Source organism: Citrobacter sp. CK198, assembly GCF_030333295.1.
Lineage (GTDB): Bacteria > Pseudomonadota > Gammaproteobacteria > Enterobacterales > Enterobacteriaceae > Citrobacter_B > Citrobacter_B koseri.
In genome coordinates this window covers 1-115,343 of the sequence record NZ_JAOWGE010000032.1, presented here as the reverse complement: position 1 = coordinate 115,343, position 115,343 = coordinate 1, and the positions used below count along the sequence as shown (strand labels likewise).

Here is a 115,343-nt window from a genome sequence, read left to right as displayed (position 1 = left end):
GCCTCAATCATCGGGATCATCTGTGTCTTTCCATGGGTGGTCATGGGGATTCAGGCTCTGGCACTGTTGGTGGAGTTTGCCAGCTTCGGTCGCTGGGGTGTAACCACCTGTCTGGTTGCGGGCGTACTGCTGATTCTGGTCAGACAATACTGGACCGTCAGCATGGGAATGCGTGGACTCATCATGACAGACATGTATCAGGGCATCATTGCTTACGGACTGGGCGCACTGGTTTGTGTGATCCTGTTATTCAGCGGTGACCATGGCTATGAAAAGCTTGCCACCCTACCACCGAATATGTTGCAGGTGCCCGGGGCGGAAGGATCTCATTATGGTCCATGGTATATGTTCAGCCTGATATTTACCGGAGTGGTGGGATCAATGTGCTGGCCAATGAGTTTTCAGCGGATCTACACAGCCAGTGGTATTCGTTCAGTGAAAAAAGGCACGTTGCTGACGATTCTGCTGGTCGGTGGTTTCTACGCTATCCTGATGCTGTTTGCCACGGCGGTAAGCCAGGATCCGAACGTACAGGCCAATCCGCAGAACGGCTTCTTTACCGCACTGTTTGATCAGGGAGGACCGTGGCTGCTGGCTTTAGCACTGGTCATTGTGCTGGCGGCAAGTATCGGCCATGTTGACGGTTGCGTTCAGGTCTGTGGTACGCAGTTCGCAAATGACCTTGCTACCTGGAATACCCCCCGCAACGATCGTCAACTAACGGTACTGGCAAAATCGGGTATGGTGGTATTCATCGTCGCAGCCGCTTTACTGGCGTACTTCACCTTCAATTATTCGAGATTGCAGTTGCTGGCGCAAATCTCCTATCAGGGTATTATCCAGCTGGCTGTCCCGCTTTTCTTCGGGATATTCAGCCGATTCGGTAACAAACAAGGCGCCCTGCTGGGGATGTTAACCGGGATCATTATTGCCATTGTATTGACCATCTTTTTCCCTGATGACATTCCGTTGCTGGGCTCACTCACCAGCGGTATTGTCGGCCTGGCAGGGAACGTCACTGTCTTTATCCTGGCAGGAGTGATGCTCCCGCTGGATGAAAAAGAAAAAGCACGAGTGGAAGCCTTGTTCACTCTGGCTGATGGCGTACCACAATCCCGAATAAAACCCGCATTGAATTAAGATCAGGACTGGCTCAACATCGGATGTTGAGCCTGTCTCTTTCCTGGCTTTTCCGTATTATCACCATTAAGAACATGTTCCGTGAAGATCCACCCCACGAATTATTCTGAATGTATCGTCGCAGTTTCCGTCAGTTAAATTACCAGCACCTGTGGTATCACAGCCTTCAGGGCGGCCAGTGAACCCACTTTCGCCGCCCCCCTGTCACAAATCAGCATATCCACGTCGCTGACCGGCGCGTAAATCGTTCGGCTGATCACACCCAGTTTACTGTGATCGGCCAGGAGAATCGTCATACGTGACTGCTGGATCATGGCACCGGCAATGGCTGCCTCATGAGGATGAAAGCTGCTGGCCCCGTATCGCGCCTCAATCCCCACCGGGGACAATAGCGCGACATCAGCACGGTAGCGGTAAATTTCAGCCACAGTGATCTCCCCCCGGGTCTGTTGTGCACCGGCCAGCATCATTCCACCAACCAATATCACTTGATTATTCAGCGTGTCACTCTCTTCTCCTGCACTCAGTGCCAGTGCTGCCTGAAGGCTGTTCGTTATAATGGTTAACCCGGACATTGTGCGCAATTCTTCTGCCAGCATCGTTGTGGTTGTCCCGGCATCAAGAAACAGCGTCTGTCCGGAATGTAAATGTGGTACCGCTGCCGCAGCTATTGCCCGTTTCTCTTTTGCCTGCGCGCTTCGTCGGATCTGCAGTGGAGGTTCCGGCTGGCTTTGTACAGCGACCACCCCCCCATGCACGCGTCTTGCGAGGCCCAGGGCTTCCAGTTCGATAATGTCGCGTCGGGCCGTTTCCCGGGAAATCCCCAGTTCTTTAACTATGCGCTCAGTGCTGACCTGATGCTGTGTCGTCAGCAGAGTTCGTATGCGATGTAAGCGGGTTTCCTGAAGCATATGTTTTCTCTTGTGGCGTGTGCACTTAACAGAAGTCTACCTGAATGACTTTGAAGTTTCATGTGTACATTTTTGCATTTGTGTATTTTATTGCATTTTTGATGAGAAATGGCATGATAGAGATGCGATTTTTTCATCGTGCATCCCTTCCACCAATGCAACGGGAGTTACCATGGTTACACGTTCTACCATTATGGATACCAACAGTTTCCGGGCTGAGCATGCCGACGCACTGGACACTGAAACCCGCAAACTCACAGATAAACGCAGCAAGTTACTGGGAGAATCTTATCGTCTGTTCTACCGTAAACCTGTACATCTTGTACGCGGGGAAGGCCAATACCTGTGGGATGCCGCAGGTGATAAATATCTGGATGCGTATAACAACGTGGCCAGTATTGGTCACTGTCATCCGGCCGTGATTGAGGCCGTGTATCAACAGATGAAAATGCTGAATACACATACCCGTTACCTGCATGAACGCATTCTTGATTACACCGAAGAATTGCTGGCAACCACACCGGATGCCATTGATCGTGCGATGTATATGTGTACGGGGTCAGAAGCTAACGATCTGGCCATCCGTGTTGCGCGAGCGTACAGTGGCGGCACTGGCATCATTGTTTCTCAGGAGGCATATCACGGCACCAGTGAACTGACTTCTGGCGCCTCCCCGGCATTGGGAAGCGGTCAACCTCTGGCGAAGACAACGCGTTTAGTTCCTCCTCCGGACCTCTATCGGGTTGATGCCCCGGATCTTGGGGAATGGTTTGCGGATGAAATCCAGAAGCAGATTGACGATATGAGTGCGCATGGTATCAAGTTTGCCGGTTTTCTTGCTGACTCTATTTTCTCTTCAGACGGAGTGTTACCCAATCCACCCGGTTTCCTGAAAAAGGCGGTTGATGTCGTGCATGCCAATGGCGGCATTTTTATTGCTGACGAAGTACAACCCGGTTTTGCCCGTACCGGGGATGCATTCTGGGGTTTTGCTCGTCACGGCGTTGTTCCCGATGTCGTCACCACCGGCAAACCGATGGGAAATGGTATCCCGGTTTCCGGTCTGCTGGCGAAAAGCCATGTGCTGGCTGCCTTCAGTGATGATATTCCCTATTTTAATACGTTTGGTGGCAATCCGGTGGCAATGGCCGCGGCTCAGGCGGTCCTGAAAGTCATTAAGGAGGAAGGACTGCAGGAACACAGTCGTAAGACTGGTGCGCTGCTGTTGAGTGAATTGCAGAAGTTGATGGAACGTCACGAATGTATTGGCGACATTCGTGGAGCCGGCCTGTTTATTGGTTTCGAACTGGTGCAGGACCGTGAAAGCAAAACCCCGGATAAGACTCTGGCCCTCAATCTGATAGAGAAACTACGTGAGCACCATGTCCTGACTTCGGTCGCCGGCCCCTATGGTAACGTACTGAAACTGCGTCCACCGCTGTCATTCCAGCCTTCGGATATTGACTGGTTAGTTGGTGCGCTGGATAAATCTCTTTATGAACTAGGTAAATAATATCATGGAGCGCAATGAGAATATATTGCGCTCCGCAATTAAAGAAATAACATCAGTAAACTGACGCCTATGCTGTTAAATTCGCATTAATTTTGTCAAAGCGAAGCGTAAAAGCGCCATGGAAGAGTTCATTGGTTTTCAAGGGGTTATATACCTAATAATCACCGCATTAATTATTTCAGTGAAGATGTATTGATTTGTATTTTATAAATAAATAGTTTCCAATATTTTTGTTCAGCGAAATATTTCACAAGGCAATACAGATATAATCCCGGTGTAGGTCTTTGTATTGTATTGATATATAAATATAATACAATGCAATTTATGCTTTTAATTTGACGACATATCCGATGTTTCCTACTCTTTATGAGTGTCGTATGTTCCAGCCTTACAGATTCTGGATACTCTCCTCATTCTTCGTAAAAATGAGACGTTTTTCTTTTTTCTGTTGTCTCTGTTTATACGTAGGGAATGGGAAATAAACTAACCGGAGGTAAATGATGACCCAGACCGGAAACCGAATTGTCACGTTCGAAAAACCGATGGTGATGAAAGTTAACACCTTTAAGTTCCCCGAGTTAGTCACACCTCAGGGCAAAAATGCCCCTCACGGCGCCATTCTAAAAATTGTCACCACAAACATCTGTGGGAGCGATCTGCATATCTATCGCGGCTCTTTCGCGGTTCCGAAGGGCATGACCATGGGCCATGAAATGACCGGTGAAGTTATCGACATCGGATCGGACGTTGAATTTATCAAGAAGGGCGATATTGTCTCCGTCCCTTTCAATGTAGGTTGTGGACGTTGTTATAACTGTAAACATATGCGTTCTGATGTCTGCGAAAATACCAATCCCGAAATGGATTGTGGGGCTTATGGATTCAACCTTGGAGGATGGGCCGGCGGACAAGGAGATTATCTCTTTGTACCCTATGCTGACTTTAACCTTCTGCGTTTTCCTGACAAAGATGCCGCAATGGATAACATTCGGGATTTAACTCTTCTTTCCGATGTCCTGCCCACAGCATTCCATGGCTTTGCATCCCCGGACTGGCCGGCAGCGCCTGCTTATACTGTCGGCGAGAATGTCCTCATATTCGGTGCAGGCCCGGTCGGCAGGGCTGGAGCGGCCTGCGCGAAACTCCTGGGGGCTGGTGCAATCATTGTTGCCGATTATATCCAGGAACGTCTGGATCTTCTGAAACCTCATGGCATCGAAACGATCAATCTTTCCGATGGTATTCCTGTTGAAGAGCATCTGGAACGTATCACAGGAAACAGAGAGGTTGACAGAGTCATCGATTATGTCGGTGTGGACTGTCGTGGTTTTGGCGACCAGGCCAATGAAATTATCGAAAGTGCAGTGACGAACGCTTTGTTGAAATATGTTCGTTTTGGCGGGATGACCAGTACCGTTGGTGTGTATTGTGCGAATCCGATTTCCAGAGACCAGAAGGCCAAAAAAGGATATATGGATGTGGAACTGTCAAATGCATGGATTAAATCACCACGAATGTCAGGAGGCCAGTCCCCCACAGCCAATTATAATCATGCCCTTATGCGAGCAATACTGAATGATCGTATGCCGTATCTTACTCCGATGATGAATATTAAGTTTATCAGTCTGGAAGATGCGCCAGATGCCTATAAAGAGTTTGATTCTGGTTCAGCTTACAAATATGTGATAGATCCCCACGGGTCTGTGAGACATTAAGGTTATAATTATACTTTAAATAAAGGGGAGTCACCCTGATATAGGATGACTCCCCTTTGATGGTTGACTATTATCTCCCACCAGGAATAATCCCCCGGAAGGCTTACATCACATGAAAATAAACTGGCGATACAAATCACCCAGTTCTTTCCTCAACTGTTCCAGTCCTTTTTCTTCTCCTGATCCCTCACAGGTCAGTAACTGTTGTTCTTTAACCGTAATGCGTTCACACAACTCTGAAAGATTCGCACAAAATGCCTCACTATGAACCACAGGATAGTCATCTTCATCCTGTACGGTCACGTGTTTGCGCACCGAAGACACCGGTTTAATGTGATGTTCCTGGTTATAGGCAATCTGCCGTTCCCTGCGGTTTTGTGTTTCATCCATCGCCTGTTTCATCGCCGGGGTGACTTTATTAGCATACAGAATAGCTTTACCCTCAACATTTCGCGCAACACGCCCAATCATCTGAATGAGCGCGTGTGAAGAGCGTAAAAAACCTGCATGATCAGCATCCAGGATAGCGACGAGTGCGGCTTCGGGAATGTCGAGTCCTTCGCGCAGGAGACTGATGCCGATTAACACATCGAATTCTCCTGATCGCAATCCATCGATGATTTCCTGCCTTTCTTCCGTTTTGATATCAGAATGCAGATATCGGGAAAGGATCCCCTGTTCCGTCAGAAAATCATTCAGTTCTTCCGCCGTCTTTTTGGTCAGCACCGTCACCAGGACCCGATTTTTTTTGTTAACGCAGCGCCGGATTTCCTGGAGCAGGTTTTCCACGCACTGGTCTTTTCTCCGGACCTCTATTTCAGGGTCCAGCAACCCGGTGGGACGGATAATTTGCTGAACAACGTGTTGTTTTGATTTCTGTAATTCATATTTACCCGGCGTCGCAGAAACAAAGATCGTCTGCGGTTTAATCTTTTCAAACTCAGTAAAGCTCAGAGGGCGGTTATTTTTTGAGGATGGCAGCCGGAACCCAAAGTCGATGAGCGTTTCTTTACGGCTCTGATCGCCGCTGTACATCGCGGAGATTTGCGGGATCATGACATGGGATTCATCAACAAACAGGAGACCATTTTTGGGCAGATAGTCCAGCAGAGTGGTCGGCGGAAGTACCGGATTTCTGTCGTTGAAATAGCAGGAATAGTTTTCCATACCTGAGCAGTAACCCAGTTCACGGATCATTTCGACATCGTTGTTAACACGTTCGTATAAACGTTCAGCCTCGATCAGACGATTCGCTTTGTTTAGCTCAGCCACGCGCTTTTCCATATCAGCGAGAATATTTTTGGTCGCAGAAGGAATCTTAGCCGTTGGGGTCACGAAAAGCGTTTTGGGCGAGACCAGATAGTGGTCGATATCGCCAAGATATTTCCCGCTGACGGGGTCAATCCATTTCACGGATTCGATGACATCATCAAAAAGTTCGACCCTGATGGCATGGTGTTCTGCATCAGCCGGAAAAATATCAATGATATCGCCACGCACCCGGAACGTCGCCCGCGTGAGCATTTTGTCTGTACGGGCATACTGGAGACGGGACAGTTGATGAATAAACTCCCGCTGGGCAAGCGGCCGACCGGGCCAGACAGGGATTTGGATCGCCCGGTAGGCATCCGGATCCCCTAACCCATAAATGGAGGAGACGGAGGCAACGACAATCACATCATGACGCTCAATCAGCGCTTTGGTTGTGGATAGCCGCAACCTTTCGAGATGATCGTTAATGGCGGAATCTTTAGGAATAAAACGGTCGCTGCCGGGAATATAGACTTCCGGCTGGAAAAAATCATAGTAAGAAACAAAGTATTCCACGGCATTTTCCGGGAAAAATTGTTTCATTTCCAGATACAGCTGTGCCGTTAATGTTTTGTTGGGCGCCAGTATCAGAGTGGGACGCTGCAGACGGTGTATTACATTCGCCATGGTAAACGTTTTACCCGAGCCGGTGATCCCCTGCAGCGTCTGGTGCGTAGCCCCCTCTTCCACTCCCGCTATCAGCCGTGCGATGGCTTCGGGCTGATCCCCTGACGGGATATAGTCTGAATGTAGAATGAACTTTCCTGTGGACATTATGGTTTCTCCTGATTTAAACACCCCGGTCAGCGTTGACACTACTACACTATAGTTTATGACAATCATGCGCAGGGTATTTATGCCTGAGTGGATTAGATTTAACTGTTCTTCATCAATCCGTTAGACTCCTGCCACCCTTCATTTATGCACCATTAAAGTAAAAATATGCCTGAAACAACGCGGTTACTGGTCACAGTTTGTACATCGGAAGTTCGATATTTTTCCTTGCATGGTATAGGGGGGTATACTATATTACTTTCAACCCTGAACAAAAGGGGCATGCAATGCCGCATTCACCAGAAGAAAAAAAACAGGCGCTTACCCGGGTAAGACGCATCAAAGGTCAGATTGCCGCGCTTGAACAGGCGCTTGAAAACGAGGATGAATGTTCTTCCGTGTTGCAGCAACTGGCTTCTGTACGGGGAGCCGTTAACGGCCTGATGGCGGTTGTTCTGGAAAGCTATCTCCGGGAGGAATTCCCCGAAACGGGCAAACGAAGTGAGTCACAGAAAAAGTCAATCGACGACACCATTTCGATAGTCCGATCCTATCTCCGTTAGCGCTGCCTGGCAGACGTCTGATGGGGTCAAAAAACAGTAACGAAAGGAAATGACATATGAAATCACGTGCAGCTGTTGCATTCGGACCAGGTAAGCCGCTTGAGATCGTTGAGATTGATGTGGAGCCACCTCGTAAAGGTGAAGTCCTGGTAAAAATTACCCACACAGGCGTCTGTCATACTGATGCATTTACCCTGTCCGGTGACGATCCGGAAGGGGTGTTCCCGGCAGTACTGGGGCATGAAGGTGCAGGTGTTGTTGTGGAAGTGGGTGAAGGTGTCACCAGCGTAAAACCTGGCGACCATGTTATTCCGCTTTACACCGCAGAATGTGGTGAGTGTCTGTTCTGTAAATCCGGCAAAACAAACCTGTGTGTCTCTGTTCGTGCTACGCAGGGTAAAGGACTCATGCCGGACGGCACCACCCGTTTCTCTTACAAAGGTCAGCCGCTTTTCCACTATATGGGCTGCTCCACCTTCAGTGAGTATACCGTGGTTGCTGAAGTGTCTTTAGCAAAAATCAATCCGCAGGCGAATCATGAGCATGTTTGTCTTCTGGGCTGCGGTGTCACGACAGGGATTGGCGCCGTACATAACACCGCTAAAGTCCAGCCAGGTGACTCGGTCGCTATTTTTGGCCTGGGCGGCATTGGTCTTGCTGCGGTGCAAGGGGCTCGTCAGGCGAAAGCGGGACGTATCTTCGCTATCGATACCAACCCTGAGAAATTCGAACTGGCCCGCTCATTCGGGGCAACAGACTGCATCAACCCGAAAGACTATGACAAACCTATCCAGGACGTTCTTATTGAGCTGACAGGCTGGGGCGTTGACCACACGTTTGAGTGTATCGGGAATGTGAACGTTATGCGTTCTGCGCTGGAATCCGCGCACCGTGGCTGGGGCCAGTCGGTAGTCATCGGGGTCGCCGGCGCCGGTAAAGAGATCTCCACGCGCCCGTTCCAGCTGGTCACCGGACGCGTATGGAAGGGATCTGCTTTTGGTGGTGTTAAAGGCCGCACCCAGCTTCCGGGTATGGTTGAAGACGCCATGAAAGGTGAAATCGATCTGGCGCCTTTCGTGACTCATACCATGGGGCTGGATGACATCAATGAAGCCTTCGACCTGATGCACGAAGGTAAATCTATCCGTACGGTTATCCACTACTGATCTCCGCATCACTGACGTACTGTTCAACATACATTTAAAGGAAACGTACCATGACCACTCCTGTTATTTCCGGTGACGGCATCTTCTCGCACGTCTTTATCGGTGCCGCTGACGTTGAGAAATCAGCCGCCTTTTACGATGCTGCACTGGGTGCGCTTGGCATCAGGAACCTCGGCCCTTTCGGCAACGGCTGGGTTCTTTTTGGCCGCGACAAACCGGCTTTCATCATCGCCCGTCCGGGCAACGGTGAAGCCCCATCCAGCAACGGTGTGACGGTGGGCTTTGCCGCTGCCAGTCCTGCCGAAGTGGATGCGTTTCATGCTGCCGGTCTGGCCGCAGGCGGTACCGATGAAGGACAGCCGGGTCCGCGTGGTCACCTGCCAGGTGCTTATGCGGCCTACCTGCGTGATCCGGCGGGTAATAAGATCTGCTCTTATACCTTCACTGAATGAATGAACCGCCGGTAAACCCGCAGGGTTAGACTCTCAAGCCCCCTGCATAGCGTTAACTGGCATATTAAGCTCAGCCCGCGGACATTGACGTCTGCGGGCATCTTTCGCGAGTGTGATGTGACTGACTGTCAGCAGAGAGAAAATGAGATGAAAGAGCCCGCGTTATCCGGTAACTGCCCAGAGACACCCTTACCCGAAACCGTGTACGGTATGCCGGCTCATCAGGACAGAGCCGCGGCAGTCGATGAAGTCCATGCCCGTCCGCATCTTCTTCTTACGTCGCCGCAGACCCTGTTGCAGTTTGCGTTCATGACCAAAGGAGACCCGTCAGGAGACCAGCAGCTCATGACAGAGCTGTCGCAACGTCTCGGCGTGGCACCCTCAGAAAATTCCGCGCCCCTGCACGGCATCACGTGGCGGGAGGGCGCATTGTATTGCGAAAAACACGGCGAATTCTCCACGTATTTATGGGGGACCTCCTGCGATCCACAGAATGGACAGTTAAGGGGGGAGAATCCCTTCCGGCAGGGCTTTACGCCGCCGGGGCCGGTTATCTGTGGTACCCGGCTGGATATCCGGCCCTGGACGGCTGAATCTGAAGCAGCCGTGGCAGATTTTGATCCGGTCAGTCTGTGCTACTCGCTGGTTGAGGATGGTCAGGCCGCGATTGTGACGGATTTCCGTCAGGATGCCGACGGACTGACGCATATTCTTATTCTTGAACGTGGTCTGAAAGCGGCGCAGCTGGGCGCCCTGGCGCAGCGTCTGCTCGAGATTGAGAATTACCGTACCCTCGCACTGCTTTCTCTGCCACTGACCCGGACCCTGACGTCGGAACTGCGACGTGTGGAAAACCAGCTCGCTGAAATCACGGAACAAATGCGAACCGAAGAACATCGTGAGAATGAACTACTGCTGTCCGCGCTGACCAGTCTCGCCGCAGAGCTTGAAGCGGGTGCCGCGGCAAATCTGTACCGGTTCGGCGCCAGCCAGGCCTACTACGACATCGTTGAGGAAAGGCTGACGACACTCGCTGAAACCCCGGTGTCTGGTTACTACACGTGGGCTGATTTTCTGCAACGCCGTATTGCGCCCGCCATGCGGACATGCCGCTCCGTGAAAGAACGGCAGGCGAAGCTGTCAGACAAACTGATGCGGGCGATTGCGTTACTGCGCTCCTGGATAGATGTCGAACTGGAGCATCAGAACCGTGATCTGCTGGCTTCGATGAATAACCGGGCCCGGCAGCAGTTACATCTCCAGCAGACCGTTGAGGGATTATCTGTCGCCGCCATTTCCTATTATGTGGTGAGCCTGATTTCGTATCTGGTGAAGGGGATCCCTGGCATTCATGATGTCATGCCACCTGAACTGGCTGTTGCTGTTCTCGTGCCTTTTATTGTGCTCGCGATTTGGTGGGTGGTGCGGAGGATCAGGAATTCACACACCGACCCGGGACATCACGACAACGTGACTGACTGAAGTGTCAGCGCGTAGCTTAATTATCCTGCCGATATACGGAGAACACCATGGAACGTCTTGAACACCATGCCAGCTTTGATGGCTGGCAGGAAGTCTATCAGCATGCGTCCGACACGCTTGGCTGCACCATGAAGTTTGGTGTCTATATTCCGCCTCAGGCGCTTGACGGTAATGTGCCGGTGCTCTACTGGCTTTCCGGACTGACCTGCACAGAGCAGAATTTTATTACCAAATCGGGTGTACAGCGCTATGCCGCAGAACACGGGATCATGATTGTGGCGCCCGATACCAGTCCACGCGGACCGGATATTCCTGATGACGCCGATTATGCCCTCGGACAGGGAGCCGGGTTCTACGTGAATGCGACCCGGGAGCCCTGGGCGCCCCATTACCGAATGTATGACTATGTGGTGAACGAACTCCCGTCGCTGATTGAACACTGGTTTCCGGCGTCTGAAAAACGCAGTATCAGCGGGCATTCGATGGGCGGGCATGGCGCGCTCATGATCGCGTTAAGAAACCCGGGTCGTTATCAGAGCGTCTCCGCATTCTCACCGGTGGTGGCGCCGTCTCAGCTTCCCTGGGGACAAAATGCGCTGTCCGCCTATCTCGGCGATGACCGGGAAAACTGGAAGCCGTACGACACGGTTGAACTGATCCGCACGGCCCGGGAGCGACTGCCCCTGCTGGTCGATCAGGGGCTTGATGATGAGTTCCTTGAAACTCAGCTGCAGCCGGAAAGGCTGAAACGTGTCTGTGAAGAGGTGCAGTATCCGCTGACCCTCAATCTGCGGCCCGGACATGATCACAGCTACTACTTCATCGCCAGCTATATTGGCGACCACATAGCACATCATGCAGCCGCACTGACACGCTAGGAACAGGAATACAGGCTATGGCAAACATCAGTGAACAAAAACATCACGTCGTCGTGATCGGGGCCGGGTTCGGCGGACTGTCCGTCGTCAGAGATCTGGCAGGAGCAGACGTGTCGATCACCCTGATTGACCGGCGCAACTATCATCTGTTTCAGCCTTTGCTGTATCAGGTCGCCGGCGCCTCGCTGCCGTCGGCCGAAATTGCCTGGCCTGTTCGCTATCTGTTTCGACATCGCCAGGATGTCCGCACCCTGATGGCAGAGGTTCAGGGGGTGGATACCGGTTCACGCCAGGTCCTGCTGAAAGACGGCGCCCGAATCAGTTATGACACGCTTGTCATAGCCACCGGGGCCACGCATGCCTATTTCGGTCATGATGACTGGGAAAAGTTTGCGCCAGGACTGAAGGATCTGGATGACGCCACCACCCTGCGAGGGCGGATCCTCTCCGCGTTTGAAAATGCGGAGAAGACCACCGACCCCGGATTACGGGCGGCTTACCAGACCTTTGTCATTGTCGGAGGGGGCCCGACGGGCGTTGAACTCTCCGGCACCATTGCTGAGCTGGCCAGAAAAACGCTGAAAAACGATTTTCGCACCATTGATCCGGCGGACACCCGGATCATGCTGATTGAAGCCGGGCAGCGTTTACTGACGGCGTTTCCTGAGCCCTTATCAGAATACACCCGTCAGTCTCTGGAGAAACTCGGGGTGGAGGTCAGTTTTGGTCAACCGGTCACGGCGTGCTCTGCAGACGGTGTGGAATATGGTGGGCAGTCTGTCCCGGCTAAAACGATCATCTGGGCAGCAGGCGTGACGGCCTCACCGGCCGCTGGCTGGCTCGGTGTGGAAGCCGATCGGGCCGGCCGGGTTATCGTGGGCGCAGACCTCGCGCTCCCCCGACACCCGGACATTTTTGTGATTGGTGATACCGCGGCTGTGACCGGCCAGGACGGGAAGATGGTCCCCGGTATTGCGCCGGCCGCCAAACAGGAAGGTCAGTACGTGGCGAAACGGATTAAATCCCGTTTAAGCAATGACAACGCTGCCATCAAGCCTTTCCGGTACCGGCATCAGGGCAACCTGGCCACCATCGGCCGCGGACTGGCCGTGGTTGATATGGGACGGTTAACACTCCGGGGAGCGCTGGCGTGGTGGTTCTGGAAGCTTATTCATCTGTATTTTTTGATTGGTACCCGAAACCGCCTGAGTGTCGCCATCAGCTGGATCTGGAATCACAGCGTCGGATACCGGGGCTCTCGCATCATCACGCATGCAAGCTCCGACAAAGAGCCCGCGCCCCTGGATAAATCCGGCTCCCGGGATTGAGGTGCCAACGTTATCTGAACATCAACTATCAGCAATGCCGGAGAGAGAACTTGATTGATCTATTCACGACAAAGCCCAGGCCTCCCCTGGCCGAACTCCTGCGGCCCGGGACGCTGGATGAATTCGTCGGGCAGAGGCACTTGCTCGGCCCTGGCAAGCCGCTGCGTCTGGCGTTCGAGGCGGGCAAGTTGCACTCATTCATCCTCTGGGGGCCGCCTGGTGTGGGCAAGACCACCCTGGGGCGCCTGGCCGCCAGTGCGACCGACAGCCGGTTCATCGCCATCTCGGCCGTGCTTGCCGGGGTGAAGGACATCCGGCAAGCCATCGACGAGGCACAGGCAGAACTGGACAACCATGGTCGATCGACGGTGCTTTTTGTCGATGAGATCCATCGCTTCAACAAGGCGCAGCAGGATGCCCTGCTGCCTCATGTCGAGTCGGGACTCCTGACCCTGGTGGGGGGGACGACCGAGCATCCGGGGTTGGCGGTCAATTCCGCACTGCTCTCGCGCGCGCAGGTCTATACCCTCGAACCGCTGTCCGGCGACGAACTGAACCAGCTCTACGAACGCGCACTGCCGCATCTCCAGGGTACCACGCTGGATGCGGATGCGCTGGACCTGCTCAGGGGCTTTGCCGATGGCGATGGCAGGCGCTTCCTCAATCTGCTTGAGCAGGTGACAAATGCTGCGTCGGGCGCTGGCAAGGCCGTGGTCGATGGCGAGTTCGCCAGGCAGTCCATCAGTCCATCGCTGCGCCGGTTCGACAAGGGCGGCGACGAGTTTTACTGGCAGCTATCGGCCTTCCACAAGTCGCTGCGGGGCTCCGACCCCGATGCGGCCCTGTACTGGCTGGCCCGCATCCTCGATGGCAGCGGCGACGTGAGCCAGGTGACCCGCCGCATGGTGGTGATGGCCAGCGAAGACATCGGCAATGCCGACCCGCAGGCGCTGCAACTGGCACTCAATGCCGCGCTGGCCTACGACAGGCTGGGCTCACCCGAAGGCGAGATACCGCTGGCCCAGGCGGTGACTTACCTTGCTCTGGCCCCCAAGTCAAATGCCGCCTGTGCCGCCTGGGATCAGGCCAGGGCATTCGTCAAGCGCAGTGGTTCCCAGCCAGTGCCCCTGCATCTTCGCAATGCGCCGACGAAGCTGATGAAACAGATGGGGTATCACGAAGGCTACCGCTACGCCCATGATGAGCCCAACGGCTATGCCGCTGGACAAACCTATTTTCCCGAGGGCGTGGCACGGCCGGGCTGGTACCAGCCAACGGACAGGGGCGTCGAGCGCAGGCTGGGAGAAAGGCTTACCTGGCTGCGCTCGCTGGATGACGCGACGCCGCCCGGCGGGGACGCTTGACCGATCTCCCCCGAAATTCACGAACTACAGGATAAGAACATGCCAGACTCTTTTACAGGTGAATCCCCGGCGAAAATCCGACGAAGACGAGTAGCCCGCTATCTGCACACGGAGTCTGGAGCTGCGGTGCTGCTGGTGATCGTCACGGGTGTGGCGCTTGCATGGGCGAACTCGCCGCTATCCGATGCCTATTTCGCGTTGTGGCACCTGGACGTCGGGTTTGACTTCGGGCCGCTGGGTCTGCACATGGATCTGCATCACTGGGTCAACGACGGCCTGATGGTCGTCTTCTTCTTCCTGATCGGCCTGGAGGTGCGACAGGAGTTCGCTCAGGGACCGCAGCCGTGCCCGTCTCGCTTTGATTGCGGGTGTCGCGGGTGTCGTGCTTCCCGCGCTGGTGTATGTCCTGATCGTGGGGCTGGCCGGAGGTGAGGGCCTGCACGGGTGGGGGGCGGTGGTCGGCACCGATACGGCATTCATGCTGGGTACCCTGGCGATCGTCGGCCCGCGGCTATCCGGTCAGTTGCGCGTGTTCCTGCTCACCCTGACCGTAGTCGATGACTTCCTCGCCGTGTCCATCATCGGCATCGTCTATAGTGAGGAGATCCGGATCATCCCGTTGCTGATTGCCCTCGCCAGTCTCGTCGGATTGTGGTTGCTGGGGCGCACCCGCCAGTGGCGGGCAGCGCCGTATGTGCTGATCGTGATCGTGCTGTGGTTAGCGACCGTGTACTCCGGCATCCATGCCTCCCTCGCCGGGATGGCCGCGGGGCTCCTGATCCCCGCCTACGCAACGCAACGTCACAAGGTCGTCGCGGCAAGGCAGTTGTTCCGTGACTTCTGGCAGTCTCCGAGTGCCGCATCGGCCCGCGCAGTGGACTGCGGGCTCTCCCGGGGTATCTCGGTGAACGAGCGACTGCACGAGTTCCTGCGGCTGCCGACGGCGCTGCTGATCGTCCCGGTGTTCGCCCTGGCGAACGCCGGGGTGGACCTGCGAGGTGGGCTGCTCGCTGAGGCCTTCAGCTCGCCCGTGACCTGGGGCGTCATCGCGGGGCTCGTGCTCGGCAAGCTCCTGGGCATCGGGCTCATCACGCTCGCCGCCGTCCGCCTCGGCCTGGGGCGCCTGCCGACGGGCGTCGGGATGGGAAGCGTGTTCGGAGGTGCGGCACTGTCCGGGATCGGGTTCACCGTGTCGCTGCTCATCATCGGGCTCGCGTTCGGCACGACCTCCGACCTGGGCCGCCAGGCGACGGTCGGCGTGCTCGTGTCAATGGTGCTCGCTACGTTGCTCGGGCGGTTCATCTTCAAGGTCGCCGCTCGCAGATGGGGTGAGGAGACCGCCGATCTGCCGATGGTGCTTGAGCCGCCAGTCGATCCCGAGGTCGATCACATTCGCGGACCAGAGGACGCGCAGCTCACGCTCGTGGAGTACGTAGACTTCGAGTGCGCGTACTGTGCGCACGCTACCGGTTCATGGGACGATCTGCGCGCCCACTTCGGGGACGATCTGAGGTATGTGGTGCGCCAGTTGCCGCACCATCCGCACGGGCCGCTCGCCGCGCGGGCGTCCGAGGCGGCATCGAACCAGGGGATGTTCTGGCCGTGGCTGGACGTCGTGTTCGCCCGTCAGCATGCGCTGGAGCGCGAGGACTTGATCGGCTACGCCGCCGGGCTGGGTCTTGATATCGATCAGTTCATCGCGGATCTCGACAGCCCCGCGGTGGTCGGGCGTGTCGAACGTGACCTCATCAGCGCGGTCGCCAGTGGTGCGCACACCACGCCGACGTTCTTCGTCGAGGGTCGCCGCCTGCGCGGCAGCTACGACGCCCGCACTCTCACCGCCGCGCTCGAAGCCAGTCGCCGCGGCCCCCGAACTCAGGAAGTCCCGTCCTGAGCGGGACGAACTACAGGATAAGAACATGCCAAACAATTCTTTCGGTGAATCCTCTTGTATCGCTGCGGCCAGCGGCCTCGTGCAGGTGCGCGGTGCGCGCGAGAACAACCTCAAAGAGGTGGATGTCTCCATCCCGCGTAATGCCCTGGTGGTCTTCTCGGGTGTCTCCGGCTCCGGGAAGTCTTCACTGGCCTTCGGCACCATCTATGCCGAGGCGCAGCGGCGCTACTTTGAATCAGTTGCCCCTTACGCACGTCGCCTCATTGATCAGGCCGGCGTGCCGGATGTGGATGCCATTGACGGACTGCCGCCAGCCGTTGCGCTGCAGCAACAACGTGGCGCCAGTAACGCGCGCTCCTCTGTCGGCAGCGTGACCACCTTATCCAGCCTGGTGCGAATGATGTACTCCCGGGCGGGCGCTTATCCTGCCGGACAGCCGATGCTGTATGCCGAGGATTTTTCGCCCAACACGCCACAGGGAGCCTGCCCTTCCTGTCACGGTCTGGGCCATATCTATGAGGTGACTGAAGCACTGATGGTGCCCGATCCTTCACTCAGTATCCGTGACAGGGCCATTGCCTCCTGGCCCCCGGCCTGGCACGGACAGAATCTGCGGGACATTCTGGTGACGCTGGGTTATGACATTGATACGCCCTGGAAAGATCTGCCGGCGGAAGACCGCCGGTGGATCCTGTTTACCGAAGACACCCCCACGGTGCCGGTCTACCCGGGACTGAGTCCGGAAGAGACACGCGCTGCCGTCAGGAAAAAACTGACGCCGGGTTATATGGGGACCTTCACCGGAGCCCGACGTTATGTGCTGCATACCTTCGCCAGCACGCAAAGCGCGCTAATGAGAAAACGCGTCTCCCGTTTTATGGAAGGTAAGCTGTGTCCGGTCTGTCACGGGAAAAGACTGAAGCCAGAAGCATTGTCCGTCACCTTTGCCGGTGTGGACATCGGTGAATTCATGCAGATGCCCTTAGACCAGCTGGCGGAATTGCTCCTTCCGATCTCCCGGGGGGATTTCAGCGCTCACCACGCCGGTGCGGATGCCGACGGGGAGATCACCCGTCGGGACCGGACGGAACGGGCTGAATCCGGCAAAGCGGTCCATTCCGTGACACCTGATGTCCGCCGGACTTCAGCGCTGTCGGAAGAAAAACGACTGGCGGCACAACGGCTGACCAGAGGGGTCATGGCCCGGCTGTACCAGTTGCAGAGGCTGGGACTGGGTTATCTTACTCTGGACAGAGCCACCCCTACCCTGTCAGCCGGAGAGCTCCAGCGGCTGCGTCTTGCCACGCAACTCAGTTCGATGCTGTTTGGCGTGGTCTATGTTCTTGATGAACCATCGGCAGGCCTGCACCCCTCAGACAGTCATGCGCTTTACGATGCCCTTGAGCACCTTCGTGATGCCGGCAACTCGGTGTTTGTCGTTGAACATGATCTTGATCTGATGCGACGGGCGCAATGGCTGGTCGATGTGGGACCCGCGGCCGGTGAACAGGGCGGACATGTTCTCTACAGTGGGGTTCCGGAAGGCCTGAAAGCCGTTTCTCAATCCCGCACCGCGCGTTATTTGTTTGATGAAGTCCGTCCACCTCAGTCTTTTGCCCGGATACCCTCCGGATGGCTGAAGTTACAGGACATTCACCGGCACAATCTTAAGGGACTTGACGTCGATATTCCTCTGGGCGTGCTGACCGCTGTGACGGGGATTTCTGGCTCCGGTAAATCCAGTCTGATTGCGCAGGCCTTACCGGAACTGATGCTTTCTTTTCTTGGTCATGAGCCAGAAGACGTGCTGTCCGAAACCAGCGATGCTGAGGGGCCGTCCGTGACGGAGAAAACGTACGGTACCCTGACCGGTGATACCGAACGGGTAAAACGTCTTATCCAGGTTGACCAGAAACCGATAGGCCGGACGCCCCGTTCTAATCTGGCGACGTATACCGGGCTGTTTGATCCTGTTCGTAAGCTCTTTGCCGGGACGCCTGATGCGAAAAGCCATCATTACGATGCGGGTCAGTTCTCTTTCAATGTGGCAAAGGGTCGCTGTGAAACCTGTGAAGGCGAAGGATTTGTCAGCGTGGAGCTGCTGTTTATGCCGAGCGTGTATGCGCCGTGCCCGACCTGTCATGGCGCGCGATATAACCAGGATACCCTCAGGATCCGCTGGCAGGACAAAAATATCGCGGAGGTCCTGCACATGACAGTGGATGAAGCCTGTCAGTTCTTTGCAGATGAAGAGCCCGTGGCTCGCCCCCTCCGCCTGCTGGGCGAAATAGGTCTGGGCTATCTGCGTCTGGGACAGCCAGCAACCGAGTTATCCGGAGGGGAAGCGCAACGGATCAAGCTGGTAACCGAACTGCAACGTAGCCAGCGTGGCCATACGTTGTATATCCTGGATGAACCGACCACCGGTCTGCATGCCTCCGATGCGGACCGTCTCCTGGTGCAGTTGCAGCGGCTTGTTGATGCAGGAAATACCGTGATAATGATTGAACACGATATGCGGGCGGTTGCGCAGGCAGACCAGGTTATCGACATCGGACCCGGCGCGGGACATGAGGGAGGACGCCTGGTTGCCGCGGGGACGCCCGAACAGGTATCGCAGGTCACAGAAAGTCGTACCGCACAGTATATTGCCAGGGAACTCTCACGGAACGGCTGACAAGGGCTGCGTCGCCATTGCATCAATGGCGACGACGGTTTTTCCAGCATCATTTTGCCATGACGGAACTAAAACACGGCAGGAATCAGTGTGCAGCGAAAACTGCGCCGGATGGTTTTCCGCTCGCCTGATGTGTATTAGCCGTGACAAGGGTGATAAACCACACATCCGGCTGAGAATAGAGTGACGCTCTCAGATATTAATCCACACCAGGAATCTTTCTGATTGATAAAGATTTCTCATTTCATTCAGTCTTTGCAGGCGTTTTCTTAAGGTGTTTTATGCAGATATTAAAAGGTGAGCCATGTTTGGATTAGATGCGTTCCATTTAGCCAGGATACAATTTGCCTTTACGGTATCCTTTCATATCATTTTTCCCGCCATTACTATCGGACTTGCCAGTTTTCTGGCGGTTCTGGAAGGACTCTGGCTGAAAACACGTGATAATACATACCGCGTTCTTTATCATTTCTGGTCTAAAATTTTCGCTGTCAACTTTGGCATGGGAGTGGTCTCCGGGCTGGTCATGGCTTACCAGTTCGGGACTAACTGGAGTGGTTTCTCACAGTTCGCCGGCAGCATTACAGGTCCACTGTTAACCTATGAGGTACTGACGGCTTTTTTCCTGGAAGCCGGCTTTCTGGGCGTGATGCTGTTCGGCTGGAATCGCGTGGGTCCCGGACTGCACTTCTTTGCAACCTGCATGGTTGCCCTGGGCACGCTGTTTTCTACATTCTGGATCCTGGCTTCCAACAGCTGGATGCAAACGCCGCAGGGCTACACGATTGAAAATGGTGTAGTCATCCCGCTGGACTGGCTTAAAATTGTGTTTAATCCCTCCTTCCCTTACCGCCTGCTGCATATGTCGACAGCGGCCTTCCTGGCCAGCGCGTTCTTTGTTGGGGCGTCAGCAGCATGGCATCTGCTGAAAGGAAATGACACACCGACTGTGCGTAAAATGTTCTCAATGGCACTGTGGATGGCGCTCATTGTTTCTCCGATACAGGCTGTACTCGGTGACGCCCACGGTCTGAATACGCTGGAACATCAGCCCGCCAAAATAGCAGCGATTGAAGGACACTGGGAAAACCCACCGGGTGAAGCGACGCCGCTGGTTTTGTTTGGTCTGCCGGATATGGACGAAGAGCGGACAAAATATAAGGTCGAGATCCCTTATCTGGGCAGTCTTATCCTGACTCACAGTCTGGACAGACAGGTGCCGGCACTCAAGAGTTTCCCGAAAGAAGACCGCCCCAATTCGACCATTATTTTCTGGTCTTTCCGGGTAATGGCAGGACTCGGGATGCTGATGATCCTGATGGGATTAATCAGTCTCTGGCTGCGCTGGCGCGGGGGGCTTTATACGTCCAGGCCGTTCCTCCGCTTTGTGCTGCTCATGGGACCGTCCGGACTTCTGGCTTTACTCGCAGGGTGGTTTACGACTGAAATAGGTCGTCAGCCCTGGGTTGTCTATGGCGTCCAGCGAACCCGCGATGCCGTTTCGGCACATGGCGATTTACATATGTCCGTCAGTCTGATGGCATTCATTCTGGTCTATTTCTCGGTGTTTGGTGTGGGTTATCTGTATCTTATTCGTCTCATAAAGAAAGGTCCTGACCATACCGACACGACCAGTCAGTCACCCGGCGGTCCGGGTCTGAGTCAGACACCTGCCCGTCCTTTATCAGCAGTCAGTGAATCATTGACTGCCCGAGGGAGAAAATAATATGGGAATCGATCTGTCAGTTATCTGGTTCATTATTATCGTTTTCGCGACGCTGATGTATATCGTCATGGATGGTTTCGATCTGGGGATTGGTATTCTGTTTCCATTCAATAAACAGGATGCCGAGCGGAATATGATGATGAACACCGTCGCGCCCGTGTGGGACGGCAATGAAACCTGGATGGTTCTGGGAGGTGCTGCATTATATGGTGCCTTTCCACTGGCTTATGCCGTGATCATCGATGCTCTCAGTATTCCGCTAACGGCAATGCTGCTGGGACTGATCTTCCGTGGCGTTGCATTTGAATTCCGCTTCAAAGCGACCCCGGAACACCGTCCTCTGTGGGATAAAGCATTCATTGGGGGATCGGTTCTGGCCGCCTTCAGTCAGGGGGTTGCTGTCGGGACTCTGCTGAATGGTCTGACAGTCAGCGGACGTGAATTCAGTGGTTCAGTGATGGACTGGCTGGCCCCATTCCCGGTGTTCTGTGGTATCGGACTGGTGATTGCATATGCCCTGCTGGGCTGTACCTGGCTTATCATGAAAACGGAAGGTCAGCTTCACCGCAAAATGTCGGACCTGGCTACGGTATTAACCCTCGCCCTTCTGGCCGTCATTGCCGTTATCAGTGTCTGGACCCCGCTCACGCATCCTGACATTGCCAGACGCTGGTTTTCCTCCCCGGGCATACTCTGGTTCATGCCGGTACCTGTGCTGGTTCTGGTGTGCAGCTGGGGTATCATTCGCAGCGCTTACAGCCGACGCGCGAACAGTGGACCGTTTATCATGACGCTGGTGCTGATTTTCACCGGCTTCAGCGGTTTGGGGATCAGTATCTGGCCGAATATTATTCCTCCCGGGATCACTATCTGGCAGGCCGCTTCACCGCCTCAGAGTCAGGGATTCATGCTGATTGGCGGGCTCCTGATCATTCCGGTGATCCTGATGTACACATTCTGGAGCTACTACGTGTTCCGTGGAAAAATCAAACCGGATGAGGGGTATCATTGATGATCAGCCTGAACGAAACGCGGAAAGTGCCCGCCACGTCCGCTCATCAACCCTTCTGGCGGAAGCTGCTCTGGATGATAGCCATCTGGGCAGGAAGCGTACTGACTCTTGGCGTGGTTGCCACAGTCTTTCGACTGCTGATGATGGCGGCCGGAATGAAACCCCACTGATAGTCGCATCGCCACGGATTGTTCCCTGACAGCCCGGGCCTATGCTCCCCCCTACACATGTGCTGAGATTTATCGAAACGGTACCGGGACAGGGGAAGTTAGTCGGAGCGGATGCGTCGCATGCGTGGTTCGCCATATTTGTGATCCTTGATGAACCGATAACCGGTTTGCATACCTCAGATGCGGACTGCCTCCTGGTACAACTACAGCGGCAGGAAATACCGTGATAATGATTGAACACGGTATGCGGACGGTTGTCCGGGCAGACCTGGTTATCGACATCAGTCCCGGCGCGCGGCATGAGGGAAGAAGTCGGTTGCCGTGAGGACTCATGGACAGGTATCGCAGATCACAGAAAGTCGTGCTGCACAGTATAATGGCAGGGAACTAAAAAACCGTGACGCCATTGGAGAAATGGCGAAACATGACCGGGAGAGACGGATCAAACCCCGGACATTCACTTATACCTTCTGCACTTACACCTGGCCTGTCGCTGCCGGCTGACCTGCAAGCCAGGCGTACACCGCCGCCAGATCCTGACCGCCATAGCCCTCCGCGGCCGCTTCGTCCCAGCAATCGGCGATTTTGCTGAGGATCGGCAGTTCCGTGCTTTCGGCCGCGTCAAGTGCCAGATTGGCATCTTTTAGCGCATGGCTGAGCTGCATTTGCGCAGGAAAACGGTTTTCCGCAATCATTTCCAGCTTGCCTTTGACGTACGGTGCCGCCAGCGGACCGCCGTCCAGCGCTTGCCAGAACTGTGCGGGGGTAAACCCTAATTTCGCCGCCAGCAAGGCGCTTTCGGCCACGCCTTCCATCATGGTAATCAGCCAGGCGTTCAGCACGAGCTTCATTTTCTGGCTGCTGCCGGCTTCACCAAACCATTGCGTGCCGCGCGCAATGGCGGCAAATACGCGCTCAGCCGCCGCGCCTCGCTGACGGTCGCCGCTGGCGAGCACCAGAATTTGCGCATTCTCGGCCGGTTTTTTGGTCCCTGAGACCGGAGCATCGAGATAGATCAGTGAAGGATCCAGTGATTCCAGCAGGCCGATGGCTTCCCGGGTCTCCCCGACGCCAATGGTGCCCATCTGGCAAAAAATCGTCCCTTCCCGGCACTCCGGGGCAATCTGCTGGATCACGTTCAACGTGGCTTCCGCGTCGGTCAGGACTGACAGAATCACCCCGGCAGACGCCACCGCCTGCTGCGGCGTCGCATGCCGGATGAGCCCGCTGGCCAGCAGATCGTCCCCCCGTTCCGGCGAACGGTTCCAGCCGTGGACGGTAAAACCCTTTTTTAGCAGATTGCTGGCAAAAGCGTGCCCCATGGCGCCCAGCCCAAGGACGGCGACAACCGGTAAGTTCATTCCATATTCTCCCATATCACGATGAATATCCCCACGCAGTTCCCTGACCATGGCCTGAGCATTCTACGCAGTCGATTTAGCTGAATATCACGATAACTAACTATAACATCATGGGGTATGGTGATTTCTGCAAAACAGATTTCCGTACATTGACATATCGAACGTGTTAACAATATGTATAATTATTTGCGTGTTTATAATGTCAATACACACTAATTAGCCTGATTATTTCGCTTACTGTCATTCACCTGTCCCATGACGTTACTGACAGCAGAAGCTTCAGCATGCCTTTATTCTCCCTGACGAGGAATTGATAATATGAGTGAAAACTCTTATGGTCGTCGCAATACGCTTGCGACGATAATTTTTAATCTTCTCAACCCCATACCTTATGGTTTTTTTATTGCCGGATGGATCTTTGATATTATTTATCTCTACAGCACCAACGTGATGTGGGGAAAAAGTGCCAGCTGGCTGATTGCCCTGGGGTTGATTTTGGCGATCGTACCGCGGCTGATTAACCTCGCGCAGGTTTGGTTCTTCGCCCCTTCCCCTCGGCTCCCGGCGGCGAAAGTTGATTTCTGGTTGAACGTCATCGCGATTATTTCAGCCATTGTGAATTGTTTTGTCCACAGCCGCGATGCTTACGCCATTGCGCCGCAAAATGTGGTCTATTCGACCCTCACGGTTATCTGTCTGCTCCTTGCCAACATTATCAGCTCCTCCTGCCACACAAAAAATAAAGGTTATCGCCATGAATAAAATATTACTGCCCCTACCAGTAATGTTAACGCTGACTCTGGTCCTTGCGGGATGTGATGAAAAAGCGAAACTGACACCGGATCAACAAACCGGGCCGGACCCGGTGATGCCAAAAGCACAGGATTACCTGATGCCACCGATGCAGGTTCCTACCGGTGTGGGCTGGAAAGCAGGCGCCCAGCCTGACGTCGCCCAGGGACTGAGTATTGAGAAGATGGCAGATGGCTTCATGCACCCTCGCATGGTCTATGTCCTGCCGAACGATGATGTGCTCGTGGTTGAAAGCAACAGCCCCGGTGAGGAACCGCTGACCACACCGAAACAGCTGATTGCCGGGATCGTAAAAAATCAGTCCGGCAAAGGCGGTCAAGGCGGTAACCGCATTACCCTGTTACGCAAAAGCGGCAGCGGCTGGGAGAAGCATGTTTTCCTCGAACATCTGCACTCTCCGTTCGGCGTCCAGCTGATTGGCGATAATCTGTACGTGGCCAATACCGACAGCATCATGCGTTATCACTACCAGCAAGGTGAAACACACATCAGCGATGCCGGAACCGAGCTCGCCGACCTGCCCAATACCATCAACCACCACTGGACTAAAGCGCTGCTGGCAAGTCCCGATGGCAGGAAGCTCTATGTGGGCGTCGGCTCCAACAGTAATATTACCGAGAACGGTCTGGACGTTGAGTACCGCCGCGCCAACGTGCTTGAAGTCGATACCGCAACGGGAGCCAGCCGGATCTTCGCCAGCGGCATCAGGAACCCGACAGGCCTCGGCTGGGAACCACAGAGCGGGAAACTGTGGGCGATTGCCAATGAACGCGATGAGATAGGTGCCGACCTGGTTCCCGATTATCTGACCTCCGTTCAGGATGGCGGTTTTTATGGCTGGCCCTGGAGCTATTTCGGTCAGCATGTCGATCGCCGCGTCCAGCCGCCTCGCCCGGACAAGGTCGCCAACGCCATCAAGCCCGACTACGCCCTGAGCTCCCACGTTGCGCCGCTGGGGATGCTGTTTTATACCGGGCAGATGCTGCCGCAAAAATACCAGGGCGGCGTCTTTATCAGCGAGCACGGCAGCTGGGATCGCTCACCGCTTAATGGCTATAAAGTCAGTTTCGTTGCCTTTAAAGAGGGCAAACCGGTCGGTAAACCAGAGAGCGTGGTCAGCGGTTTTGTCTCCCGGGATGAGAAAGAGTTGTATGGCGCGCCGGTAGGGCTTGCCCAGGATAACCAGGGGGCGTTGATCATCGCCGATGATGTCGGGAATACCGTCTGGCGCGTCACGGCAAAATAATATTATGTGATTAATCCTTCGGCTTCTCGCAGTTGGGGAAGCCATTTTTATGCATCGACCATCAGTATCCATGAACACTGCAGGGAATCCCTGGGGAAGTAAAGTGATAAGCTGTGAAGCCAGAACCGTTATTGCTAAGTGGCTACACCAGAATGGGTTGCTGAAAAGACATTCATCATAAATGAGACGTAAAATTCGATGAACCATTTATCCGCAATCAGGACCTTTGTCTGCGCCGCCGATCATAAAAGCTTTAGTGCCGCAGCCAAAGCATTAAATATAGAAGTATCAACCGCCTCTCGTCATATCTCTGAACTGGAAGAGTATTTGCAGGTGACGTTGTTTAACCGCTCCACCCGCGGATTAACGCTGACGGAAACCGGCGATTTCTTCTACTCTCATGCCCGCCAGTTGCTCCTGCAATGGGAGGAAGCGCGGCATTTAACTGCCGCGCGGGATAAGCACCCTTCCGGCTTGCTGCGCATCAGCGTGCCCAGCACCTTTGGCCGGTTACACGTCATGCCCTTTGTTGATGAGTTTCTCCGCCTGCATCCCAACATCTCTCTGGATATCAGTTTTAATGATGAGATACAGGACCTGATTGAAGCGCGAATCGATCTGAGTATTCGCATTGGGGTGTTGCCGGACTCCTCCATTCACGCTCGCAAACTGGCCTCTCAGACGCGCGCAGCGTGGGCCAGCCCACAGTGGATCGCGCAAAACAGTCCTCCCGCCGCCCCGGGTGCCGGCGGCGACGGTCAGAACGAGATGAATATTGTGATGTTTTCTCGCCTGCACGGTGCCGGGTGGTATACGCGTAAAGCCGGGTCACAGGATGAATGGCAGCGGATACCGATTAACTATCGGCTTAGCGTCAGCGATAGCGCTGCGATGCTTTATGCCTGCTGCAACCACGCCGGGGTTGCGATTCTGCCCAACTGGTTATCCCGCGAGGAAGAGGAAAAAGGCCATATCCAGCGGGTCTTTCCGGACTGGGAGTTTAGTATGTTTCCCTGCGAGACCGCCGTCTGGCTGCTCTATCCGCAAAAGCGGATTTTACCGCACAAGGTCAGAACCTTTATTGACTTTATGATTGAGAAAGTGGGAACTCCGCCGTACTGGGAAGATAGCTCCCCTGTTTATAGGGAGCCGTAACGCAACGGTCGTCAGCGCCCCTTACTTTAATCGTCCCATTTTTACTCCAGCCATGGATAAGAGAATTTTCGATCCTATGATATACAAGGAGTGCCCCTAGATTCCGTGTTCCAGGCGGACCCCATTAACACTGATGTGAACAGGTAAAAGATAATCTGATGAAAATATTCACGATTGGCTTCACACAATCTTCAGCGGAACACTTCTTTGCCCGATTAAAAAACTCAGGGGCGAAACGTATTCTGGATGTTCGCCTCAATAATCGTTCTCAGCTGGCAGGTTTCGCAAAACGGGATGATCTGAAATACTTCGTCCGTACATTGTGTGGAATGGATTATGAGCATTGCACCGATCTTGCCCCGACGCGGGAAATGTTTGAGCAGTATAAATTAAAAAATGGATGCTGGGACACCTATGCGGCTGATTTTCTCAATCTGATAACACAGAGACAGATTGAACATCTCGACAAAAAGCAATTCACCGATGCCTGTTTACTGTGCAGTGAGCACAAACCTCATCATTGCCACAGAAGACTGGTTGCAGAATATCTGGCAGCTAAATGGTCTGATGTCAGTATCATCCATTTATAGTAACGATTTCGTACCCATATCTGTTTTTCATATTAATGAAAGTCATTGCGGAGTTTGTATGCTGAGATTACCGAATATCCGGTAACCCCAGCCGGTAATAACTTTGCGATATCAGGCGAGGGTGATTTTGTTGTTAAAATCCTGAAGCGGATAAACTTTTTTATCAAGAAGTGCATCGGTAATGATGTGGTCAACTTCGCCTGGCGTGGCAATGCTCATTACGCCCTCCTGACCAAATTTCGTATGGTCAGCCAGAATAACCTTCTTCTTGCTCATACGTAACATCGCCTTTGACACATAGGCCTCATCGATGCTTTTAACCTGTATACCGTTTGACTGAGTGATGCCGCCAGCTCCCAGAAAACAGGTATCAGCCTGGATGCTGTTTATCTGCTCGATAACAGCAGCCCCCAGATTAGCCCTGAACTCCAGATTATATTCCCCCCCCAACACATATACCCGGGCATAGGGGTTATTCTGCTTGATGGATTCGGCAATCAGCGAGGAATTGGTAAATACGGTCAGCGGTACCGCAGGGAGCTGCGTCGCGAATGTCAGGGTGGTGGTACATGAGTCAATGAAGATAATATCGTTGGCTGAAATCAGCGATACAGCAGCGCGACCAATGGCCTCTTTGGCTGGCCGCATGGTTTTGAGCCTTTCAGCGAAGTTATCTTCACGGAAAATCTGTTTTCGCAGCGCCCCCCCATGGATCTTCACCAGTTGACCTTCATCGGCAAGCTGCGAAAGATCGCGACGAATAGTTTCTGAAGTCACTTTAAGTTCTTCAGAGAGACGGATAACGGTCACTTCCCCTGTTTTTTTCAGAGCATCAAGTATGTAATTTTTCCTTGAAACCGGATTCATTCAGGGGCGTCTCCCATGTGAACATGTCCGGAAAATATACAGTTTCCTTATTGTTAAATCAATTGCTTAATCGCATATGCTACGCCATGCTGGTCGTTATCCAGTGTCACGACATCGGCCACTTGTTGCAACATTTTAACTGCATTGCCCATAGCCACTTTAGTTCCTGCGGCATTCAACATCGGCATATCATTTTGTTGATCACCAATGGCAATGACCTCTTCCACGGTCAACTTCAGCAAGGTTTTTATCTGTTCCACTACGCTCCCTTTATCAATACCTGCAGGCTGAATATCAATGTAATTAGCGCCTGTTACCATGCATGTCAATCCTACAGGGAGATGGTGTTCAATAGTCTTCTGCAATAACGGAACACTGAACTTATCGTCACACAAAGTGATCTTAAAGATATCAGTCGCGTTATAAATTTCCGTCAGGGAATATATTTCCAGAGGTAATCCAAAAACGTCTGCTTCATATCGGGAGTATTGTGATACTGGCTTGTCGGTACGGTGCATGATTTTTTTGTCAGTAAAGAAATGATGATCATACTGGCTTATCTTCACGGCCTTATCCACGTCACGCACTTCTGTCCCTGTCATCATTCGCTCAAACAAGAGCCTGTTTTCCATACAGTCGAAGATCTGGCTGCCATTAAACCCCGCCACATAACGCACCAGAGGCAATACCTGCTCAGTATCAAGTAACTTCAGGAGCGTATTCAGGGGGCGAGCTGAACATATCACAATGGCTCCCGCAGCATGGGTAATGAAATTTGATAAAGCTTGACGGTTTTCTGAAGAAACATGCCCTTTCGAGTTGAGCAGGGTGCCGTCCATATCAATAGCAAGCAATTTCATTTAGTTGGTCCCAAAAGGGGCCGAAGCCCCATAAAACAAGATTAATGCTGGATGAATGGCAATACCGCTTCTTTTGCTGCAGCCTGAACCATATTATCAATAGCCGTTCCAACAACCAGAATATCCACGCCGGTATTGCGAAAAGCCTGGGCATTATGAACGTTGATACCGCCTTCAGCCAGGGTAGGTACGTCAACCGCATTGACCAGTGCATGAAGGCGATCCTTGATAACCTGAGGGATTTCGCCTGCTGCTACGCCTTCATAGCTCATGCCGGTCATCAGGCCGATCATGTCAACACCCATGTCCTGCATACGCTTCGCCACCAGAGCCACTTCTTCCGGCGTTCGTGCAGGAAGCCCGAAGGTATGCAAATCATCCGGATGCCCGATATAAGCATCAACAGTGAGGCCATATTTATGGGCAAGATCTACCACCTCTTTCAGATCGTCCCAGTCCGATTTGTGTGTGTGTAATCCATCGGCTCCTGAACGGGCGATTTCCAGAATATGTTCATCGGTCAGCGGTACCGGCAGGGTTTCAGTGAATCCCCCCGAAATACCGACGGTAATAAAGACATCATCCGGCACAACATTACGCACTCCCTGGCATGCCTCTGCCATCTGAGTGTTACTGATTTCATGGCGGATCTGCTCAGCAGCGTGCATATCAGTGACCCCCCGATGACCACGAGCCAGCGCAAGTGCGGGGTGGTTAGGTTCAAGCAGTTTGACACCGGCTTCACAGACCGCTTTTGCAAGACGAGCATCATCACCAGTGATCCCTGTACTTAAAATTGTCTGACCACCGTGCAGCGCAATCGCATCTTTAACTTTCTTAATGGCTGTGGCTCGTTTTTTATTCATATCACCTTTAAACATGATGTACCTCTTTATGACTGGCGAGTTATTTAGCTGACTGAGCTATCTGTGTAGATTCTTCTTTCTTTACAACAGGTTTGAAACGATTAGCGATAACGGTCGTAATACAGGTCAGAACCATTACGGTCACCATGACAATGGCCATGTTCAGGGCATTGTTCGACATGAATGGAGAAACAAAGGCCGGAACATAAGCCACCCCCATCACCTGGAAATAGCCCAGCATCATCCCCCCCAGGCCCGCATAAGCGATGGCTGAGATGAATACCACTTTATTAGCAAACATGAAGGGATAGGCAGACTCCACGAATGTCCCGAACCCCAGGTTGATCAATAGTCCAGGCGTAGCTACGGCGGCCTCACTTCTCTCACGGGGAGCAAGAACATTGGCGAGGTTAATCCCAGCGGCAACCATGACCAGACCAACCATATCGACAGCCCCGAGGAAACTGACACCGGATTTCTCCATCTCCAGCAAGACCAGTGGCAAAATGACGGCGTGATAGATACCTGCAAGGATAGCGGGCCAGATAACCAGACCCGCAAGCAGGCCAGCCAGAATTGGGCTGTAAGCGAGTGCTGCAGAGAGTGCCAGCTTGATATAGTCACCAGCAAGCAGTGCTAGTGGGCTTAACAGATAATGCATGATAAGCCCGGCGGCCAGACCCGATATCCCGCCAGCGACGATATTGACAGTGGTCATCGGGAATCGCCAGTTCAGGCATAATTCGAAGAGATAGCGAACAAAAATACCGGCAAGCAGACCACCAACAATACCTCCAATCAGACCGCCTTCCACGGATAACACACCGGCGACAATACCTGACACGATAGAGACTTCATCAAGTTCAGACACCTGCTTGGCAGCCAGAACAGCTACAAGCACAGGTAAGCCTTTAAGAAGGATTTCAAAAATATCATTGAGCTTCTCCAGACCCGGGATATGACTGGCAGCCAGCACAACAGCCATCGCGATAAAGCCCGGTAACGCGGGGATCATTATGCTTCGGATGTTAATACGCTTAAGCAGGCTTTTGTTCGACCCTACGTTACCGGACGTTGCCCCGCCCAGGTTAGGGCGATATTTCATCCCCCAGTGTTTTGCCAGAGAAGCCACAAATGAAACCGCGCGTGTACGGCTTGTCGTCCCGGTTGTTCCCGAGGTGGCAATAACTTTTGCACCTGAGGCGGCGATCATCGCCATGGAAGTACCACCGGTTCCCACAATAGGTACTTTGGTATCAGACGCGGCCCTGAATACTTCACGATTCGCCCGATCCGGGTCGGCACTCATCACAATCAAACCGTGAATATTCCCGTTACGAATTTCTTCGGCAATGGCTGTATCCGTTGTTTTTACCACATCATTGACGTCAGCCAGTTTACCGTCGTATGTACGTTTCGGTTTCGTTCCACTCCCTGCAGGAAGCGTATAAACGCCAGCAGGTGTGGTCGGTTTCGCACTGTCCATTGACGCTTCCGCCGCGATGAACTGAACGGCACCCACTTCTATGCCTGCCGAATCACACTGGGCATAAATCTCCGCCAGCAATTTTTCCGGATCGGCACCGCCGAGGTTATAGAGGTTCCCCCCACTGCTTCCAATGATGGCTATTTTTTTCATACAAACCTCACAGATAAGATGTTCTTATGATGATGCTGCATTTATTGTTTTCATGATAATCACAGACAAAACAACAAACATCAACCATGAAAAGATGCTTGCGAGATGAATTTCGTTTATTTTATTATTTAAAATAATCTAATAATGGCAATTTTATAGAGTAATTATATTGTCATATTAAGTTTATAAAGAATATAACCCCATACAAAGCGAAATTAACATGAATGTTGTTTTTGTTTGTTTTGGTTTGTTTTTGTGAAGACCATCAAAAATTGATTATCTTAAGTAGCGATACCTTAAGACATGAAGCATCAGGTTTGCCATGAATCACCGCTGAATACTTAGGCATGCAGACCTGGAGCAATACAGTTCAATGAGAGGGATAGCGTCATGTTGTCCCGGATAAACACTACGCAGGTCAGAGGGAAAGCTTTGTCTGAGGCGGTCAGGGAATTGCAGATAAGGCATTCAGAGAGAATTGTTAAAAAGAGCCGTATTAACGGCTCCTGGAGGAATGAGGACGCTGACGTTTAGGTGTAAGGATGCAGGGCGGAAATAATGAGACCTGCGGCAAAACACATGAACACCACCCCACCGGTTTTATTGAGTTTACGGAAGAGGTTGCCGGAAGACATCTTCATCTTGACGGAATGCGCGAAAAATCCGTAAAGGGAGTGGATGACGATCACCAGGAGACAGAAGAGACCCGACAGTACTGAAAACTGGGGAACAAATGGCTGCTGCGGGTTAATGAACTGTGGGAACAGAGCCATAAAGAAGACGATGGGCTTGGGATTCAGCAGGGAAACCAGCAGTCCCTGGCGGAATCGCTGACCGGCTGAAGGCAGTACAACGGATTCCGGCGTGCCCGGATTATTGCTCAGGACACGGGGTACCGAGCGGAATAATTTGATCCCCAGATAAATCAGGTAAGCGGCCCCGGCGACCTTCACAACCAGCAGAGCCAGCCGGGACGTGGTGATAATCACCCCGACGCTGCTGGCCGCGACGACAGATATCACGCCCATGCCGGCGGCCACACCGATGATCCCGGCCATGGCATTGCGCAGATTGTAGTTCAGGGTGTTCGTGAGTGTGAGTAAAATGCCCGGCCCTGGGCTGGCAATGGTCAGGCTGGCGATAAGAATATAAAAGGCAATCTGTTGCATGAGTGCATATCCTGTCAGGTACAGGGGCGCGGCTCTGCGCCCCTGTGAGATCAGCGGGACAAATCCCGGTATGGCTGGTCGGCAAACAAGGCACTGTCCGACAGGCGTTCACCTTCGACAGTGGCAACTTCCAGATGAAATTTGGTCGGTCCGGCGTATTTAAAGAAATGACGCGGAATTTCCAGCGCTTTCGCCCGTTCAGCATCATAGGTGCTCTCCTGACAGAAAAAGCGCATCACAAATGCGGCACCGGACTTAATATCCCCTTCACCCAGCATGATGCTGCGGTGGATCACGTACTTGTCAAAAATCAGGGCATCACCAGGTTCAAACGCGTCTTCCACACCAAAGTGATCGAGGATGGCTTTGGTGGCAGGATCATTCAGCGGGCCATCACGCCATTGTACAAAATCGTCGGTGGTCGGTTGTTCACCGGCATCGATTTTATCCTGTAACATTCTGAACACTGACGGTCGATATGGCTGTACAGATATTCACCATTCACGGCGTTTTTCGGCACATAGGCCATCCCGCCACGCTGTCCCCGGGGATTGATGGTCGCAAGCGGTGCCCAGATGGTGTAGCCAAAATCTTGGTGATGATGGTAGCCAAAACTCTGCGTACCGATATGCCACGAAAACCCTTTGTTCTTCATCTTTTCCAGTTCAAACGACAGGGCCTGGGCAGTTGGTCTCAAGATCTTTATTTGACGGGAGCAGCATACATGACGGATCCCAAAAGCGGGAGTCCGGGCTCCAGCCAACTCAGCCGAAGGCTGTTATAGCCGGACACCTTTAAGACCGGAATTTCCGACTTGATGGTATATTGTTCGTTGATACGATGCAGAGTTTCCTCTGCCGTAGCGCTTTGTTGCTGATGTGAACACCGAATTATTCCTGCGGTCTCCCCAAGCAATGGAATATCTGTCCCGGCAGAAAAAACAATATTCCCTGAGAGATAAAAAAACCACCGGAAAAATCCGGTGGTTATCGTTTAACAATTGTGCTGCAGCAGGTACTTAACTCGCTTCAGCGTTCGGTGGTAACGATACAGAGTCCTTGTCAGCGTAAGTAAACTGGTTCACCTCACCGCTCTGGACTTCTCGCACTATCCGGCCGCCATCGACATGTTCGCCATGATCGTAATGATCGTAACCGCTGCGGCCAGCGTCTAACATATGCCAGCTGTGTTCAACCTGACAGTTGAACTGCTTTGACAATTCACCTATCACCTCACCTGCCGGTGCGTACCATGGAGAATCAAAATGCACTGTCAGGACATTGAGGCTGTCACGGACGCAGTTGACATTGTGGCCACAGGGCCATTCAACGCCATATTGTCGACCATACAGGTCGACCGTTGCCGGTACATCACGCAGCAGCGCGCCGCCAGCCCCGTTGAGTTCTGAAGCCAGACGCGTGGGGATCAACATTAGCATGTCGCACGGAACGGTAGACTCGGGCATGTTTCCCAAACATTCCCAGCAACTGCCTGCATCCACATGACCGTCATGCCCAACTATGCCGAACCAGTCGGCATATTGGCGCCCGATAACATCCGCTATTCGCGCCTGGGCAAGTGGCGGAATGTTCTCCCACTTGACTGACGCTATCCCGGACTGACTGTAGAGACGCTCAATCTGACGGATATTTTCAGCCGTTAACGGCGCATCGGCTTTCAGCAGCCAGAACCACTGCTCAAACGCCAGGTTCTGCACTGACGAAACGCCGGGATGTGCCAGCAAACCAGGATAAGGAACATAAACCCCAGGTTTTACCGTCGCCGGTTTCAAGATGCCGGCACAACCTGCCAGGAACATCCTGCAGCTTTGCTGGATGGCATGGCGGTAGTCAGGAACGACATGGCCATTAACCCACTGCTGCAGCTCGTCGACAAACACGGACTGGCCGGTAACAACTAAACGGTTTTTGCACCAGTTTGACATGGTAGTTCTCCTCTTCTTTCAAGAAAAAAGGAGAGACGTCCCCCATCGGGAGAGCATCTCCCCCGATGGGTTAAGGTGTTAAACAGTGACGGTCAGCCTGTTAGCTCAACCGCCATCAGTGGCTGGCGAGCTCACGTAAAACCCGTAACTCATGCGCCAGGCTAATAGGCGGCGACAACTGCTGATAGTCATTGACATCGATACGTTCGAGATCGAATTTCTCAGCCAGGTCGTTAATCGCCTCATACGGCCGTAAACCGGCCTCCTGCAAGGCAATGACGCAGACCTCTTCGCACAGATCCGTGTCGTTCAGTGTCAGTCCGTAATGCCGGTTCAAAAGCGCGCCGGCAACGGTCTGCCAGTGGTGTTGTTCCTCGGTCATAATCCCTCCCCCGTTCAGGCCGCCAGGGCGGCATCAGTCTTTACCGTTTCTGTCTCTGCCGCCGGCATTAACAGAAATTCGGTCGCCTGACGTGCCTGGCCGCTCGCGCGGAACAGCGCACGTTTGTCTTCCTTCATGATTTTCAGCCACCCTTCCAGATAGCTCTCATGCTGGACGTCGCCGGCAACGCCGATCCGGGCACAGAGAAATGCACTGCCCAGCTCGGCAACCAGCTCCTCAAACGCATAGACCGGGTCACCCCGCTTACGTAAAGAAGACGTTATCCCCTCCCGGTTAAGACGTGTTGCATGACCGGTGCTGTGCACCAGCTCATGCAGTAACGTCGACCAGTAGTCCGCCTCCGTCTTAAACTGCCGGACTTCCGGCAACACAATCAGGTCGCGGCTCGGGGTGTATAACGCCCTGTTCTGGTAAACATGCTCAAGGTGAACACCGCAGTCCTCCACCATCGTGCTGACCTGCGCCTGTATTCGCTCATCAACTTGTGGGTCCTCCTCACCCGGAGCGTCTGCCGGCAGTGCGCCAACCACTTCATCCGGGAGTCCGTCACACTGGCAAATGTTGAACAGGTACAGCGGCTTCAGCATCGGGACACGCTCTTTCAGGACGTTCCCTTCGTCGTCAAACAGCTGCCGGCCGTCGGAATCCTTCGCATCCTTTTCCCAGGGCTTGAAGACCACGGCAAGCGTCGCCTTCTCGCCGGCACGCACATGGCCACCGGCGGCTTCCGCCTGGAGATAAGTCAGCCAACGATTAGAACTGAAGCCATGGTCAAAGGCAGCCAACCACAGCAGCAGCACATTGACGCCACTGTAAAAGTTACCGGTGGTGCCGTTGATCGGCATCATCGCCCCCTGTGCCATCCGGGAGCGGTCCGTCTGCCAGGGCTTGCGCCAGGGCAGCGTACCGCGCTCGATGGCGGCGATGATTTTGTCCGTCACCTGCTGATACAAGTCGGGACGTTCGGGCCGTTTTTTCGCTGGCCGTGATGATGATGTCTTTTTCATGGGAGGCTCCTCAGTAGTAAAGGCGCACTCCTCCCCTGGCGGCGAAGAATACGCCCCAGGGGACAAAGAATGGGTTAACGATTAATGTGCAGGGAAACGGATCGCCCCTTCCGCATTAACCGTGTCGGCCAGGTGATACAGACGTTCGAACATCGAGAGGAATTCCTCCCTGTCGTCCGGTTTCGCCCGTTTAGCATCGGTATGACTGGCGGTAGCCAGCAGGTCGATAGCGCTGACGCGCCATCGTTTGTACTCCGCGTTACCGACGCATGCCCGGTAATGGACATGAGCCAGTCGCTGCATGCGGTTAATGATATGGCGGTACTCTGCCACCGGCACCCAGGTGACGGGTGCTGCATGCACATGGATCTGGTCGTGCAGTACGTGTATCCAGAGTTCAAAGCTGTCTGAAAGTATTCGCTCTACGCTGTCATCTGCCAGCTGCAGATGCTCGCAAAAGTCATCGCCCCCCACCAACACGCGGGAAGTTTCGTACCAGGCGTCATCCTTTTCCGGATGACAGCCATCGGCATACACTATGTGCTTCACGCGGCCCGTATCGCCACGTTCGGCCACGGCTGATATCAGGTAAACACCGTCGTCTTTGGCCAACACCAGTTTGCACTGATTGGCCTTAACTTCGGCTACGACCAGGCGCAATGCCTCAGGGTCAAAGTGCAACATGTAAAGTCTCCTTAAAAAGCGGAGACGACTTCCCCCGGAGGGGAAGTCCCTCCTGGGAAATGAAACGTTATGGCCAGCGCGGTGGTGTTACCACGATGCCCGGAAGTAAAGGTGATCCCGACTAAAGTCGAAACCGGTCAGTACGCTGTTAACGTACATCTTCAGTGAGTCGACCAGCATCCAGTACACATCGCCGTAGTCACGAGATTCATCGGGGAACTCCTCATGGCAGTTCGCTTCATTCAATCGTGACAACAGCATCTGCAGCATCTGAATGTCGTTGCGGTCAAACGCCATCAGCTCGCCGCTTTTGACGTCCCCGACACTGTTGGCCACCCAGTGCATCAACGCAGTAAACCCGCGAAAATGACAGGTGTGAACCAGCAGCGGCGGATGATAGTGATTACACGTTTTGTGGTTGTATATTCGCGGCGCCTGCGCACAATCACCGCCATCCTCCAGCCACGCTGGTGAACACGGCACCCAGTCGCCAACGGGTGTCCAGTCGCCGTTTACCGGCAACATTGCATAGTCAGCCTTACGCTGACGGAAAAAGTTGATATCAAGCCCCATGGGTCACTCCTCTCGGTAAACGGACAGGAGCTCCCCTGCAGGGAGGCCCTGCCGGGTTAATTATGCGCCTTAATCAGGCGACGCGTTGAGACAACTTTCTGCGTTGGGATAACACCTCATCCATCCACGTAATCACCTGCCAGTGATAAGGAAGGTCGGCATTACACAAACTGTCCCGATACCGTTCAAGGTGCAAACGGATCGAGCCATCCCCCATCGCCGCAGCGTCAACGTATCCCGGAGCTGAAAGCGCCGGACGCTGCAGATGATGACGCAACCATAAAAGCGGTTGCTCCCAGCCTGACTGGCTGGACAGTTCCCGTTCAATGCGCACGCATCCAGGACACAGATTGTGTATCAGGATGAGTACCAGGCGGTGAAAGAAATCCGACGCCTCATCCAACGGGACAACCTCCTGCACGGGCAGGTTATCGGCCGGCCATGACGATAGACGGATACCCGGACCTGCAAATGCGCCGCCGGCAAACAGCTGCCCCGCCGCATCAATACCTGCAGGTCTTGCGGATGCCGGCAGCAGCCAGAACATCTCGGTCACCGCCAGGGTAAAATCAATCCACGCGTCCTGGGACGGTGGTGCGTCAAAATACACGGTAGTACTCACGATAAATCCTCCAGAAACAAAAATGGGGGATTTATCCCCCGGACGGGAATAAATCCCGTCAGGGTTGTGCTACTTACGTGTTACGCAAATCGCCGTACCTCAATACGCCGTATCGAGCGCAGCAATCACTTCATCAGACTCCCTGTCACGTTTTCCCTCCGCCACAGCGCGCTCCCAGACTGATGCGTTAACTTCCTTCCCTATTTTGTCCAGGACATTCATCACATCCTTTCCGGTTTCGGGACGTGCAGGTAACCCGCTCTTCTGTAGAGCAAACAGGAAATACCCAAACGCAAAGCCGGCGCTATGAACGGCAACCTCAACGAGCGTCATACCGCTTGCCGGATCGCGCTCCACATCAAAACCAAGCCGATGGAACGCTCGCGCGCTCATCAGCTCGCTTTCGAGCAGGCACAGGTAGCGCAGCATATCGAGAGGGGTTTTCAGGTAATCGATAGTGGTATTCATGGATAAATCCTCGCACGTGGGGGATTTATCCCCTAACGGGAATAAATCCCCGACAGGGTTGGGCGTCGACCACGGTATAGCCGTCGCAATGTCATTGTATTCAAACTCAGAAACCGAGCGCCGCAATGGCTTCATCAGCCTCACCGTTAACCTTGCCGTAGGACAAACTCCACGCCCACGCTTCTTTGTGGGCGTCGTTGCCAAGACTGTCCAGGTTGCTCAAGACTTCCCGGCCAGCATCGGACAACGTCGGCAATCTATCCCTCTGCAGGTAGTAGAGAAAGAACCCGAAAGCCTCACCGACACTGATAACCCTATTCTCCAGGTCGGTCAGTTCACGAGGTTCATCCCGCTCCTGATCGAGCCCGAGTCGTCGATAGGCTCTTGCGGTATACAGTTCACCTTCAATAGCGCAAAGGTAGAAAAGCACGTCCTGTGATGTCTTGAGCTCGAAAACATTCGTGCGGAAGTTAATGTGCGTATTCATCGGTAAATCCTCTTGTAAGATGGATTTACCCCTGGCAGGGAATAAATCCCGTCAGGGTATAAATGGTTAAAGCAAGCGCTTTAGAAGCGGTAACGCAGCCTGGCCAGATGCTCGGCCTGCTGACAGGCGAGCCGGTAGGCCTTTCTGCGCTCGGTATGTTTGCAAGGCAACGCAACACGGGCGCTTGCGTAGGTATATTCACCTTTGTACCAACCCTTGCGGAACGTCAGTACCGCGTTGACCGAACCATCATCACTGCAGGTAACATGCGCGCGAACGGCAAAATTACCTGCTGCATTGACGTACCAGTCAGTAAACCGCGGCGGCGCCATGCGAAAAGGTATTCGCTGGACAGCCGTTATGACGCGGTGCAGGGTTGAGATGAAATCAGGAACAGCAGAAGAAGTGAAAGCAGACATGGTGTATCTCCTGTAATGAAGAGACACCAGCCCGAGGGGAAGGTATCTCCCCGGGGGATTGGACTGCGATAATCGCAATCGTCAGTACATCTGTCATTACCTTCATCACCGTTAAGTGATCCCTGTTCTCAAAGGTTAAACAGGGTTACCGCCACTAAGGCTTCCTCTTTCAGGCTACGAGGCTATTTGCAGTCACCCTAAGGCGTTTCTCACAGACCGCTGAAACTTTGGTTGGCACTCACCCGAAGGCGCTTCTCACAGAGTGCTGAAGCATTGGCTGGTTGTCCGAAGACAACGTGTAAGCCTGTTCATTTTCAGAGCAAATCTGAGATGTGTCAACCCCCCAGATAAACGATATACTCTTACATTACTAATGGGATACAAAAATGATTAAATTTTCCAATAATCTCTGGTTAACCTGCCATTAAACTTAGAAAGGATATAATTATGGCAAAACTTAGAAATAGATTTTGTGTTGAACTTTGGGATGCAACATCAGCAATATATGTTATGAAAATGCTGGCAGAACAGGCTGAATACAATATCAAACGAGCTGTAGATGAGGCCTGTAAGCCTGATGCTGTATTAGAAGAGGTGTATGATGATTATGGAGAAGATGAACATGGAGTGCCTTACACCTTTGAACGAACCTGTTACACTTACGGATCATGTATTGGTCTCGATCGTGATGAAGTAAAAAATGAATATATATATTTAATTACCCAACTCACTCGACGCTCAGCATTTCTTACAATCTATGGTCTTTTCGAACACCGTATGGATGAATGCGTAAAACTGATGCTTGATTTATGTGGTTATACTGGGAAGCTAGAAAAAGGAACTCTGGAAAAAACGCACCAGATTCTAAAGAAGGGGATTGGAGCAAAAGGTATTGTTGATGTTGACCATCTTACAATCCTACGAAACATTATGGCTCACGGCGATGGTATTTGTACTGAATACTCTGAAATCATCCGCAAAACCACTAAAAAGTCAGATGCCGAGAAGCGGATACTGAAAGCATTAAACAGAGCCGTATCAAATTATTTAATCACCGTAAGTGATTTTGGTGGTGTATTATTAAAAGATAACTTCCTAAGTGATATCACAAATGAAATTGAGCGCTATATTGCAAGCTTAAATAAAGAGGTGGAAAGCTACAGCAATTAAAAATAATCCTATACATTTAGAATTATATTTTAGAGGTCGCAGCCCTGTGTGAGCTGCGACCGTTTAACACTACTTACTCAATATCATTTTTAAAATAGACTTGTCGAATATAACGCCCCCGACCATCCCCGTGCCCTAAATCCATCGAGACAAATGCATTTGCTTCTTCTCTGCTCATGCCATTTTTAACGTGATGCGTTACAGCATCCCTGGCATAGGCATATCTCAAACTATGGGGCGCATCCTTTCCAGTCATACCAGCCTCACGTACGATATTTCTGTATCGTTCTATCGCGGTATGCAGGGACGGCTTATCAATCAGCCTCCCCTTATTCTCACCACAATGCTTTATCGCCTTATCCAAAATGGACAAGACCTTCTCGCGATTAAATACTGTTGTTTCCCGGGCCCGCCCCCCTTTAGTCCCGAAAATCACCTTAACTCTATCATTGCCATTCAAAATGGCCTGCTTCCAGGTTTTTAGTGATTTGGCGGACTGAACTGTTTCTTCTGTTCTCAACCCCAGGTAACGGGACAACTGCACACCTATTGCTACGCCCTCATCTTTTTTAAACGCATAGCTAACAATTGCAGCCAATTTATCATCCGGCAGTGGTGTTTTAGTCCCGTCGCGACTTGCCCCTGAGATACCTAAAACCTGGTTACTCAATTTCTCATGCGAAGGATCAGCGAGTTTATTCCGCCCTGCAACTGACATGATCGAACGTACCGCTGCCATTTCATTTTGGAGTGTGCGTTTTGATATATCTTCAGCTATACGGCTACTAATATACTTTTCGATATGAGACGTCTTGACGTGTTTTACATCACGGATTTGGATATTTAATTTCGCAAGGCGTTCAGCAAAACGCTCTGCTATTCTCGAACGGTCTGCGACAGTTTTAAAACTCCCTCGTCCCTGGCGGGCGAGCGTAACCAGCTGCTTGCTGAGCTTTGACATAACTTCTCCTCCCACGGGATACACACCCCTCTGCTTTACACAAAGCAGACGGATCTGTATCCCGATAATTTCAACCCCGACGACACGGTTACTTTTGCGCTTCCTGCGTCTCGACTGGTATCTGTGCATCGGGGCGGCGAAATGTTGAGTTATTTCGAAGCTCCCCAGGTCTCTGACCTGTTCGCGGCTTACGCCGGGCTGACGTTCGTCAGACTGCTTCCACACACTACTGTTCGTAGTGTCGCCATCGATACCGAGTCGATTTCCTCCTTTTAGATAGTGAAACGTTCAAAACGGTGTTTTCCGTCGTAATTACGTTGAAGTGAATGAGTGTTTAAAACCGTACTGACACGGACTACGTTTTGGTCAGATGGTAGTAAAACGTTGAAAGCCACGTCATGCGTGGGGTGAGACGTTATGCGCTACGCGCGTCACTTGGTAGTGTCTTCGCCACTTCACAAGTGACGCGCGCTCCTCTGCTCCTAATGAAACTCACGTAAGTGGCCAAATGTACCAAATGGCCTTATACGTGCGTTCAAAAGTCGCATCGTCAGCAACACGTCATAAAAAATAAAAGAATCAAAACGTTGAAGCATAAAACCTCGCCGTGGCGAGCTTTATCGCTGAAAGACGTAATACATACGTTATTGGTGAAAGGAACCGTACCAGGACTGGCGCGGTTGAGTCGTTAATGAACCTTCATCACAGTCGTGATCTCCGTTCTCAAAGGATAAACGGAGGTACCCGCCACATGGGCATCCCCTTTCAGGCTATGAGGATATCGTGACCACCCGAAGGCGTTTCTCACAGGTCACACGAAACATTGGTTGGCACTCACCCGAAGGCGTCTCTCACAGAGTGCTGAGACATTGGATGGTCGTCCATTGACGACAGTACAACAGTGACAGGGTAGATGATTTAACCGAAGTTAGTCAATAACAAAAAGGAGCAGGAACAAAACCATGTATTAGTTAATAATGGAACAGAGAAAACAAATGCGAGAAAAAACCTCACCAGCATAAAATGAATACTAAATTATAAACATGCCTGCCGCGCTAAGATCGACAATCCCGCCAATACGCTTCAAATAATCCTCGCCGACCAACTGTGGATGGTAGACCATATTTTCATTGAAAGACGAATAATGTTGAAATACTATACGCCCAATGGCAGATGGCATATTATGTACAACGCCGTAAGTTGTGAAAAACGTAAGATCTATTATTTCCATACTTGGCGTTGTTAACCACGCATGTAAATTTAGCGCCCCCACTCCCGAAATAGGATAACTGAGCTTATCTTTCAAACTCTCCACACGGGTATAAAAAACAGGGCTTTTTTCATAGTCAATATATCCAAGGGTATAATAGATTGGCATCTGCAAAACATCTTCTAATACATCTTTTGCAGAATGCATGTACCAAAAACATTGCTGTGATACTTCTTCTGCAGTGTATCGAGAGGCAATGTCCTGAACCGCCCTTAACGCATCATTCCCTTTTTCACCAGTAAGAACGGGACACTCACTTATTTTTATATCCGGCACATCAAGCCCCCACTTTTTCGCGCGCTTCGCAGCGGAATGAAATTCCGACTTATAATCCGCCTCCCTCCCAAATATATTTATTATCTTACGGAACATAGCACCCTCTTAAATTCTAAAAAGACCGTATCGAACATTACTTAACATACTCTAAGGTAATATTCAACCAGTGTTTCGGTCCGCACCTAACCCTTATGTTATTTTTACAGCTGAGTTAGTTTACATCAGCATATTTAGTTACCCTGCACGGAGACATGCATTATCAGCGCGTCTGCCCGTCCACATTCATATTCCGTGTTCTTTGCCCCAAAAACCTCTCTTGTGCTTTCTCTGAAAAATGTAACATGCTCAATAACTGCATGCATTTATCGCTAAAATAATAAGGGCTATACTATGACAACATGGAAGTCAGGCAGGAGCCATAACATAATGAATTAAAATGTGAAAAAAATGACTATATGTCAGACAGGAATACGAAGCATGGCCTTTACGTTCCTTTCTGTGTTTTCTGGCCATAGGCCAACTTCTGGAAATTCACCATATCAACATCTGGAGCACTCTCACCTCATTAAGTAAAGAGCCCGGACGGGAACCTGTAAACAACAAATCCACCCCTGGATTATCGGCAACCGGTTTCGTCCGGGGGGAATATCCTAACATCCGGAATGTCCCGTTAACAAAAAATCTTATTCAGTCAGTATGGATGAGTGCTGTCATACTCATGTCGATGTTGACAGCTAGTCAGCGTCATGTAGTTGTTGATTGTGGCAGGCTGGAAACCGAGAAAACAGCTGGTTATGGAACAGTGAGAAGGAAGATATGTTGCTCAGAAGATTTGAATGAAATTTTAAAAGGTGGGGAGTGGTCCCCCCACCTTTAGCTACGTTTCCGGGTTCATTAATCAATGAACTGGCGGATCAGTTCCAGAACAGTAATCACAGCTTTTGACACCTCTATTACCGCTCGCAGAACGACGATTAACACGTTAATCATCCGTTTGCTCCATACAGAGCAGGAATACCGCTGATTGCCCTTACATTGCCTGTCACAACGGCTACCTTACGTCAATTGTTTTGGTATTCCCGCTCCAGCCTGGGCATTGAAACAGCACCACCTGTTTTTCAACCAGGACTTTAATCCGTTCATGCCGCATAAGCGGGAGAAGCTGAAGAGAGAACGCCAACAAGATTGACCCACGCAGTATACCCTATTTCACACCATTTGCATTTATGGCTCAGTAGACGTATGCTTTAGCCGTCAATTGTTTTGGTATTCCCGCCTCAGTCTGGGGCAAAGCATTAAAGCCCGATCTCACCAGTCGGGCTTTTTTGTGTCTGTAATCATTTCTTCGAACGTTAACTAAGGTATCAACTACATAGTTTGCTAACCGATCCACTTACGGTTGTAAACCACCATGCCTGTTGGATGGAGACTGAAATCAAGGTCTGATGCCTTAAACTCCTCGGCTGTAACACCCTGGAATTCAGAGTCACACAACCAGGCTGCCATCGCTGCACTGATGGCGTTTCTCTCTATCTCTTCTGGGTTATCTCTCATCACAGCCTCAACGAGTTCTTTACCGAAGAAAGGCACGGCACCTTGTGCCCATGCTTTCCCGTTCCTTCTGACCGTATCGACTCTGCCTGTAGCAACTTCAATCAACTGAGCTGCATTTATCTCTGTTTCGTAGTAGAGGATTTCTACCTGTACATCATTAAAAACGCGCACCTTGATTAGCATTATGGTTCCTCGTCAAATCGTCAGGGTAGCGCTTGGTTAAATTTAATTGAACCCCACATTTTGAGGGGCGACGTTTACTGTTCCGTTGATCCCCAATACCCGGTGATCCACTCTTACAACCTGACAACTTGCCAGTAGCGTTTCCCATAAAGGATACCTGATGCATCACAGAGTACAAAAAGTCAGGCTCGGGTGCCTACCACCAGAGGAACCTGGCAAATAGCAATTGATTGTTATTTAAGCTAGGATGGGATCAGGGTATCACTTGGCTAAGGAGTGATGATGAACGATACAACACAGCACCACGCCTATCAGCGCGGTGTGCGTATGGCAACTCTTTGGAAACGTATTAAAAGTACCATTCTGAAGTGGGATGCTTTCTGTGTAGCTAAAGCGCACAGCTATAAGCTGCCAGGCTGGATTGGGCACTTTCCTATCGTTATAGCATTTCTCGCCTCCCTTACTGCAGCATTGCTTGGAGGAGTGGCTATTGCTGGATGCTTACTGTTTATATGGGCTATCGCATTCATACTGCGACAAGTAAACCAAACATCCCCCCAAGCAACTGACTCTGAGTATTTTGATTCAGCTAATAATGAGTCTTTTACAGAGTATAGAGATGGTAACCAAGGGTTTGGATTATATTGCGGAGAATATCGAATGGACCAGGAGGATGAATAAGAGGGCTGAATCAACCAACCCTCTACTATATTGATCATTTTACAGTTTCACTGTTCTTTTCAGCATGTCGACAGCCTGTCCTCCTGTATCTTGCGCTTTCTTTGATCCTGCATTTACAGCATTACCAATCGCTTGTCCTGCACTGATACCGGCCCATGACAGCGCGGCCATCCATACTGTCGGTAACACGATGAACATAGCTCCCATCACCAAGTTCATGATCAGGTCATCAGAGCTATTCTGAAAACCGGCCACGTTCCAGCGACTGTGCGAGTCTGAACTGTAAAGCGCCTCCAGCAGCCAGCTGTCCAGCCAGCGCGCCAGTTCCCACCAGAACGTCAGAAAGTTAAGCGCAAAGACTACGAACGTCACGGTGATCACCGTTTTGTACTCATAGGTCGCAAAGGCCAGGATAAGCGGCACCATGATATACACCGCCATCAGCAGAACAGCCTGCGCCATCGGCAAGGCCTGCCGCATGGCATCAAAGGCCGGGAACGCGGCCAGGCTGCCCAGAGCCGTACCGCCAATCGAAGCCAGACGCGTGGCCGCATTATCCCCTGTGAAGTCCGCATTGCCACCATAGCCTGCATAAGCGCGCCCGCCCTGGGAGACGGTCAGATTATCCGGGCTGACCAGACGGCGTACCACCGCCTCCTTATAGTCGGCGTTGTTCTCACCCATCATTTTCAATGCTGCAGACATCCGCAGCATCACGCCCGGATCGACCTGCTTCACCACCCTGGCCTCCAGGCCGGTATCGGTCGCTGACCACCACTCGCTGCAGGTCGGGTATCCACCCCGGCCGGTGTTCGGCCGGCCACTGTCCCGTGATTCGTTCCATGAGAAGCTTGCGCGCGGCGTTTTCGACTGCAGGTTGTTGTAGTACCCGCCGTTCAGGAAGGTTTTCGACCCCAGCCATTCGATGTCACGTAGCGTCGCCTTGTCCGTTGTTTGCCCCTGGTCACGGTTCTGCCAGGTGTACAGCGCCAATGCATAGCAATCATTGGTGAAGTCCTGCAGCTCTTTCGCCAGCGCCGGGTTATTGACCCGGCTGTGTTGGACCTCAAAACGTACCTGGCGCAAATCCGGCCGGCAGGGGATACTGGCCACGGCCGCAGACGTAATCCCCTTAGACAGCTTATGAACAAGTAACCACCACACCGGTACCTTCGCCGTCTGGCCGTTCATGCTCGACATCATACTGGCGTATCCGGTTTCATCCGGCTTTTTAGGTGTCCAGGTGCCACAGGTGCTCGCCCGGCTGCTGTCATACTTGATGGTGTCCAGGCTAACGTTCATCAGCGGCAGACAGCAGGCAAGCATCACAAAGAACGCACCGTAAAGCAGATTCTCGATGCGTGGCAGGGACAACAGCCCCTTGTTGCCTTCATCTTCCCCTTCCTCCCGGACTTTCAGCCAGATGGCAATAACCTTGAACAACAGCGGCAGCACAAACAGCCCCGTGCTGACCAGCAGCTCCCACAGGCCGTTGTTCACGATCCAACCGAGCAGCGTCAGGAAATACTCCAGATAACTGTTGGTCATCATAGCGTCAGCCCTCCGCCGAACATGGAGTATTCACACGCCAGGGCAAAGACCGTGCACGCGATGGCCATACGCTTGAGGGATTGATGATGTTCCGGTTTAACCCCCTGCGCGTGCCAGATTTTCCAGAATCCCCAGGCCAGCACGGCGTAAAGCACCAGGCGCCAGAACAGCCAGCCGTAACGGGTATTGTAGACCCAGCCACGCAGCGCTGCGGTTTCATATGGGTGGTTGACACTCCAGTGCGCCATCCCCATTGCAGCAACCATGGCAATAATTAACATCGCCAGCAACTGCAGAACGCGTTTGGCGCCCCGGGCAAACCTGCCGTCCCGACGGGGCAGCAGGTCTTTCTTCTCTGATTCAGTCATGATGTCTCCACACTCACTGGTCAGTTTCCGGTATGGCCAACTGGTTAAACCTGGTATCCGGGCTGTCAGAAGACTGACGCTGCGGGTTGGTTTCAGCGCGGTTGTTCTCGCGATCGATAATGGTCAGCACCGCATTGCGGGAAATCTCCCGCTTCATCTCCATCTCGTTTTTCAGCGCCGTGATTTCGCGATCGAGCGCTTCGATACGGCGGTCACCTTCTTGCATCGCCACCTTCTGAGCGGCCGCGTTCGGTTCAGACATGCCGGTGGTGATCATGCGCCGCATCAGAAAGGCCGTCTCAATGGTGTCGGCCATCGCCAGCTCGCTGGCGAGACGGCCGACCAGGGCAGCATTGTCCGGGTCGCGTTGCAGAGCGCGAATAACGCCAGCAGTCACCGTCAGACTGCCGGATTTGAGCTTGGCCAGATTCGCCGCCGTCGGTTTTTCAGCGCCGTTAACCAGTTTGGCCAGCTGTTCATTGTTGGTCCTGGTGGCATCTTCGAGCATCGGTGAAAAACCGGTGCCGGCGACAGTGCTACCCGGCTGCTCACTACCTTCACCACTGGTACATTGAGACGCGTCTTTGCAGGTGCGCAACGAAGTATCACCCAGCACCTTAACCACCGCGACGGCGGCTTCCTCGCTACTGGCGTATTTGGCACAAGCGCCGCCGGCGCAGCTGCTGCCGGACACGCTGGACGTACTGGTTACAGGCAACGCATTCATCATGTTGTAACCGGCTGCCGCCAGGTCATGCGTCGGTTTGATGGCTGGCTGACCAGAGCCGCCGCGTTTTTGCCCGCCAATCCATGTCTGTCCGGACTGACCGGTCACCTTCTCCGTCGCGTTCATCGAGCGAACGGCATCACCGCCGCTGCTGTTCACCAGGCTTTTGGCTTCTTCCATCGCCGCGGCCTGCGACCAGGCTCCGGTGTCCGCCATGTCCATCATGCGTTTGGAGAGGTTCTGGCAGTTAAGCTGCGCCTTATCGAATGCAACCCCGCCCTGTAGCACTCCGTTGGTCAGCATTTCATACAGTCCCGGGTTGGCACGCTGGATAGCCATCGCCGGCAGGCTGGCCACCGCACCGGTGGCCCCCTGAATAACGTCACTCATCAGGTTCCTGAACCCGTCAGTGACGCCATTGAGCTGGTTGCCGATTGTCGTTTTCAGATCAAAGTTGCCGCACATCAAATCCGAGCTCCAGCCCAGGTTCATCCCTAACCGCTGCATATTGCCGCGCGTCGCCGGTTGTGAAATCACCGACCCTCCGCCCAACGAGTAAAACAACTTGTCAGACACCGCGCCACTGGCGCTCTTTCCATAGCCGATGTTGCTGTCATTAACCTCCGGCAGAGAAAGGCCGAACAGTGTCCCGTTGTTGTCATTGTCGTCGGCGTGCGCACTCATCGTTCCGGCCAACGCCAGGCTGCCGGCTATCAGCAGAGACAGCAGCCTGCGCCGTCCCCGTAAAGATTTATGCATCGTGTAATTCATCATTCAGACCTCAGAAATCCGTGCTGTAGAGGAAACGCTGCCCACGGCGCTGGCAGCAACTGTAGGGTTGCCAGAGTGCAAAGGCGGCGTTGGCATCCGCCGCCGGCGAATAGTTGCCATCGGGGAAGACGGCGCAGGACTGGCTCAACTGCGGTGCCAGGCGCTGCCATTTGTGGTTGCTGGTTCCGGTATTTTCCTTAACGGCACCTGGTGGCCAGTATCCTTCCGAGCGCTGACCAATCAATGGCTGGTAGACGTGAGGCTGGCCAGAGCGGGTAATGATGTCGGCCACCCGTTGCGCCACAATGGCGCCGGCTTTGTCATCATCAACCTGGGTCACAAATCCCGACCGGGGGTAAACGTTGCCCCACATGTTGGTTCCCGCCTGGCTGCCAATCTCGCGTAGGCCAGGCACCAGGGCTTCGGGATAGAGGGACTCTGGCATGCCGGTACGCCACGCCAGACTGTCTAGCGTGCTGAGGAAATACGGCACGAATGGCATGGCGGCACTGCGACAGGAATATCCGGGGATACTGCCCCCAATGATGGACGTCGCCGGATGGCCAATGGCGTCGGCGTATTTGAAATGCAGGTTGGTTTTGCGCTGGCCAGGCGTTTTCAGCTCGTTATTACCGCCGCCGGCAGGGACACCGCTCAGCACGCCGGTAATACTGCTCTCCAGGTCGCCAGAGGCCTGACTAACCATCGATATTTCACGCCAGGGATTGCCCCCCTGGCTGTTGTAGGTCGAGACCACCGCTTCCGGGATAAAGTGCGTCACCTTGACCGAGGTCCGCACCGTACAACCGTGCAGACCGCAAAACAGCCAGTAACAGATACCGCTGACACGCCAGCTGATACAGGCCTGCGACACAGCACTGGCAACAATTTGCGCGCTGTTCAGCACGGCATTGGCTGCCGGCACGCTGGCCACTGACAGCATCATGGCCATGCCAAGGGATTTGAGATTCAGGCGGGACTGACCGGGAAGCGAAGTTTCGGGGAGGTGATGTTGCATATCACTGCCCTCCCAGTGCCTGGGCGCGCAGTGCCACAGCCCGAGCAACATCCGCAGTGCCGTACACCACGTCGATGTCGTCAAACACCACCGCTGGCACTTTTTTGACACCCAGCTCCCAGGCGCGCACCACCGCACGGTAAACGGTGACCAGCTGCTGCTCGTTCGCCTGCCATTGCGGGGACTTCAACACGGCCTGCGCCTGGCGCGTAGCCTCATCGGGGTTTGACGACAGCTCACCGAACAGTTGCGTTTGCACCTGTTCCGGGCCGTCAAGATAAATAACGGATACCGACGCATCGATGTTGGTCGGGGGATGGTGAGAGTCGGTATAGAGTACCGTGCCGGCAAGCACCGATGCCGGCATCAGCAGAGGGAACATCATCAGCAACGTGCTGATTTTCATGGCGTGCACTCCTGCATGGACTGAATCCACACAGGGTGCAACGACATGGTCAGAAAGGCAGCAAAGAAGTCTTTATCCGATTATGAAAATTTTCCCTGTACGGCAAGAACATATTCAAACGGGCGCATCTTGTTATATGCTTTTGATCGACACAACCATGAATTATTGATGTGAATATAAATGGTTATTTCACTGCTTACATGACAACGGACTATCGAAGTCAGTATACCGTGTTCTTAATAAAAAAACCGGCCTTCTGGCCGGTGGTCCATGTTACCCCCCTGCTTAAGAAACCTGATTGACCTGAAAACGCTCGCACAAATCGCTCAGATGGAGCAGCAGGTACACCACATCTGCTGCGTCCGTTACGGTGATATACCAACGGGGGTGATCGTACTCCTCCGGTTGTGGCCAGGATGCGGTTCCTGTCACCGTCACCAGGACATCGACTGATTGTCCCAACCTTCCTTCCAGATGCAGCGCCACGCTGGTTCGCCTCCCGATACGGTGCGGGTGTGCCGTCAGCACAACCCGCCCCAGTAACCGCTCATGAAGGGCACCACAAAACATCCTGAGCGCCTGCGCATCCGTCTGGCTGATGGTTGCTGCCCCCTGAGGCGGCAGACTAAACAGGCCGGTACCCTGTGACGGTACCGCCCGGGGACGGACAGCGGGCTCGGGGTATTTCAACGTCATCATGCAGCCTGGCTCTCCTGTTCCTCGTTACTGGCGACCAGGCCACGCAGGCGGTCAAGCTTGTACGCCACCTTGAACGCAGCTTCCAGCTCGGAACAGCCAAACTCCTGCATCAGCGCACGACGCTCCGCCTTCTCTTCTTTTTCGGTCATCCCCAGCGCCAGATAGAGGCTGGGCGGCACGGCACGGAACAACGCTTCCACGTGTTCCGACAGAATAACCCCCTCAGTGTAACATCCGGACAGTTTGCTGGCCGACAGCAACACCGACTTCTGCTCTTCCGTCAGCGCCTTGAAGCGGGCAATATCCTTCACCTCCTCCGGTGGCATGGTCAGGCACATCCACCATTCGGCCATGTTGAGCATTTTCTCCGCAATATCCGGAAAATCCTTCAGGTTCTGCGTGGCCAGCCATAACCAGGCACCGAGCTTACGCCACATCTTGACGATTTTGGTCATATACGGCGACAACAGTGGGTTGACCGTCACAATGTGCGCCTCATCGACCACAAAGACTATATCCCGCACCGAGTATTGGTCACGCTCGGCAATGTTGTTGATGGTGTTGGTCAAGCTCACCATCGTCAGCGCCATCTGTGCCTCGTACCCTTCCCGCGCCAGATGCCCCAGGTCAATCAGCGTCACATCTGCTTCTGGCCACAGCGTCCCTTCACAGTTGAACAGTTCGGCTTCGAAACTGCCAGGTTGAGTGAACATCCCCAGCGCTTCCGCCATCTCGGCCGCTTTTGCCCGTCGCTGAGGATTACGCTTTTCATTGCTCGTATCATTGGAAATAGTATACAGCGCGTTCTGCAGGTCAGACGGCAGCATCTGACGCTGTTCATCGTAGGCCGTCTGTGCAGCCATTAGCAGCGCCTCGCGGATCATCGCCCGGTCGGCACGTTTAAGATCGGCTTCTTCCTTCGGATCGCCGCCGGTGATCATCATACGGGCCGAGATTTCCATCTCTCCCAGGTAATCACGTTTATCCTCATCGTCATCATCGGCATCGATGTCGGGCAGCTCGTTCTCGTCCAACGCCAGAGAACTGAGCTCCTCAATCAATCTGTGCGCAAACGAGAACGGCGGCAGTGACACGCCACTGCCGGGCTTGATGCTGATCTTATTGACCGTCAGCCCCTGACTCTCGAAATAATCCGCCTGCAGGCCGAACGAGTTACCAGCCTCGGCGATGAACAGGCGCGGCCGGTGTACGGCCATGAGTTGTGTCGTTGCCGCACAAAGCGTGGCGGACTTGCCGGCGCCGGTGGGGCCAAACAGGAGCATATGGGCGTTCTGGCTGCGGTCGTGCTTGTTGAGGGGATCAAACGTCAGCAAATCACCACCCCGGTTGAAAAAGCTCAGGCCGGGGTTACCGGTGCCGGTTTCACGGCCGGTGACCGGCAGAAGACCGGCCAGGTGTTGCACAAAGGTCAGGCGGGTGTACCAGTACTTTTTGTCCGTCTCCGGGTTAAAACACATCGGCAGCGCGCGCAGGTAAGTATTGAGCGGCGCCACGTCGAACTCCGGGCGTACCGGCTGCAGGCCGGCACCGAGCAGCACGTTTGTCAGTTCCACGCGTTTATGGTTAAGCGCCGTCAGGTCGCCGGCACGCAGCAGAAAGGTAATACCGGCACGGTACAACTTGTGGCGGTTGCCCAGGAATTCCTTGACCTGCGCCACATCCTGACGCACGCGCCCGGACTCGGTATTTTCACCGACGGCGTTTTTAGACAGCCTGTTAAAATCGTTTTCCAGCGTGTCCTGCGGCTGTACGACGATAGTCATACAGACCATCGTTCCCTCCGGGAACATGTCCATCAGCGCATTGATTTTCTTCTCACCACGCTTCATTTCCCCGGTGATGGTGCCGGGCTCCGGCGGACGGCGCAGCTTCTCAACAGGGATAGCGCAATGCGCCTGGTTATCAAACCACCACACGCCGTGGTCCGGATCGGACACCGGCGGCGTAAACCACAATGTTTCGGCAAAATCGTTCTGAACCGGCATCGTACCGTCCGGCGTATCCCGCCGGTCAAAATAGGCAGCCTCCCGGTACAGTATATTTTTATCCACCCATTCCGGATTCGGATTAAAGTGCCGCAGCAACCAGTCATGCACCTGCGCGCCATTTTGCCGTACGCAGGTCACCCCCGCCCCGCTCAGGGCGCCGGTCAGCCGTTCACAGGTCTGGTTCAGCATGGCAACCGGCGGCATCGGGTCGGTATTCCCCTTGCCGATCCAGCGATACACCACCATGCGCGTACGGCGCTGCTGGCCCCGCCAGGGCTGGTCGGTGATCAGCGTATCCTTAAATAACCCCTCCGGACGCGCAATACCGCGCAGGTGTCGCTCGGTTTCCTGCAGCCAGGACTCGGTCAGTTGAGAGCCCTGAGCATGCTGCTTGATATAGCCGCGCAAGCGACTCAGGTAAGCATCAACATTGTTTTCATCCTTGCAGAAAAACTGCACCACCCAGGGGTTCTGATCATGTTCATCAAACGAGTCTTGCAGGGCATCTTCTACCGTGTCACGCATCTTCTCAAGATGGTCAGTGGTGCGCCCTTCTGTCGCCACCGGCGAGACTTCATAGACTGCACCAACAGATACACCGTCATCGAGCAGGATGCACTGCTCATGATCCAAAAACTCAGCCCACGGCAAATAATCAATGATGGATGGATTGGCATGATAAATCTTTTGCTCGTCCCGGATGCTCATCTTGCCCGGACGGGTCAGCGCTTCGCGGCCGACCACCGAGAGCGGCGCACCGTCTTCCGTGATGGTCAGCGCTTCAGTCTCCGCCGGTATCGTTGCCTTTTTACGCGTCAGACGCTTTTTATCAAACAGGAAAAATCGCATCAGTAGGCCTCCGTCCGTTCACCTGGCATTGCGTATTGCACCTGGCTGTAAAACGGGAAAACGGTGCTGTAGCCCGGTACCGGCGTGTTGCCATCGGCAAGATGCGGGAAGACGTACATCACAAGATCGGGATTCGGCAGCCGCGGGAACTGCTGGCTGATTTCACTCTCCTGCGTGCGGCTATAGCTGCGATCGTCAGCAACGCTGGCCTGGCTCTCGCTTTCCGTCAGCGGGCGGCGCAGGATGTCCCTGGCAACCACTGCATTACGTGATGAGCCACCGCCATCCTCGCCCTGCCAGAGCTGCAGCATCGTGCTGTCACCCGGCGGCAGCATCTCTTCCTTTGACGTGGAACAGCCGGACAGGGCAGCGCCAATCACCAACATGACCATGGCTGATCTGAATGTCTTCATCATGGTTTCCTCTCTTAGTCCAGACCGCCGGCGCTGCCACCTTCGCCCGGCAGGCTGAAGTCGTCATAACGCACCTTGCGCCCTTTGGCCTCAAAGTCGATCGCCAGCTGGCGGGTGATATGCACGGCCAGTTTCTGACCTGGCGGCACATAGATGGCATCGAACATCATGCCGTAACGCTCACGTACCCAGTCGGCGGTCTCTTTCATCCCGCCGGATAATGCTTTCCCCAGCACCGCCTGGCCGGCGTTACCGGTCATCGTCGATGTAATGCCGTTAACGTTGTTCTGCGTCGTGTATTGCCCCTGGCTGATACCGTCGCCGGCGGCGCTGGCGGCCGACAGGGCGGCAATGGTCGGCAGGTAGGTGGAGGCATTCGACTTGCGCTCACCGCCGATGCAGGGAATACCGCTGTCATCGGAAATCCAGCCGATACCGGCGGTGGTGCTGACCCCCTTCCCGTTATTGCCGCTGTTGTTATTGCTGTTGGCTTTCATACTGGTGTCAGGGTGCGGCAGGGTACGCACCGTGCCGTCGGCGAACACGAACGTAATGCTGTTAACCTGGCCACGCACGCAGGACAGCGTCCAGTCGCCGCTGGCGGTACCGGAGACAATCGCCCCCTCTATGTCCGGCAACTCAATGCCGTTGGCTGTCAGATTGTCTTTGCCGATCATTAGCTTGAACGGGTACGGATCGGTCACAGTGCCATTGATCGGCACACGACCGAGCAGCGCCGTCATCGCGCGACTGCCGACCAGCGTGGAATTCTCCGGTAGGGTAAACACCGGCTCCGTCCCCTTTTCCTCACCTTTTTCGTTGGTGTGCCCTTTCACCTGCTGCTCATACCTGGCTTTTTGTCGCGTAAGCGCGTTGTCGGACAGAAAAGAGGTCGGGAACTGCGGCTCCTCTTTGGCGCTGTTCGGATTGCGCGGATCGACTTCTTTCTGGTCCTTCGGACCGACCCACATCAGGCCGTCGTCGCCAGCCGCAGCGCGGCCGCTGCCGGCGCCCAGGCCGTCCAGTCCCAGTCCCAACGGCATGTCGCTGTCACTTTTGGCCTTGTCCTTGTTGCTCGCCAGCTGATCCGTCAGCGACTGGATACGACTCATCAGAGTCTGTTGCTGTTCCTGCAACTGCTGCTGACGCTGCTGTGCCTGCTTCTGATAGACGGCCACCGCTTCATTCACCTGGCCGGAGACGTTGCTGTTGCGTTTGCGCAAGGCTTCATTCTCTTTCAACACGTTATCGATGTTTTCCTGCAATTCGGTCTGCTGTGCCCGCGTGGTGCGCAGCGTGCCGACCAGAGTACGTAACGTGTCTTCCGGGGTATCCCCTTCGACTCCCAGCGCACGCAGTTCTTCCGGCGACATATTGGCCAGCACGTTCTGCGCCTGCTGCGGCTTCTCTGCAGTCTTGTTACCACTACAGGCTTTAAGACCGACAATCACCGCCGCCGCCAGCACGCCGATCACGATCACTTTCGGCAGCATATTAGATTTCACATCAGCCATGGTTAGCCCCCTTCTTCGCCGCTTTCACCGTCTTGCGCACCACGGACGGCTCGGCGACAAATGCCCCGTCAGGGCGACCGGCGATAACCAGATACAGCGTAGTGGTGTCCTCCGGGGTGCCAGCCGGCCCCAAGTATCGGTGCTGGTACGTCGCCGTGACAAATTGCCCCTGCAATACCCGCGGATCCAGGGTGATTTTGCGGCTTGCCGTGTTTTGTACCTTCAGCGCCACCACATTGCGACTACCGATACCCCAGCCACCCAGCGGGGTGACCGATACCGGCTCTGACGGGTACAGGGTGGTGATGCGTTTGGGCAGATGCGGATTGACAGGGTGAATGCCGGGTACGGCTTCAACGGTGCGTACCGGGCCGTACAAGCTCTGCGCAGCATAACGTGTCAACACCACCGGCAACGGCGCGTTGTATTTCACCTTCTTGCGCTTTGCCTGGCTACCGTTATCCTGACCAGGCGAGGCACCGCCTCCCTCCATGGAGGCCGGCTTGTCATGACTGTTGCTGACCGAGGAGACATCACCGCTGTAGACGATGCGTACCGGCTCGATAGAGCCTTTATCGGACGCCGCAACGTCAAGCAGGATAACCTCCCCGTTCTCCACGTCCTGCAGCTGCAGACGCGTCTGCGGAAACGCACTGTCGGCTTTCAGGTACACCGCCCCGCCGCTGCTCTGCACCCGCAGCTTGCCGTTCAGCGCCGGCGGGAAGCCGACACGGACATTTTTATCGGCAAACAGCACACGCTCTTTGCCGACCGCCAGCGGGATCTGCAGCGGGATACGCTCCCACTTCATCAGCTCCTCAGCCTGCGCACCTGGCACAGAAACCAGTGTTGACAGTGTCAACACGCTCAGAGAAAGCGTAAGGAGACGTGCTTTCATCATTGGAAGACTCCTTTTTTCTCGGGTGCAGGCGCTGCAGGTGCTGCCGCAAGGCGCTGCGGCATGCTGTCATAACAATCCAGCGCCAGACCGAATTCATTACGCTCCGGATCCCCTTCCGACCGCACCACTTTCAGCGGATAACGGGTCAGGGCGCGTTTTATCGGTTCGCCGGCAAACGTCTCATCCGCCACCAGATCCAAACGGAGCACCCAGTTATCCCGACCTTTTACGTCAACCGGGTTCTGGTTATAGCGACCGTTGTAACCGTGATCCGGGATTTCAAACACCACGCGTGTGCGGCCGGCAAGTTCGCCGGACTCGCTGCGCTTTTTCGCATCCGCCTTGAGGAACCGCTCGCACGACGGCGTCAGGTAGGGAGAAAGCGCATTGATTTTGGCCGGGTAATCGACTTCGCCATTTTTCGGCCAGGCATTCAGCTGCTGAAAAATATAGAAACCAAAGCTGTAAACCGTGGAAGGCGGGACCTCCCACCAGGCGCGGGTCGAGCCGCTGCGCAAATCCGGCGGATTATGGATGGTCAGGTTTGATGGTGCCCGCATCCAGCCAATGATGGCGACCAGGAGAAACACAACCAGCACACCGCAGGCTGCGCGCAGCGTCAGGATGTGCTGGTCACGGTTTTTTACCGCATGACGAAAACGGCTCATATTGACCTCTTAACAGCCCGGCTGCGCCGCAGTGACCAGCTCTGTTGGTCGATGATCAGAGTGAGATTGCCCCACCCCATACGACGTTTACGGTGCTCAAGGCGCTGCCAGATATAATTCTCCGGCTTACCGCGCTTGAGGCGTGTCAGCCGGTTGCCACCAAACCAAATAACCAGCAGTGGCATGATCAGCATGCCGGTGGGGATCACCACCCAGCCGGCAAGGAGAACAAACGGCAGCGAAACAAGCAAACCCAGCCCCACCCCCATTGATGCCGCCAGCCCCATCTCCGGGGTGGTAAAACCCCGAAAGACAACCGGTTCGGCATTAAGACGATCGGGTAAAAATCGGATAGTCTGCATCGCGGGCCCCCTAGAACAGAATTTCTGCGGACTTGCCGACCAGCCAGATAACCGCAACCAGCAGCACAATACCGACCACGATGATGGCACCGAACTTACCCCAGTTAGCTTTCCCTTCGCGCACCTCATGGAAGGTGGTGATCGCGGAGTTGGCTACCACAAGAAATGCCACAGCGGCGGCGATGAGACCCAGGATGACAATACCGTCCTGGACGTAACCTTTGAGGGTATCCATCAGACCTCCACCGCTCCCCGAGGACGGCGGCTCAACGTTCGGCAGAGCAGCCTGCGCCGGCTGGTTAGCCGCCAAGGTCAAAGAGGACGCTACCGCAATACGTGCAGAGAAATGACGGAAAAGACGAACGACAGCATTCATAAAACATTCCTTTTTGCAGTGTGAAATTAACAACCTGCAAAACCGTCCAGCGCCTTCAACTGGCAAACATCCAGGTGACAACGAGCAGCAACAGAACGGTCTTGATAACGAAGTGGATCAACGCTTTGGTGCGGACTTTTTCGTTGCTCCAGCCCTGGTAAACATCAATCCAGGCCCAAACCGCCCAGACGAACAGCGTCGCCAGCAACCCGCCGATGCAGATCAGCGACAGGATGTTAGCTTCAACGCCGCCGCTGGCCGCATTGAAGGCCTGTTCCTGGGCGCCGGTCATGGCCATCAGGGACGCTCCCGTCGGTAATTACCCGCCACGGATCCGCCATCACGTGGTTGTGCACGAGAGGGCTCCAGGTAACGGTCGATACCGGCATTGATGGTGTTGAGATCAGAGGTGGCGCGGCGATAGTCGAAAAAGAAACGACCACGCTCAGCGGGGTCGGCCTGAACGGCCGCAACCCGAGCGCGCTCCAGCGCCGCCTGAACCTGGATCAACATGCGCTGGGCAGAGGCCAGTTCATCTCTTTCGGCGGCACAGGCAGGCAATGTGGTGAGGAATGACAACCCCAGCAAGCAGCCGGCACCCACTCCTCGGGTAACGATGGGAATACGCATGCAAGCACTCCTTGGTGATTTAGGGTGCTCTCAGGGTGCGGGATACAAGGGGTCAGGTCAGCGGATAACTCTTTATGGATTTTTGATAATTTATGTTCAGTGTGAAAGGAATACGCAGGACCGGAAACCTTGATCCTAAAAACCGGTTTTGCAATATTGACTTCATACTAAAGGAGAGGGTATTCATGAATGTCTACAAAGTTGAGCTGAAATCACAAGCGTACTATCCCATTGGTATTACAGATTACGAGAAGCGAACCGCTCGCAGACCTCCCTGGTATAAAACCAGCGATAATGGTACTCCCCAATATTTTGCCATCTGCCCGGCGTGTAACAATCCAATACAAATCATTGGGTTTTACAAAAAACTGGCCAATACGCCAAACCCTTACGGTAAACACTTCAGTCGTCCCATTCCTGGCGTAGGGATCTATGATCAGGATGCTTATGAGTGGTGTCCCTATTCGAAGAAAAATACGGGGGATCAAGCAGAGCGCCCCAAAAGGGAAAAGGGGTATCTCGTAGAGCAAATTCTTGGCTTGCTTATTCACCACTTTGACAAAGTCGTCTATTTCATCAGTAAAGACACAGGCGTCTCCATCAATGAAAAAATTGCCAGAAATATGTTACTGCAATTTCGAGATGAAGAAGGTTGGTTGTATGCACGAGCCACATTGATGAATGCACCATGGGCTTTTTTATATATGACTGATAATCAAGACATCATGTATACAAAAATCCTTGATAGACACCTTGCTGCAACCTTATGTGAGCAGTATCCAGACTACCTGGCGATAAACGAATGGGGGCAGTTGAGAAAACATCCAGACTGCAAAGAGTACATACACGTCGGCATGTATCAAACAAAACACGCTCACCATGTTCAGGATAATGAACTCACTGAAAGCATAGAGTGCGTGTTTACATTTAAGCAGGGTTATGCGCCAGCCCAGGAAATTTGCCGCAAAAAAATCACCTTCGATTACAGGTACTTTGCGAATATTATCAACTTTGCCAACTGGGAGGTGACTGAGCGCAACCAAAAACTCCTCACCCTGGCCAACGACATTCTGGGGCCACTGCTCCGCTAGTTCAGTTGACGATACCTTGTCTGCAGAAGCTGCCACCATTCCAGAGGCAGAGCGGGAACCTCACCTTCTTGCTCTGCAAAGCGCAAGCACGACAACACTGTCTCGAGCGTCATAATAAAATGATGATGCTCATCCCTCATCACAAAATGTATGTCATGGACATCTTTATTCGGTGAGCATGCTTGCTCTACCTCAGCGCTATTTTTATCTACAACGTTTTTTGCATTTTTTGCCATCGTTACTTGCCCCTGTTCATATCAAGAATGCCCAGAGTGGGAAAATATATCCGCCAGGTCAGCATGAAATTCTTTATGGTTTTATAAAGTTTTTTATTCCTTCATTTCATACATTCCAGATCAACTGACGCGTCGCTACGCGACTTGCCTGCTGACGGCAGCGCACAAAAGCCAGTTTTGTACGCCGCCGTCCAGCCCGGTTTGGACTTACAAATATTTTTTAAAGCTGGCCGTAGTCACCGTCACCGCAATTCCGAGCAAAATAGCCGCCGGCAACAACAGCAGATTAGGGTATACCGCCGTTGGCCAGGACAGATACAACATGCACGGGATGTACACGGCCGGTTTTACCATCCGCTTTGCATGATGGTAGACAAAGCTCGATTCATAGCCAGCGCCATAACGCCGAACATCACGCCGCCCCAGGCCTTCCGTCAGCGCAACCAGCACCACTAGGATAAACAGCGGGATAGACAACACCAGAATAGTTACCCGCACCAGGGTGATGACGGTGACATAGACCGTCGCCATCAGGTATTCCTTAAGCATACTGGCCAACCAACCACTCCAGCTGTTCAGCTCCCGGGCTATGGCATTCTGGCTATGTGTTTGCGTCTCGTACGCCTGCTGTATCCAGTTCAGAAACCCGCTGTCCACAAACACCCACTGATAAGCCCCCATGATCCAGTGAGTGACCGTTATCGAGGGATCCGTGAGCAGCAAGCTGCGGGTAAACTCCGAAGAGAGGTAACCCAGCTCGGTATTCATCACCGCTTCACTGTGCGACGCGCCCAGCTCTGGCCAGAAGAATGCCATCCCGACACATTCAATCACCAGGCTTACAAACAGGGACGCGAAAAACATTCCGACCAGCATCCAGGGCCAGCCCCACAACAGGTTATAAAGCAGCCCGTGTTTGCGGGACTCTGCCGCCTGCCGCGGCTGAGTATTATCCGCCTGCGCCATTTAACCCTCCTTGCACGGCCACATCCGGCATCACGGTGCTTGCTGACCACCATGACTCGCTGGTGCGGTAGTTCCGCTGCATCTCCTCGGCAATTTTCTGCAGATTCGCCGGCATCATGGCATCATCGCCATCCCCGCTTGGCAGCGGCATGCGGATTTTCCACAGCTGGCCACCTTCGAGCAACGCGAACGCCTGCCCTTTTGGCAGGTTAATCACGTCCGCCTCTTTCAATAAAGGGACCTTGACGTTACCGACACGATCCTGGGTACTGGACGTGAAGTCTTGCCCTTTCTCAACGTCTGCCGTGTCGGCATGCCCGGACACCAGGGTTTTGGTGTAGACATCCACTTCCGGCAGTTGTGAGGTCAGCAACTGCGCGGTGCGGTTCTCTCGTACCCGCAGCATGATGAGGGTGTTGAAGTTACCCGTGACCTGCGCAGCCTTGGCCGAGCTGCCGATACGCGCCTCGATGTCGGATTCGGTCTGCGTGTAGGCCGTCACCTGCATGCCGGCACCACCGCCCTTGTTGATCAAAGGGATGAACTCATCACCCATCAACTCGTTGAACTCATCACAATGCAGATTGATCGGCAGCTTGCCGTCGGCTCGGGTCGGCAGTCCACCGTGCATGCCATGCTTATAGATATGACCGGCAACAGAGACCAGGTCAGCGAACATGCTGTTGCCCACCGCTGACGCCACGACACCATCTGACAGCGCATCAAGCCCGATATAGACAATCCCCCGTTTACGAATAACCTGCTCCCAGTCAAACACCGGCCGCGGATCGCTCATGTCCATATAATCTGGCGCCAGCAGCTCCGCTGTCTTACCGGTGGTGAGTTTTTCCAGCAGCGGCAGCAGAGAGGCGACGATTTTGTCGAAATAGGTCCTGTCATAACGAACCGCACTGCGTAGCCCATCCAGGATCGGGTCGTACAGCTGCTTGCCTGCGTCCGAACTCAGGGCCATTTCAACTGCGAATATTTTGACCGCGTTCGGTTGCCCCTGCATATTGCGTGGCACATCCTCTTCGGTCAGCACCTGCAGGTTATTGTCGATTTGCTGCTGCAGCGTCGGCATCCTTTCTTCAATGACCTTTTTTGCATAGGTCTCGTACAGCTCGCTGATGTTGTTCACATAACGAGTAATGAGGGTGTAATCGGGGCGCTGCCCCAACGCCACCAGGGCACGAGCGACGATATTCACAAAGCGCCAGGCAAACTCACGGAACGCAGCACTGTTGCCCTCGCCACTCAGCTGACCGGCGATACGTCCCGCGACTTCGGAGACACGCTCGAAGCGGCCGACAGCGTTATAACGCGCCGAGATATCCGGCCACCCAAGGTGGAAGATATACAACTCATCCCCGCGGCCGGCACGGTATGCCTCGGCCCACACCCGGCGCAGCAGGTCGGCATCCCCTTTCGGGTCAAACACAATGGTGATATCACCGCGGCGGATATCCTGGGTGATCAGCAGCTCCGCCAGACGCGTTTTGCCGACACGGGTGGTGCCCAACACCAGGCTGTGGCCAACGCGTTCCCCTAAGGCCATTGAGACATCGAGCTCGTCGGGTTCAATGCCATGAATCGCCGGATTGCCGCCCACCGGCGGCAATGGTCGTACAGGATTAAGTGGTGAGTCCTTGCGCAGCAGCTTCGACAGCCAGGGCATGCTGTACTCGGTCTGCAGCTCAAGGCGACGGGCCACCTGGTAAGCTCTGGTGGGCTGGACATACTTCTCCACTTCCGGCCGGCGCGTGTCCATCAGACGCTGGGTATGTTTTTGCTGCCAACGAAATCCCTTGCCCAGGAACAGCCGTTGCCGACTCACGGGGATTTGAGCGCTGGTCATAACATACCGCGGCAGTCGGCGCAGGTTACGCCGATAACGGATCACTTGCATGCCTTGTCTGGCACGTATGGCAGACAACACCGCAAAGCTACCAGCGGTGACATAACTCACCTGGGGGGCCAGCGCCACCGACCAGGGCGCCACCGCACAAACCACCGCCGCGCCCCCGGCCACAATAGCCGTATTGAGTTCCACTGCAGGGCGCAGCAACGCCTCCATCACATGCCGGTTACTCATGCTCCCTCCTCACCTGGGGACAACAGGCGCTTCCACCAGGATCCTTCTCAAGTGTGGCACCCGGCTTCAGGTACCGGATTTCAAGCTGACGACGTAATTGCTCAGCGTCCCGGGCATGACGCAGGACAAATCGCTGCTCCCCATCATTGCCGTTCGTATCATCCAGCGTCACCGTCACTTCCGTGTACCAGGAGTCCACTTTCCAGCCAAGAGTATCATCACGGGAAACTGGCTCCCGGCAGGCTAACAGTGCCAGATACACGCCCTGCGAACGCAATACCGACACCATCGCTGACAGGGCTTCACACGCTGCCATAAAGGTATGGTCGACCTGATACTGACTCAGGGAGACATTGTGCAGCTGCGTCACGCCATACCCCTGCAGATGGAAATAAAAACGCGCCAGGTAACTGCGATGATTCCCATCTGCGCTAACATACCAGTCCAGGCCATCCAGGCTGACAAAGCACATCCCCTGATGGGATTGAGTGGCTTCGGTGTAAAAATCCGGATTGCTTTCAATCAGCGGGATGTTGATATCCATGCGCTTGCCCCGATGCAGCAGGTCTAACCAGCTCATCCCGGCATACTGCGGGTGGTCGGTACCCACGATACGGAACACATTAATGCTCCCCCGATCAGTCCAGTAATGGCGGGTGATAAAATCTTCGGCCTGCCGATATCTTACGTGGCTCCAGGGCTCAATCTGCGTATCGGCCCAGGCCGGTTTGTTTGCTAACACACGCTCAATAAAAGGCTTGTCATTCATGACACTCCCCCTTCAGAGACATTGGTTATACTCCGTTTGAATTCCGTATTTCCGGATAAAAAAGACAACCACTGCGCATTACCGGCAAGCAACGCCAGCAGTTTCCGGCCACTGACCAGGTGAACGTGGGGATAGTTCTGTAGCAATTCCCGGCTTAACTGGCCGGTACGGCCGGTATGAATGAAAAAACCCTGGCAGTGATGATGCCGCAACAGCGCACCAAAACTCTTGATATGGGAAGGTGTGATAGCCCGACCGTAACGCTTGGCCTGGATGAGATATTTTTGGTCGCCGATGATAACCTGACCGTCCAGACCACCGTCACCGCTGTAAGCGCTGTTGCGGATAATCGCATACCCCTGACGCTCAAACGCAAGAAGCAGCAGTTCTTCGAAGACGTAGGGATTGATTTTACGCAGGTACATCAGGCGCTGACCATCGCCACTCAGTTGAGGTAACCGCTGCAGAACGTGGGCGGCCATCTCACGATAACGCCGGTGGCGCCGTGCGGAGACCGACTCACGGCCACGCAGGTTGAGCATGACCATCACCACAATAAACAACCCTGTCAACAGGACGGCCAGCACCGGATCCGCCATCAGTGCGGTACCGACATGCTGCGGGGACATCATGGCGTGACCTGCTGGGATAAACCGGTATCGGTGATGAGTACCGGGTAGTTCGACAACTGCAATCGGCGCGCCAGCTCACGACCGGAAGCCGGTGCGATCGGCACACCGGGTGCCAGCGCCTGCAGAGACTGCAGGGCTGGCAGATTGTGGACATTCACAACCAGGCCTGCAGCATGTCGCGACCTGAGCCCTTCAGCATTTGTCTGCAGCCAGCTGCGACTGGCATCGTCATCGCCCACAATAAACAGGGCACCAATCCCCGACAGCTGGAGCGGTCTGTCCGCAACTTCTCCGGGTGTCAGTTCTGGTGTAGACACTGGCAACATACTGGCCTGAGCGTCGACAACACCGGGTTGGCCGGACGGTGATGCTGGCGTCTCACCCCGGGCGTTAATACCCTCAAAATACGGGGAGGCGTCCTCGCCGCCAACATCGGCGAGCACGTTCAGATTGGCCAGCGCCGTAGATGTCACCAGACACAGACCGAACAGCAGAAAATTAACGTTCTTCATAATGTCCCCCTTCCCGTTCAACATAGGATCCGGAGTCGGATATCCGCGCCTTATCGCCCTGATTGCTCAGGTCATCAGCAAATGACAGCGCTTCTTCGCTTGCAGCGGTCCAGTGCCGCTGTGCTTCGTAATCGAGATGAGTGCTGTTGCCAGACCAGGATTTGAAAGCTGCCGCCAACTTTTCTACACCTCTGACTTCCACCTGCCGAATGAGTTGCGGTGCTTTTTCCAGCCCTGTCAGCAGAATTGCGATAACCTCAGGATTAGCCACATGCAGCCAGCCCACAGTGATCCTTCGGCCTTCCGACTGCTGCCACGTCGTCAGCGCTGCCGGCAATTGCTCTTTCAGGTCTTCCAGTTGCTTATCGATCATTAGCTTATTGACTCCTAGGCTCAACCCACGTCAGCGCGACGGTTTGCGTCGCTGCCGGCGTCGGGTTCGGTGTATGGCAGGAGATCATCGGCGTCGCCTGGTTATCGCTGCCATTGAGACGCGCCAGCTTGGTTCTCACGATGGATTTATAACGGGCAGCGGGGGCACCGCCGGACGGGTGGTGATAACAACCTGCCGCCGCCAGCCAGCTGCCTGGATTGCGGTTGTAGCACTCTCGCAGGATGACCGCCGCGGCGTTCAGGTTCGTGTAGGGTTCGAAGGCTTCCCAGGTCGACGTGAAGTGATGGCCGTTCCAGCCCAGGTTGACCTGGGCAATACCGACATCGATGCGCTTGCGCGGGTATTTCTTCAGAAAGCCCTGCAGCGCCTCCCAGGCCTGCAGTCGGGTGGCATAACGGTAGCCTTTGCCGGCCACGTTAATCGTCCACGGCCACGGACGTTCAACATCCGGCGCCGGGCCGGCGCCGCGGGTCATCGAAATAATGCTTTTCGGTGACATCGAGGTTTCCGTCAAGGCTACAGAGTAGAGGGATTCCGGCGGCACACCGTGGCGCATCGCCACTTCACGATAGCCTTGCGGCACGTCCTGCGCGGCAGCGGCATGCGCAAACAACAACGTGGCCTGCAACAGGCCAGCGGTCAAAACGCGGCGATAGTCCATCCGTTTTTCCCCTGTTGCAGCACGACCGGCATCAGACCGTTGCCGAATTTCATCCAGCGGCCGCCATCGTGATTGAGTGTGATTTGACGAGCCCGGACCTTGTCTACCGGGATATGATGTGCTTTCGCCCAGCTACGCAGCACGTCGTCATCCCCTTTGCTGTCGACCAGGTAAATGTCGACCGGACGGTTGTCAGCCAGCACCGCCGCCAGACGCGCATCGCACTGGCCGCAGTCCTTGCCCTTCACGAACAGCGCCAGACGCCCACCGGTGTCATGCGCGATACCAGCCGCATTCCCCATGTTGACTGGCAGTACGCCAAGCCGCTGCCAGGCTGCATCGACTTCGCGCTGAAACTTCAGCTCTTTTTCGGTACGGGCAAACTCCTGGCGGACCCACTGCTCCGCGTACTTCTTGCGCTCGGCATCGCTTTTAGCCTCGATGCCAAGCGTCGTCAGCGGATCGAGTCCCGGAGACTGTGTCCCGCGTGGCCCGTCCATCAGTTGCTCGTAACGCTGGTACTCTTCACCGCTCAGCCCCCACTGCTTGCCTTGCTCGGCCAGCTTGTTGGTCTGACTTTGCTGCAGCTGGCTCAGGGCAGACTGACTGCTCTCAATGTCCGTCTGCTGTGCCGCCTGTGATAAGGGACTCAGTAGTACCAGGGCAAACAGGCTGTATTTCATTTTCATCGGATGCTCCTTATTGCGCGCTGACGGTCTGAAGGTGGCCACTAACACGGAAAGTCGCCTGGCCATGACCAGCACGAACCAACGTCCAGCCCGCGACGGACTCTCCTTCTCCAATCAGCCGGACTTGTGACAGGTCACTGAATCCCTGCGGCGCCACGGCCGCAAAGGCCGCTGTCCCACGCTGTTCCACCCCAGTCAGTACGAATGGCACTTTACGTGACACACGGCGTACCGCTTTACGCGGGGCAGAGTTAATTGGCGTAGGTTTGTGCTTTGGGGTGGTTTTTGCCGTTGCCGACGATCCGGCCGGAACGGAGACAGAAGGTTTGCCGGCAGGGGCGGTGTTTTCTGCCGGTGCTGTTGCCGCTGACTTTTTCAGCGTCTCCAGGCTGTCTTTGAGTGCATTGAGTTCAACCTGCTGCACCTGCAGCTGCTGCTCAAGCTTTTCGGGCAGCCTGTTAGTGACCCGGAGTCCCGTAATCTCGTCGCTGAGTGAGGTCTGGCGTGCAGTCAGGGCTTTCAGCTTTTTGGCATGTGCCTGCACCATGTCGGCCATGGAGGTCATGTCATCCTGAGGCGCGAAGGCTTTTTGCGCCTTCTCCAGCTGGGCAATGCGCTGATCCACATGCCTGACCGCACCGGCACCAACCATGCCGATAATCAGTACCGTTACCGCCCCGCCCGTCACCAGCCAAAAAGCCTTGCTGCACAGCAACCCTTTTTTAGCCGGCGTAATGGGCGCCATCTCTTCGTTATGTTCTGTCATTCTTTCAGCCCCCCTCCGGTTGAAGACACAGGTTTAACCACCGGCGGTGCCATCGTGCCTGCCGGTATGGTGGCCGGCGCTGTGTGATATTCTCGCGGCGTTGGCGGCAGCTGAGAGGCCGGTAACTGGTAACCATCCCGCAGGCTGTGGCAGACAACGCGTTGCACATCGTCAACTTCAAGTTGCCATGCAGGTCCCGCCAGTACCTGTAGCGCGGTGCGCAGGCGCATCGGCCCCAGTTGGTACTGCACCGCCGGCAGTGCCTGGCGATACAACACACCGTTGGCTGGCCCGGTTGCACACAGGGTGTAACCAGACTGGCGCAGTGCGTAACGCAGCGCATCGGCGACGGTCGGTTTAACGGAAGCTGGAATACGGATATCGATGATTTGAGAAAGCGGGTCGCGCTGGATGGTCGCTGGATCGGTGCTGACCAGCAGATATCGGTCATAGCGCACTACTTCCGGCGCCTGCCCATAAGCATCCGAGGAAACAGGCTGGACATTGCGGGTGACGGTGACAGACGGCGTGACAGGGGAAATGTCACGCTGCTGCAGAGGCTGCTGCGTAGCGCACCCGGTCAGTATCAGTGCTGCCAGGGAAGAGGCGAGAATTATTTTTTTCATCCGGAAGGTTTCCTGTTCAGTGACAATTGACAGGTGTCACTGTGCGGTTACCGTCCGGGACGCTCAATTAACAACTCTTTATTGCTATGCAAAAAAAAACGCCAACCCGAAGGTCAGCGTTTAGTGTCAGATAACGAGGAACCACATCAGGATAATGAAGGTGTACGAGCAATGCCTTTCGCTCCCATCAACAACCCTTCCGTACTTAAGTCCTCATCCAGATCTGGCCAGTGTATACCCATTCCAGCCCCGCAGAGTTCCCAGTTTGCCCGTTGCGCCGGCGTACCAGCCGCAAGTCGGGGATACCAGGCTAACGGTGCTGAAATAGTTCGGCCATCCATCAAATCAACCGACAAACGGTCATCATCAATGCGGACATTCATTACACGCAGATCATTTTCATGGCGTAAAGTAAGCATCCCAGGCCTCCTGTAAAAGTGTCCGATGTTCAGTCACCAGACGCTGCAGTATACGCAGTTCATGTGATGCAAACCCCACACTACGCGCAATACCGACATCATGTAACCATATTTTAGCCGTTGCATTGCCCTTATCAATATGGACATGCGCCGGTTCATTAGGTTCATGACTGTAAAAGTAAAAGCGAAAACCACCTACCCTAAGAATTGTCGGCATAATGTCACCCGACGATCACAAAGCGTAAACGGCTGATTTTGCGATACCATAACCAAACCCAAGGAACGGTATGTCATCGTCAAAATCCATCGGTGGTTCATTCCCACCAGACTGGGCCTGAGGTTGATGCTGTTGAGGTGGAGTGCCGCTGTGGGTTGGCTGTTGAGGCTGGCCCCAGTGGCTCTGGCCGCGTTGACCAGAAGTATTCTCCTGAGAACGACCACCCAGCATTTGCATTGACCCATCGACATTGACCACCACTTCAGTGGAGTAACGGTCAACACCGTCCGAGTCAGTCCACTTGCGTGTCCGCAGTTGCCCCTCGATATAGACCTGCGATCCTTTACGCAGATATTCACCGGCTATTTCAGCAATCTTTCCGAACAACACCACACGATGCCACTCGGTCTTCTCTTTCTGTTCACCAGATTGTTTATCACGCCAGCTCTCAGAGGTCGCGAGTGACAATGAAGCCACAGCACCACCGGAAGGCATGTAACGGACTTCTGGATCCTGGCCCAGGTGACCGACGAGAATAACTTTGTTTACGCCGCGAGACGCCATAATCGAATCCTCATAAATGGGAAAGGGTAAACGCCCCGGGAAGGGGCGAGAGCGGGCGTTATCAGAAGGAGTTTTCAGCGTAGCTAGGCTGCGCGTAACCCTGCTGAGGCAGCTGGGAGTGGGATTTTTCAGCTTGGTACACCTTATCCTGACCGATTTTGATCCAATCGATACGGATAATACGGGCTTTCATGCTGACACGCTGTTCACCGGCATGTTCGCCGCCGTTGAGCGTGAAGATGTCCGTTTTAAGATTGCTGAGCACAAAACCTAAAAGGACTTTTTTGTCTTCGTCACAGGCTTTCTGGCAACGATTAATCAGGCTGCTTGCTTCTTTACCTGAAACGGTACAATCGAAACGCGTATAGCTGGCGTTATCAGTAGGACCGGACAGGGCATTCACAACACAGCTGATAAAGGTGCCGTTAGGACCGTTAACCTGACGAACATTACTGAGATACCCCATGCCATTAATGGTCAGGTTGAAGTATTCAGTGTTTTTGGTGGCATTTTGTTGAGCTTGGTTAGACATGATGTTTTCTCCATGGAGTGTAGATTCGGTGACGGAGAAATACACCTTCCCTGACGGGAAAAGTGTTTCCCGTCGGGAGTCTGCAAAGTCGTACGCAAGTGCAGACTGTCTGAATTGTGAAATGAACCTTCATCACCGTTCAGTGATCCCTGTTCTCAAAGGTTAAACAGGGTTACCGCCACAGGGGCTTCCTCTTTCAGGCTACGAGGCTATTGGCAGTCACCCGAAGGCGTTTCTCACAGACCGCTGAAACTTTGGCTGGCACTCACCCGAAGGCGCTTCTCACAGAGTGCTGAAGCATTGGCTGGTCGTCCAAAGACAACGAGTAAGCCTGTTCATTTTTCATGCACGTGATGTGAGTGTCAACCGTAATGATCATTTTTGCGAGCCAGAAATTAAAAACGACGTTGATCCGAAAATCAACGCCGCGGGGTCAGTACCTTAACCTGATGAATAATCTGTCTAACTCCGGGGAGAACCTAGTGTCCCGGCGCGTTTTTCACGGAGTTGCATGCGCCTTGTCAGTCAACCTGAGTGTGGGGGTCACTGACCGAACTGAAGCAGAAAAAAACCATGGAAGAATTTTCCCACCACCGCAGTTACGGGGTACCTCTGCATTCTGCACGAAAGCCAGATAACCTTAGCAAATCTTTCTGAGATTAACATCAGACAATCTCTTACTCTGATTTGGTTGTTTTATTTTTAAACTGGGATTTCCCCTTAAACCGCTTACCCTTACGTCCAACTTTTGCATCAATGTTGATGATGCCCTGGCAAGTTGGGTAGTTGCTGCAGCCCCAGAAGGCCCCTCTACCTTTCTTGCCTGCACGTCGGCGCATCGTCCCACCGCATGTCGGGCACGGTGGTGAAGGTGGCGCAGTGAACTTCACCGCCTGCGTCTTCCCTTTCTCCACCAGGTGCCCGGTCCACTGTGCCTGGCGGCTCATGAACGTATCGAGTGTCATCTGCCCCTGGGCTATCTCGTCCAGCGCCTGCTCCCAGAGCGCTGTCATGCCCGGGTTCGTCAGTGCCGTCGGCAATGCATCAATCAGCTCACCGGCGATGGGCGTCGACAGCAAAAATTTACCCTTCTTCTCCAGAAAGCCCCGTTTAAACAACGTTTCCAGAATACCGGCCCGGGTCGCCTCCGTCCCCAGTCCGGCGTTCTCCTTGAGCACTTTCTTCAGCTGTGGATCGCTGACAAACGCCGCCGCGTTCTTCATTGCCGCTATCAGCGTGCCATCAGTAAAATGGCTCGGCGGCCTGGTCTGCAGCGTTTTAAGCTCCGCGCTGGCAACGATGCAAGATTGCCCTTTTTCCAGAGCCGGCAAGCGAGCCTCCTCCGAATCATCATCTTTCTTCTTATCGTCGTGTTCCTCCCGCTGAAACAGCGCTTTCCAGCCGGCGATCACTTCCACCTTACCGCGCGTGCGGAACAGCTGGCCACCGACATTGAACATCGCTTCCGTCACATCAACCTCATGCAGCGGCAGGAACTGCGCCAGGTAGTGCTGCCGTATCAACTGATAGACCTTGAGTTCATCCGCTGACAACTTGCTCAAATCGAATGGCTGCTTGGTGGGGATAATGCCATGGTGCGCCGTGATTTTTTTGTCATTCCAGATACGGGAGACAAAACCGGTATCCAGCGAGGCAATCACCGCATCTTGTGCCGGGTCCGTTCGGGTAATGGCATTAAGCACATCCGGAATTTCAGCCTGCATTGAGGTTGGCAGGTAGCCGCAGTCTGTCCGCGGATAAGTCGTTGCCTTGTGGGTCTCGTACAATGACTGAGCGATACTCAAAACCTGATTGGCGCCCATCCCCCATTTGCGTGAGCAGGCCTGCTGCAGTGAACCGAGATCAAACGCCAGGGGCGCCGACTCCTTATTGCGCTCGGTACTGACATCCAGCACCACCGCTTGCCCGGTTTGCTGACAGAGCTGCACCATCGACTGCGCAACGCTCTGGTGAATACAGCGCTTTTCTTCGTCACAGTAATTGGCCGCCGGTACCCAGTTGGCCGGGAAACTGATACCGTTCTTTTGCAGAGAGGCCTGGACCTGCCAGTAAGGCTTTGAGACGAAATTAGCGATTTCACGGTCGCGGTTGACGACCAGCGCCAGCGCCGGCGTCTGAACGCGGCCAATTGATAACACCTCGCCATATCCCTGTTCCCGCGCCTTCAACGTATAAAGCCGGGTCAGGTTCATACCGGTCAGCCAGTCCGCGCGCGCGCGGGCTAACCCTGCTTCATAGAGCGGGGCAGTCTTGCTGCCCGGCAATTTGTTGGCCAGAGCCTGGCGAATACTGGTTTCATCGAGCGCCGAAAGCCAGAGCCGTTCAACCGGTCCGGTAAACTGGCAATATTCCAGCAGCTCGCGTGCTATCACCTCCCCTTCCCGGTCGGCGTCAGTCGCGATCACGACTGAATCGACCTGTTTGAGCAGACCACGGATAACGGCAAACTGGTCAGCCGTGTCCTTTTTGACCTCCATTTTCCACTGCGACGGGACAATGGGCAGCACCGACTCACGCCAGGGACTTCCATACTGTTCACCATAGGTTTCGGGTTGAACTTGCTCCAGCAGGTGTCCGATAGCCCAGGTAACAATCACTCCTGCCCCGGTCAGGTAACCCTGCTTGCGTTGGTTGGCACCCAGAACGGCACCAATGTCTTTTCCCTGGGACGGTTTTTCGCAAAGGTAAAGTTGCATTGAGACGCCTCCGTCAGCACTGGCCTTTGACAACCTGCTGCAGCTGGGTCATCAGGCGGCGCAGATAGGCGTCGGTCAGGTGGGTGCTGTCCGGTGAGCTGTAGGTGACCTTCAGGCGGCTGCCGGCTCCGGACTTCTCTACTTCCAGCATCAGGCGGTCATTATCCTTCCACTCCTGCCCCATTTTGTAGTAACTGCCCTTTTGTGCTGCCCATTCTGGTCGCGCTTCGTCAATAGCGCCGGCGCTCCAGTCGCCATACTGATCGCGCTTACGGAGACTTTCCAGCTCATCAGTGGAGATAAACTGATAGTGACTTTTCAGTCGGGCTGCTGCGGTATCAACATCCACCGGAAGTACATAGGTATGCTGCACGTCCTGACGAGGACCGGTAGCACTGGCCCTCGTCATCCAGGGCATTCCACCGGAATCTGAACTCGCCCCCGAACCACTGGCAATAGACTGTGCAGCATCGCTAATCTTCTGATTCCACGCGGTCACATCGGACATCGAACACCCCGACAGAAGAAAACCTCCGAACAGGCTTAGGACAACCGTGGAGCGTAAGGACTTCAGACTGTCATTACTCATGCAGAGCCTCCTTTAGCCGGACGAAGTGGAGGTGAAAATGCAGATCGTTTAGCTCCGCTCATGATGTCAGCATCAGGCTGCCCCAGGCGTTTTACAGCATCAATGCCGGCAGGGGTTTGCAGGCGAATATCATCACGCATCACTGCGACCGAGCGATATTGCTGAACAACACCATAAACCTGGCGGACCCAGTGCCCGCCCTGGCTCAGTAACTCATCACGTTTTTGACGGGAAATCAGTCCATAGTGCCAGGCCTGGAAGGCTTTCATCGCCAGTTGGTCAAACCCAACAAGCAACCAAACGCAACGATAACCCAGTGGCGTTCGGCTAAAAACACCGATGTTCAGAGGAGAAACCGACGAGACCTCTGACATTGATACTTGTCCAGGCAAACTGGACAAGGTTGTGTCCAGATCGGCAACGGCCGATTGCAGCCGTCCGGTACCGCGCTCGATCGCTTCCTCAAGTAACAACATGGCATGGTCGGCGTAAGGGTTATCATTGTTTGAATCCGCATTGATTTTGCCGGCTCGCGCAATCACCTGCGGCATACCGACGATTTGGGGTTTATTGGTTTCTTTATCGCGCTGGCGCCCTTCCCACAGCAGGATGGCATATTGGGTGTGTAACTGTACGGTCAGCGTGGACTTGAGGGCCCCAGCCCTGGGCTGTGCTGGCTTGCGCTGTGCTCTTTCGGTCGTGTCTGCCATTTGCGGCTCCTTCTCCTGTTGAGGATATATCTCATGTGTCTGGCTTGAGATAGTCTCGGCAGCACCTTATTCCAGCAATCCAAAACTCTTTTTGTTCTCTAAATAAAAACGGTTATGCATATCACACACCGGGGCTACTGTTGACACTGTCAACACCGGTCGCTTTTTGAGCACTGTTGACACTGTCAACACCGGTCACTTTCTGAACAGTGTTGACACTGAACCTTTTTAACTTTGCTGGCACTGCCAGCATCAGAAACCTTCAAATCTCGCTCCACTGTGAGATTCATTTCCCGTTCCTGGCTCGGGCCATCCCCTGGCGCAGCTTTGCCACCAGGGCAGTGACATGCTCTCGGGTTGCAACCTGTCCAGGTGCTTTTCGTGGAGGCTCAACAGGACGAACTGGACGGTGTGCTGGGACCGTTTTTTCTGGCTTTGGGGACGTTGTAGTGGGAAACAAAGCCCCATTACGAGCACGCTTCATCATGCTGAACAGCCACCCGGTCGGGTTACTCACCTCACCACGGGCCAGCGCTATACTCAGACTCTCCAGAACCTGACAGGCCATTTCCGCCGGCAAGGCCTGTAACTGGGTATGGATTTGCTGCAGATCAACCTCAGGTATGCGTTGCTGTAACACTTCGGGTAAGCGCGGTACGTACGTTTTTTTATTCACACTTTGTGTGAAGGAACGTACGTTACAGTTCGGTTTCGAATTTTTTATGTAACTTATTGATTTTATACTGAGTTCGGAATCCAAACTCCGCACCATCTTACCCTGCGCTCCCCCCAGTTCGGAATCCGAACTCGGCTTAGATTGACTGAGTTCGGTATCCGAACCGGGGGATTTTTCACTGAATTCGGTTACCGAACTGCCGGCATTGTCTCCACGGTGCGCCATATCCGCAGCCATTTGTTGGGGGGTCTGTGGTGCGCCCAGCCGCTGTGCCATCATGTTCAGTTGCGAGTGATAGTGGCGCATCGCCGGGTCGTTACGGATGTCAGACAGCACTGACCAGGCCGTCTGACTGACAGCCCGATTCCTGTGCTGGCAGGCCGCCGCGACCGTATCAAGCCAGGTCGGATCAAGGCTTTCAGCATCACAGGCTGAAAGCGGCTCGTCATGCTGCGCGTACACATTACCGCGCACCCGGCCCCTAGCATCGCGAACGCGACGGCACAGGCTTAGCCAACCGGTCAGGCGCAACATCAGCAAAACACGGCTGACCGTCTCGCGAGACGCCTTCCCTTTGAACGGCGACGCTAACTGGAGTTGCAGTTCGTCGTAGGTAGGAAACATTGCGCCCTGGTTTTGTTGGTTCTGTTGGGCATAGAGGCGGATCATCATCCACGCGACTTTATCTAAGGGGGCCAGGCGCGTGTCGAGCATCAACCGGCGCGGAACTGCGTCGTGCACATTCCCCATAAACAGGAGACCACTGCGCAGGTTTGTCACATCGGCTGCACCGGTCTGAGTATCATCGCATATTCGCTCAGCCAGCCAGGCATTCATCTGCTCAATCGTAGCGGTGATCAGGCTGTCATCAGGTCTTTTGCTTATGCTCATCGAATTTGCGCATCCTTATCCTGTCGGCCCACGCCTTATTGGCGTGGCCACAATCATTTGTCGTGCAACACCGCTGAACGTCCCCAACGGCACTCAGGCCTGTGTCCGACAGGCAGGCACAGGGTGAATGTCATCATTTCCATAATTCATTGTTGTAGCGTTCGTGGGTCAGCAACTCCCAATCCACGCCACTGTTGCGGCTCAATAGCCGCCAGCTGTCACCAATATTGATCTTCATCCAAGCACGGCCGCAGCGGTGCTTGCCTTTCACGTGGAGCGCCTTGTAATTCCTGGCGCCCTGACGAAAACGTCTCACCTGCTCCTGCGCCTTTTCCTGGCAGGCTCGAGGGGCCGAACGCGGGGCATAGAGCCCCGGCATTAACACAATGGGTTTCATGCCGACCTCCTTACTGGCTCCTTCGCGGCAACACTTTGACGCACGGCAAGGATCGCCTTACGCGCAGTTTGCGTCTTCGGGACGTCAAAACTCCTGACCGCATGCCAGACAGCGGTTAACGACACATCCATTTGTTCAGCTGCCAGCATCATGACGTCCAGACCGTCCGCACTGGAGACATCCTCAATGTCGGCTTTCTGCCACTGGCGCCACAACGACGCATTGTCCTCATCACTGAGCGTCGAACAGCGACCCTGCCGAATTTGAATCCCCGTCATGCGCCGTCGTGCGGAGACCTCGACGCTGGACAGCCCGAAGAAATGCTGCATCATCTCAATAGAGCCACCCAGCGCCAGCGCACGATCAATACGCTGCATCCGCTGCTGTTCCCGGCGAGATTGCTGCAGCATCAACGCGAAATTTTCATGATGGATTTGGAACGTAAGCACTGAGACGGAGCTGTTCAGCAGGTAATACAAATCATCGACGGTCAGACCGTTGAGCATCTGCATTTCCTCGGGCGTGAGTCCGAGTGACTCACAACGCCGGATATAACCGGACTTGAGCTCCATGACGAGCTGAGTGAGCAGGCTGTTTGTCGCCTGCGATAAACTGTTACTCATGATTACCCCCCCAGGTCAACCAATTAATAAGTGAACCAATGAATAAGGCCAGCAACCGCCCAACCAGAAAAATCAGTAAAAAAGGCAACAATAAAATTTTGTCCTTACCCTTGATAAGATTCTTTAAATCCATGTTTCGAAAACCCACCATCACAAGAAAAACCATTGAAATACAGATAATTGCGAGCTCATAACTCATCATTAATCCTCGCCGACGCTGTAGCCAATGCCTGCAGGTCCAGATCCATTAACCCCGTGATGCAGCCGTGCGTTTTGTCCTGCCAGATAGCCCTGACAACGCGCAATAGCGTCACCACGACACCGTTTCACCGAACGGTTCTCCAGCGCGGTCATACCCTGCTGCTCAGACCAGACAGACATTAGCGCCTGCTCATGTTCCGACACGCTGAAAACCTCAACAATCCGGCGAACGCCTTCGACCCAACCGGCGCGGAACTGCTCGGCACGAGCCCGACGCGTCGCCATTTTCAGGCGCTTATCCTGGGTCCTCAGGTAGGCAGTAGTAGCGTCTTTAAGTTGGCGACTCAATACATCAAAGGCATAGGCAGCAACGGCTGGACGTTCACTGAATCCGTAGAACGTGACGTTGCGGCGCAGCAACCCGCTCCGGCTTTCGAGGGAAGAAAAATAAGGGCGACAGCCAAACGCGTGGGCGACAGTCCAGGTCAGCCGGGACATCCACCACGGTATTTTGTTCCATGACTGAGATGGAGCTGCCTGAGTAGGTACCTGCTGAATGGAGGAAATGTTCGCCTCGAGCTCGGTGATACCGTACTTCACCATCAGTTTCTGAGCGCGGGACAATGCCAGCCCCGCTTCATGGGCATTACTGTTGCTCTGGGCGAGTTCAAGAAGTTTGCGGACCAGTTTCACCAGCCGTGCTTGTCGTTGCGAATCGCTCATCCGTTGTTCTCCTTGTTGTTGGCCAGTACCCCATAGACGACGCGCGAAATCGCGCTGAGGCTATCCGAATATTCGGAGGCATTTGATCGGTTTATCAGTAAGTTGCATATCTCCAAAAGAACACTCAGGCCCATTTTGGTATAACCAGCAGTAATCGCTCTGACCGCCAGCAACTCCGCCACCATCTCATGCTCATCCTGCCCGGCAGACGGGTCTGCCAAAATGGCCTGTAAACGTTCAATAGCGACTGTCATGTATCCTCTCCAGTGTCAGTGTCTACATTACGCTGCAGTTCACGCAGCCGGCGAAGAACGCGAACAAGGCGAAGAAACTTCACGGCATAGACATCATCAAGCAGCGGGAAACCGCCGCCATCAGCAGTGCCAATCAGTGTTTCGCTTAATAAACAGGTATTGATCGCTGTTGTTGTTCCTGTCAGTGAGAGCAGAAAGGCGGTGAATGGGGATGGCTGCGCGGTGGCCAGACCGTACCCAGCCGCAAGCAGTGTGCTCTTGTCGTCCTTGAGCTCAGCTTCGCAACCGTTCAGTTCGGCAAGTTCGAAGGCCAGGCGATAGGCCATTCCCTGCAGGTGTTCGATGTCATCCTGCAGCATCGGAATAACCCAGATAGAGGTCACGGGCTCAAGTCCTGCTTCAGCGAACACAACGTTCGATGCCCCTGCGTCCGGGGTAGTTTCTACCGCGACAGAGCCAGGCTGTGCAGGTAGCGCTGTCCCTGCGGTCTCTTCGGTCTCTCCTCTGCGGGTATCTGATGGGGAATACTCGTCAATATCTCCGGACAGGACCGGCGGCGCGCCATATAGATCATGTTGGGTTTCAATGCGCGGTGACCCGGAAGAAATAGACTCAGCATCGAATGAGTCCACTGCGCCTTCCTGTTCGTCCAGTGCGCTACTAAGCGTCAAAGCCGACGTACCCGGTACAGGCGCATCAGAGGAAGATGGCATAATCACGCCACCGCCATCAACGGGTGATTCAACCTTTGTCTGAACGGCGAAATTAGAGGCGCTTTGAAGTTGCTTCAATTCACCAAGCTGTTGCCGGCGATTCTGTTCTTTTGGATCCAGCTCGATGAGCCAACGATCATAATTCAGAGATGGGTGTGGGAGAGCTTTAACTAAGGCACCAATTAACTCATCACGGAACATTTCCAGTGAATATGCTTCGGGATCATCAAAATGTTCACAAACTGCCCCGAATACCTCCTCAAATTCTTTAATTGCCGCGTTGTCTGAGAAAAAGCTATCCCATGTTTTGTGTGCATTAACTCGTAACAACAATAAATGTTGTATTTGGGGTCTTCCTAAACCCGATTTAAGCAGATTCGGCATATGGGGATACAAATACTGGATCGTATCTTCCATGCGGCTAATGTTCGAAAAATGAACCGGGTAACCTTCTTGCCCCAATAGGGTGGAAAGCTCTCGCAAAGAGACCTTCTTACCCAAATTTTCTTCGAAAAACTCCCTCGCCCTTTTGATTCCTAAAGCCTTTTCTATAAAGCTCAGTTCGCCTCGAACTTCATTCTCAGCCAAGTGACCAATCAAACACGAAAGGCGACCAGGCCACGGTTTAAACATGCAGGAAATACGGAAAAACCGTTCATCCCCCGTTTCATGCCACAGTTCCGACAAAATTTGAAGGCGGGTATTTCCTCCGTCACTAAAGAAGAAGCCCAGCTCAGGACGTTCAGGATCTGCGGTGATTTTAGGTACCGTATCCAGGCCACGCACCCGCACTGAAGCTTTGATTTCCTCATACCGCGGGTTCCGGGAAGTTCTTGGGTTATCAGGGAAAGGACTGACGTCATCCAGAGTCAGCACCATAGGGATTTCAGAGGTTAATTGAACAAGCTCTACGTTCTCAGACTTATCCGTACCTAAAGCAGTTTTCCCCTGCTGGAGCAATGCGCTACCCAGGTCAATATTTTTGGTATTGATACGTCCCATGATTACGCCCCTCCCTGAAATTGAGGCATGACCAAATCACGGAATGCCGTATATTGCTGCTCGTACTGAACGCGCACCATGCCGGTTGGTCCCTGCCGCTGCTTGCCAAAAATAATCTCGGCGGTGCCGGCATCCTCAGAATCTGGGTAATACACCTCGTCCCGGTAAATAAAGGCAATTACATCGGCATCCTGCTCCAGTGCACCGGAGTCGCGCAGGTCACTGTTCATCGGTCGTTTGTCAGCCCGTTGTTCAAGCGTCCGATTCAGCTGCGACAGCGCCAACACTGGGCATTGTGTGTCTTTGGCCAGCGCCTTCAGATTGCGGGAGATTTCCGAGATTTCCTGTGTGCGGTTTTCAAAATCAGGCGCCCGCATCAGTTGCAGATAATCGACCATGATGAGGGCCGGCCGACCATACAAGCGGGTATAACGACGTACGAGCGAACGCAACTGTGCAGGCGTCAGCGCGGACGTGTCATCAATTATCAGACGGTCATTCCAGGCCGTCATAATCCCCATGGCGTCGGAAATTCGCGCCCAATGTTCATCCTCAAGCTGACCATTGCGGAACAGGGTCAAATCCACCCTGCCCAACATCGCCAGGAAGCGCTGCAGCAATTGCTCTCGCGGCATCTCAAGGCTGAAGCAGAATACCGGCCGATCAGTACCTTCCAGCGCACCGACGCAACACGCCAGTGAAAATGCGGTTTTACCCATACTTGGCCGCGCGGCCAGCAGAGTCAGCTCTCCATCCTGCAGACCACAAGTGATCTCATCGACCAATGACAAGCCTGTTGGGGTTCCGGTCACACCGGTTCCTCCAGTGACGCTTTCCAGCCGGTTGGCGACTGCTTCCAAGCCATCAATCAGGCAGACATTTTGCCGGGTATACACCTGCTCCGATAGCTCCAGGAGTTGCTTCTCTACCCGCTCTGTCAACAGTTCAGATTTTGCCTGCGGGGCTACGGCTTCGGCACTTAACGCTCGCCCCAGATCCAGCAGACGACGAAGTCTGCTGCGCTCTGCGACAATGTTGGCATACGCTTCGATGTTCGCTGCACTCGGTGTGTTTTTGGACATCTCAGCGAGATAAGCGAAACCACCAACCTGCTTAAGCATATTGTTCTTTTCAAGCGACTCGGACAGCGTAATCAGATCGATAGGCTGGTTTACCGCCACCAGTTGCCCCATCGCCTGGAAAACACGGCGATGGGACGAGATATAAAAATCAGCATCACGCAGGACGGACACCACGTCGTCCCAGCGCGCGTTCTCCAACATCAGCCCGCCCAGTACGGCTTGCTCAGCATCGACAGAGTGAGGAATTTTCATCTCAGTCATGACGCACCTCCGGTTTATCGCCGTCGGCAGTCAGTGAGTGATTAAGGAATGCTGGGCAATGAGAACACACGCCCAGCCCCGTTTCGCGGTTGACCTTGAGCCAGCTGCAGGACATACGATTTTCGTCAACACAGGCATAACCGTCAGTACAGCCGCAGCCGATGCAGGTCGCTCCTTTCAACTCAACATTCAACTCTTTATCACCGCATAAATACTCAAGCACTGCGGCCGCCTCCAGTGGTGCCTCAGCCATTTCCTGTAGGCATTCAGCATCGTAAAAACTATCTGAATGGTTGGCCTGTACCATCATCAGTTCATACATGTTCAGCATGCGACGCAGTGCATTCCCTGCGGTTTCTACGTAGCCGTTAAGAACATTAATGTGTGCCAGTAGCAGCGGTGCAGCGATAGCTAATTGTGCATTGGCTTTTTGCTCTTCAAGGCTCACTTCACGGCTGCCGCCTTCATCCGACCAGTGTTGCAATCCGAGCTTTTCCCAGTCGGGGACTATCGCGACGTTGGGAATTTCCAAGTGCTCAAAACCATTGGCGTCTACCACAGTGATGGCGTCGCCATAGAGGTCAAGAACCGCCCAAGGCGCTGGCGCAATCAACTGTCGCTGTTCATTCAGCAAGGCGATAAGTTGTTCGATATTCATTGATTTGCCTCCTGACGCATAGCATCGAAATCAGGAGTCCAGTCCGGGAACAGCTCGCAGGCCAGGTCATACATGGTGTCTGCTGCGGCGAGCGTGGAGGTGCGCGTGGTGGTTTTTTCCAGGCGGTGAACAGGCTGCCCAGAGGCATGGCCAAGTTTGTAGATTTCCAGCTTGGGAATGATGGTATTAAGGAGGGAGACGTCAAAAGCGTCAGCGCGCAGGTACTGGTCGTTCTCAATGATTCCGCGCAGGCTGTCCAGTGTCTGCCAGTCCAGGTTGGTGTATTCCATGCAGTTGGTCAGTATTCGCACTTGAGGCATGGCAATGCCGTAGCAAGTCAGTGGGAGGAGCCCTTCCATCAGCCCCAGCGTGCCGCGTAAAAACTCACGGGTGTCAGGCAGGATTGGCTTGATGACACCGACTGCAAACGAGGAGCTGGCAATCAGGATAAGCTCCAGCATGATGGATGCTGCACCCTTGGAGTCGATGATGATGGCATCGTAACTTTGGAATAAGGGATGCTGTAGAACATTGCGCAGACGCATGCGGCCGTCCGGGGCATGCAACATAGCTGAAGAGAGGCGGTCATGCGGATCGTTGGAAACGATGATGTCCAGATTCTTGATAACTGAACGGGAAATAATTTGGTCAACCCGCGACAAATCAACGGTCTTCATCAGGAGCTCAAACAAACCGTTAGGCGCTTCGTATTCCAGGGAGAATATGCTGCTGGCGGTAGGTTGGGAATGATCGCCATCGATAAGGAGGACTTTTTTACCGGCATCGGCCAGGAATCCGGCCAGGTTGGCGCTTTGAGTGGATTTTCCTTCGCCCCCTTTTGTGGAAATTACAGGGACAATTCGCGCTTTGTGTTGAGTCTTGGTAACAACGTTATCCATGGGCACACTCGAATAAAATTATTCGATATGCACAGCAGCAACAGTATAATTACAAATGTTACTATTTAACTTGCAATCAACGATCGGATTGAAAATCCCCGTGTCCTTGGTTCGATTCCGAGTCCGGGCACCACTTTCTTGCTTGTTTTGCGCGTTTCTATGAATCTCTATATGTAGCGGGTTCAATAAGTTAGCGGAAAACTCTTCCCAGCGGATATCTATTTATCTGTCTGTATCTGGGGCTTTTGGTGGTCAACCTGGTTCGATAAAGGAATGCCCCCCCAAATGGCATTAACCGATAAACAAGTCCGCAGTGCAAAACCCTCTGATAAACCCTACAAGCTCGTTAACACGCTCGATTTGTATCTTCCCGGTTCCCTTATCTGGTATCTCAAATATCGTTTTGAGGGAAAAGAATCAAGAGTGCCACTCGGTTCTTATCCCGAAACCTCACCCGCCCTTGCCCGCGAAAAACGCAATGCCACTAAACGGATACTAAAATCAGGTTTAAATCCTTCACAACAGTGTCGGTCTGAAAAAATCATTGTTGATGAATCTCTGACGTTTCAGTATATCGCCACCCTGTGGCATACCGATTGCCTGAGACTTGTAATGGCTCAGTAATTCCGGACACCTCAATAGCCTGTTAATTGTAACAACAGTAAATTGAGGTAAGCGAATAATGACCCAACGTAAACAAACCAAACGCCGTTTTTCTCCCGAATTTAAGCTCGAAGCGATTGAACAGGTTGTTAAATATCAACAGTCTGCTGTTGAGGTCGCTCATACTCTTGAACCAGACCCCAGCCAATTACGTAAATGGATACGTCAGTATTAGGCCGAAGTGAGTGACGTGACGCCGGATAATCCTGCTCTGACGTCCGAGCAACGTGAAATCCAGTCACTGAGGGCGCGAATTAAGAGACCAGAAATGGAAAAAGAAATACTAAAGCAGGCAGCCGTGTTGATGAGCGAAATACCCGTCAAATCTATGCATTAATCACACGGCTGAAAGCAAAATGGCCGGTGATTGAGTTGTGTCGTCTGCTGAAAATAACGCGTAGCGTTTACTATGCATCGCTAAAGCGGTCGGTCGATATAAGCCGACTGCATCTGAGAAGCCGTTTGCGGGAGTTACATCAACAGAGCCGGGGGTCAGCCGGAAATCGAACTCTGAGTCTGCTAATGCGTCGCTCCGGTTATAACGTGGGACGTTGGCTGGCTCGTAGGTTGATGCAAGAATGTGGTCTGGAGAGCCGCCAACCAGGGAAACATCGCTACCGAAACGTCGGGGAAGAAACATCTGCCTCCCCGAACTTGCTGAAACGGCAGTTCACACCGACGCAAGCAAATCGGGTCTGGAGTGGCAATATCAGCTATATCAAGGTAAGTGGTGGTTGGTGCTATCCGGTGCTGGTTATAGACCTTTATTCACGCAGGATTGTGGGTCTCGTCGCCAGATGCATAGCTGGTTTGCCGAGCAATACGTAATGCACTGGAAACTCGCCAGCGCGATGGGCGTCTGATTTTTCATTCGGATCAGGGGGCAATACAGGAGTAAGAAATACAGACAGCTCTTGTGGAGAAATTGCGTGATACAAAGTATGAGCCGCCGGGGAAACTGCCTGGATAACTCGCCGATGGAGAGAGTGTTCCGTAGTCTAAAGAACGAGTGGGCTCCCGCTGTCGGCTACATGACACTGCAACATGCTCTCAGTGATATCAGGACGTAGATACCGAGTATTGAGGTGCGCTTTTGTGCGCGGGTATCTGTCACCAGTACAACCGTGTTATAGTCAATATTCAGCGTCTGGCTGCTCAGGTCGGTCAGTTCATCCTGAATATGCTCCTGTGAGAATCCCGTTGTCGGGCCATTAAACGATGTTAGCGCCATCACGAAAACATCATCGTAATTCGGATTACAGGTAATACGAGGATTTAAATCAAATGCCCACAGTTGATCCAGTGCAACAGGCATGAGTATGCCCTGATCAATGTTCATCATTATGATCCTGAATAAGTCAGTGAGTAACAGAAAGACGGTCAGCGACTGTTTATTTTCGCATTAATCTAACCATCAATCTCCGATTCAAGCCAGACCACACTGGCAGGCCCAATCCTGACGGATTTGAGGAAATGTCCCGTTTTCATGTAGGCGTAAACCTGAGAACGCTTGAGACCGATTTTATCCAGAACCTGTCGCAATCGCAGGAATCGATGAGAAACCAATCAAAAATAAACAGAAAATATCAAATTAGATCATTTCATTTGATTCATGAATATAAAAACAATTCTCCTAAAATTATCAACAACAGGATATAGTCATAACAACAACCAGAGCTTTATAATTACATCCACATCTAACATCCATTTTCAGGAAAATATATGAAAATCTGTTCAATGATATGTTTATGCGCCGCAATATTTTTATTGAGTGCCTGTATCCATTCCCCAATTGATGCAAATAAAAAATCCCTACCCAGAACGGAGAGTGGCATCAGTAAAAATACTCCCAATCAGTTAACAGATAAAGATATCTTCGGCAACGAGACCACGCTTGCCGTTTCAGAAGAAGATATCCAGGCCGCACTGGATGGTGAGAAATTCAGCGTCCCGCTGAACTCTGCCGTCATTCTGGTCCAGTCTGGCAATCGTGCACCAGAAATGATCATGCAGCAGGAAATGAATCGCTATTATCGGATATCAACATTTTCAGGTATCCCCGACAGGCAAAAAGCTATTTCCTGTAATAAGGTGAAAAACGAAGAAGGAGAAGCCGTCAACAGCGAAAATATGAATTATATGCAAGCCCTACGTTATATTGCGGCAAAAGGACAACAAAAGGCGATCATTGTTTACTGGGATACGCTACAACTGGGGAAGTATAATACTGCGACAAAAACCACTATCTGGTCGGATTTCCGAAACGAAACGTTGTCTGATTCAGTCTCGTTGCGCTACCTGGTGCGTTTCGCCCTCGTGGATGTGGCGACGGGCGAATGGGCAACCTGGTCTCCTGTTAACTACGAAGATAATATTCTCCAGCCACTCACCGGAAAAACACCGATCACAGAACAGCAGATCGCTCAGTTAAAGCAAAAAACCTTTGCCACAGTGATTAAAGACCTGGCAAACCGCTATCAGTAATTAACACCTTCACTTCGCCTGCCGCCAATAATTTGTGGCGGCAAAATTTCCTGTTCTCTGAGCCATCTCTTTTTCCAGACCAGAAGCCATGCCAGCGTCCACTCCACAAATGGGCACGAACTTGCCGCCCACTCACAGCACTGACCGTAGCATCATCGAATGCCGCTCCGTATCCTCACCGACAGTCCAGTACCGAGGCCATTCGCCGGAAGAAGTCTGAATCCCTTTTTAGTTTTCACCAGTTTTGGGCGAGTCGGGTACGTACCAGGTTGACACTCACTGTCAATATGCATCCCTGGGGGTCTCACATAGATACACCATTCAGGAATGGCGCAGAAAGATATCCACAGGGGTGCTTCAGACAAGGGCGTGTCGGTCAGTGTGTTTAATACTAACCGATGCAGGGTATAAATCCCTTTGCTGTAGCGCCAAGCTCCCGGTACCGAAAATTTCTGTAGTTCCTGCCAGAGTTCATGCGTGAAGGAAATATCCGGTTTGTCCATAAACAGCAGCATCCAGTATTTTATGGGTAAAAAACACCAGTGCGGCCAGTCAGGGATGTCTTTCCCCCTCAGTAATCTTACTTTTTCAATGTTTGCTGCGACATTAAGATATTTTTTGCAGAAAATATCAGAAATCAAGACTGGATCATTCTTATAATAAACCACAATTATCTCCTGTGTTTACGCTACCCGTTCAGATAAACAGGAGTAATCATGATAAATGCCTTCGATCCAGTAATTGTTACCTGATTCTTGCGTCAACATTGTCAGAAGAGAGCGTTTACGTTTCTGGAAGAGGAGAAAGAGTACCATCTTCAGGATCATTAATATCCGACTTCATCTTATGTGTTTTTTTACCCACGGAGACACTGAATAATCTGGGTTGTGTTTGTGGATCGCCCGAGCAACTTCCACCGTGTTTTTCAACGACATTAACTACATCCACACCCGGTTCATTGTCTGGTATATAAAGGTAATCCGTACATTCCGGAGATACAAGAAGCTTTTTCTCTTCAAGCGTCTTCTTGACCAGTTGCATAATCGGTGGTAACTCGGCTGAAAATGCATTTGCAGTTAAAGCCATATAGCTAAGCAATGTTATAAATATAGACTTTTTCATTTTCACTCCAACATACTAAAGTAATGCAGTGGATTAATATAACACATGGATACTCCCCCCCCCACACAGTATCATAATCTTTTATTCCGGTAGTTCTAATAATGTTAACTATGTTCTTTTCATAAGCAGGATTTGTGGCATACCCTGCTTTAGCAATCTCATGTATAAATTCTCAGGATCATTCGGATAAGAAAATGCAGCTGCATAACGCTTGTTAACACTAAGGAATCGACCATAATCATCAGCTGATTGCTCTAAAGAATCGTAAGAGCGAAAACTGTCCTTAATCTTTACTGATTGTCATCATAATTTTCATGTGTTGTAAATGTTATTGACTTACCTTCCGGAGATTTTCCTTTCACACCAAAATATGCTCCGCCTTTCGCCTTACGTCCCCAGCCTGATTCAAATGCGCCTTGAGCAATAGTCACCTCTATCGGAACTCCCCAGTTACGTTTAACATTAATGGCCGCAGGTAATGCCCTGTTTATCCATGCAGATTTAATTGCCGGTAAGGGCAATGACACTCGCTGTGCTAATTGTTGAAGCTGATTGCTATCCGGTACTACCACGGCCTGCTTCTGATGAGTTGAAGCACTATGATAAGCCACAGCATTCGCCTGATTTAACCTTCTGAAGGTTGGACCATGCAGGTTAACGATGGCATCAGCGTGAGGCAAATGAACGAAGTTTGTCTGAAAGTAAACTAACCTGGAAAATGTCTTAGGCCCCCATAACCCGTCTTCTTTCAGCGATTCCATCTTATCGTCACGAATAGCTCTGTCAGTAGCATCTGAATTTTTTTGACGTCACCAATATTATTTGGCTGACTAACACCCACCGCCCTGCTAATTCTCAATTTCATACGATACGACCTCCTTTGCATTTTCAATTATTCACGCTAAAAAAGTCGCGCCTCCCACAGACTGTACGCACTGGTTCCGGCAATACAGTGTTCCTGGGTAATACTTTCATAGGTCAGTGATACTGACTCTTCCGGTTGCCCCTCGCTGTTGGTGATTGTGTGTGGCACATTATGTGCAATACTGGCGATGTGGGCGTTAATCAGCTTCACTTTGTAATACAGTTCATTAATGCCGAAGCGGTTGGTACGGTAATACTCAAAGTCACAGGTCAGACACTCATTTTCGCTGATGGCTTTAGTCAGTAATGGGGAGGACTTGTCCACCGGCTTCTGGATCACCAGCGTCTGATGATTGACGTTCTGTGCACGAGTCAGTCCGTGGGACAAACCCAGCACCATAATCTGATCCATATGCGTAATCTGCGCTTTGTTGCCAATAGAGGCCATAGAAGAGCAGCCAGCGGAGATCAGTCCCTGAAGATCTCCGTTCAGCGTCAGATAAACCGGATTTGCCATGATAAACTCCTTTGATTTCGTCGTTATTTTTCGGATTTGGTTTCAGTTGTCGTTTCCGGCATTCCGCCGTTTTTCAACAACAGCCAACGGCTTAACACGCCATCCAGCCGTTCATTAATCTGTTTTTCCAACGCCTCAGTATTCTGTCCCTGTGCGCGGGCGTCCTGGTACTGCGTCAGCAGGGATTCCAGCGGTGTTTCTTGCCCCAGCCCCCGCTCTGCCTGCCAGATAACATTCTTTATATAGGAAAGGGTCAGCCCCTCTTTCTCGCGCTGCATCACCAGGTCTGCAAAGGCATGTAAATTCTGGCGGGTCTGGAGCCAGCCGCGCAGTTGTGGACTGCCCTGTGCGCGGGTTCTCAGCGTTTCATTCCATTTCGCACTCGCCTGCTGTTGTTGCAGGCTCTCCGGCCAGCGGCTGTCGGCGGTACGGGCCATCTGCATACCCGTCTCCAGCAACTGCAATGGCGGGGTATCAGGAAGCTGTTGCAGCCGTTGCCCGTAACTGTCCAGGTCAGGTGATGTCAGCCAGACCGTTGCCGCGCCCTGTGCCGTATCCCTGACCTGTGCCAGTTGCCGCTGCATCGGGTACACCTGCCACCACCAGAGCGCGACGGCGATAACCGCGGTCACGATGAATCCCGCCATAAAACCTTTTACCAGGCTGCCCTGACCGGCGATACCGCCATTATCCGCCAGACCACGGACTTCCACCCGCATCTCCGGCAGCTCAGGGAGTGGAGAGACAGTCTCAGTGGCCGTGGGCGCGGTACTTTCCGGGGCATAGACCAGTGTTCTGACGGCGGTCTGTGTGGCGGCACCTGCATGATTCCGGGGTTGCGGCTCCAGCCGTTTGCGCGTGTTCTGCACAAAATACAGCAGGTTCTCCACGCGCGGCTGGCGCCTCAGCTCCACCTGCTGGAGCTTGTCACAGATAAGCTGTAAGGCCCGCTCGGTGCGGTACAGCAGCGGCAGGTCGTTTTCCGCAAAGGATGTCTGCTGACGCAGGATATTTCCGGTACGGGTGTTGAGCCAGTCCAGCATTTCGGTGCGTGCAGGCCCACCCTGCGGCCAGAATATGTCCCATTCATGGGTAATCATTGCCGCCAGCAGTTCGGCTCCTTCACAAAAACCGGCCAGCCCCTGCGTGCGGGTACGCGCCAGGGTGTAGTAGGTAGCCGTGTGCAAATCCACACCGTTGGCCTTAAAAATGGTCAGCGCCAGCGATTCCACCAGCCTCCAGTTCATTTCCGGTTGCGACGGGTGGCTGGCCTTGTTGATTTCCTCGCGAACAGCAATGAACTCCGGCAGATTGCGCGGATCGCTGCCTGTCACGATAGTTTGGGTCAGTATATCGTTGCTCATCCCGCCTCCTCAGTACAGCGTATCCGACAGCCGAAACTGGCTGAACAGCCCGCCGCTGAACGGGTTGTCTTCGGTATCAGCGTGTATCCGGTAGACCATCTCGCCGCCGTCCACATTAAAGCGCACGCTGAACGTTCCCTCGTCCACGCTGGTTAACTGACCGGCCCCGAACAGGCGGAACTGCGCCCACGGCCCACTGAAGCTGATGCTGCGTGGAGCACCACCGCTGACACCAACCAGCGTCAGTTTGCTTTCATTGCCCTCGCGCATGTTGTTCGGCCAGACCAGGTGCGCGGTGTAGTTACGCCCCTGACTGTAATCGACTAACTGACCGTCGAGGTTCAGTACGCTGCGGCGTTTGTTCCCGGAAAGCGAAACGGTCTCCACCGCAAATGAGGTACCCAGCCCGTTCTGTTTGCTGAAGAAGATGTCGCGGATTTTTTGCGCCCTCTCAAGCTGGTTACGGATATCCTCACGAATAATCACGGCGTTATCGCCGTCTTCCAGACTCAGGTCGTTTTCCATAAACAGTTTCAGGTTCTGCTGATAAAAGGTATCCAGCACGCCATCCGGTTTAAAGAATCTTTCAAAAGCGTCCAGCGACGCATCCTGTGATGAACGCGGATTAAATGGATAATTGCCAGCCAGCTGTTCATTGAACGGTTTCACCACACTGTCGCGCCAGTCAATTTCCATATAGTGCACCGCTTCCACCATCACCACATGCCAGGCCTGATCCGCCAGCTTGCCTACCCAGCGGTTAAGCGGCGCGGGCAGGGTTTTCGCCATTTGTCGCGTGGCAAATATAGGGTCACTGCTGTTCTGGTCAAGACGGAGCTGGACGGCTTTCAGCGCCGATTTCCCCGGCACCGGCGCATTCTGGATAGCCAGCAGGTAGCGGTGCAGTTCCGTTAACTGCTGATATACCGCCTGAAAGGTATTTTCCCTGTTATTCTGTACCGCCAGCGTGCTGTTTTCCGGCGCAAACTCATGGCCGAGACGCGTCAGCAAGCGGTAATCCGGCTCTGCCTGTGCGTCTTCACGCTCTTTATCAGAAAGTTTTTCAGAGAGAACCGCAGGCTGCGTGTTATCCCGCAGCGCCGTCAGCGCCCGCTGTAACGGCTGATCGCCGCTGATAATCTGCTCCAGTGCGCCGGTCAGTTGCGCAATGGACTCATAGTCACGCACGTTAAGGTTGTCCATTCCCGCCCGCCAGGTGGCGGTGTAGTCGCTGAGATACTGTTCGGTCAGCTGACGCTGGATTTCTGCCCGGTCGGCTTCGCTGTATTTCACACTGTGGGTCAGGTTCAGCACCCAGGAATCCATCGCCGTCAGCTCAATCAGCGCATCGCGCTGTTTGACAAAATAACTTTGCAGACCGTAACGGGTGAGGAACTGTGGAACCACCAGTTTGTTATCATCTGAGGAAACGAACACCTGTTCGAATGTCGGTCCAACCTGATCGCGCAGATTCAGATCAGCGGGCAGCACGCCCAGCGCCCGTGTTTTCAGGCTCTGGTATACGCGCTGGTAAACCGGCAGTTTACTCAGTTCATGCTGTGCATCGACGACCGGTTTATCATACGGCGTCCAGCGACTGATGGCGTCACCGTCGCCTGCTGCCCGCTCCGCGTGCCAGTCAGTATGCTTCAGTGCGTAGTCGAGGTGCGACATCAGTTGTGCCTGAATATCCCGCTGGCCGTGGAATTCACCGCTCCAGCGCTTCGCCATATACTGCTTCACCACCTCATCATTACGCCCGCTTTTGTCTTCCAGCATTCTCATGACACGCAGCACCGCAAGCTTTTCTTCGCTTTCCGGCGGGGCGGCATTCATCTCTTTGACCAGACCGTTAAACAGCGCAGGAAGGTAGCGTTGCTCCAGCAGTTGCAGATAAGTTTGTTCCACATACGGGCCGATACGCCTGCCCTGATACAGCCCCATATCGGCGAGGCGGCTGCGGTCATCCCAGTCGCCGTAGGCCAGCGTTGCGTCGCGCACCGGGTTAAGCAGCGGCAGTTGCAGATTACCGTAGTCATCCATCCCCTGTGGGGGAGTGATCGCCATAAACGCTTCTGCCTGTTTCAGCACCTGAACACCGGAGGCGTAGTTGTTATTGTAATAATGGTGCCAGCCGGTGATTAACAACAATGCCGCCACCCCACCCACGACGGAAAAAGCGGTCAGACGGCGACGGCTGCTTATCAGCCAGGCGCGGCTTTCTCCGGCCAGATTCGGCTCGGCCAGCAGTGCCTGTGGAAACAGATTACGGGTAAAGTAAGATGCGGTATCCACCAGCGGCCAGGCGCTCAGCGGACTGCCGTCCAGCCGGTACTGCCTGGCGGCAGACTGCGTAAAAAGATCATCCATCTGACCCCGTTGCAGCGACGAAGTCAGGTATACGCCGCGCAACATCACATCCATATTTTCACCGTCCAGCAGGCCGTCGAGCAGGGCTTTCAGGTCGTCCCGGCTCCCCTGTATCTGGCGGGAAAAACTGAACAGGGAACTGCGCATATGCGTCTGCGTGAGCATCAGATCCGGCATGGCGTGGTTCATTCGCTCACACCATGTCTGCCAGAAAGCATCCAGCTCTGCGCGCCAGTCCTCGTTTTCATGGGCGCGGCGGGTGAAGGTCACGCCCAGAATCGTATCGCGATCTTTTTTATCCAGTGACTGAAACAGGGCGGCAAAGCCGTGTAATAAATCCAGCCGCGTCAGCACCAGGTAAACCGGTAGCTGGCAGTGAAGGTGCTGGCGCACATCCTGCAACCGGCTGCGCAGCGTCTGTAGCAGATGTTCGCGGCGGCGTTTGTCAGCCGTCAACAGGTCGGGTAAGTCAAGAGTGATAATGATCCCGTTCAGCGGCTGGCGGGCGCGTTTTTCCACCAGCCAGTCCAGAACGTGCTCCCATAACCGACGGTGCAGGACATCAGCATCCGGCTGTTCGCAGAGTACGCCGTCAACATCAAAAATCACCGCCTGTTTGCCAACATGCGGCGTCAGGTACACACGTTGTTCTGCGCCGCGCACAGTTTCCAGCGTATAAATAACATCGGACGGAAAACCTTCCCGTAACAGTGCGGTTTTACCGCTTCCGGCAGGACCGATGACCATATACCACGGCAGTTGCCACAGGTAACGACGGTTATCGAGATGGCGTTGCAGGCGCAGCAGCCACCTGTCGAGGTAACGCTGTTGCGCATTCAGCTCAACACTTAGCGGGTCCTGCGCTTCCTCACGTTGCTGTTTTTGTTGATTCTCAAACTGTTGCAGGCGTTTCATCACCCGGACGGTAAGCCACCCCAGGGCGATAATTCCCCATGCCGCCGTCGCCAGCCAGCGGTTCGCCAGCGGTTTAAGCCACTGTTCGTCGTACAGTGACCATGTCGGGCCTTTCCACCAGATCCATACCAGCAGCACAATCCATGCCAACACCAGCAACCAAAACGCAGAGACCTTAAACCTTGGCATCGCGGGTCGCAGGACAGATCTCATGCCACTGAATATTCGGGGGGTCGGTAATCTCACAAAAACTCCTGTTATCTCTTACTGTTCTGCCGTGAACTTCTGTTCAAGCTGCTCAAGCAACGATGGCTCCCAGTCTGCCAGCGCCATCCGTAAGCCCGTCGTGAACAATATCCGGTACTGCTGCTGTGCCAGTGTGATCAGTCCGGCCTCTTCCATAAGCTGTGCGCCGGAATACTGCCGATAAAACTGATCGCGGGGGGAGCCTTCGGGCAGCGTATCCAGATACCGTAATGCTGCTTCCAGCCCCTGTTCAGTAAAACAGGCTCTGGCGGTCTGCCATTCCTCACCGGATTGCTGTGCTGATGCGGGCTGGCCGGAGGAAGCGGTGGCGGTAATCCACTGTTTTGTCTGGCTGCTGATAAAGGGCGTATGGTCGTTAAACAGTAGGGTGGAAAGCTGGGGCAGACGGGTAAGAAAGCCACCAGCTTCCTCACGGATAGCCTCTGCCACGGCGATGTAGCCCAGCCGCTGCGCAGCCTGTGCTGAAAGGTAATGACCGTCAAACCAGTAGGGCGCCAGAAGTACGCTTTTCTCTACCTGTTGCCACAACACCATATCGGCATTATTCAGGCGCGCCTGATAATCATCCATCATATCGACAGGGAATGCGGCCAGCGACGTGCGTCCGTTACTTTCAGCCTGCGGCGCGGAGGTAATTGCCAGCCACAGCGCATGGCGGCGCAGACGGTAGCCCAATGGGGCATCCGGCTGGCGTTCACATAAAATGGCGGCGACTTTCAGCAACGTATCGCGCCAGGTTTTGTCGTCATGGCTGTCGATATTCACCACCGGCGCGGAAGCTACCGGTGACGGCGTAGAGGCAGACGCTACAGGCGCGGCAGAAGGCTGCACAGACGTGACGGCAGATTGTGCAGAAACGGGCGTCGCGGCAGGTTCGCTGTCGCGAAACGCCCGCTGGTACAGCGCGGCAATATTGTCCGTTGCCTGCGCCAGTTCGACGGCGTTATTGCTCTGCCAGAGCAGCGCCAGTTTTGCCAACTCGCCCAGGAGCAGATCGCGTTGAGTGGTATTCGTCTGACGGGAAAACTCGCCAGCGCCTGCTTCAAAACGCTTTATGACCTGGGCGGCAAAACGTTTTTTGTGCGTCATACCCGGTGCCGCCACCGTCCAGTAATGCTCCACGTACAGCGCCAGTAAATGCAGCGCCAGCAACGGATCACCGGCATGTTGTAGCGTACGCAGCAGATGGGCCAGCAGGCGAAAATCCTTGCTTTCCGAGGCCAGAAGCACCAGCCCCCGGCGCTGAATTTCCGGGATATCAAGCTGGCTGTGAGCCAGCGAGCCGAGTTTGAGCATTTCGCCGTCGATATATTCCCAGTCAGGATTATCGTCTTTCAGCGCGCAGGCCAGTTTGTCTTCCGGCAGATTTTCCAGCAGGTGCGAAATCCAGATATCCGGATCACGTAAGTTCATAGTGTTACTCTCCTGCCCAGTGGCAGGCGTCGCGCAGCGGCGCGATGGTTTTCGCCAGCCCGTCAATGTTAAAGGTCAGTTTCCCGGCGGCGCTTTCCGTACCGGTGTCGATAGTCAGGGTCTTTGCGCCGAAAAGCTGTTTGATTTCGTCAATGCCGGATAAGCCCCGGCTGGACTCCAGCAGCGTGCCGTTCTCGCGGATAAACCAGCGCGACTGAAAACGTCCGGCGTCGGTGCTCAGCGTGACGGCGATGTCGTCAGGCGTCATGGTATGCGTCAGCGCCACCTGCATCCGGGTGATGTTGTCCACGCAACTGAACATCAGCACCGGACGCGGCGGCACGTTGCCGATGGCGGGCGTGGTGATAATTACCGTTGGCCGCTCTCCACCGCTGCTCTGCGTCATCATCAGTGTGGTGGAATTGTCCGGACGCTGCTTTTCCTGAGTGAAGGCCCGCTTCCAGGCTTCACCTTCATAACGGGCCTTTACCAGCGCGCCATCAAAACCGGGTTGCTCCGGTGCCAAGATATGGTCATAGCAGTCGAGACGCTCCAGCGCAGCAGGCTCCCGGCGACAGGCCATCATGGCCCTGAGCGTTGTCTGTGCGTAGGTTTCCGGCACCACAATCCCCGGCAGTACGGCAACCGCCTGTTTCGCAGGTGTTTCCGCCTGTACTGCGCCGGGGAATAATCCCGGCAGCAGCAGCATGATCAAGAGCATCTGCATTCTGCTCATAGAACGGTTTCGTCCTCTGTTTCCGGTTCTGACTGCATGTTTTCTACAAGGCTGTCATCCGGCGCATCTTCAACGTCAGCGGTAAACGCGCCGTTCGTCACGCCCAGCACGATACGGACAATGGCGACGTTCGCCGCCATTTTCTGCAACAGCAGCAGGGACAGTGGCGGGAGCATCTCGCCATCGATAACCGATTCCAGCATCCGCGCGCCGTTTTCGGCGCGGGTGACACGCTGCATGATTTCGTCGGTCACTTCCGGTTCAATCACCACCTCCGCACTGAAGCGGGCGCGTAGTACGTTGTCCAGCCGCGCCAGCTTCCCGGCAATAATGACGGAGAGCGTTTCACGCGACAGCGGTAGATACGGCACCACTTCCATGCGAGCCAGCAGCGCAGGTTTGAAGAAATCCGCCAGCACCGGGTACAGCGCGTCATGCATGGTTTCCGGGTTATCCGCATGTTCGACAATCACCTGATAACCAAGGTTGGAGGTGAGGAAAAAGACGATGTTTTTACAGTCAATTAGACGGCCTTCGCCATCGGCCATCTCGCCCTTGTCAAACGCCTGGTAGAACAGGTTGAGTACGTCCGGGTGGGCTTTTTCCACTTCGTCGAGCAGCACCACGGAATACGGTTTCTGACGAATCGCTTCGGTCAGCACGCCCCCCTCCCCGTAGCCAACATAGCCCGGCGGCGAACCAATCAGTCGCGAAACGGTGTGTTTCTCCTGGAACTCCGACATATTGATGGTGGTGAGGTACTGACGACCACCGTAGAGCAGCTCAGCCAATTGCAGCACGGTTTCGGTTTTGCCCACACCGCTGGGACCGGCCAGCAGGAACGCGCCGAGCGGCCGCCCCGGACGGCGCAGATCGGCGCGGGCGGTAAGCAGGTGTTTGTGCAGGTGCCCGATCGCCAGATCCTGGCCCTTGATGGTATCGCCCAGCCACTGAGGTAAGTCAGTAATCACTGACATTTCGTTCTGCGACAGGCGATTAAGCGGCACGCCTGTCCATTCGGCAATGACGGCGGCGATTTGCTTTTTATCAACGTGCGGAGAAACCAGCAGTTGCGTATGGTGCAGAATCTCCAGTTCAGCAGTTAGCTGTGCGAGACGGATGGCAGGAGGAATGCCAGGTGTCGCATCCGTCGGTTCTGCAACGGGTTCATCCGTTGATGCGGCGTTATCGTCAGAGTTCGGTAGCGTGATATCTTCACTACTGCTGGCTTCCGTTTCGTCCAGTAGCTCCTTACGCAGCGCAATAATTTCCTGAACCAGCGCCTGCTGCTGGTGCCATGCCGCTTCCAGTTCATCCAGTTCGGCCAGCGTTTCGTCATACTGAACGATAACGTCAGTCAGCCGTGAGGTATCCGACCGCAGGCCGATGCGGATCTCGCGCTCAAGCTGGCGCATTTCCGCCTCGCATTGGTGGCTTAAGGTGGTCAGCGCCGAAATTTGCTTCGGCGGCGACGAGAGGTTAATCGCCACCCGCGCGCAGGCGGTATCCAGCACATCGATGGCTTTATCCGGCAACTGACGACCAGAGAGGTAACGTTCGCTCAACGTCGCCGCGGCCTGTAACGCGTCATCGTCAATCAGCACGCCGTGGGACTGCTCATATACCGCCGACAGGCCGCGCAGGATAATGGTCGCCTCCGCCGCAGTCGGCTCACTCACCTTCACAAGCTGGAAACGGCGTGACAGTGCGGCGTCTTTCTCGAAGTATTTTTTGTACTCGCGCCAGGTGGTGGCGGCGATAGTTTTCAGCTCGCCGCGCGCAAGTGCCGGTTTCAGCAGGCCGGAGATATCCAGTCCGCCCTGCTGGTTACCCGCGCCAATCAGGGTGTGCGCCTCATCGATAAACAGAATGATCGGTTTCGGTGACTGACTCACTTCTGCCATCAGCCCCTTAAAGCGTTTTTCAAACTCGCCCTTCACCGATGCCCCTGCCTGCAATGCGCCGAGATCGAGCGTCATAATGTCGGTGTCGCGCAGTTTGTCCGGCACCTGGCCTGCGACAATGCGCAACGCCAGTCCTTCAATTAGCGCACTCTTACCGACACCCGCTTCGCCGACCACGACCGGGTTGTTTTTGCGGCGGCGACAGAGAATGTCGATCATCAGATCAATTTCATGGTCGCGGCACAGCACCGGATCAAGTTTGCCGTTGCAGGCGTCTGCAGTCATGTTTTTGGCATAACGACCAAGCAGACTGTCGCCGGTATCGGCTGTGGTGCCGACGGTCTGCCCGCCAGCGTCCGGTACGACTGACTCCGCCGACTCGCGCGTCCACTCGCCGAAGTCCTGTTGCAGGCGATCGCGGTTGATACCGGTGAGCAACCTGGCGGCGGCAGACGGGACATAGCGCAGCGGCGAATGCAGCAGAGCCAGCAGCAGTGTTCCACCGCGCAGCTCGCTATGCTGCATCTCGGCAGAGGCCAGCAGCCAGCCCTCTTTCAGCCACTCGACCAGCATCGGCGAAAATGCCGGATAACTGTCTGTCGCTCGCGCCGTCACGTAATTTTCTACCGTCAGCGCCCGGCGAAGCGCATTTGTGTCGATTTCTGCCCGCTCAGCAATCACCCTCACGTCACTGCGCACCGCTGCCAGCATCTGCAACAGCACATGCGCCACGGTGATTTCCGTTGCCTGCTGGCTCATACACTCTGCCGCCGCCGCCTCCAGCGCCTGCCGGGAAAACGGGTTAAGATGCTTAACCAGAGAGGTCAGATTAATCTGGATCATATGTCGTGTCCTTACCTGGCAAGCAGCCGGTTCAGTTGATGCAGAATATCCTGCGTCTGGCTGTCCAACCGCAGTAGATAAAAGAAATAAAACAGCGCCAGCACGACGATACCGCCAGCCAGAACATGCCGGATGGTCAGTCGTTTGATAAGCTGATAGCGTCCACCCTGTGTTTTTTTATCCTGATGCAGCAGTGGAAAAGGCGCATCGCCACGCAGGGTATGCAGAACATGGTGCAGACGGCGGTATATCTGTTCAAATTCACCCTGATCCTGCGCAGCAACCCTGTAGCGTCCGCGAAATCCCAGCGAAAAGCACAGAAATAAAAACTCAAGCAGATCCTGATAGCGCTTTGGCTCGCGGATCAGGCGCTCCAGCAGTATGAATACCTTTTCGCCACCCCAAGCTTCGTTATGGAAATGCACCAGTAACGACTGTTTGATCCATTCATTTTTGTTCGACCAACCGTTACCCAGCGCGGCCTCATCAATAAAGGTGCAGAGAACATAGCGGAACGAAACAATCACGCCCGGCTCGTAGCCCTGCTCCTGCAATAGTTGCTCCACGGCCTGAACGTCCGTCACCACCTGCGCAAAAAGGTGTTCCGGCATACTCTGACTGTTCATCCCGTCCACGCGCATCACCATCCCCAACAGTGGCGTGGCAGCGTCAATCATCGGGTTTATGCTGTTACCACGCAGGGCCAGCCGGTACTGGCGACCGGAAAGGTTTTCGTTCGCGACCTGAGGCGCAGTATTGACCTGTCCCGGCGGGTTCCCTGTGGTCAGACAGTCAATGGGCGAAACGAACGGCTCGCTCATGGTATTAACCCCTTATCGCCCACAACTGTATCCCCAGATCCGGGAAGGTGCCGGAGATATGCAGCGCCAGCGCCCCGGCTTTTATCACGTCCTGCCAGGCCGCCGCGCCTTTATCCAGCTCGAAGTAAACAAAGCCATCATGGTACGGTAGCTGGCGCGGAGCGGCGGTTCGCGGCGTCAGCGGTACGCCCGGCACCTGCACGCTAACCATATCGCGGATTTTGTTGGTGGCCGCGATTTTTGACTGCTGGGTAAACTGGTGGATAAGCTGACTGTGCGGCATCCGCGCGCGTACCGCCAGAATGAAGGTGCCGGAACGCAACAGGGTCGGATCGTTAACCGTGGCGACATAAAACCCGTCAGAGAAGAGAAGCGGCAGATTTTGCGCACGCGGCATCAGTACGGTATTGAGCGCCCGGCGCAGTTCCGGGATCACGGTATCAAACGACTGCGTAAGATTGCGGTGGTCGTAAGATTCCACCGGACAGGGCAGACGACTGTCTTCCGTAAAGGTCATCAGCTCACCCAGCAACCGGACCAGATCCAGATAAAACGTTTCCGGGTGCAGAGTGCGCAGGTGAGTACGATGAGTGAAGTGCATCTGGCTGCGGTTAAGCAGCTGTAACATCATAAACTCAGCCACATCCGCAATACCGCTCTGTTCCGGCGAACCGATACGCTTTGCCAGATCGCTGGCGCGGTTGCTGAGAAGCCCCTGTACATCACCGGCAAACCCGTTCAGCACCGGGCTGACGCGGATGGCCTGACAGGTCGGGATAAAGCTGTCATCCATCACCAGCGCGCCACCAGACTGCTGGCTGAGAATACGGCACAACGGCAGTGTGACCATCGCGCTGAGATCGTCCGCGCCGCTGACGATTTTCGGTGCCAGTTGTCCCAGCGCGATGGGCTGCACGTCACCGTCATCGGAGTGCAAATCGCGAATATCGGCCTGCGTCAGGCGGTAACGCTCCGTTCCCTGTCCCGCGCTCCGGCGTCCTTCGATTTCACAGGTGATATCGCTGATAACAGGCAGCGCCAGGTAAATATCGTTACTGCCGGACCGGGAGAGATCGAACGGCTGATACGGCAGAGGGAGTTGATCCTGCTCCGGGATGCTGAACACCGTGCCATCCGGCATACAGCCCGTCGCGTAGTCCAGCATCAGTTTCCCCTGGGCAAGCAGCTCGGTATTGATCGACAGCGAGGTGAACCCCCAAGCAAAATCATCCTGCGCACTCATACGCTGGTTCAGCAAATATTCCTGATTACGCTGCTGCTGCTGGAAGTGCTGTGGCAGGGCAAACAGACCTTCCTGCCAGATCACCCTGTTTTTCATGGTCGCCATTATCAGTTGTCCTCTTTCTTCATTTCGATACTGCCCTGTCGTACATGTACCAGCAGACGGTAGTGATGACCCGTCCCTTCTACCGGTTCGATTTGCTTCCACTCAGTAGCCTGGTCGTCAGAGAAGTACGCCACGACTCCAATAAACTGTGTTTTTTCGTTCAGCCTCACTGGCGGCAACGTTTTTATGGTGTCCGGTAGCAGGTTAAAGTCCTGGTGGTCGATATAATTTTTCCCCAGCACTTCCGGCAGCGGCGTGCTGGCAACCGTGTCGTAGTCAGCCGCCTGCAACTTCGAGTCATCGCTCATATAAATAAGCTGCACATCGACCGCTGCCGCCTCACCGTTCGCATTGATATTCGTGTCAGGCTCGGTCAGCAACGTGACCGTCACCTCCGATGACTGATCTGCCAGTTTCCCGACCTGAACATCCGGGTTCTTAATCACCTGGCCGAGCTTTTTCACCGTTTCGCAGCCTGTCAGGGTGAGACTGAAAAGCACAACCACCATGCAGGAACGAAAAAAACGTCCTGTCATGCTTCCGGCTCCCGCTGTTTCTCGCGCAGTACCCGGTCATACACCTGGGCATAAACTTCGTTAAACAGCATTTCAAATCCCTGCTGGCGGCTGGAGGCCAGTTCGTCGTAGTAATCGCAGTACATCTGCCAGGCACCAGCATCATCCAGCGGCTTTCGCAGTTCATGGCTGCGCCGGTACTGTACAAAGCGGCGCATCAGGCTCTGCGGGGAGAACGCATCCAGCAGCACCCGCAGCGATTCAACAATCGCGGCCCGGTTCGCTTCCTCGTGATGCCGGACGTTACGCAAACTCTCGCCAACGGCAGCGGGTGCCGCCAGGTGTACCGGACTTTTACCTTCGGCAAACATCACGTCCAGCGCGGTGGTGTAGTCCATATTCAAGCGCAGCGGATTATCTTCCAGCGGACGTAAATGCTTGTCCGACAGGCTGTTACGACGCAGCTGTAGTTCAAGCAGCCCTTTTATCGCCGCCTGCAACGTCCGCCCCGCTTCCTCCAGAAAATCGTCGGCATCCTGTGAGTTACGTACGGCAAGCGAGCCGCCCAGCCCGCGCAACAGCGGGGTCACCGCAAGATGAAGCTGTGCGGTGTCTGCCAGGGACGCCGCCGCATCCTGTCCGACCAGGGGATCGGGATACAGTGGCGGCAGATCCATAAACGGAGTGTCGATCACACCATCCCTGTCAGGAACAGAAGATCGCGCAGAGACGATCCCTGAAAGCGGATCGCCCGCCACGGTCAGGCTTTCTGTCCGCAGCGCCTGGAGCGGATCGGCTGAAAAACTGTTGACCACGGTATCTGCAAGCTGGTGCATCCTGGGCATTCCCGGATACGCAGGCTGGCCGTCCGTCGTCAGTAGCGCGTCTGCCAGACGGTCACGGTTGGTGACGATGGTTTCCGGTGCCGCCATCTGCTCGCCGTAGCTGACCAGCTTTCCATTGTGGATAAATACCTTCAGCGCCAGCGACCCCAGAACGACTTCATCGCCCTGACGCAGGCGTACCAGCCCGGTATCCGTGGACACCGGTGCCAGATTAATCATCAGCCCCGGCACCAGGCTTTTCAGACAAAATGTGCCATCATGCATCACCACCTGGCAGGCACGATCGGCGACGGAGCCGGCCCTGTCCTGTACCGGCCAGTGGCAGGCGGGCGCGTGGCCGATATCCCCGCCATCGGCGGTAAACAGACATTTTGCGGCGCGTCCGCTCTCCAGCTCATTGCCGTTCATCACCTGTAACGTCAGTGAGAGTACGGGAGCGTGCGTTTTTTCCTCAGCCATTTGCGGTTCCATAAAATTAATCCCTGATGTGGAGGGTGACGGATGGCGGCATTTTCGGCTGGCCGATAAACGCCGTGCGTCCGATGCAGGATCGGAAACGATCGCCCAGCCGCATTCCCTTCGCCTGATCCGGCGCAAGATCAAGCTGCAAATCCCAGGCGAACTGATCGCGTAACAGGAAGGAGATAAACATCGTCAGCGCCTGGTGGTTTTCCCCATCCGGTAAAAAAGAGAGGTAGCGGGCCATTGAGAGGTTGCCGAGCCGTAGCAGAAATTTGCCACTGCGATCCGGCACTCTGGCACCGAGGGTAAAATTAACGCCAATCACCGAGCGGCCTGGCACATACCCGGCTGTTTTCCGTTTCGGGTTACGCACGCCCAGCCGGTTCTGCTGTGCAGGATCAAGGGGCACCTTACGCAACTGCCAGTTTTCGATGCTGACATCCGGCAAATCGAAGCAGTGACTGATCAGGTTGCATACCACATCCGGCGAGCGCCCGGGTGTTGCCAGTATCCCGGCGTAGGCCAGCATCTTGCTGTGGTTGATAGCGAGTCTGTCGCGCACGCTCGGGTTACCTAAGCCCACCAGAGCATACATCCGCTGTGAAAAAGTGTCGGTTCCGCCGTTGCGAAAACAGATGTAATAGCGGTACTTGCGCCAGGCGTGATAGGCAAACTGCGTCCAGCGGTGGCTGAACAGATCGAGGAACCCTTTCAGTCCCTCCTCATTCTGCGCGGATTCCCGCGCCATTCGATCCAGGTAGTAGCCGGGCAGCGGTGACTGGCTGCCGGAAAAACCCAGGAATCTTGTCGTCAGGATAAACTGCCCGCTTTCACTGCGTTCAAGCGTGCTCAGGTCGCTACCCGGAAAGGCAATACTGGCATCGGATTTGAACAGCGCCACTTCCTGCTCCGGTTCGGTACGCAGGGATGGCTCGCGATCAGGCTCACCATACCGGCGGTACAGTGACTCCATCAGCACATAAAAATTCATCCCGCGCACATCCGGGAGCGGTGTCGTTTCCCCTACATCAGGGCGTGCTGACCTGTATGTTGCCATTCCCAGGACTCCTGACTTTCCGTGTTAATAATTTTGAGGCAGTGAAATGAGTTGATGCTGGCGTACAGCGCAAAAAAGTATGACAGCACGGTACCCAGCAGGTAGATCTCGCCTTCACAGACAAAGGGGGCGGGATTAATCCACAGCGTGGTGGACAGACCGCGAACCGGCACCCCCTTAAACAGACGGTCAACCGGGCGGGATTCCATTTTTTCGATGGCATCGAGCTTCTGTGAGGAAAGCCGCGCCTGCTGTGGATGGTGGATACCCGGCATATCGAAGGTACGCAACACCTGGATCAGCGCCTCCCGGTCCAGCAGCGAGAGGTAGTTCAGATTCATGCAGGAAATCAGCGACCAGTGCATATCGCCATCCGTCACCGGATACAGCGGACGGGTCGGGCGTGTCACGTTGCTGAACGACGCCACCGCCGGATTTTTGTTAACAGGAACGCAGATATCACCGGTATGCAGTGATGCAGGCAACATCCGGTTAGTGCAGACCAGCGAGGCAGTGAACACTTCACCGCTAAGCCGGGAAGAGTCAGGCTGACTGCCATCCGCGTGGACAAAGGCAATGGCGTGCTCCAGACCACGATGAAACAGGGAGCTTCTGGTGCGGTGGTGCCAGTAGACGACTTCACGCTGCCGACTGTATTCAATCTGATGCTGAAACCCTTCAAATTCTGGCCAGATATGTATTATTTCACCAGGCTCAGGAGTATCATCCGACGCTGCAACCTTACTGGAAACCGTCTTCACCTGGAAAACATCATAGTGCTCCGGGTTCTGTTGACTGGCCCGTAATGCATATTGCGGTGAACTGTCGTCCGGCCTGACAGGCTCAGAATGGTGGGCGAACAAATTCACCACCGGCGTACAGTACAGGCGCAATGAATCTTTGCGAAGCTTGATATCCACAGGCAATGGCAAATTAAAATGCAAACGCAGTGTAAACGCGCCGACCGGGAAATCTGCCGGTAGCGACGTGACCCCCTGCAAATGAAAGAAGAAAAAGCTCTCCGGGTAGCAAAAATACTCCTGAAGCACGCGGTAACCGCTATGGACGTTTTTCGGCCACGGCAACAACGCATCTTCCCGTTCAAACCCGGCGGCATTCAGCCACAAATCCGGTAGTGGGATACGCCGCTCTCCAGCCACCAGTTCCGCATCCATTAACCGCTCACTGAACCATAAATAGAGTTGCTGGCGGGTATAGTCATCTCCGTTTCCCAGCCAGAAAGTGAGCTTATTCAGATCCAGTGTGCCGGGAGAGACGCTACCTTCGGTGAAAAAATCAATGTCAATGTATCCTTTTTTCAGCGTGCTGGTGTTACGCACATCGCGAATATGTAACGGTTGCAGCCAAGTATCACGTGCCAGGGTAAAATGGCAGACAGGAGACGGGGTAACATCATCCCCGGCCAGGATCTTACGTCCCGATGACGTCACGCGAATCGGGCCTGAGCAAATCAATTCATCACGACAAACCTGAACAGGCGCAGAAAACTGTGTCGCAACGGGGTTGTATTCAACCACGGCCATTGAAGGCACCGGACGCAGATAATTGGGCCACAGCATGTTGATTAGCCCGTTCGTAAACTCTGGAAACTCATCCTCCAGCTTCTGCCGCAGGCCACCGGAAAGGAAAGCAAATGCCTCCATCAGGCGTTCCACATCGGGGTCGCCCTCTTTCTCAGCCAGAAAACGGGCAAGATGAGGTTTTTCACGACCAAGAAGTTTGCCCAGTTGACGCAGATAATCCAGTTCCTCGCGGTAATAACGCTCTTCGAAGGCCATCAGTCTGACTCCACGCACCAGTGCTGGTGATTATCCAGCAGAATGTCAAACTCCAGAACATCCTGTCTGTCGCTGAAATCCAGATACGCCACAATATGAAAACGCAGTTCCAGTGGCGCATGGTGATCCTCTGTGGCAGCTGTCACCACCACATCCGATATCCGGGGTTCGTAACGCAGAATACAGTTCTGAATCGCCTGAACCATCCATTCCCGGATGTTCTGGCGTTCAGGTGACTCATCGTTAAAATCAGCGATCCCCAGCTCCGGCGAACCATGACAGCTACCGGAACGGGTGTTGAGGATATTGCGCAGGTTATCGCGTACAGAATACAACAACTCCGTTTTTAGGTGCTGGCGTGAAGGCAGTTTTTCCGCCCCCCCGATACGTTCAAACAGACTGCCCCCGAACTCCCGTTCCGTGATCACAACGCTTACTCCTTGTCCAGACGACCGACCAGGGACAGCTCAAATGATGCCCCCATATACTTAAAGTGGGGTCTGACGCTCAGGGCTACCTGGTACCAGCCTGGCTCACCTTCCACATCAGAGACTTCAATCTTCGCCTGACGCAGCGGTTTACGGCTGCGCACGTCAGAAGGCGGGTTCTCCTGGTCAGCCACGTACTGGCGTATCCAGCCGTTCAGCTCACGCTCCAGATCGCCCCTTTCTTTCCATGAGCCAAGCTGTTCGCGTTGCAGCACTTTGATGTAATGGGCCAGTCTGTTGATAATGAAAAGATAAGGAAGCTGCGTACCGAGTTTGTAGTTGGTTTCGGCCTCTTTACCCTCCACAGTGTTGGGGAAAACTTTCGGTTTCTGAACCGAGTTTGCGGAGAAAAATGCTGCATTATCAGAGCCTTTACGCATTGTAAGAGTAATAAAGCCCTGCTCTGCCAGCTCATACTCCCGCCGGTCGGTAATGAGAATTTCAGTGGGAACTTTGGCCTGAAGCTGGCCCATTGCCTCATATAAATGCACCGGCAAATCTTTTACCGCACCACCGCTTTGTGGACCGACGATATTTGGACACCACCTGGTGGACATGAAACTTTCGGCCATGTTCGCCGCCAGAAGAAACGCAGTATTCCCCCACAGATAATGCTCGTGATTTTTGCTGACATCCTCATGGTAGTTAAAGCTCTTAACCGGATTCTCCTCCGGTGCATAAGGATGGCGCAGCAGGAAACGCGGCGCCGTCAGGCCGAGATTGCGGGAATCTTCGGACTCGCGCAACGAACGCCATTTGGTGTAGGCCGGGCCTTCAAAAATGGCGGCAACGTCTTTAATGCCAGGAAGTTCGGTAAACGAATCCAGACCAAAGAACTCCGGCGATACAGAAGACAAAAACGGGCAGTGGCTCATCGCGCTGACGGCGCTGATATATTTCAGCAGCTTCATATCCGCGGCGGTGTTCTCAAACGCGTAGTTGCCAATCACTGCGGCAAATGGCTCACCGCCAAACTGACCAAAACCGCTGGAATAGACGTGCCGGTAGAACCCTGACTGGGTAATTTCTGCCGCAAATTCAAAGTCATCCAGCAATTCGTCCTTAGTAGCGTGCATGATGTGAATTTTAATGTTTTCACGCGGATCGGCATGATCAACCAGCAGTTTCAGCGAACGCAGGAATGACTCCAGTTCCTGAAATTCCGGGGCATGGAGGATCAGATCCATCTGGCGTCCCATACGCGTATCAATATCGGCGATCATGCCGTTGACGGCCAGAATATCGACAGACTCTGCCTCATCATCATTCTGCAACAGTGCGGTGATAAAGGCGGTCACACCCTGACGGGCGATATCGTAGCTTTCTGACGCCGGTTTAAAACGGGTCTGCGCCATGATCTCATCCAACAGGCAGGGTGTGGCGACAGGTGATGTAGAAGCGAGCGCTTCCGGTAAGGTGGTCTCTGACATACTGAAATCCTTGTACAAGTTATTTCCGACCCGCGAGGCCCAGCTCCGCAATCAGCTGTTCGCGGCTCTTTTCGTCAGCAAGCAGTGCCTGAAGCTGCGCACGGAAGGCAGGCATATTGCCCATTGGCCCCCGGAGCGCTACCAGCGCTTCGCGCAGTTCTAGCATTTTGCGCATCTCCGGCACCTGGGCGGCAATGTTGTCCGGTGACAGATCGGCCAGCGCTTTCACTTTCAGATTGACGCACATACGTGCATCAGGGGTTTCACTGAGCGCAGAGGGCACCGTAAAATCACGCCCAATACCCGCCTGGTCCAGTACGGCGTTAAAATTGTTACGATTAATAGCAACCGGCTGGCGTTCGTCCAGCGGAACATCATCCGCGCCACCGGTCAGATTGCCAGTCACCAGCAGGTTAAGCGGGAGTTCCACTTCTGCTGTCTGATTTCCCGTTTTCGGTTGAAATTTTATATTTACACGTTCTTTAGGGGCAATACTGCCACTGCTGTCATTTTTTCTGCTGCTCATAAGAATAGTCCATCAGATTGTCGTTCGTGCCATGAACACAGCATGTTTGTCACTACAAAAAAATTACTGATAATGCCGTTTCAGTGGCAGTAAAAGATAAATTTCACACTTTTCTCGCTTCGCATTTTACGCTCAATAAAAGAGATTTTAAAAGATCTTTTTCTTCGAATAAAACAGGGGTATGATTTTGTCATAAAATACGATGGCATGAGACTCAACGTAAGACAGTGGCGTCACACGCAAGGTTAGCAATACTCATGAAATAATTGTAACATACTGATTTTAAATACATTTAAAGATAAACCATAAACAATTTATATAATAACACCATATGAATTAATTTTATAAATGAGAAAAACTGATAACTTGAGAAATATCCAACAGATTTTCCTTAAAACAAGACAAACACTATATATATTTACAATTAATCATTCCTTACCACATAGACAATGAAATACATATAAAACGAATTTACCTGATCACCCACACATATATTTAGCTTAAATTAAAAAGATATTTATAAATATTAAACGTTGCGTACCGGTTTATCCGCAAACCGGATGCAAAAACATGATGCGACTCCCGGAGTGAGCCGCATTATTATCGGCCTGTCAGGAATTAACGGCAGACCACCGGAAATAGTTGTTAACAACACTCACAAGGAGCACTACAAATGCCAACTCCATGTTACATCTCAATAACAGGCCAGACCCAGGGCAATATCACCGCAGGCGCATTCACCGCAGATTCTGTCGGCAACATCTATGTGCAGGGCCACGAAGATGAAATGCTGGTGCAGGAATTTCTGCATAACGTGACGGTGCCAACCGATCCGCAGTCTGGTCAGCCAGCCGGTCAGCGTGCCCACAAGCCGTTCATTTTTACCGTGGCGCTGAATAAAGCGGTTCCACTGCTGTACAACGCACTGGCGTCCGGTGAAATGCTGCCAAAAGTTGAACTGCACTGGTGGCGTACTTCTGTTGAAGGTAAGCAGGAGCACTACTTCACCACCCGCCTGACAGACGCGACTATTGTGGATATGGACCTGCATATGCCGCACTGCCAGGACCCGGCACAGCGTGAGTTCACTCAGTTGCTAGCCGTTTCACTGGCGTACCGTAAGGTTGAGTGGGAACACATCAAGTCTGGCACTTCCGGTGCCGACGACTGGCGTGCGCCGCTGGAAGCATAAGGAAAGTCCACAGCATCCGGCCCTCACGGGCAGGGTGCTGTTTTTACATTACGCCGCAGGCAATCAATAAAGAAGAAGGTTGTCAGTAAGAGGTTACATTTTTACGGGAGATGGCGGACGCCGGAGACTTCGGCGGTAGCGTGCCTGAATGCAGCGTAACACTGTACTGTTACAGTCGCTGAACAGCGGGATGTCTTTTTTCTTGTCAATATTAGGGAGGTTAATATGTCGTTAAAAGGGTTGAGTTTTACACTGGAAGTGAGATAAATAGCTGTGCCGAATAGTAGAGCAATTAAAGAAAAAGCAGCCCGGATTGTACGATCTAGTTAATCGCTAACACCAACCGGACTGAGCGATGCGGATTATAACACCACTATCCCGTACCAAACGACGTCTTATACCGAAAACTGTTTAGAATACGCAGGATAAAAAATTACGCGCGCAGACCTATGGCTGTGCTGATGTTGCAGTGTGAGCGCATGAGAAGTATATTTCTCGTATAACGATATTTTTTGACGATTTACAATAAAATCAATGTGTTAATTATAGTTATAGTTATAATTCCATGAGCTTTTAGTCATCAATTACATGCAAACGGTCTTAATATGGAAAACGATTATTATAAAGTAACTAAAGATTTGATTCATACAGGGCTTGATGCAATATCAAAGTCCATAAAAGAATGTGAAAAAAAAGCCAGAGTAAGGGAGTCCATATTTTCTGACTTGCAAGAAGCTGGAATAGCTGTCAGAAAACGAAGCGACTGGAAAGCAAAAAAGGCCCCAGGAACTGATGGCGAAGACTGGAACTACCCCGCAATCGTGATACATCATGCTGGAAATAGTTACTCCTGTGATAACGATGGGGAAGTTAAAATGCGTCAGGCTGAAGAAACCGACATTAAAAGTTTTAATCATTTAAGTTATCATTATGCTATAGATTGCACAGGTATAATTTATGAAGCTCTGGATATAAGAGAAAAGGGTGCTCATCTAAAAGGTGCAAATACAGGAAAAATTGGCATAGTTTTTTTATCAGACTTTAGTTTACCAGGTGAAGCATCACAATATGGCCCCTCCCGATGGGGATCATTAAGTGAGTTTGCCGGGCAAGTGAAGGATAACTGGGATTCATCCGTTGATATACCAACCACTAATCAGAAAAAATCTATCGATGTTTTAGTTAAGACTCTTATAAAATTTTTCCCGATCACACAATTAGGAGGACATAGAGAGTTTGCCTCTTTAAATGATTTAGGCCGAGCTTGTCCAGGAACTTATGGACTTCAGATTGCAGCTGACCTCAGAACAAAGTTCAAGTTAATGGCCCCTTAAAAACAGTGGGTTAAATGTAAAATACATATACTTGAGAAAAATATCATATGCGTGTTTCTTCATTACGTAACTTTATTATTTGCCTGTTTTTATATTTACTAATTGGAATAGATAAGCAGCCATACTATGAAGAAGGTGATATGCCTTGGGTACCAATTTTTTTCATTAAACACACTATATCATCAAAATTAATCTTTGAAATCCCCGTTTCTCCTGCTGATATATTGAGGGATACATCATTAACTCAGGTCAAATATAATGAATTATACAATTACTGCCAGGTAAGGTATAGAACCGAACTATCCGAATGTAGAAAAGAAATAAAGAAAAAACTTCTTGCCAATGGATTCTACATACCAGACTGAATGATACTACTATCTGATATAATGACCCAGAGAAATCCATAAAACATGCATTTAGACTAAAAAAACAATCCAACCACAAGATAAGAATTGATATAAGTTGCGACATAAATATTGATGAAAGAATTGAATTTACAGAACATACTTATCCGATTCCCCACTCCTCTACTAAATAATCAAATAAAAATATTTCAACGAAAGAGCGTCATATAAAACCTTAATATATTAGTTCATATTATTGCTCTTTATTTTCAACTTTTTGATAATTTTCAAGAGAATTTGAGGTAAATCCGATGCCAACGGCTGGCTCGCTCCTCCGGGGACATAAGTTCAATTAACGGCATCCGGCCCTTACGGGCATGGGGCCTGAACGCAAGCGTAACACTGTACTGTCACAGCAGCTGACCAGCGAGCTGTTTTTTTTACTGTCACCATTAGGAAGGTAATATGTCGTTAAAAGGGCTGCGTTTCACACTGGCAGTGGGCGGACTGCCGGAAATGACCACTGCGGTGGTCAGTTTTCGACTTACTCAGCATTACTCAAAACCTTTCCAGCTAAAGGTGGATATTGCTAGCGGTCTTTCTGACCTGACAGCAACCGATTTTCTTGAAAAAAACGCCGTACTGACCATCTGGCAAGGAATGGAGCCACAACGCTATATCAGTGGTATTGTCTCTGCCGTAACCCTCAGTGAAAACAACCACTGGCAGATGGGGTACCATATAATTATCTCACCACCACTCTGGAGAAGCGGTTTACGCCAGAATTTCCGCATTTTCCAGCAGCAGGATATCAAGGCAATCTCCTCCACCCTTCTCAATGAAAATGGCATCACCGAGTGGACCCCGGTATTTTATGAGCCGCACCCGGCACGCGAGTTCTGCGTGCAGTACGGTGAGACAGACCTTGCCTTCCTGACCCGCCTGTGGTCAGAAGAAGGTATCTTTTATTTTGACTGGTGCACTCCGGAAGGGACGGAGCAAAAGCTGGTACTGTGCGATGATGTGGCGGGAGTATCGTCACTGGGAGCCATGCCATTTAATCCGAATACGACGGCAGAGGCATCTACCGAGCATATCAGCCAGTTCAGGTATCATGCGCAGATACGGCCTTCATCCGTCGAAACTCAGGACTACACCTTCAAAACGCCCGGCTGGCCGGGTTATTACAGCCGTGCCGGAGAGAATCTGAACGGCCAGCTCACGCAGTATGAAATCTTCGATTATCCCGGACGTTTCAAGGACGAATCCCACGGACAAGCGTTTGCCCGCTACCAGATTGAGGGCCGGAGACATGATGCAGAGATAGCAACAGGTTACAGTAACTCACCAAAAATGTGGCCAGGGAAGCGCTTTACCCTGACAGGACATCCATCAGTATCGCTGAACAGGGAGTGGCAGATTGTGGGTAGCGTACTGGCAGGAGATCAGCCGCAGGCACTGCATGGCAGTCAGGGAACGGGAACAACTCTCAGCAATCGTTTCGAGGTTATCCCGGCAGACAGGACATGGCGCGTTCCGCCCCAAAAGAAACCTTCCGTGGACGGCCCCCAGAGCGCCATCGTCACCGGCCCGGCGGGGGAAGAAATCTTCTGCGATGGGCATGGCCGGGTGCGGGTGCGCTTTCACTGGGACCGCTACTGTCCGGGGAATGAGGACAGCTCCTGCTGGGTACGGGTATCGCAGGCATGGGCGGGCACCGGGTTCGGTAACCTCGCCATACCGCGCGTGGGCCAGGAGGTTATCGTGGACTTCCTCAACGGCGACCCGGACCAGCCGATAATCATGGGCCGCACCTACCACCAGGATAACCGCTCACCGGGCAGTCTGCCGGGCACGAAGACGCAGATGACTATCCGCTCAAAAACCTATAAAGGCGGCGGGTTTAACGAGCTGACGTTCGATGACGCCACCGGGAAGGAGCGGGTGTATATCCATGCGCAGAAGAACATGGATACGGAGGTGCTGCACGACCGCACCACGACAGTGAACAATAACCATACGGAGACGGTGGTTGTGGGACAGACGGTGAATGTGGGGAGTAAAAAGGAAGGCGGTCATGATCAGACGGTGACAGTGGCGAATGACCAGAAAACAACAGTCGTCAATAATCAGATCACCGAAATTACTGAGGGAAATAAAACAACCGATATAGATAAAGGGGATCAGGAGATTACCCTTCATGAAGGGAAGCAAACAATAAAGGTAAAAAAATCCATCAGCGTTTCTTCAGAAGAGAAGATCGAGTTTATTTGTGGAGAGTCGAGCATTACCTTGTTGGAGAATGGTGAAATTACGATTAGTGGAAAAATAATTAAGAATACTGCGAAAGATGAATATCATGTCAATACCAAAAAATTATCAGCAGATGGTAGCGAGGAACAGGTGCTGACCGGTGGAATGTTAAAATTAAATCCATAAATAAATTAGTTAATTACCACATAAGGGAATGCGATATGGGCAAGGATGCAGCAAGACAAACGGCAGATACAGCCGGACATGATGGGCCAATAACATCAGGTAGTAATAATGTCTCAACAGGAGGTTTTCCAGCTGCACGTATGGGGGATACTTTTGTTTGTAAAGAGCACGGACCGGGTGTAATAAATGAAGGTTCTAAAACGGTTACAATAAATGGAATGCCCGCAGCCAGAAAGGGGGATAAGGTAGTTTGTGGTAAAAAATCATTACCTCCTACACAAGGGCCAAAATCGCCTGAATATCATTATGCGACAATAGCTAAAAATACAAATGAAGATGGCTCGGTAAAAAATCCAAATGGATCAAATGATTCTAAAACATATGTAGGATATGCAGTGTCAGCCTTATCGGATGAGGATGGTGACGGTCGATATGATAAGAGTAACCTGAAAGCAGGAATTCTGGACTTTCAACTAGATAATCCGATAGGTGATAGTGGTGCTAACTTTATTCTCGGCACTACTATTGGTAAAATTGAAATGACAGCTGGGACAACATCTGGGGAAAAAGGTGCTTCATCCTCGTTCGATGTAAAGGCAACGGGGCTTTCCGGGAATATTGGCCTTAGCGCAGGGACTAAAGGCGGTGATTATGGAGAGCTAAAAGCAGAAGGGACTCTGGGTACTGCGGAGGCTAAAGGCGAAAGTGTTATAATTCATGATGCTGCTGAACATCAATATGGCTTCAAAACCGAACTGGGTGCAGAAGCTGCACTAGCAAAAGGTGATATAACTTTTGATACCGAATCTCCTTTCTGGGGCCTGAAAGTGAAAGGTGGTATCTCTGGTACCGCGGGTTCAGTTGGGTTAGCTGGTGGGACTGGACTTTTATTTGATAAGGATGATGTTATGCTTAAAATAAATTTATCTGGTGATATAGCGTTAGGGTTAGGATTTGGTGGAGATATAGAAATCCAATTTGGTCCATTTTTTAATCATTCAACAGGTGGATCTGGTGTTATTCTTTCAGGTGTGACAACTGTTATTATTGGAGGTTAAATGAACCAATACACTAGAATACTTAGAATGTTATTTGGGGTTATAGCTTTTTTACTACTTTCCAGCATTAGTGTTATGTTAAATGATGATTTACAATACACTCGATTGTCAACTATATGCTTTCTTATCGGCTGTTATCTGTTTTTGTATTTTTTTGTATTCTCTCTTATTGATGCTGGCGTCAATAATATAGTATCGTTCCATCAGAAATATAACCAAGAAAATATCAAAAAATCATTTCTTAAAAGTTTCATTAAAGGAGAGAATTTGATATCTAAAGGATATAAATTAGCTTTTAATTTTGGTTTTCTAGTTGTGATGTATTTTATGTTAAAAAATGAAATGTAGATAGTCCAGAGAGAGTCATTATAATGAAAGAAAGCAATAATAAACCATCCTTCCCAGAGTCAGTAACATATAGTTTTGAATACCAGAAAGAACATTTTTGGAGATGCCGTTATACATCCTCAGAGGTAACAAGCTTATATTATAAAATATTACTCCCACTAGATGTAAAACCGGTTAGCATTAAACCTGAGCTAATCGCAGGAACCAATAATCTCTATGCTATTGGTTGCTATCAGACTATTTTTGGAGAAAAATATCCATTTATAGAAATTGATATAGCCTATGAGCATATAAATAATGACATTGATGCCAGCGACTGGGGTGAATATATATTAGATCTTTTAGGTGAAGAAATTATCTATCGCAAAGATTATTATAGTGCTAGTGGACGGCATGCTGACTTTTTGACTAAGAAATATATTGACGGGAAAATTGTGATATCAAGAGTCAGAGTATTTAAAAACTATGATTTTGAGCGTAAAGGAGCCAACGTGATCATAGTTAAAGCCAGTTGCAGCGGAGATGATTATGAAATATTGGCTGAAGATCTCTTTCATTGCGTGAAATTTTTCACTTTAACTAATGACTCAAAATGGCATTTAGCAGAAGAACTAAAGAGCATAAATATGGATGTACCTGCAAACTATTCCTTTTATTACCCCGCATCATGGCAATATTCTGAGCGATATAATGATGAAAAGATAAGCTATTATTCGTTATCTTTAAAAGAGAAAAGTAATATTTATGGTATTATTGATGGCTATTTCTTATACTGTGATGCGGCAATCAATAAAGAACAGGTTTGCAGACTAATTGTCAGCCAACTAAAAGAAAATAATTATTTTGATATTGATAAAATTTCACTAAGAGAATGCAAATATATTTTCAATAAGCACATTACGGAATTATGGACTGATGAGTTAAAAGTAAATAATGCAAAAAATGGGGAAAGTATGTTAGCTATTTTTGCTGGTAAAATTCAGGAAAGTTGGTTCTATATGATAGGTTCGCTTCCCCCCAGAAAACAGAACTTCGAATCATGGGCAGCAGGAAAAAGAGCTATAGATATTATCTTAAATTCACTTAATAACTACGACTTAGAGTATGAAGATCAGTTTTATATTGAGCATTGATGTAGCACTCAATAGATCCAATAATTTAACCGAGTAGATTCATACTTTCGCCCTGGTAGCGTGCCTGAATGCGAGCGTAACACTGTACTGTCACAGCCGCTGAACAGCGGGATATCTTTTTTCTTGTCAATATTAGGGAGGTTAATATGTCGTTAAAAGGGTTGAATTTTATACTGGAAGTGGGATAAATAGCTGTGCCGAACAGTAGAGCAATTAAAGAAAAAACAGCCCGGATTGCACGATCTGGTCAATCGCTAAATAAAAACAAATCACGAACCGGACTGAGCGATGCCGATTATAACACCACTATCCCGTACCAAACGACGTCTTATACCAAAAACTGTTTAGAACACGCAGGATAAAAAATTACGCGCGCAGACCTATGGCTGTGCTGATGTTGCAGTGTTAGCGCATGAGAAGTATATTTCTCGTACAACGATATTTTTTGACGATTTACAATAAAATAAATGTGTTAATTATAGTTATAATGATAATTCCATGAGCTTTTAGTCATCAATTACATGCAAACGGTCTTAATATGGAAAACGATTATTATAAAGTAACTAAAGA

The 115,343-nt window shown here is 52.9% G+C and carries 113 protein-coding genes and 3 pseudogenes (1 of these 116 running past the window's edge); 31 read left to right on the top strand and 85 right to left on the bottom strand.

Going from position 1 to position 115,343, the window contains the following annotated elements:
* Nucleotides 1-1,140 carry the 3' portion of a sodium:solute symporter family protein gene (locus OGY62_RS15080; RefSeq protein ID WP_286460238.1) on the top strand. It extends 387 nt beyond the left edge of the window, so only the last 1,140 of its 1,527 coding nucleotides appear in the window; its start codon lies beyond the left edge, outside the window; the stop codon is at nt 1,138-1,140.
* 134 nt (nt 1,141-1,274) lie between these two features.
* On the opposite strand, the gene OGY62_RS15075 is transcribed toward OGY62_RS15080, so the two are convergent.
* Nucleotides 1,275-2,051 carry a DeoR/GlpR family DNA-binding transcription regulator gene (locus OGY62_RS15075; RefSeq protein WP_286460237.1) on the bottom strand — a complete coding sequence of 259 codons (777 nt, stop codon included), beginning with the start codon at nt 2,049-2,051 and terminating at the stop codon, nt 1,275-1,277.
* Between the two features lie 172 nt (nt 2,052-2,223).
* Between OGY62_RS15075 and OGY62_RS15070 the strand changes: the two genes are divergently transcribed.
* Nucleotides 2,224-3,564, top strand: a complete 1,341-nt coding sequence (locus OGY62_RS15070; RefSeq protein WP_286460236.1) for an aspartate aminotransferase family protein — start codon at nt 2,224-2,226, stop codon at nt 3,562-3,564.
* A gap of 497 nt (nt 3,565-4,061) precedes the next feature.
* Nucleotides 4,062-5,279 carry a glutathione-independent formaldehyde dehydrogenase gene (locus OGY62_RS15065; protein WP_286460235.1) on the top strand — a complete coding sequence of 406 codons (1,218 nt, stop codon included), beginning with the start codon at nt 4,062-4,064 and terminating at the stop codon, nt 5,277-5,279.
* A 108-nt stretch (nt 5,280-5,387) separates the two neighbouring features.
* Here OGY62_RS15065 and uvrB read toward each other — a convergent pair whose 3' ends face one another.
* Nucleotides 5,388-7,364: an excinuclease ABC subunit UvrB gene (uvrB, locus tag OGY62_RS15060; RefSeq protein ID WP_286460234.1), complete on the bottom strand. Its 1,977-nt coding sequence runs from the start codon at nt 7,362-7,364 to the stop codon at nt 5,388-5,390.
* 287 nt (nt 7,365-7,651) lie between these two features.
* On the opposite strand from uvrB, the gene frmR reads away from it, so the two are divergent.
* The 13 genes and pseudogenes from frmR (at nt 7,652) to OGY62_RS14995 (ending at nt 22,076) form a co-directional block, all read left to right on the top strand.
* Nucleotides 7,652-7,927: a formaldehyde-responsive transcriptional repressor FrmR gene (frmR, locus tag OGY62_RS15055; protein WP_286460233.1), complete on the top strand. Its 276-nt coding sequence runs from the start codon at nt 7,652-7,654 to the stop codon at nt 7,925-7,927.
* Nucleotides 7,928-7,983: 56 nt separating this feature from the next.
* A complete protein-coding gene (locus OGY62_RS15050; protein WP_286460232.1) occupies nt 7,984-9,093 on the top strand; it encodes an S-(hydroxymethyl)glutathione dehydrogenase/class III alcohol dehydrogenase in 1,110 nt (369 codons plus the stop codon).
* A 50-nt stretch (nt 9,094-9,143) separates the two neighbouring features.
* Nucleotides 9,144-9,545 carry a VOC family protein gene (locus OGY62_RS15045; RefSeq protein ID WP_286460231.1) on the top strand — a complete coding sequence of 134 codons (402 nt, stop codon included), beginning with the start codon at nt 9,144-9,146 and terminating at the stop codon, nt 9,543-9,545.
* Between the two features lie 147 nt (nt 9,546-9,692).
* Nucleotides 9,693-11,027, top strand: coding sequence for a DUF3422 family protein (locus OGY62_RS15040; protein ID WP_286460230.1), 1,335 nt, complete (start codon nt 9,693-9,695; stop codon nt 11,025-11,027).
* A gap of 47 nt (nt 11,028-11,074) precedes the next feature.
* On the top strand, nt 11,075-11,905 hold the full coding sequence (gene fghA, locus OGY62_RS15035; RefSeq protein ID WP_064291130.1) for an S-formylglutathione hydrolase: 831 nt from the start codon (nt 11,075-11,077) through the stop codon (nt 11,903-11,905).
* 17 nt (nt 11,906-11,922) lie between these two features.
* The gene (locus tag OGY62_RS15030; protein WP_286460229.1) at nt 11,923-13,233 is read left to right on the top strand and encodes an NAD(P)/FAD-dependent oxidoreductase; all 1,311 of its coding nucleotides are present in this window, start codon (nt 11,923-11,925) and stop codon (nt 13,231-13,233) included.
* 50 nt (nt 13,234-13,283) lie between these two features.
* Entirely contained in the window at nt 13,284-14,597 is a 1,314-nt protein-coding gene (locus OGY62_RS15025; RefSeq protein WP_286460228.1) for a replication-associated recombination protein A, read from the top strand.
* A 39-nt stretch (nt 14,598-14,636) separates the two neighbouring features.
* Nucleotides 14,637-15,837, top strand: a pseudogene (gene nhaA / locus OGY62_RS15020) (Na+/H+ antiporter NhaA); the annotation flags it as partial.
* 30 nt (nt 15,838-15,867) lie between these two features.
* A complete protein-coding gene (locus OGY62_RS15015) occupies nt 15,868-16,491 on the top strand; it encodes a DsbA family protein (RefSeq protein WP_353654539.1) in 624 nt (207 codons plus the stop codon).
* Between the two features lie 25 nt (nt 16,492-16,516).
* Nucleotides 16,517-19,168, top strand: a complete 2,652-nt coding sequence (locus OGY62_RS15010; RefSeq protein ID WP_286460227.1) for an excinuclease ABC subunit UvrA — start codon at nt 16,517-16,519, stop codon at nt 19,166-19,168.
* A gap of 304 nt (nt 19,169-19,472) precedes the next feature.
* Nucleotides 19,473-20,894 carry a cytochrome ubiquinol oxidase subunit I gene (locus OGY62_RS15005; protein WP_286460226.1) on the top strand — a complete coding sequence of 474 codons (1,422 nt, stop codon included), beginning with the start codon at nt 19,473-19,475 and terminating at the stop codon, nt 20,892-20,894.
* Nucleotide 20,895: 1 nt separating this feature from the next.
* Entirely contained in the window at nt 20,896-21,906 is a 1,011-nt protein-coding gene (cydB, locus tag OGY62_RS15000; RefSeq protein ID WP_286460225.1) for a cytochrome d ubiquinol oxidase subunit II, read from the top strand.
* Complete coding sequence (locus OGY62_RS14995; protein WP_074188605.1) at nt 21,906-22,076, top strand: DUF2474 domain-containing protein; 171 nt, start codon at nt 21,906-21,908, stop codon at nt 22,074-22,076. The genes cydB and OGY62_RS14995 overlap by 1 nt, the downstream gene beginning before the upstream one ends.
* Nucleotides 22,077-22,552: 476 nt before the next feature.
* On the opposite strand, the gene OGY62_RS14990 is transcribed toward OGY62_RS14995, so the two are convergent.
* On the bottom strand, nt 22,553-23,437 hold the full coding sequence (locus OGY62_RS14990) for an NAD(P)-dependent oxidoreductase (RefSeq protein WP_286460224.1): 885 nt from the start codon (nt 23,435-23,437) through the stop codon (nt 22,553-22,555).
* 318 nt (nt 23,438-23,755) lie between these two features.
* Between OGY62_RS14990 and OGY62_RS14985 the strand changes: the two genes are divergently transcribed.
* From OGY62_RS14985 to OGY62_RS14970, 4 genes are all read left to right on the top strand, one after another.
* Entirely contained in the window at nt 23,756-24,199 is a 444-nt protein-coding gene (locus OGY62_RS14985; protein WP_286460223.1) for a DUF2231 domain-containing protein, read from the top strand.
* A complete protein-coding gene (locus OGY62_RS14980; RefSeq protein WP_286460222.1) occupies nt 24,192-25,496 on the top strand; it encodes a PQQ-dependent sugar dehydrogenase in 1,305 nt (434 codons plus the stop codon). Before OGY62_RS14985 ends, OGY62_RS14980 begins: the two co-directional genes overlap by 8 nt.
* A gap of 198 nt (nt 25,497-25,694) precedes the next feature.
* Nucleotides 25,695-26,651, top strand: coding sequence for a LysR family transcriptional regulator (locus tag OGY62_RS14975; RefSeq protein WP_286460221.1), 957 nt, complete (start codon nt 25,695-25,697; stop codon nt 26,649-26,651).
* Between the two features lie 158 nt (nt 26,652-26,809).
* On the top strand, nt 26,810-27,241 hold the full coding sequence (locus OGY62_RS14970) for a DUF488 domain-containing protein (protein WP_286460220.1): 432 nt from the start codon (nt 26,810-26,812) through the stop codon (nt 27,239-27,241).
* 111 nt (nt 27,242-27,352) lie between these two features.
* On the opposite strand, the gene OGY62_RS14965 is transcribed toward OGY62_RS14970, so the two are convergent.
* The 16 genes from OGY62_RS14965 to OGY62_RS14890 form a co-directional block, all read right to left on the bottom strand.
* The gene (locus OGY62_RS14965) at nt 27,353-28,108 is read right to left on the bottom strand and encodes a DeoR/GlpR family DNA-binding transcription regulator (protein WP_286460219.1); all 756 of its coding nucleotides are present in this window, start codon (nt 28,106-28,108) and stop codon (nt 27,353-27,355) included.
* A gap of 53 nt (nt 28,109-28,161) precedes the next feature.
* Nucleotides 28,162-28,968 (bottom strand): Cof-type HAD-IIB family hydrolase, encoded by an 807-nt coding sequence (locus OGY62_RS14960; RefSeq protein WP_286460218.1) that lies wholly within the window; start codon nt 28,966-28,968, stop codon nt 28,162-28,164.
* 41 nt (nt 28,969-29,009) lie between these two features.
* A complete protein-coding gene (locus OGY62_RS14955; protein WP_286460217.1) occupies nt 29,010-29,849 on the bottom strand; it encodes a histidine biosynthesis protein in 840 nt (279 codons plus the stop codon).
* Nucleotides 29,850-29,874: 25 nt separating this feature from the next.
* Entirely contained in the window at nt 29,875-31,473 is a 1,599-nt protein-coding gene (locus OGY62_RS14950; protein WP_286460216.1) for a PTS sugar transporter, read from the bottom strand.
* Between the two features lie 530 nt (nt 31,474-32,003).
* Nucleotides 32,004-32,642, bottom strand: coding sequence for a LysE family translocator (locus tag OGY62_RS14945; protein ID WP_224266959.1), 639 nt, complete (start codon nt 32,640-32,642; stop codon nt 32,004-32,006).
* Nucleotides 32,643-32,692: 50 nt separating this feature from the next.
* Nucleotides 32,693-33,100 carry a hypothetical protein gene (locus OGY62_RS14940; RefSeq protein WP_286460215.1) on the bottom strand — a complete coding sequence of 136 codons (408 nt, stop codon included), beginning with the start codon at nt 33,098-33,100 and terminating at the stop codon, nt 32,693-32,695.
* Entirely contained in the window at nt 33,025-33,297 is a 273-nt protein-coding gene (locus OGY62_RS14935; RefSeq protein ID WP_286460214.1) for a hypothetical protein, read from the bottom strand. Before OGY62_RS14935 ends, OGY62_RS14940 begins: the two co-directional genes overlap by 76 nt.
* A gap of 363 nt (nt 33,298-33,660) precedes the next feature.
* Nucleotides 33,661-34,587, bottom strand: coding sequence for a DUF1281 domain-containing protein (locus OGY62_RS14930; RefSeq protein ID WP_286460213.1), 927 nt, complete (start codon nt 34,585-34,587; stop codon nt 33,661-33,663).
* Between the two features lie 115 nt (nt 34,588-34,702).
* Nucleotides 34,703-34,969 (bottom strand): TA system toxin CbtA family protein, encoded by a 267-nt coding sequence (locus OGY62_RS14925; RefSeq protein ID WP_286460212.1) that lies wholly within the window; start codon nt 34,967-34,969, stop codon nt 34,703-34,705.
* A gap of 14 nt (nt 34,970-34,983) precedes the next feature.
* On the bottom strand, nt 34,984-35,997 hold the full coding sequence (locus OGY62_RS14920) for an ArdC family protein (protein WP_286460211.1): 1,014 nt from the start codon (nt 35,995-35,997) through the stop codon (nt 34,984-34,986).
* Nucleotides 35,998-36,078: 81 nt separating this feature from the next.
* Nucleotides 36,079-36,681, bottom strand: a complete 603-nt coding sequence (locus tag OGY62_RS14915; protein ID WP_286460210.1) for a DUF3085 domain-containing protein — start codon at nt 36,679-36,681, stop codon at nt 36,079-36,081.
* An 87-nt stretch (nt 36,682-36,768) separates the two neighbouring features.
* Nucleotides 36,769-37,254 (bottom strand): hypothetical protein, encoded by a 486-nt coding sequence (locus OGY62_RS14910; protein WP_286460209.1) that lies wholly within the window; start codon nt 37,252-37,254, stop codon nt 36,769-36,771.
* A 73-nt stretch (nt 37,255-37,327) separates the two neighbouring features.
* A complete protein-coding gene (locus OGY62_RS14905; protein ID WP_286460208.1) occupies nt 37,328-37,876 on the bottom strand; it encodes a hypothetical protein in 549 nt (182 codons plus the stop codon).
* Between the two features lie 99 nt (nt 37,877-37,975).
* Nucleotides 37,976-38,344 (bottom strand): hypothetical protein, encoded by a 369-nt coding sequence (locus OGY62_RS14900; RefSeq protein ID WP_286460207.1) that lies wholly within the window; start codon nt 38,342-38,344, stop codon nt 37,976-37,978.
* 106 nt (nt 38,345-38,450) lie between these two features.
* Entirely contained in the window at nt 38,451-38,831 is a 381-nt protein-coding gene (locus OGY62_RS14895; protein WP_286460206.1) for a hypothetical protein, read from the bottom strand.
* Nucleotides 38,832-38,911: 80 nt separating this feature from the next.
* Complete coding sequence (locus OGY62_RS14890) at nt 38,912-39,250, bottom strand: hypothetical protein (RefSeq protein ID WP_286460205.1); 339 nt, start codon at nt 39,248-39,250, stop codon at nt 38,912-38,914.
* A gap of 447 nt (nt 39,251-39,697) precedes the next feature.
* On the opposite strand from OGY62_RS14890, the gene OGY62_RS14885 reads away from it, so the two are divergent.
* Nucleotides 39,698-40,420: a hypothetical protein gene (locus tag OGY62_RS14885; RefSeq protein ID WP_286460204.1), complete on the top strand. Its 723-nt coding sequence runs from the start codon at nt 39,698-39,700 to the stop codon at nt 40,418-40,420.
* Nucleotides 40,421-40,493: 73 nt separating this feature from the next.
* Here the strand turns inward: OGY62_RS14885 and OGY62_RS14880 are convergent, their stop codons facing one another.
* From OGY62_RS14880 to OGY62_RS14865, 4 genes are all read right to left on the bottom strand, one after another.
* Nucleotides 40,494-41,381, bottom strand: coding sequence for an integrase domain-containing protein (locus OGY62_RS14880; protein ID WP_286460203.1), 888 nt, complete (start codon nt 41,379-41,381; stop codon nt 40,494-40,496).
* Between the two features lie 1,030 nt (nt 41,382-42,411).
* Nucleotides 42,412-43,023, bottom strand: a complete 612-nt coding sequence (locus OGY62_RS14875; RefSeq protein WP_286460202.1) for a hypothetical protein — start codon at nt 43,021-43,023, stop codon at nt 42,412-42,414.
* Between the two features lie 798 nt (nt 43,024-43,821).
* Nucleotides 43,822-43,917: a DinQ-like type I toxin DqlB gene (gene dqlB / locus OGY62_RS14870; RefSeq protein ID WP_275951764.1), complete on the bottom strand. Its 96-nt coding sequence runs from the start codon at nt 43,915-43,917 to the stop codon at nt 43,822-43,824.
* 390 nt (nt 43,918-44,307) lie between these two features.
* The gene (locus OGY62_RS14865; RefSeq protein ID WP_286460201.1) at nt 44,308-44,664 is read right to left on the bottom strand and encodes a hypothetical protein; all 357 of its coding nucleotides are present in this window, start codon (nt 44,662-44,664) and stop codon (nt 44,308-44,310) included.
* A 282-nt stretch (nt 44,665-44,946) separates the two neighbouring features.
* Here OGY62_RS14865 and OGY62_RS14860 point away from each other — a divergent pair, with 282 nt between their 5' ends.
* Complete coding sequence (locus OGY62_RS14860) at nt 44,947-45,345, top strand: hypothetical protein (RefSeq protein WP_286460200.1); 399 nt, start codon at nt 44,947-44,949, stop codon at nt 45,343-45,345.
* Nucleotides 45,346-45,384: 39 nt separating this feature from the next.
* On the opposite strand, the gene OGY62_RS14855 is transcribed toward OGY62_RS14860, so the two are convergent.
* The 15 genes from OGY62_RS14855 to OGY62_RS14785 all read right to left on the bottom strand — a co-directional run bounded on the left by OGY62_RS14855 (nt 45,385) and on the right by OGY62_RS14785 (nt 58,607).
* The gene (locus OGY62_RS14855; protein ID WP_286460199.1) at nt 45,385-46,896 is read right to left on the bottom strand and encodes a conjugal transfer protein TraG N-terminal domain-containing protein; all 1,512 of its coding nucleotides are present in this window, start codon (nt 46,894-46,896) and stop codon (nt 45,385-45,387) included.
* Nucleotides 46,893-47,264: a hypothetical protein gene (locus OGY62_RS14850; protein WP_286460198.1), complete on the bottom strand. Its 372-nt coding sequence runs from the start codon at nt 47,262-47,264 to the stop codon at nt 46,893-46,895. Before OGY62_RS14850 ends, OGY62_RS14855 begins: the two co-directional genes overlap by 4 nt.
* A gap of 13 nt (nt 47,265-47,277) precedes the next feature.
* Complete coding sequence (locus OGY62_RS14845) at nt 47,278-48,762, bottom strand: integrating conjugative element protein (RefSeq protein ID WP_286460247.1); 1,485 nt, start codon at nt 48,760-48,762, stop codon at nt 47,278-47,280.
* 10 nt (nt 48,763-48,772) lie between these two features.
* Nucleotides 48,773-49,708 carry a TIGR03756 family integrating conjugative element protein gene (locus OGY62_RS14840; protein ID WP_286460246.1) on the bottom strand — a complete coding sequence of 312 codons (936 nt, stop codon included), beginning with the start codon at nt 49,706-49,708 and terminating at the stop codon, nt 48,773-48,775.
* A gap of 73 nt (nt 49,709-49,781) precedes the next feature.
* Nucleotides 49,782-50,186 (bottom strand): TIGR03757 family integrating conjugative element protein, encoded by a 405-nt coding sequence (locus OGY62_RS14835; protein ID WP_064290603.1) that lies wholly within the window; start codon nt 50,184-50,186, stop codon nt 49,782-49,784.
* A gap of 285 nt (nt 50,187-50,471) precedes the next feature.
* Nucleotides 50,472-50,885, bottom strand: a complete 414-nt coding sequence (locus tag OGY62_RS14830; RefSeq protein ID WP_064290602.1) for a hypothetical protein — start codon at nt 50,883-50,885, stop codon at nt 50,472-50,474.
* Nucleotides 50,882-53,743: a conjugative transfer ATPase gene (locus OGY62_RS14825; protein ID WP_286460197.1), complete on the bottom strand. Its 2,862-nt coding sequence runs from the start codon at nt 53,741-53,743 to the stop codon at nt 50,882-50,884. The genes OGY62_RS14830 and OGY62_RS14825 overlap by 4 nt, the downstream gene beginning before the upstream one ends.
* Nucleotides 53,743-54,156: a TIGR03751 family conjugal transfer lipoprotein gene (locus tag OGY62_RS14820; RefSeq protein ID WP_502873553.1), complete on the bottom strand. Its 414-nt coding sequence runs from the start codon at nt 54,154-54,156 to the stop codon at nt 53,743-53,745. Before OGY62_RS14820 ends, OGY62_RS14825 begins: the two co-directional genes overlap by 1 nt.
* Before the next feature lie 14 nt (nt 54,157-54,170).
* A complete protein-coding gene (locus OGY62_RS14815; RefSeq protein ID WP_286460195.1) occupies nt 54,171-55,670 on the bottom strand; it encodes a TIGR03752 family integrating conjugative element protein in 1,500 nt (499 codons plus the stop codon).
* The gene (locus tag OGY62_RS14810) at nt 55,663-56,571 is read right to left on the bottom strand and encodes a TIGR03749 family integrating conjugative element protein (protein WP_064290598.1); all 909 of its coding nucleotides are present in this window, start codon (nt 56,569-56,571) and stop codon (nt 55,663-55,665) included. Before OGY62_RS14810 ends, OGY62_RS14815 begins: the two co-directional genes overlap by 8 nt.
* Nucleotides 56,568-57,239, bottom strand: a complete 672-nt coding sequence (locus OGY62_RS14805; protein WP_064290597.1) for a PFL_4703 family integrating conjugative element protein — start codon at nt 57,237-57,239, stop codon at nt 56,568-56,570. Before OGY62_RS14805 ends, OGY62_RS14810 begins: the two co-directional genes overlap by 4 nt.
* Nucleotides 57,236-57,601, bottom strand: coding sequence for a TIGR03750 family conjugal transfer protein (locus tag OGY62_RS14800; protein ID WP_064290596.1), 366 nt, complete (start codon nt 57,599-57,601; stop codon nt 57,236-57,238). Before OGY62_RS14800 ends, OGY62_RS14805 begins: the two co-directional genes overlap by 4 nt.
* 10 nt (nt 57,602-57,611) lie before the next feature.
* Nucleotides 57,612-57,977 carry a TIGR03745 family integrating conjugative element membrane protein gene (locus tag OGY62_RS14795; protein ID WP_064290595.1) on the bottom strand — a complete coding sequence of 122 codons (366 nt, stop codon included), beginning with the start codon at nt 57,975-57,977 and terminating at the stop codon, nt 57,612-57,614.
* Between the two features lie 55 nt (nt 57,978-58,032).
* On the bottom strand, nt 58,033-58,275 hold the full coding sequence (locus tag OGY62_RS14790) for a TIGR03758 family integrating conjugative element protein (RefSeq protein WP_064290594.1): 243 nt from the start codon (nt 58,273-58,275) through the stop codon (nt 58,033-58,035).
* On the bottom strand, nt 58,275-58,607 hold the full coding sequence (locus OGY62_RS14785) for an integrative conjugative element protein, RAQPRD family (protein ID WP_064290593.1): 333 nt from the start codon (nt 58,605-58,607) through the stop codon (nt 58,275-58,277). Before OGY62_RS14785 ends, OGY62_RS14790 begins: the two co-directional genes overlap by 1 nt.
* 185 nt (nt 58,608-58,792) lie before the next feature.
* On the opposite strand from OGY62_RS14785, the gene OGY62_RS14780 reads away from it, so the two are divergent.
* Nucleotides 58,793-59,698, top strand: coding sequence for a hypothetical protein (locus OGY62_RS14780; RefSeq protein ID WP_286460190.1), 906 nt, complete (start codon nt 58,793-58,795; stop codon nt 59,696-59,698).
* On the opposite strand, the gene OGY62_RS14775 is transcribed toward OGY62_RS14780, so the two are convergent.
* From OGY62_RS14775 to OGY62_RS14645, 27 genes are all read right to left on the bottom strand, one after another.
* Nucleotides 59,695-59,934 (bottom strand): hypothetical protein, encoded by a 240-nt coding sequence (locus OGY62_RS14775; protein ID WP_286460188.1) that lies wholly within the window; start codon nt 59,932-59,934, stop codon nt 59,695-59,697. The genes OGY62_RS14780 and OGY62_RS14775 overlap by 4 nt on opposite strands.
* Before the next feature lie 207 nt (nt 59,935-60,141).
* Entirely contained in the window at nt 60,142-60,900 is a 759-nt protein-coding gene (locus OGY62_RS14770) for a TIGR03747 family integrating conjugative element membrane protein (RefSeq protein WP_286460186.1), read from the bottom strand.
* Nucleotides 60,884-62,995, bottom strand: a complete 2,112-nt coding sequence (gene traD, locus OGY62_RS14765; RefSeq protein WP_286460185.1) for a type IV conjugative transfer system coupling protein TraD — start codon at nt 62,993-62,995, stop codon at nt 60,884-60,886. The genes OGY62_RS14770 and traD overlap by 17 nt, the downstream gene beginning before the upstream one ends.
* A complete protein-coding gene (locus OGY62_RS14760; RefSeq protein WP_286460184.1) occupies nt 62,988-63,764 on the bottom strand; it encodes a hypothetical protein in 777 nt (258 codons plus the stop codon). The genes traD and OGY62_RS14760 overlap by 8 nt, the downstream gene beginning before the upstream one ends.
* Nucleotides 63,761-64,396: a restriction endonuclease gene (locus tag OGY62_RS14755; RefSeq protein ID WP_286460183.1), complete on the bottom strand. Its 636-nt coding sequence runs from the start codon at nt 64,394-64,396 to the stop codon at nt 63,761-63,763. Before OGY62_RS14755 ends, OGY62_RS14760 begins: the two co-directional genes overlap by 4 nt.
* Nucleotides 64,393-64,908, bottom strand: a complete 516-nt coding sequence (locus OGY62_RS14750) for an integrating conjugative element protein (RefSeq protein ID WP_286460182.1) — start codon at nt 64,906-64,908, stop codon at nt 64,393-64,395. The genes OGY62_RS14755 and OGY62_RS14750 overlap by 4 nt, the downstream gene beginning before the upstream one ends.
* Nucleotides 64,895-65,281: a hypothetical protein gene (locus tag OGY62_RS14745; RefSeq protein ID WP_064290587.1), complete on the bottom strand. Its 387-nt coding sequence runs from the start codon at nt 65,279-65,281 to the stop codon at nt 64,895-64,897. The genes OGY62_RS14750 and OGY62_RS14745 overlap by 14 nt, the downstream gene beginning before the upstream one ends.
* A gap of 4 nt (nt 65,282-65,285) precedes the next feature.
* Nucleotides 65,286-65,963 carry a transglycosylase SLT domain-containing protein gene (locus OGY62_RS14740; RefSeq protein ID WP_064290586.1) on the bottom strand — a complete coding sequence of 226 codons (678 nt, stop codon included), beginning with the start codon at nt 65,961-65,963 and terminating at the stop codon, nt 65,286-65,288.
* Nucleotides 65,942-66,652: a TIGR03759 family integrating conjugative element protein gene (locus OGY62_RS14735; protein ID WP_064290585.1), complete on the bottom strand. Its 711-nt coding sequence runs from the start codon at nt 66,650-66,652 to the stop codon at nt 65,942-65,944. Before OGY62_RS14735 ends, OGY62_RS14740 begins: the two co-directional genes overlap by 22 nt.
* 10 nt (nt 66,653-66,662) lie before the next feature.
* The gene (locus OGY62_RS14730; protein ID WP_064290584.1) at nt 66,663-67,418 is read right to left on the bottom strand and encodes a hypothetical protein; all 756 of its coding nucleotides are present in this window, start codon (nt 67,416-67,418) and stop codon (nt 66,663-66,665) included.
* Nucleotides 67,415-68,044 carry a PFGI-1 class ICE element type IV pilus protein PilL2 gene (gene pilL2 / locus OGY62_RS14725; RefSeq protein WP_064290583.1) on the bottom strand — a complete coding sequence of 210 codons (630 nt, stop codon included), beginning with the start codon at nt 68,042-68,044 and terminating at the stop codon, nt 67,415-67,417. The genes OGY62_RS14730 and pilL2 overlap by 4 nt, the downstream gene beginning before the upstream one ends.
* A gap of 146 nt (nt 68,045-68,190) precedes the next feature.
* On the bottom strand, nt 68,191-68,463 hold the full coding sequence (locus OGY62_RS14720; RefSeq protein ID WP_074188570.1) for a DUF2442 domain-containing protein: 273 nt from the start codon (nt 68,461-68,463) through the stop codon (nt 68,191-68,193).
* On the bottom strand, nt 68,444-68,680 hold the full coding sequence (locus OGY62_RS14715) for a DUF4160 domain-containing protein (RefSeq protein ID WP_074188569.1): 237 nt from the start codon (nt 68,678-68,680) through the stop codon (nt 68,444-68,446). Before OGY62_RS14715 ends, OGY62_RS14720 begins: the two co-directional genes overlap by 20 nt.
* A 15-nt stretch (nt 68,681-68,695) precedes the next feature.
* Nucleotides 68,696-69,244 (bottom strand): single-stranded DNA-binding protein, encoded by a 549-nt coding sequence (locus tag OGY62_RS14710; RefSeq protein WP_064290582.1) that lies wholly within the window; start codon nt 69,242-69,244, stop codon nt 68,696-68,698.
* Between the two features lie 61 nt (nt 69,245-69,305).
* Nucleotides 69,306-69,776: an STY4534 family ICE replication protein gene (locus OGY62_RS14705; RefSeq protein WP_286460178.1), complete on the bottom strand. Its 471-nt coding sequence runs from the start codon at nt 69,774-69,776 to the stop codon at nt 69,306-69,308.
* Between the two features lie 677 nt (nt 69,777-70,453).
* Nucleotides 70,454-72,493 carry a DNA topoisomerase III gene (locus OGY62_RS14700; RefSeq protein WP_286460176.1) on the bottom strand — a complete coding sequence of 680 codons (2,040 nt, stop codon included), beginning with the start codon at nt 72,491-72,493 and terminating at the stop codon, nt 70,454-70,456.
* Nucleotides 72,494-72,506: 13 nt separating this feature from the next.
* Nucleotides 72,507-72,902 (bottom strand): hypothetical protein, encoded by a 396-nt coding sequence (locus OGY62_RS14695; protein ID WP_242450464.1) that lies wholly within the window; start codon nt 72,900-72,902, stop codon nt 72,507-72,509.
* A gap of 176 nt (nt 72,903-73,078) precedes the next feature.
* Entirely contained in the window at nt 73,079-73,792 is a 714-nt protein-coding gene (locus OGY62_RS14690; protein ID WP_286460171.1) for a PFL_4669 family integrating conjugative element protein, read from the bottom strand.
* A 286-nt stretch (nt 73,793-74,078) separates the two neighbouring features.
* Nucleotides 74,079-75,359 carry an STY4528 family pathogenicity island replication protein gene (locus OGY62_RS14685; protein WP_286460170.1) on the bottom strand — a complete coding sequence of 427 codons (1,281 nt, stop codon included), beginning with the start codon at nt 75,357-75,359 and terminating at the stop codon, nt 74,079-74,081.
* Nucleotides 75,360-75,492: 133 nt separating this feature from the next.
* Complete coding sequence (locus OGY62_RS14680; RefSeq protein ID WP_064290576.1) at nt 75,493-75,756, bottom strand: ParE family toxin-like protein; 264 nt, start codon at nt 75,754-75,756, stop codon at nt 75,493-75,495.
* The gene (locus tag OGY62_RS14675) at nt 75,753-76,379 is read right to left on the bottom strand and encodes a DUF2857 domain-containing protein (RefSeq protein ID WP_064290575.1); all 627 of its coding nucleotides are present in this window, start codon (nt 76,377-76,379) and stop codon (nt 75,753-75,755) included. Before OGY62_RS14675 ends, OGY62_RS14680 begins: the two co-directional genes overlap by 4 nt.
* A 201-nt stretch (nt 76,380-76,580) precedes the next feature.
* Entirely contained in the window at nt 76,581-77,303 is a 723-nt protein-coding gene (locus tag OGY62_RS14670) for a DUF2786 domain-containing protein (RefSeq protein WP_286460168.1), read from the bottom strand.
* A complete protein-coding gene (locus tag OGY62_RS14665) occupies nt 77,300-77,557 on the bottom strand; it encodes a hypothetical protein (RefSeq protein WP_064290572.1) in 258 nt (85 codons plus the stop codon). Before OGY62_RS14665 ends, OGY62_RS14670 begins: the two co-directional genes overlap by 4 nt.
* Entirely contained in the window at nt 77,554-79,272 is a 1,719-nt protein-coding gene (locus OGY62_RS14660) for a ParB family protein (RefSeq protein WP_286460166.1), read from the bottom strand. The genes OGY62_RS14665 and OGY62_RS14660 overlap by 4 nt, the downstream gene beginning before the upstream one ends.
* A 2-nt stretch (nt 79,273-79,274) precedes the next feature.
* Complete coding sequence (gene dnaB-PI, locus OGY62_RS14655) at nt 79,275-80,615, bottom strand: SPI-7-type island replicative DNA helicase (protein WP_286460164.1); 1,341 nt, start codon at nt 80,613-80,615, stop codon at nt 79,275-79,277.
* Nucleotides 80,608-81,273 carry a hypothetical protein gene (locus OGY62_RS14650; RefSeq protein ID WP_286460162.1) on the bottom strand — a complete coding sequence of 222 codons (666 nt, stop codon included), beginning with the start codon at nt 81,271-81,273 and terminating at the stop codon, nt 80,608-80,610. Before OGY62_RS14650 ends, dnaB-PI begins: the two co-directional genes overlap by 8 nt.
* The gene (locus tag OGY62_RS14645) at nt 81,270-82,172 is read right to left on the bottom strand and encodes a ParA family protein (RefSeq protein WP_064290568.1); all 903 of its coding nucleotides are present in this window, start codon (nt 82,170-82,172) and stop codon (nt 81,270-81,272) included. Before OGY62_RS14645 ends, OGY62_RS14650 begins: the two co-directional genes overlap by 4 nt.
* Before the next feature lie 285 nt (nt 82,173-82,457).
* On the opposite strand from OGY62_RS14645, the gene OGY62_RS14640 reads away from it, so the two are divergent.
* Nucleotides 82,458-82,796 (top strand): Arm DNA-binding domain-containing protein, encoded by a 339-nt coding sequence (locus OGY62_RS14640; protein ID WP_214143690.1) that lies wholly within the window; start codon nt 82,458-82,460, stop codon nt 82,794-82,796.
* Between the two features lie 58 nt (nt 82,797-82,854).
* Nucleotides 82,855-83,896 (top strand): annotated as a pseudogene (locus tag OGY62_RS14635) (IS3 family transposase); the annotation flags it as partial.
* On the opposite strand, the gene OGY62_RS14630 reads toward OGY62_RS14635, so the two are convergent.
* Entirely contained in the window at nt 83,863-84,177 is a 315-nt protein-coding gene (locus OGY62_RS14630) for a hypothetical protein (RefSeq protein WP_125336793.1), read from the bottom strand. The pseudogene OGY62_RS14635 and the gene OGY62_RS14630 sit on opposite strands and share 34 nt — an antisense overlap.
* A gap of 65 nt (nt 84,178-84,242) precedes the next feature.
* Nucleotides 84,243-84,401, bottom strand: coding sequence for an AlpA family phage regulatory protein (locus tag OGY62_RS14625; RefSeq protein WP_072271835.1), 159 nt, complete (start codon nt 84,399-84,401; stop codon nt 84,243-84,245).
* A 156-nt stretch (nt 84,402-84,557) separates the two neighbouring features.
* Here OGY62_RS14625 and OGY62_RS14620 point away from each other — a divergent pair, with 156 nt between their 5' ends.
* Nucleotides 84,558-85,319 (top strand): lipoprotein YafT, encoded by a 762-nt coding sequence (locus OGY62_RS14620; protein WP_286460154.1) that lies wholly within the window; start codon nt 84,558-84,560, stop codon nt 85,317-85,319.
* 152 nt (nt 85,320-85,471) lie between these two features.
* On the opposite strand, the gene OGY62_RS14615 is transcribed toward OGY62_RS14620, so the two are convergent.
* The 18 genes and pseudogenes from OGY62_RS14615 to tssB all read right to left on the bottom strand — a co-directional run bounded on the left by OGY62_RS14615 (nt 85,472) and on the right by tssB (nt 106,925).
* The gene (locus OGY62_RS14615; RefSeq protein ID WP_286460152.1) at nt 85,472-85,987 is read right to left on the bottom strand and encodes a hypothetical protein; all 516 of its coding nucleotides are present in this window, start codon (nt 85,985-85,987) and stop codon (nt 85,472-85,474) included.
* A 115-nt stretch (nt 85,988-86,102) separates the two neighbouring features.
* Nucleotides 86,103-86,441, bottom strand: a complete 339-nt coding sequence (locus OGY62_RS14610) for a hypothetical protein (protein ID WP_248623388.1) — start codon at nt 86,439-86,441, stop codon at nt 86,103-86,105.
* Nucleotides 86,442-86,731: 290 nt separating this feature from the next.
* A complete protein-coding gene (locus tag OGY62_RS14605) occupies nt 86,732-87,202 on the bottom strand; it encodes a glucosaminidase domain-containing protein (RefSeq protein WP_286460151.1) in 471 nt (156 codons plus the stop codon).
* A gap of 140 nt (nt 87,203-87,342) precedes the next feature.
* Complete coding sequence (locus OGY62_RS14600) at nt 87,343-87,822, bottom strand: Hcp family type VI secretion system effector (protein WP_058668084.1); 480 nt, start codon at nt 87,820-87,822, stop codon at nt 87,343-87,345.
* A pseudogene (locus OGY62_RS14595) lies at nt 87,806-89,186 on the bottom strand (VasL domain-containing protein); the annotation flags it as partial. The pseudogene OGY62_RS14595 and the gene OGY62_RS14600, both read right to left, overlap by 17 nt.
* 9 nt (nt 89,187-89,195) lie before the next feature.
* Nucleotides 89,196-92,684, bottom strand: a complete 3,489-nt coding sequence (gene tssM / locus OGY62_RS14590; protein ID WP_502873552.1) for a type VI secretion system membrane subunit TssM — start codon at nt 92,682-92,684, stop codon at nt 89,196-89,198.
* A gap of 51 nt (nt 92,685-92,735) precedes the next feature.
* The gene (tssA, locus tag OGY62_RS14585; protein WP_058668087.1) at nt 92,736-94,151 is read right to left on the bottom strand and encodes a type VI secretion system protein TssA; all 1,416 of its coding nucleotides are present in this window, start codon (nt 94,149-94,151) and stop codon (nt 92,736-92,738) included.
* Nucleotides 94,152-94,155: 4 nt separating this feature from the next.
* Nucleotides 94,156-94,887 (bottom strand): type VI secretion system-associated protein VasI, encoded by a 732-nt coding sequence (vasI, locus tag OGY62_RS14580; protein WP_058668088.1) that lies wholly within the window; start codon nt 94,885-94,887, stop codon nt 94,156-94,158.
* Entirely contained in the window at nt 94,884-97,634 is a 2,751-nt protein-coding gene (gene tssH, locus OGY62_RS14575; protein WP_286460149.1) for a type VI secretion system ATPase TssH, read from the bottom strand. The genes vasI and tssH overlap by 4 nt, the downstream gene beginning before the upstream one ends.
* An 11-nt stretch (nt 97,635-97,645) precedes the next feature.
* Nucleotides 97,646-98,455, bottom strand: a complete 810-nt coding sequence (gene icmH / locus OGY62_RS14570) for a type IVB secretion system protein IcmH/DotU (RefSeq protein WP_227657306.1) — start codon at nt 98,453-98,455, stop codon at nt 97,646-97,648.
* Between the two features lie 4 nt (nt 98,456-98,459).
* Nucleotides 98,460-99,803, bottom strand: coding sequence for a type VI secretion system baseplate subunit TssK (gene tssK / locus OGY62_RS14565; protein WP_248623392.1), 1,344 nt, complete (start codon nt 99,801-99,803; stop codon nt 98,460-98,462).
* Between the two features lie 2 nt (nt 99,804-99,805).
* Nucleotides 99,806-100,312: a type VI secretion system lipoprotein TssJ gene (gene tssJ, locus OGY62_RS14560; protein ID WP_375379923.1), complete on the bottom strand. Its 507-nt coding sequence runs from the start codon at nt 100,310-100,312 to the stop codon at nt 99,806-99,808.
* Between the two features lie 23 nt (nt 100,313-100,335).
* On the bottom strand, nt 100,336-101,622 hold the full coding sequence (tagH, locus tag OGY62_RS14555) for a type VI secretion system-associated FHA domain protein TagH (RefSeq protein WP_200029758.1): 1,287 nt from the start codon (nt 101,620-101,622) through the stop codon (nt 100,336-100,338).
* A 16-nt stretch (nt 101,623-101,638) separates the two neighbouring features.
* Nucleotides 101,639-102,682, bottom strand: coding sequence for a type VI secretion system baseplate subunit TssG (gene tssG / locus OGY62_RS14550; RefSeq protein ID WP_134769063.1), 1,044 nt, complete (start codon nt 102,680-102,682; stop codon nt 101,639-101,641).
* Nucleotides 102,649-104,481, bottom strand: coding sequence for a type VI secretion system baseplate subunit TssF (gene tssF, locus OGY62_RS14545; protein ID WP_286460145.1), 1,833 nt, complete (start codon nt 104,479-104,481; stop codon nt 102,649-102,651). Before tssF ends, tssG begins: the two co-directional genes overlap by 34 nt.
* On the bottom strand, nt 104,481-104,906 hold the full coding sequence (gene tssE / locus OGY62_RS14540; RefSeq protein ID WP_125337101.1) for a type VI secretion system baseplate subunit TssE: 426 nt from the start codon (nt 104,904-104,906) through the stop codon (nt 104,481-104,483). Before tssE ends, tssF begins: the two co-directional genes overlap by 1 nt.
* Nucleotides 104,907-104,914: 8 nt before the next feature.
* The gene (gene tssC / locus OGY62_RS14535; RefSeq protein ID WP_058668095.1) at nt 104,915-106,399 is read right to left on the bottom strand and encodes a type VI secretion system contractile sheath large subunit; all 1,485 of its coding nucleotides are present in this window, start codon (nt 106,397-106,399) and stop codon (nt 104,915-104,917) included.
* Nucleotides 106,400-106,418: 19 nt separating this feature from the next.
* A complete protein-coding gene (gene tssB / locus OGY62_RS14530; protein ID WP_286460144.1) occupies nt 106,419-106,925 on the bottom strand; it encodes a type VI secretion system contractile sheath small subunit in 507 nt (168 codons plus the stop codon).
* Nucleotides 106,926-107,598: 673 nt separating this feature from the next.
* Between tssB and OGY62_RS14525 the strand changes: the two genes are divergently transcribed.
* From OGY62_RS14525 to OGY62_RS14505, 5 genes are all read left to right on the top strand, one after another.
* The gene (locus OGY62_RS14525; RefSeq protein WP_058668097.1) at nt 107,599-108,117 is read left to right on the top strand and encodes an Hcp family type VI secretion system effector; all 519 of its coding nucleotides are present in this window, start codon (nt 107,599-107,601) and stop codon (nt 108,115-108,117) included.
* A 605-nt stretch (nt 108,118-108,722) separates the two neighbouring features.
* A complete protein-coding gene (locus tag OGY62_RS14520) occupies nt 108,723-109,451 on the top strand; it encodes a peptidoglycan recognition protein family protein (RefSeq protein WP_200029778.1) in 729 nt (242 codons plus the stop codon).
* An 809-nt stretch (nt 109,452-110,260) separates the two neighbouring features.
* Nucleotides 110,261-112,234 carry a type VI secretion system Vgr family protein gene (locus OGY62_RS14515; protein ID WP_286460142.1) on the top strand — a complete coding sequence of 658 codons (1,974 nt, stop codon included), beginning with the start codon at nt 110,261-110,263 and terminating at the stop codon, nt 112,232-112,234.
* Between the two features lie 35 nt (nt 112,235-112,269).
* Complete coding sequence (locus tag OGY62_RS14510) at nt 112,270-113,292, top strand: PAAR domain-containing protein (protein ID WP_286460141.1); 1,023 nt, start codon at nt 112,270-112,272, stop codon at nt 113,290-113,292.
* 371 nt (nt 113,293-113,663) lie between these two features.
* A complete protein-coding gene (locus OGY62_RS14505; RefSeq protein WP_286460140.1) occupies nt 113,664-114,773 on the top strand; it encodes a hypothetical protein in 1,110 nt (369 codons plus the stop codon).
* Nucleotides 114,774-115,343 lie beyond the last annotated feature (570 nt).

Coding starts and splice junctions, on each gene's coding strand:
- OGY62_RS15075 (WP_286460237.1), bottom strand. CDS start 2,051: ATGCTTCAGGAAACCCGCTTACATCGCATACGAACTCTGCTGACGACA.
- OGY62_RS15070 (WP_286460236.1), top strand. CDS start 2,224: ATGGTTACACGTTCTACCATTATGGATACCAACAGTTTCCGGGCTGAG.
- OGY62_RS15065 (WP_286460235.1), top strand. CDS start 4,062: ATGATGACCCAGACCGGAAACCGAATTGTCACGTTCGAAAAACCGATG.
- uvrB (WP_286460234.1), bottom strand. CDS start 7,364: ATGTCCACAGGAAAGTTCATTCTACATTCAGACTATATCCCGTCAGGG.
- frmR (WP_286460233.1), top strand. CDS start 7,652: ATGCCGCATTCACCAGAAGAAAAAAAACAGGCGCTTACCCGGGTAAGA.
- OGY62_RS15050 (WP_286460232.1), top strand. CDS start 7,984: ATGAAATCACGTGCAGCTGTTGCATTCGGACCAGGTAAGCCGCTTGAG.
- OGY62_RS15045 (WP_286460231.1), top strand. CDS start 9,144: ATGACCACTCCTGTTATTTCCGGTGACGGCATCTTCTCGCACGTCTTT.
- OGY62_RS15040 (WP_286460230.1), top strand. CDS start 9,693: ATGAAAGAGCCCGCGTTATCCGGTAACTGCCCAGAGACACCCTTACCC.
- fghA (WP_064291130.1), top strand. CDS start 11,075: ATGGAACGTCTTGAACACCATGCCAGCTTTGATGGCTGGCAGGAAGTC.
- OGY62_RS15030 (WP_286460229.1), top strand. CDS start 11,923: ATGGCAAACATCAGTGAACAAAAACATCACGTCGTCGTGATCGGGGCC.
- OGY62_RS15015 (WP_353654539.1), top strand. CDS start 15,868: ATGGTGCTCGCTACGTTGCTCGGGCGGTTCATCTTCAAGGTCGCCGCT.
- OGY62_RS15010 (WP_286460227.1), top strand. CDS start 16,517: ATGCCAAACAATTCTTTCGGTGAATCCTCTTGTATCGCTGCGGCCAGC.
- OGY62_RS15005 (WP_286460226.1), top strand. CDS start 19,473: ATGTTTGGATTAGATGCGTTCCATTTAGCCAGGATACAATTTGCCTTT.
- cydB (WP_286460225.1), top strand. CDS start 20,896: ATGGGAATCGATCTGTCAGTTATCTGGTTCATTATTATCGTTTTCGCG.
- OGY62_RS14995 (WP_074188605.1), top strand. CDS start 21,906: ATGATCAGCCTGAACGAAACGCGGAAAGTGCCCGCCACGTCCGCTCAT.
- OGY62_RS14990 (WP_286460224.1), bottom strand. CDS start 23,437: ATGAACTTACCGGTTGTCGCCGTCCTTGGGCTGGGCGCCATGGGGCAC.
- OGY62_RS14985 (WP_286460223.1), top strand. CDS start 23,756: ATGAGTGAAAACTCTTATGGTCGTCGCAATACGCTTGCGACGATAATT.
- OGY62_RS14980 (WP_286460222.1), top strand. CDS start 24,192: ATGAATAAAATATTACTGCCCCTACCAGTAATGTTAACGCTGACTCTG.
- OGY62_RS14975 (WP_286460221.1), top strand. CDS start 25,695: ATGAACCATTTATCCGCAATCAGGACCTTTGTCTGCGCCGCCGATCAT.
- OGY62_RS14970 (WP_286460220.1), top strand. CDS start 26,810: ATGAAAATATTCACGATTGGCTTCACACAATCTTCAGCGGAACACTTC.
- OGY62_RS14965 (WP_286460219.1), bottom strand. CDS start 28,108: ATGAATCCGGTTTCAAGGAAAAATTACATACTTGATGCTCTGAAAAAA.
- OGY62_RS14960 (WP_286460218.1), bottom strand. CDS start 28,968: ATGAAATTGCTTGCTATTGATATGGACGGCACCCTGCTCAACTCGAAA.
- OGY62_RS14955 (WP_286460217.1), bottom strand. CDS start 29,849: ATGTTTAAAGGTGATATGAATAAAAAACGAGCCACAGCCATTAAGAAA.
- OGY62_RS14950 (WP_286460216.1), bottom strand. CDS start 31,473: ATGAAAAAAATAGCCATCATTGGAAGCAGTGGGGGGAACCTCTATAAC.
- OGY62_RS14945 (WP_224266959.1), bottom strand. CDS start 32,642: ATGCAACAGATTGCCTTTTATATTCTTATCGCCAGCCTGACCATTGCC.
- OGY62_RS14940 (WP_286460215.1), bottom strand. CDS start 33,100: ATGTTACAGGATAAAATCGATGCCGGTGAACAACCGACCACCGACGAT.
- OGY62_RS14935 (WP_286460214.1), bottom strand. CDS start 33,297: ATGAAGAACAAAGGGTTTTCGTGGCATATCGGTACGCAGAGTTTTGGC.
- OGY62_RS14930 (WP_286460213.1), bottom strand. CDS start 34,587: ATGTCAAACTGGTGCAAAAACCGTTTAGTTGTTACCGGCCAGTCCGTG.
- OGY62_RS14925 (WP_286460212.1), bottom strand. CDS start 34,969: ATGACCGAGGAACAACACCACTGGCAGACCGTTGCCGGCGCGCTTTTG.
- OGY62_RS14920 (WP_286460211.1), bottom strand. CDS start 35,997: ATGAAAAAGACATCATCATCACGGCCAGCGAAAAAACGGCCCGAACGT.
- OGY62_RS14915 (WP_286460210.1), bottom strand. CDS start 36,681: ATGTTGCACTTTGACCCTGAGGCATTGCGCCTGGTCGTAGCCGAAGTT.
- OGY62_RS14910 (WP_286460209.1), bottom strand. CDS start 37,254: ATGGGGCTTGATATCAACTTTTTCCGTCAGCGTAAGGCTGACTATGCA.
- OGY62_RS14900 (WP_286460207.1), bottom strand. CDS start 38,344: ATGAATACCACTATCGATTACCTGAAAACCCCTCTCGATATGCTGCGC.
- OGY62_RS14895 (WP_286460206.1), bottom strand. CDS start 38,831: ATGAATACGCACATTAACTTCCGCACGAATGTTTTCGAGCTCAAGACA.
- OGY62_RS14890 (WP_286460205.1), bottom strand. CDS start 39,250: ATGTCTGCTTTCACTTCTTCTGCTGTTCCTGATTTCATCTCAACCCTG.
- OGY62_RS14885 (WP_286460204.1), top strand. CDS start 39,698: ATGGCAAAACTTAGAAATAGATTTTGTGTTGAACTTTGGGATGCAACA.
- OGY62_RS14880 (WP_286460203.1), bottom strand. CDS start 41,381: ATGTCAAAGCTCAGCAAGCAGCTGGTTACGCTCGCCCGCCAGGGACGA.
- OGY62_RS14875 (WP_286460202.1), bottom strand. CDS start 43,023: ATGTTCCGTAAGATAATAAATATATTTGGGAGGGAGGCGGATTATAAG.
- dqlB (WP_275951764.1), bottom strand. CDS start 43,917: ATGATTAACGTGTTAATCGTCGTTCTGCGAGCGGTAATAGAGGTGTCA.
- OGY62_RS14865 (WP_286460201.1), bottom strand. CDS start 44,664: ATGCTAATCAAGGTGCGCGTTTTTAATGATGTACAGGTAGAAATCCTC.
- OGY62_RS14860 (WP_286460200.1), top strand. CDS start 44,947: ATGAACGATACAACACAGCACCACGCCTATCAGCGCGGTGTGCGTATG.
- OGY62_RS14855 (WP_286460199.1), bottom strand. CDS start 46,896: ATGATGACCAACAGTTATCTGGAGTATTTCCTGACGCTGCTCGGTTGG.
- OGY62_RS14850 (WP_286460198.1), bottom strand. CDS start 47,264: ATGACTGAATCAGAGAAGAAAGACCTGCTGCCCCGTCGGGACGGCAGG.
- OGY62_RS14845 (WP_286460247.1), bottom strand. CDS start 48,762: ATGAATTACACGATGCATAAATCTTTACGGGGACGGCGCAGGCTGCTG.
- OGY62_RS14840 (WP_286460246.1), bottom strand. CDS start 49,708: ATGATGCTGTCAGTGGCCAGCGTGCCGGCAGCCAATGCCGTGCTGAAC.
- OGY62_RS14835 (WP_064290603.1), bottom strand. CDS start 50,186: ATGAAAATCAGCACGTTGCTGATGATGTTCCCTCTGCTGATGCCGGCA.
- OGY62_RS14830 (WP_064290602.1), bottom strand. CDS start 50,885: ATGATGACGTTGAAATACCCCGAGCCCGCTGTCCGTCCCCGGGCGGTA.
- OGY62_RS14825 (WP_286460197.1), bottom strand. CDS start 53,743: ATGCGATTTTTCCTGTTTGATAAAAAGCGTCTGACGCGTAAAAAGGCA.
- OGY62_RS14820 (WP_502873553.1), bottom strand. CDS start 54,156: ATGAAGACATTCAGATCAGCCATGGTCATGTTGGTGATTGGCGCTGCC.
- OGY62_RS14815 (WP_286460195.1), bottom strand. CDS start 55,670: ATGGCTGATGTGAAATCTAATATGCTGCCGAAAGTGATCGTGATCGGC.
- OGY62_RS14810 (WP_064290598.1), bottom strand. CDS start 56,571: ATGATGAAAGCACGTCTCCTTACGCTTTCTCTGAGCGTGTTGACACTG.
- OGY62_RS14805 (WP_064290597.1), bottom strand. CDS start 57,239: ATGAGCCGTTTTCGTCATGCGGTAAAAAACCGTGACCAGCACATCCTG.
- OGY62_RS14800 (WP_064290596.1), bottom strand. CDS start 57,601: ATGCAGACTATCCGATTTTTACCCGATCGTCTTAATGCCGAACCGGTT.
- OGY62_RS14795 (WP_064290595.1), bottom strand. CDS start 57,977: ATGAATGCTGTCGTTCGTCTTTTCCGTCATTTCTCTGCACGTATTGCG.
- OGY62_RS14790 (WP_064290594.1), bottom strand. CDS start 58,275: ATGGCCATGACCGGCGCCCAGGAACAGGCCTTCAATGCGGCCAGCGGC.
- OGY62_RS14785 (WP_064290593.1), bottom strand. CDS start 58,607: ATGCGTATTCCCATCGTTACCCGAGGAGTGGGTGCCGGCTGCTTGCTG.
- OGY62_RS14780 (WP_286460190.1), top strand. CDS start 58,793: ATGAATGTCTACAAAGTTGAGCTGAAATCACAAGCGTACTATCCCATT.
- OGY62_RS14775 (WP_286460188.1), bottom strand. CDS start 59,934: ATGGCAAAAAATGCAAAAAACGTTGTAGATAAAAATAGCGCTGAGGTA.
- OGY62_RS14770 (WP_286460186.1), bottom strand. CDS start 60,900: ATGGCGCAGGCGGATAATACTCAGCCGCGGCAGGCGGCAGAGTCCCGC.
- traD (WP_286460185.1), bottom strand. CDS start 62,995: ATGAGTAACCGGCATGTGATGGAGGCGTTGCTGCGCCCTGCAGTGGAA.
- OGY62_RS14760 (WP_286460184.1), bottom strand. CDS start 63,764: ATGAATGACAAGCCTTTTATTGAGCGTGTGTTAGCAAACAAACCGGCC.
- OGY62_RS14755 (WP_286460183.1), bottom strand. CDS start 64,396: ATGATGTCCCCGCAGCATGTCGGTACCGCACTGATGGCGGATCCGGTG.
- OGY62_RS14750 (WP_286460182.1), bottom strand. CDS start 64,908: ATGAAGAACGTTAATTTTCTGCTGTTCGGTCTGTGTCTGGTGACATCT.
- OGY62_RS14745 (WP_064290587.1), bottom strand. CDS start 65,281: ATGATCGATAAGCAACTGGAAGACCTGAAAGAGCAATTGCCGGCAGCG.
- OGY62_RS14740 (WP_064290586.1), bottom strand. CDS start 65,963: ATGGACTATCGCCGCGTTTTGACCGCTGGCCTGTTGCAGGCCACGTTG.
- OGY62_RS14735 (WP_064290585.1), bottom strand. CDS start 66,652: ATGAAAATGAAATACAGCCTGTTTGCCCTGGTACTACTGAGTCCCTTA.
- OGY62_RS14730 (WP_064290584.1), bottom strand. CDS start 67,418: ATGACAGAACATAACGAAGAGATGGCGCCCATTACGCCGGCTAAAAAA.
- pilL2 (WP_064290583.1), bottom strand. CDS start 68,044: ATGAAAAAAATAATTCTCGCCTCTTCCCTGGCAGCACTGATACTGACC.
- OGY62_RS14720 (WP_074188570.1), bottom strand. CDS start 68,463: ATGCTTACTTTACGCCATGAAAATGATCTGCGTGTAATGAATGTCCGC.
- OGY62_RS14715 (WP_074188569.1), bottom strand. CDS start 68,680: ATGCCGACAATTCTTAGGGTAGGTGGTTTTCGCTTTTACTTTTACAGT.
- OGY62_RS14710 (WP_064290582.1), bottom strand. CDS start 69,244: ATGGCGTCTCGCGGCGTAAACAAAGTTATTCTCGTCGGTCACCTGGGC.
- OGY62_RS14705 (WP_286460178.1), bottom strand. CDS start 69,776: ATGTCTAACCAAGCTCAACAAAATGCCACCAAAAACACTGAATACTTC.
- OGY62_RS14700 (WP_286460176.1), bottom strand. CDS start 72,493: ATGCAACTTTACCTTTGCGAAAAACCGTCCCAGGGAAAAGACATTGGT.
- OGY62_RS14695 (WP_242450464.1), bottom strand. CDS start 72,902: ATGACGAGGGCCAGTGCTACCGGTCCTCGTCAGGACGTGCAGCATACC.
- OGY62_RS14690 (WP_286460171.1), bottom strand. CDS start 73,792: ATGGCAGACACGACCGAAAGAGCACAGCGCAAGCCAGCACAGCCCAGG.
- OGY62_RS14685 (WP_286460170.1), bottom strand. CDS start 75,359: ATGAGCATAAGCAAAAGACCTGATGACAGCCTGATCACCGCTACGATT.
- OGY62_RS14680 (WP_064290576.1), bottom strand. CDS start 75,756: ATGAAACCCATTGTGTTAATGCCGGGGCTCTATGCCCCGCGTTCGGCC.
- OGY62_RS14675 (WP_064290575.1), bottom strand. CDS start 76,379: ATGAGTAACAGTTTATCGCAGGCGACAAACAGCCTGCTCACTCAGCTC.
- OGY62_RS14670 (WP_286460168.1), bottom strand. CDS start 77,303: ATGAGCGATTCGCAACGACAAGCACGGCTGGTGAAACTGGTCCGCAAA.
- OGY62_RS14665 (WP_064290572.1), bottom strand. CDS start 77,557: ATGACAGTCGCTATTGAACGTTTACAGGCCATTTTGGCAGACCCGTCT.
- OGY62_RS14660 (WP_286460166.1), bottom strand. CDS start 79,272: ATGGGACGTATCAATACCAAAAATATTGACCTGGGTAGCGCATTGCTC.
- dnaB-PI (WP_286460164.1), bottom strand. CDS start 80,615: ATGACTGAGATGAAAATTCCTCACTCTGTCGATGCTGAGCAAGCCGTA.
- OGY62_RS14650 (WP_286460162.1), bottom strand. CDS start 81,273: ATGAATATCGAACAACTTATCGCCTTGCTGAATGAACAGCGACAGTTG.
- OGY62_RS14645 (WP_064290568.1), bottom strand. CDS start 82,172: ATGGATAACGTTGTTACCAAGACTCAACACAAAGCGCGAATTGTCCCT.
- OGY62_RS14640 (WP_214143690.1), top strand. CDS start 82,458: ATGGCATTAACCGATAAACAAGTCCGCAGTGCAAAACCCTCTGATAAA.
- OGY62_RS14630 (WP_125336793.1), bottom strand. CDS start 84,177: ATGATGAACATTGATCAGGGCATACTCATGCCTGTTGCACTGGATCAA.
- OGY62_RS14620 (WP_286460154.1), top strand. CDS start 84,558: ATGAAAATCTGTTCAATGATATGTTTATGCGCCGCAATATTTTTATTG.
- OGY62_RS14610 (WP_248623388.1), bottom strand. CDS start 86,441: ATGAAAAAGTCTATATTTATAACATTGCTTAGCTATATGGCTTTAACT.
- OGY62_RS14605 (WP_286460151.1), bottom strand. CDS start 87,202: ATGGAATCGCTGAAAGAAGACGGGTTATGGGGGCCTAAGACATTTTCC.
- OGY62_RS14600 (WP_058668084.1), bottom strand. CDS start 87,822: ATGGCAAATCCGGTTTATCTGACGCTGAACGGAGATCTTCAGGGACTG.
- tssM (WP_502873552.1), bottom strand. CDS start 92,684: ATGAGATCTGTCCTGCGACCCGCGATGCCAAGGTTTAAGGTCTCTGCG.
- tssA (WP_058668087.1), bottom strand. CDS start 94,151: ATGAACTTACGTGATCCGGATATCTGGATTTCGCACCTGCTGGAAAAT.
- vasI (WP_058668088.1), bottom strand. CDS start 94,887: ATGAGCAGAATGCAGATGCTCTTGATCATGCTGCTGCTGCCGGGATTA.
- tssH (WP_286460149.1), bottom strand. CDS start 97,634: ATGATCCAGATTAATCTGACCTCTCTGGTTAAGCATCTTAACCCGTTT.
- icmH (WP_227657306.1), bottom strand. CDS start 98,455: ATGAGCGAGCCGTTCGTTTCGCCCATTGACTGTCTGACCACAGGGAAC.
- tssK (WP_248623392.1), bottom strand. CDS start 99,803: ATGGCGACCATGAAAAACAGGGTGATCTGGCAGGAAGGTCTGTTTGCC.
- tssJ (WP_375379923.1), bottom strand. CDS start 100,312: ATGGTGGTTGTGCTTTTCAGTCTCACCCTGACAGGCTGCGAAACGGTG.
- tagH (WP_200029758.1), bottom strand. CDS start 101,622: ATGGCTGAGGAAAAAACGCACGCTCCCGTACTCTCACTGACGTTACAG.
- tssG (WP_134769063.1), bottom strand. CDS start 102,682: ATGGCAACATACAGGTCAGCACGCCCTGATGTAGGGGAAACGACACCG.
- tssF (WP_286460145.1), bottom strand. CDS start 104,481: ATGGCCTTCGAAGAGCGTTATTACCGCGAGGAACTGGATTATCTGCGT.
- tssC (WP_058668095.1), bottom strand. CDS start 106,399: ATGTCAGAGACCACCTTACCGGAAGCGCTCGCTTCTACATCACCTGTC.
- tssB (WP_286460144.1), bottom strand. CDS start 106,925: ATGAGCAGCAGAAAAAATGACAGCAGTGGCAGTATTGCCCCTAAAGAA.
- OGY62_RS14525 (WP_058668097.1), top strand. CDS start 107,599: ATGCCAACTCCATGTTACATCTCAATAACAGGCCAGACCCAGGGCAAT.
- OGY62_RS14520 (WP_200029778.1), top strand. CDS start 108,723: ATGGAAAACGATTATTATAAAGTAACTAAAGATTTGATTCATACAGGG.
- OGY62_RS14515 (WP_286460142.1), top strand. CDS start 110,261: ATGTCGTTAAAAGGGCTGCGTTTCACACTGGCAGTGGGCGGACTGCCG.
- OGY62_RS14510 (WP_286460141.1), top strand. CDS start 112,270: ATGGGCAAGGATGCAGCAAGACAAACGGCAGATACAGCCGGACATGAT.
- OGY62_RS14505 (WP_286460140.1), top strand. CDS start 113,664: ATGAAAGAAAGCAATAATAAACCATCCTTCCCAGAGTCAGTAACATAT.